Below are 115,343 nucleotides of genomic sequence, written 5' to 3'. Positions count from 1 at the left end.
ATCTATACAGCTATGGATCATTATAAAAAGGGATATTTTTTATTTTTTGTAAATACACTATGAATTTTATGCAAACATATAAAAATTTATCCGCCCTCATTAAACTAAAATAAAAAATTTTAAAGCCAATTAAATATATAAATAATCATAAATTTATGCCTTTTTTTATAAAATCCTTGAACTTTATAAAAAGGATACCGCATTGCAAGCACTAGCTTTAAAATATCGCCCTAAAAATTTTGACGAGCTCATAGGTCAAGAAGCAGTTAGCAAAAGCCTAATACATGCACTTGACGAGGGTCGCATAAGCCACGCATATCTATTTTCTGGGCTTAGAGGCAGTGGTAAAACTTCAAGTGCTAGGATATTTTCAAAAGCTTTAGTGTGCGAAAAAGGACCTACTTCAAAACCATGTGAAGTATGCCCACAATGCATAATGGCAAATGAGTCAAGACATATGGACATCATCGAAATGGACGCTGCTAGCCACAGAAAGATAGATGACATAAGAGAGCTAATAGAGCAAACAAAATATGCTCCAGCAATGGCAAGATATAAAATTTTTATAATCGATGAAGTGCATATGCTAACCAAAGAGGCATTTAACGCTCTTTTAAAAACACTTGAAGAGCCACCAAGCTATGTAAAATTTATCCTAGCGACGACTGATCCATTAAAACTCCCAACAACGGTGCTTTCAAGAACACAGCATTTTAGGTTTAAGCAAATAAGCAGATACAGCATCATTAAACATCTTGAGTTTATTTTAAGCAAAGAAGGCATTAGCTACGAAAAAGAGGCACTTGAAATTTTAGCAAGAAGTGGCGGAGGGTCGCTAAGAGATACTTTGACGCTTCTTGATCAAGCTATCATTTACGGAGCAAATAATGTCACGGCAAATGGCGTAGCATCGATGTTAGGACTTCTTGATCCAGAAAAGATCGAAGATATAATAACTCATGTTTTAAATCATGATAAAAATGCTATCAGAGTGCTTGTAAGCGAACTTGAAAGCTATGATCCTGAGATGATAATAGATGAAATTTTGGCAAATTTAAAGCAAAAATTTATAGAAAATGACTCAAAAATTTCACTACTTGTTTATGAGAGATTTTTTAGGATTTTGGCACAAGCTAAAGGTATGCTAAATGTAAGTAGCGACAATGGCTTTGTACTAATGCTAATGCTTTTTATGATGATAGAAGCTCTAAATTTACAAGATATCGATGACGCTATTAATGAAGTGATCTCAAAAAATAACGAGAATTCCACTCAAATCACAGAAGTCATCACTCAAAAAAGCCAAGCAACTCCTGCTAAAATGCAAGGTCCATACGAACTCTTCTTAACAAAAATTTATGATAGAAATTACGATCTTGGCGAGTTTTTTAAAGAATTTGTAGAATTTAGCTTCTTTAATAACAATGAGCTTGGACTGATAGTAAATGCAAAAGATGAAAATCTTGAATATTTTAAGAAAAATTGGAAAATTTTAAATGAGATATTGCGTACGCTTTTTGGACAAAATGCGAAGATAGTAAATGCAAAGAGCGATGAGCAAAAAGCACAAACTAAGATGCCTAAAGCCTTTTTAGAAAATAATGAAAAAAGCGAATTAGACGAGCTTGATGAGGAAATTTCAAGACTAAATGCAAATAACGTTGAAACTAAAAATGAGCCAAAAACAGAGATAAAAGGCGAGCTTCAAAACGAGAAAAATAACTTTGCTTTGATGCTAAATAAAGAGCCAAAAACACCAGAAGAGCTTCAAAGGCAAAGAGAACAAGGGGTTCTAAAAGAAGCTAATAGACTTTTTGGCGAGCCAACGATTGAGAGCTAAATTTTATCTTTATTAGATTTTGCTCTTTTTTTTAGAGCTTCTTTTTTGCGAAGCTCTAACTCGTAAGCTTCATTTAGTGTATCTTCATCATCTAAATTTGCTCCGTCTAAAAATTTTCGGTAGTCCTCAAATTGTTTATTTTTTATCCCCCAAAGCACACCAAAAAGCAAAAATGCTCCCATCAAAACTGAGATAAAAACTAGCATCGCAAGTGTCGCGCTATCCATTATTTTTCCTTAAATTTTCTAGCAATATAAAGCGAGTTTAAGATAACACTTAGCGAGCTAAGTGACATAAAAAGCGCAGCAAATAGCGGTATGATATAGCCACACACAGCAAATGGCAGAGCAAGAACATTATAAAGAAGACAAAAAAGCAAATTTTGCTTTATCGTTTTGTAAGTAAATTTTGAGATTTTTATGGCCTTTGCTAGACTTTTTAAACTATCATCAAGTAGCACTACATCGCTTCTTTCTAAGCTTATTGCCGCCCCGCTTCCCATACAAATGGCAACATGAGCAAGGCTAAGTGCTGCTGCGTCGTTTATGCCATCTCCTACCATTAGCACCTTTTTGCCCTGCTCTTTTAGTTTGCTTATAAATTTAGCTTTCGTTTCAGGCAACATCTCTGCTCTAAACTCACTCACGCCAAGCTCATCTGCCACATTTTTTACCACTTTTTGCACGTCGCCACTTAAGATATATACTTTCATGCCAGCGCTCTTTAGCTCGTCTATCAAAGCCTTTGCTTCAGGTTTTACACTATCTTTTAGATAAAATTTCGCCACTAACTCGCCATTAAGACCCACAAAAAAGCTCACATTTTCTTCAGCTTCATCAAAGCTAATACCATTTTCGACTAAAAATCGTTTGCTTCCTGCATAAAATTTTTTACCTGAAATTCCAGCCTCAACACCCTTTGCCACGCTTAAATTTGTATTTTTAAGCTCTATTTTCCTTGCGCCTTTTTGCTTTAAAAATTTAGCCACTGCCACGCTTATTTGATGATTTGATATAAGAGCTAGCGAATAAATTTCATCTAAGCTTATGCTCTCTTTTATGAAAAAATCACTAACCTCAAATTCTGCCTTTGTGAGCGTACCGGTCTTGTCAAATACTGCCACATCGCACTTTGCAAGGCTTTCAAAAAATTTAGCCTCTTTAAAAAGTACTCTATTTTTAAAGGCCACACCAAGGGCACAGACACTACTAACTGGCGTGGCAAGCGCAAGCGCACAAGGACAAGCGATCACGATGACGCTAACAGCCGTGACAATAGCTTCTGAAAAGCCAAATTTAAAGTACCAAAACCAAAATGTAAAAAATGCTAACGTCAGCACGCTAAGAGAAAATTTAGAAGCGATTTTATTGACTACTAGCTCGATATTTGGCTTTTTTAGCTCTGCATTTTGGAGCAAATTTATAAGCTGGTTTAGATAAGAATTTTTAAAAATTTTCTTTGCTTCGTAGATGATTTGTCCATTTTGGCAAATGACGCCACTTTTTACCTCTTGCCCCACTCCCAAGGTCACAGGCAGGCTCTCTCCCGTTAGACTTGAGCTATCCACGCTTGCCTCGCCACTAAGCACTACTCCATCAAGCAGCGCCCTCTCACCTGATCTAAGCACGATCTTTTCGCCCAAATTTACATCTCTTGGCTCTTTTAAAATATCCTTACCATCTTCTAAAACGCACACCTTTACAAGCAGCATATCATTTAAGAAATTTGAAGTCTCAAGCGCCTTTTTCTTGCCCAAAATTTCTAAAAATTTACCGATAAAAACAAAGGTGATGATCATTGCAACCGAGTCAAAATAGCTCTCGCCACTCCTCGTAAACATCGCATAAATCGAGTAGATATATGTTATGCTAGCTCCGGTGATAACAAGCAGATCCATATTTGGCGAAGCGTTTTTTATGGCTATCTTTGCTCCTTTGAAAAACTCGCTACCGGTATAAAAAAGTACAGGCGTTGCTAATACAAACTGCGCAAAGCTTAATATATCTTTTATGTCGCCTCTTATGCCACTAAAATACCCACTATACTGAGCAATAGCTAGCCACATAATATTCATCGTAGCAAAGATACCAACTAGTGCTTTTGTGTAAAATTTTCTTCTTTTCTTAGCTAGCTCGTCCTCTTTTTGACTCGTAGCATATGGCTTTGGGACGTAGCCAACGGCATAAATTTTTTCAATTATCTGCTCTATTAAAAGCTCTTGCTCATCAAAAACAATGGCCGCTTTTTGATTAAGCGAGTTGATATTTACCTCCAAGACGCCAGGCAAGCTAAAAAGTGCCTTTTCAAGTAGCCAGATGCAAGCTGAGCAAGTGATACCATCAATTAAAAATAAAATTTGACTAAACTTGCCCTCTTTTGTCACAAGCTCGCTAAAATTTACAGCTAAATTTTTGATATTTGCACCGTTGCTCGCCGGTGTAAGTGTATTTTTACCAAGACGTTCATAAAACTCGCTAAGCCCATTTTCATTTAAAATTTCATAAACGCTTTTGCAACCAACACAGCAAAATTTAAGTCCACTTTCATTTGAGATCATCACGTTTTCATCAAATTTTAATCTACAATGAGCACATCTACTTTGTGGCATTTTTACTTTCTTTTATCTAAAATTTTTACCAATATTATTGCATCACATGCCTATTATGCACCATAATTTAAATACATAAATTTTATGGCAGACAAACTACAAAAATAGGCACAAATTTCTTCTTTTGTTATCGTTATAAAATGGCGAGATTATAGCAAATCAACCATTTTTGAGCAAAAATTTTATTTTATGCCATTTCTTGACAACAAAGTTTTATTTTTATAAAATGCCAAAACTTTCAAAAACTTCTTTTTGAAACCTAGAAATTCTGCAAAATTATCCCCACATTTAAAGAGGAAATATGGAAAATAACCAAACCGAGCAAAGTGCTGCTCAAAACACAAAAACTATAAAAAAACATCAAGCATCAAGAACACACATACCAGTAGATGGACACAAGATCGAAGAGCTAAGAACGCTTAGTTTAGATGAGCTAGTGCAGATCGCAAATAGCGTTGGTGTTGAAAATCCACGAGAATTTCGTAGGCAGGATTTGATATTTGAGATACTAAAAACCCAGACAAAACAAGGCGGCTTTATACTATTTACTGGAATTTTGGAGATCACAAATGAAGGTTATGGCTTTTTAAGAGCTGTTGATGCAAATTTAAGTGACAGCTCAAATGACGCTTACGTTTCAAACTCACAGATCCGTAAATTTGCACTTCGTGTGGGCGACATCATCACTGGCCAAGTAAGAGAGCCAAAAGATCAGGAAAAATACTACGCTCTTTTAAAGATAGAAGCGGTAAACTACATGCCTCTAGCAGACGCAAAAGAGAGGCCACTCTTTGACAACCTAACCCCATTATTTCCAACTGAAAAGCTAAATTTAGAGTATGATCCGATGAAGCTAACGGGCCGTGTGCTTGATCTTTTCACGCCTATCGGTAAAGGTCAGCGTGGTCTAATCGTCGCACCTCCAAGAAGCGGTAAAACTGAGCTTATGAAAGAGTTAGCTCACGGCATCGCTAAAAATCACCCAGAAGCCCAACTAATGGTGCTTTTGGTAGATGAGAGACCAGAAGAAGTTACAGACATGCAGCGCTGCGTAAAAGGCGAGGTATTTAGCTCGACATTTGACCTGCCAGCGCTTAACCACGTCCGCGTAGCAGAGCTAGTCATCGAAAAGGCAAAACGTCTAGTTGAGATGGGCAAAGATGTCATTATATTGCTTGATAGTATAACCCGTCTAGCACGTGCCTACAACACAGTGACACCACCAAGCGGCAAGGTACTAACTGGCGGCGTGGATGCAAATGCACTTCACAAGCCAAAACGTTTCTTTGGCGCTGCCAGAAACATCGAACATGGCGGCTCTCTAACCATCATTGCAACCGCACTAATCGACACTGGCTCACGCATGGATGAAGTGATATTTGAAGAGTTTAAAGGCACTGGAAACAGCGAGATCGTACTTGACCGCAACATCTCAGACCGTAGAATTTACCCAGCTATCAACGTGCTAAAATCAGGCACAAGAAAAGAAGAGCTACTTCAAAAACCTGATGAGCTTCAAAAAATTTGGGCTATTCGCTCTGCGATCGCGACAATGGACGACGTCGAAGCGCTTAAATTCTTGTATGCAAAAATGCTAAAAACAAAAGATAACAAAGAGCTTCTCTCTATCCTAAACGAGTAAAATTAACTGAGCTTGAAGCACTTGCTTTGAGCTCAAATTTCTTTTTTACACCAAATTTATCAAAAAATATTTCATAAATTTATTAGTTTAATTTTTTCAGTTTTATTTTTTTGTAAAATCCGAATTTCTAACTTTTACAAAAAGGAAAAATATGAAAACAAAAGTCGTTTTTTTCAGTCATTACAGCAACACTTACTTTTGCTCTAACTGGATGTGGTGAGCCAACTACTTTGGCTAAAATTTGTAAAGCTGATATGGGTAGTATCAAACATTTTAAAGGCGAAGTAAGGGTTTATAAAAGGGTAAATTTTGACTAGGAATATAATATAGAGACCAAGAAAAATGAATTAAAAGAAGATGGTATTAAAGGTTATCTGATAGTCGATAAAGATACGAAGGTTGATCTAGAAAATTTAACGTAAAAGCCGTGGCTTTTAGTATGCCAAAAGGTAGTATACCTAAAAATATACTACATATGTATATCTTAAAAAAATATGATGACATAAGCGAAGGTAATAAAACAGAAGTTTTGGCAACTCTAGAAACTTTAAATCCAAGATGTAATGTAGATGGTAGTCTAGAACTTAAACAAAAAGATACAAAAATAATTGCAATAAAATAACAAAAGGTGGTTAACCACCTTTTAAAAACTTATATCATCTTGCTTTAAATTTTATATAACATATCCCGCCTACAAGCATCTCACTCTGTTTGATAAGCTCATCAAATTTTGGACTAAAAGCTGGCTATGATTTTGATAGTTTTAGAGTTTATGGAGCTTACATTTACGACTTTCAAGCCAAAAAGTCACTTGGCAATGAAGGTGGTACAGTAATAAAATGGAGTACACATAAATTTATAGTAGGCGCAGACTATACACCAGAATTGACAAAGGACATAAAACTAGTTCTTGGTGGCTACACTGGCTACTCAAAGCTTAAAATGGATGTATTTGACACTCATGATGGCTCGGAAAAAGCTAATACAAATGGCTGGATACTAGGTGCAAGAATTGGTGCTGAATACTCTATCAACGAAAACAATGCGGTTGAGTTTGGTCTAAAAGCAGACAGAACTAAATATAGCTCCATAGCAAAATATGATAATGCAAAAATAAAAGAGACAAACGTTGGTCTTTATATTGGTCTTTATATGGGATATACATATAAATTTTAATCACTCGCAAGCTCAAATTTAAGAGTAAATCTGAGCTTTTTATTTAAAAAAGAACTATAAATTTAAAAGTTTTTCTAAATTTTCACCGTCCAAGCGGTAGTTTCTCCACTCATGAGATTGATTTTTAGCACCCAAGCTTTCATAAAATTTAATGCTTGGCTCATTCCAGTTTAGGCAGCACCACTCAAGCCTTTTTAAATTTTCATCCTTACAAATTTGAGCTAGAAATTTAAAAAATGCCTTGCCTATACCTTGATTTCTAAACTCTTTTTTGACGTAAATGTCCTCAAGATAAATCCCACCAAGCCCCAAAAATGTAGAAAATGTATAAAAATAGATAGCATAGCCAATCACCTTACCCTCACTCTCGCAGACAATGGCTTTTGCGTGATTTTTATTAAAGATAGAGTCTGCAAAAATTTCATTTGTAAAAGTGACTTGATCGCTCAAATTCTCATAGCTAGCAAGCTCTCTTACAAGCTCGCATATCACGTCTATATCGTCAATAGTCGCTTTTCTTATTTGAAATTTCATTAGTTATCACCAAAAAGCGCTTTTAAATCTTTGATTGGCTCATTATTTTCTGCATTGCTACTAGTTTTTGAGCCAAGCTCATTTAGCTCGATCTCATAGCCAGTTAGCATGCTTGCTAGGCGGATATTTATGCCGTTTTTGCCGATCGCCTTGCTCTTTTGTTCGCTTGCAAGCGTTACAATTGCCTTATTTTCTTCGATCTTTACAGATGTGATGATCGCAGGTGCCATAGCGCGAGCTACCAAGATCGCTGGCTCGGTAGTGTATTCGATCGCGTCGATGCTCTCACCATGAAGCTCTTTGCTTACGGCATTTATCCTAACGCCCTTTGTGCCGACCGTTGCACCAACTGGATCGATGTTTGGAGTAGTTGAGATGAGTGCTACTTTAGCTCTTTCGCCAGGAATTCTCGCACTTCCTTGGATGATAATACCGCCATCTTTTATCTCAGGCACCTCTGAAGTTAGCAGCGCTTCAAGAAATTTAGGTGAAGTCCTTGAAAGCTCGACCTTTATACCTAAATTTTTATCTGTAAAAACTTTTCTAATGACTGCTTTTACCACGTCGCCCACTTTAAATTTCTCGCCTTTTATGCGGTTTTTACGTGGCAATATAGCACGAAGCTCGTCTATCTCGATAAAAGTGTTTTCGTCATTATCGACTCTAACAACTGGTCCAAAGACCATGTGACCGCTCATTTCATTATATTTTTGTAAAATTTTCTCTTCTACTAGGCGCTGAATGTGATACTCAAGCTCCTTATGAAGCGTTTGAGCTGCGGTTCTGCCAAGGTTATCAAGGCTTAGCTCGTAAGTGAGCTCATCTCCGATCTCTACGCCACTGTCTATCTTTTTAGCCTCTTTTAAGCTTAAAAAGTGCTCATTATCCTCTTCAAGCCTCTCATCGTCGTTTGCTACGATTGAAATTTTTTGATAAAGCTTTAAATTTTTATTAGCATCGATACTCACATCATACTCATAATTTTCGCCATAAACTCTTTTTGCAGTGTTTATCAAAGCTCTTATAACGCGCTCTTTTACATCTTCTATCTCTAAATTTTTCTCATTTGCAATTGACTCGATGATATCTGAAATTCTTTCCATTTTTTCTCCATTGTAACGATAAATTTCGGGGATTTTTCGTGAAGTTTTGAAATTATACATAAGCCATACTTTTAATAACTTTAAGCTTATTATTAACTTTTATTTAATCCTTTTTTTATGATGTTTTGGATATATTGACCGATTAAAATTTAAGATTTTGAAAGGATTAAAAATGGAGCTAAAACTTGCAAGAGCCGAATTAGACGCAAAACCAAAAACGATTTCACTAGAAAAAATAGAGGCAGCTGTCGAAAAAGAGGGTCAGAAAATTTTCTATTTTGATAAAGAAAACACACACAAACAACTAATCGCCTTAGTCGAGCATTTTGAAGAAAAAGGGCTAAGCGTTTATCACAGAACCGTAAAATACGGACTTGATGATAGCGACTACATGTATGAAGTGCATATACTTTAATGAGTAAAAAACTCTTTATCCAAACTCTAGGCTGTGCTATGAATGTTCGTGACAGCGAGCATATCATAGCCGAGCTCTCACAAAAAGAAGACTACTCCTTAACACAAAACATCGAAGAAGCTGATTTAATCCTTATAAATACCTGCTCGGTTCGTGAAAAGCCAGTTCATAAGCTCTTTAGCGAAGTCGGAGCCTTTGAAAAAGCCAAAAAAAGAGGTGCAAAGATAGGCGTTTGCGGCTGCACTGCTAGCCATTTGGGTAGTGAAATTTTCAAGCGCGCGCCTTATGTTGATTTTGTCCTTGGCGCAAGAAATGTTAGCAAGATCACAAAGGCGGTAAATACGCCTAAATTTATCTCAACCGACATCAATCACGACGAGAGCGAATACGCATTTGGCGAATTTAGAGGCTCGCCATATAAAAGCCACATCAACATATCGATCGGCTGCGATAAAAAGTGCACCTACTGCATCGTCCCACACACCAGGGGCGATGAAATTTCTATCCCTTCAAGCCTCATCTTAAAAGAGGTAGAAAAGGCCGCAAAAAGCGGTGCAAAAGAGATATTTTTACTAGGGCAAAATGTCAATAACTACGGTAAAAGATTTTCAGGCATGCAAGAAAATATCGATTTTAGCGACCTTTTAGTAAAGATAAGCGAGATAGAGGGCGTTGAGAGGATAAGATTTACAAGCCCGCACCCACTTCATATGGATGATAAATTTCTTGAAATTTTCACAAATAACCCAAAAATTTGCAAATCTATGCACATGCCACTTCAAAGCGGAAACACCAAAGTTTTGCGCGAGATGAAGCGCGGATACACAAAAGAGTGGTTTTTAGACCGCGCGCTAAGACTTAGAAAAATGTGCCCAGATGTGAGCATCTCAACTGATATCATCGTCGCATTTCCAGGCGAGAGTGAAAGCGAATTTGAAGATACGATGGACGTGCTTGAGCAAGTTAGATTTGAGCAAATTTTTAGCTTTAAGTATTCGCCTCGTCCGCTTACAAAGGCAGCTACTTTCACAAATCAAATAGATGATAAAACCGCTTCAGCAAGGCTTACTCGCCTACAAAATCGCCACAATGAAATTTTAGACGAGATCGTGGCGGCACAAAAAGATAAAATTTTTGATGTATATTTTGAAGAGCTAAGAGCAAACGGCGGCGTTGCTGGGCGAAGCTTTAACAACTTTTTAGTTCAAGTTGATGGCAGCGAAGAACTTCTTGGCACTACACAAAAAATCAAGATCACAAACCCAAAACGAATGGTTTTGTATGGCGAGCTGCAAATTTAAAAACGCCCTTGAAAAGCTCGCCATGAGTGTTGGCGTCTTTTTCATCTACATTTTGATGTGGCTCATTTTTCTAACCTGCAAAAAGAGCTACACTCCAAATTTCTTACCACAAAATGGCTGCGTCGTCGTCTTTTGGCATGGCAGACTTAGCTTTATGAGCTTTGCTTACAGACGCTGGTGGAGCAGTCAAAACAGAAAACAAGGCAAGGTGATAATAAGCGACCACAAAGATGGCGAGTTCATCACCAGAATAATCAAATTTTTTGGCATCGGCACCATTAGAGGCAGCAGCTCAAAAGGCGGTGCAAGGGCACTCATAGAAGCCCTAAGAGAGATAAAACAAGGCCATGATGTCATCATCACACCAGATGGCCCACGCGGACCAAGACACAGCGTAGCAGACGGAGCTACGGTGATCGCGCAAAAGTCATCTTGCGAAATTTATGCTCTAAATTTCGAAGCAAACTCATTTTGGGAGTTTAAAAGCTGGGATAAGATGATACTTCCAAAGCCATTTTCAACTATAAATTTTAGCCTCTCAGCCCCTTTTAGCGTGGCAAATTTAGAGCAAAAAGAGGCAAAAGAAAAGATACAAAACGAGCTTTGGCAAGCATCACAAAATGACGGTGGCAAGAGTGTGCTACAAAACAAAGAGGACTTTAGGTCAAATTTAAAAATTTGGTGGAAAAAATATGCTCATAAAAATCCGCAAATAAGCGATGAGATAAGAGAAATTTTGGACGAAATTTATGAAAAATAAACTATCTATTTTTATAGCCATCTTTCTAATTGTTTTATTCGGACTATTTTTTTATAGCGACAACTCCTACAAGCTCGCCCTTGAAGCGAAATTTTTATACGAAAACAAAGAATACGAAAAGGCCTTAAATTTAAGCCAAAAAGCACTTGATATAGATATTTATAACAAAATGGCAAATACTGTGCTAAACCAAAGTAAGGCTGCTATCAAATTTAGCTCATACATAAAAAATGGCAAAGAGTATCTTGAGCGTATCAAAAAAATGAGTCAAAGTAGCGTAAGCAAGGCTGATAGTGAGCGCATTAAGATGATGTGTGATGTGATGATAGAGGATTTTGACGACCTTAAAAACTCGGCCCTACTTGATAATGAGCTAAAAAATGAAGCTTTAAATACAAAAGAGATTTTCGTTAAGCTTAAAAACGAGCTGTTTTAAACTTATTTAATCCCTTTTTAGCTACCATAACGAAAATTATGCACTAAATTTAGGAGATTTATGTCTTTTAGCGTCAAAAAGCTTTTTTCTAACCTTTTTTTAAGCGTCGTGTTGGAGGGCAATGAGTGCATATTCTTCGGTCAAGTCTTTAGAAATGGCAAACTTTTAAAAACCATAAATGCTAAATTTACAGATATAAATATCGATAATATCGATGAAAAAATCATAAAATACATAGAAGAGCAAGAAAAAGCATATTTTGGCGTATATGTCTCAGTTTTTTTTAACGACGACTCGCAAGGCGCACTTCCTAGTGTTAGCTTTGACGAATACAAAAAATTTAATATAAATACTAAAAATCTTACAAGCCTTATCATGCAGGATAGCTGGAGTATTTATGCAAATTTAAATGCTATAAAAAAATATAAAAATTTATTTGGACAAGATAGTGTAGATCTCATCTACTCACCTATCTCTCTACTCTTTCACGAGCTTTTAAAACGCGGAATTTCTCCAAAAACTACACTTTATCTTTATATCCATGCACATTCGTTTACGCTTGCGATATTTAAAGATAAACAAATGAAATTATCCACTTTTTTAAATATGTCTGGCGTTGAAGAAACCAACCAGGAAGCTGAAAGCCTAAAAGAAGAAGATATAACAGATATTGACAACTTAATCATTAAAGAAGAAAATGACGCAACATCACTTGATGATTTTAAAAGTTTAGACGATTTTTTAAGTGATGATAAACCAAAAGAATTTGAAGACCTAAATTATGAACTAAACATGCCGGCTTCTACAAATGTAGAAAAATCGGTTGCTATTTTTGGGTATGACATGAAGATGTTTGATTACATCGTAAAGGCTGTAAAAGAATTTTACGAAAATCCTCTCTACGGCGGTGATTTTATTGAACAAATAATTGTTTTTGAAAACACAAAAACAAGTGCAACTTTTTTACAATATCTGCAATCTGAGCTTCTAGTGGAGACTTCTGTGTATCCAGTGAATACAAATCATATTATGAATGAAATCATGCAAGAAGAGATAGTATTATGAGATTTAGCTTTATTGCTCCAGAACCAAGACCACTTATATCTATCTTTAGTAAAATTTGGCTAAGTCTTATAAGTTTTGTGTTTGTAGCTCTTTTGGCAACAAATTTCTTTATACTCTATAAAAATTATTCAATTGAAAAAAATATAAATTTTTTATCAAATGAGCAAAAAGAACTTAGTCAAAAAATAGTCACAACAGATGAAATTTCAGCTAAACTCGCCGTACAAATAGAATCTGCAAATGATATCTTCACATCAAATTCTATTCTCAAGCAAAGCTTGCACAATCTTTTTGATCTAGTGCCTGACAGTATAACGCTTGAAGAGGTTTTTATGGATAAAAACTCACTCATCATTCGTGGTATAACGCCGACAAAAGATGTATTTAATCAGCTTCTAGCTTCACCTTTAAGATCTATTTTTACGACTTCTAATACTAGCTTTTATCAAAGTAAAAACGGCTGGTATGGCTTTATAAGTACAAATAAAATTGATAATTCTGAGGGATATAATGAGTAAAAAAGATACGAGCTTAGAAAAAATAGATCCTGTTAAGCTTTTACTTTTTATATTTGCTTTTATTGTAGTTTGCTTCATTATGATATTTGGTTTTATCGTGCCAAATATAAAAGAATTTAAAAGCTTAACTAGACAAAATTATTCACAGACCTCATCTTATACAAAAGTAAAAAATGAATTTGAAGCCAAATTTAAAAACCTTGAAGCAACTAAACAAAAAGATGGAGCTATCATTTCAGCTTTTGAGAATAAATTTGATAAAGATAAATTTATAGAATTTGCCTCCAAATTTTTCAGTGAAGTGAGCCTTAGTAAAATAGAAGAAAGTGATAATAACGCTAGTGAGAAATTTTTTAGATTTCGCCTAAATGTAACTAGCTCTCTAAGGACACCACAAAAATTTTATGACTTTTTAGATGCGCTTAGCAGCTATGACAGTATCGTAAAGACCGAATTTCCTATCGTCATGAAAGGCGAAAAGGATAAAATCCATACTACTTTTAATATAAAAGTCTTTGGGTTGAAGTAAGAAATTAAAGTCCACCGTTAAGATAAAGTTCAACCAAAAACTCACTATATCTTTTTCTGCCAAGATAGTTTAAATGTTCCCAATCAGATAATTCTTCATCGCCAAATTTTAAATTTGTAAGATCAACAATTTTGGCATTTTTGATGGCTGATATTATTTCATTTATACTATATTGAAGTCTCATTCCATCAAACATTGGTTCAAGTAAAATAATTACTTTCATGCCGTTTTTAACCAGTGGATCTATTATATAATTTTGCATGTATTTTAATGTGTTTAAATTCAGCTCTTTTAATTCAATAACCTTGCCATAATTCTCTCTCGGTATTGTATTTGCAAAAAGTATATTATCACCATTGCTACATTTTGCAACAATAATCTTTTTGTCTTTTGTAAAATTTGAATTTACTTCACTTGTGTTAATTAGCTCGCAATCACTATTTGCTTCAATATTAAAGAAATTTTCTACACTAAAATTATTTACATTGGTTGCAGTCTTTGGTGTAAATTTACCATAAGTCATAATTACTCTATTATAGATAGCTTCAGAGTATCTTAAAAACAAATGCAAACCTGCTAAATAATCTGGCAGTGTTTTTAAAAACGTTATCTTATTTGTGCCAAATTTGCCATTAGTTCATCAGTGGTATAAATTTTGACATCTCTCTCAATATAATCTTTAAAAAGATCGCTAACTCTTATACTAATAACAATCTCTTTTGTACCAACTTTTTTAATAGCATTTACAATAAAAGGATAGTCACCTATAAAATTTCCAGAAACGCCAAAATTATAAATACCAATATTATTTTCTTTAAAAATGTTTGTTAAAATATGATTAAACGTCCTACTGCTTCCAACAAAAACGATATCCTTTTGCTTTTCGCTATTTAGCTTAAAGTGCTCCGCTTTTGAAATTTTATTATCAACGAAATTTTTCTTACTTGTTCTACTTTCTACAAAAACATAAAGTACAACATCAAGCCCAACCATAGCAAATACTACCAAAGACAGGCATAGAAATATTTTTTTTAAAATCTAAAGTATAAAAATTCACTCGCATTATTAAGCCTAATTACTAAGATTGATATAAACAAAAAAGAAAGATGTTGCAAAAATTTGCCAGATAGTAAATTTAAATTTCTTATCAAATGCCATTTGCATAGAGTTTTTAAAAAAGCAAAATAACCAAAAAAGCCAAAACGATAAAAAATATCTCAAGATAGTTAACGTCTATTTTAAGCTCACCAAAAAACATCCCTCGGATCACTTTCATGGCATCTTCAAAGCTTTTTGCCCTAAAAAATATCCATGTAAAATTTACAAAGTTAAAGGTGATGATCCAAGCAATAATTTTATTTAATTTAAAATTTAACTTTTGCCAACATCTGTGAATAACAATAGCAACACCATGTAAAGCACCCCAAACAACAAATGTCCAAGCAGCCCCATGCCAAAGACCGCCTATCAAAAATACCAAAAACAAATTTAGATAGGTACGGCTCTGCCCACCCCTATTTCCTCCAAGTGGGATATATATGTAGTCTCTTAAAAAACGTGATAGTGTAATGTGCTACCTATGCCAAAAATTCTGAAAATTTAAAGCCTTATACGGGGAGTTAAAATTTATGGGAAGCCTTATGTTAAAAAGCAGCGCGAGACCTATCGCCATATCACAATAACCACCAAAATCAAAATAAAGTTGAAAGGTATACGAAAGTGACGTCGCCCATGCTTGCAGAAAAGTCAAATTTCCTTCCACATCAAATCCAGCATTTGCAAAAATCGAAAAAGTATCAGCAACCACACTCTTCTTAAATAGCCCTATGCTAAAAATAAAAAGCCCAAGAGCTATAAATTTATAGTTTTTTATAAGATTAAATTTATTCGCAAACTGAGGCATCATTTCTTTGTAATGCACTATCGGACCAGCAATAAGCTGTGGAAAAAATGTTATAAAAAGGTAGTAGTTTAAAAAACTATTCTCTTTTGTTTGCTTATTGCAACTATCGACTAAATATGCTATTTGCTGAAATGTGACAAAACTAAGTGCAAGCGGCAAAGCGATATGAAGTAGACCCAAATTTGTATTTGCTATAGCGTTTAAATTTGAAATTAAAAAATCAGCATATTTAAAATACCCAAGCAAAGTGAGGTTGCAAACTACAAAAAACTAAAATTGCTTTACTTTGATGTTTTGCTAGAAATTTTGAAATAAAGAAGTTAAAGATAATGCTTCCTAGTAAAATCGGTAGATAATAAACACTCTAATAAGCATAAAAAAAATAAACTAGCACTTGCCAAAAAAGCTTTTGCAAGATTACTTAGTCTCTTTTTATTTAGAAAAAAAATATACAAAAAATACAAGTGGTAAAAATACAAATATAAAGACATATGAGTTAAAAGCAAATTAATCCCTTACTTTCTATCCACACACTTACCAAGTTGGCAGGCTCTTTTGTAAAGTGCGTCTGCCTTTGCTTCATTGCCGCTTAGCTTTGCAAGCAAAAAGCACGACTGAGCATACTCAAGCTCGCAACTCTTTGCCAAAAGCCTTAATACCCTAGCCTCGGCTTTGCTCTTATCTATCTTGTGGGTTTTTAAATTTTCATTTTCAATGTAAGATTTTAGCCCCATAGCCTCGTGATAGCAGCCAACGCCATCGCCGCTATCACAAGCTAGTTTATAAAGTTTTAGAGCCTTTTCCATATCTTTTTGTTCATCAACAAGCCCTTGCTCATAGATTTGACCCAAATTTGAGCAAGCCGTAGCAAGCCCAGCATTGCAAGCTTTTTCGTAGTAGCCTTTTGCCTTTACAAAGTCTTTTTCGTTGCTAAAATTTACGGCTAAATTGTTGCAGTCAATATTATTTCCACTCTCGCAGTTTTGCACCATTTTCTCTTTTTCAAGCTCAAGACGCTCTGCCCTCGCCTCTTCATCACTTTGCCAAAAACCAAAGCTCACCATCTTTTGCCAAGACCAGCAACCACTAAGCATAAAACCCATGGCCAAAACAAGACTAAAATTTAAGACCTTTTTCACTTACATTCCTAGCTTTGTGCCTAGTCTTTTCATCTGCGGGCATGCCTTGCTTAGCCCACGAAAGCAAGCAACTTTATAAATTCCATAAGCCCTTTTTTCGTCTTTATTGACACCAAGACCAAGCTCATACATCGCTCCGATATTGGCACAACTTGGCAAATCGCCAGCATTGCATGCATTTGTATAAGCTTGCATTGCTAAGTAATAATCTCTCTTAACGATTTCGCCTTTTCTGTAAGCATTGCCTAAGTGATAGCAAGCTTGCATACCTCCGCCATTGCAACTTTCTTTATAAATTGAAATTGCTTTTTTTGGATTTTTTTTAACTCCGAGTCCAAGCTCATAAAGAGTGCCCAAATTTGCACAACCAACTTGTACTTTAGCATCGCAAGCTTTTTGATAATTTGTTAAAGCATTTTCATATTCTTTTAAAAGCTCGTAATTTACACCCAAATCGTTGCAAGCTTCCGCATCGCCTTCTTCGCATTTTGGTATTAAAATTTCGATCGCATTTCTTGAAATTTGCTCTTTATTTTGCACTATTTTTTCATCCTTTGGTTGCTGCCACGAATCATCTTGTTTTTGTCCTACACCAATCACGTTTAAGCAGCCAGTGAAAAATAAAGCCGATAAAAGCAATAAATATTTTTTCATTCTTTTCCTTTTAAAATTGTCCAAATAAGTCATTTAGTGCTTCACTGATGCTTGGATGAGTAAAAATTTGATTTTTAAAGAAATTTGCGTTTGCTTTTAAATTCATAGCAATTGCGATTTCATTTATCAGCTCATTTGCATAGATACAGTGAAAGCTAGCACCTAAAATTTCGCCACTTTGCGCATCAACGATAGCTTTTAGCATGCCTACATCGTGATTTAATACTTTTGCGCCTGGTACTGTTGCCATGCTAAGCTTTAGCTCTTTAAAATTTAGCCCGAATTTACTTGCTTCTTTGGCGCTCATTCCAACTCTTGCTAGCGGAGTGTCGGTAAATAGCACATTTGCGTGAATGCTTCTATTTTTAGTATTTCTCTTTTTATCACCAAAAATTTGTGAATAAACTATCCTAAAATCATCTAAACTAGTGTAAGTAAAAAGCTCTCCGCCGCGCACGTCGCCTACCGCATAGATGTTTGGCACATTTGTTTGAAGGTTTTCATTTGTCTTTATAAAGCCTTTTTCATTTAGCTCAACTCCAGCAGCTTTTAAATTTAAATCATCCACATTTGCCACTCTGCCAAGCGCGATCAAAAATGCATCAGCCCTAAGGCATCTTTGCTCGCCATTTTGCTTGAAACTTAATACATTTTCTTTAATGCACTCTATCTCGCAACCCTCTAAAATTTCAACGCCTTGGACTCTAAGAGCTTCTTTTACGCTATTAGCTATATCATCATCTTCGTTTTTAAGTAGTTTTGAACGTCCTATGATAGTTACTTTTGAGCCAAAATTTGCAAACATTGATGCAAACTCTATACCGATAAAACCACTACCGATAATGACAAAATGCTTTGGTAAATTTTTTAGATCAAGTAGGGTTTGACTTGAAAATACATTTGAGCTTACAACCTCAAAAGGAGCATCTGCCTCTTTTGAACCGCTATTTATGATAATAAAATCGCCCTCTATTATCTTTTTCTCGCCGCTTGGCGTTGTTACAAGGACACTATTTTCACTAGCAAATGAGCCAACACCATCGATCACATCGATATTTTCTTTATCATTTAGCATTGCGTAGTTTTTAGCATTCAAAGCTGAGATTAGTTTATTTTTATTTTCCACACTAAGCGTGTAATATTCGCTTTCAACGCTATTATTTACAAATTTTGCCTCTTTAGCGGCTGTTATTAGACGTTTGGTTGGTATGCAGCCAACATTTATACAAGTGCCTCCATACATCTTTGGCGATCTCTCTACAAGAGCCACTTTTTTGCCAAGTGCGGCAGCTTTAACCGCTAGCGTTTTGCCAGCTTTTCCAAAACCAATAATTACAATATCATATTTCATTTTCAGTCCCTTATCTTTCCCATTAAATAATAAGTTGTTTCATTTATCTTTTTTAGCTCCATTTTATATTTATTAGCCCAGTTTTTTATAATCTCATCAACTCGCTCTTTTATTTCATTAATGGTAGCTACATTTTTTATCTTTAGTCTATCTTCACTTCCACTCATCGCCACAAAACAAAGATGCGGCTTTAAATGATCGTTTAGTTCAATTATGCTCTTTGGCAAAAGACCATCAGTATTGTTTAAAATTCTACACATTTGAGCAGTGGTCGTTTCATTGACGTTATAGCCAAGCTGGATTAAAAGTGCATTATGATCCATATCGTTCCTTTTGCTTAAAATTTGCGGGCATTATAAGATAAAATTGGATAAAATCGCCTAAATTTTCAAGGACAAATATGAAAAAATTTATCATTTTTGTGTTTAGTGTTTTACTATTTTGGGGATGTTCGTTAGATCAAATTTCACAAAATTTTGGCCTTAGTGAGCCACCACTTGATCCAGAGGTCGAGCAAATAGCAGACGCCATCTATCTATACAATGAAGGCAACTATCCAAAGGCTTGTAAGAGATTTTACAACTACGCAAAAGATGGCAACGTCCTAGCCATGCAGCAAACTGGAATTTGTTTTCGTGACGGCAAAGGCTTTAGCAAAGATATCTTAAGAGCACTCTTTTGGTTTGAAACAGCTGGCAGATATGGCAACATAGACGGACTAAGAAGTGCCGGATATATCTACGAGTACGGCCTTGGTGTAAACAAAAATTTAGAAAAAGCGATATATTTTTATGAAAAAGCTACAAGCCTTGGCTCAAGCGAGGCTAGCTACGATCTGGGGCTTATCTATCTAGGCAAAAATGACTATAAAAAAGCGAGAATTTATCTTGATGAAGCTTGCTTTAAAGGCAAAGAAGAAGCTTGCACAAAGCTAAAAGAGATGAAATTTTAGTTTCCATCTCTTTTTGTAAACTTATTACGCGTCAGCCTTTTGAGCGATCAAAACACCCTCTATCATCTTTTTGATGTCGCCATCAAGTATCGCATCAGTTTGTGAGTATGCCTCGCCACTGCGGTTGTCTTTTACTTGCTGATATGGGAAAAGCACATATGATCTTATCTGGTGCCCCCAGCCGATCTCGCTTTTTTCTACGCTATTGCTAGCTTCTTGCTGTTTCATTAGCTCAAGCTCGTAAAGGCGTGATTTTAGCATTTTCATCGCTGTGGCTCTGTTTTTATGTTGACTACGATCGTTTTGACACTGTACGACGATACCAGTTGGTAAATGTGTGATACGAATGGCTGATTCTGTTTTATTTACATGCTGACCGCCTGCACCGCTTGCTCTATAAGTATCTATCTTTAAGTCTTTTTCTTCGATCTCGATCTCTATGTCATCATCTATCTCAGGGCTCACCATAACACTTGAAAAGCTAGTATGTCGGCGCCCTGCACTATCAAATGGGCTTGTGCGAACTAGTCTGTGGATGCCATTTTCTGCTTTGAAGTAACCATAAGCATTTTCACCTTTTACGATAAAACTCACATCCTTTAGTCCGGCTTCATCACCTTCTTGAAAGTCAAGAGTCTCGACCTTAAAGCCCTCGCGCTCACAAAATCTAAGATACATCCTATAAAGTATGCTAGCCCAGTCGTTACTCTCAGTGCCACCAGCTCCAGGATGGATCGATACGATCGCATTTTTGCCGTCATCTTCGCCGCTTAAAAGCATAGAAATTTCAAGATTTACTATCTTTTCATCTAAATTTTTAGCATCTTCAAAAAGAGAATTTATAGTCTCTTCGTCATTTTCGGAATTTGCTAGCTCAAAAAGCTCTTTTGCATCACTTACCGCCTGATTAGCGTCATTAAATTTTGCAAGCATATTTGAAATCTTAGTTTTTTCCTTATTTAGAGCACCAGCCTTAGCGATATCCTGCCAAAAATCAGGGTCTTGCTCAGTGGCCTCTATCTCTTTAAGTCTAGCCTTGATCTCATCAGGCTTTACAATAGAGCCTATATTTTCAACTTTTGTTTGTAGCTTCTTTAAAAGCTCGTTGTATTCGTAATTATCCAAGTTATTCTCCATAAATTTTTGCCGATTTTAGCCAAAAGTTGCTTACATTTTTAAATTTACGCCCTTTTAATCCTTTTTTGTTACAATGCCAAGTTAAAATTTCAAATAAAAAGAGTCAAATATGCAAATCATAAGAACTATAAAAGAACTTGAGGAATTTGTCTCAAATGCAAGCGGCAAGATCGGTTTTGTCCCAACAATGGGCGCACTTCATAACGGACACGTTAGCCTTATAAAAAAATGCGTGAGCGAAAATGAGATAAGCATCGTCTCAACTTTTGTAAATCCAACACAATTTTTACCAGGCGAAGATCTAGATAAATACCCAAGAAACGAGCAAAATGACATTAAAATTTGTGAGCAAAATGGCGTTAGTGCTATTTTTATTCCAGATGCTAGTGAGCTTTACTTTGAAGATGAACCTCTAATCGTCGCTCCAAAGAAATTTTCAGCCATCTTAGAAGGCAAAACTAGACCTGGACACTTTGATGGCGTCTTAAGGGTACTAAACAAGCTATTTCGCCTAACTCGTGCAAATAGCGTTTACATGGGCAAAAAAGACACACAACAACTAATCATAGTACAAAACATGATAAAGACATTTTTTATAAATGCCAGCCTAGTGGCTTGTGATATCGTTAGAGAGCCAGATGGACTTGCACTTTCAAGTAGAAACGTCTATATCTGCGACGAAGATAAATGTAATGCTCTAAGGCTTTCAAGATCGCTAAATAAAGCACAAAATTTGATCCAAAATGGCGAGGAAGACGCAAGTGAGATCAAAACAAAGATGCTTGAGGTGCTAGAGCCGTTAAAGGTTGATTATGTCGCTATTACAGATAGAAATTTAAACGAGATTTCAAAAATAGAAAAAGAAAATACCATTATTTTAGTAGCGGCTTATGTCGGCAAAACTAGACTAATAGACAACATCTGGATCTAAAAATGCCAAAACTTCACTTAATTTCACTTGGTTGTAATAAAAATTTAGTTGATTCAGAAATAATGCTAGGACGCTTGCAAAACTACGATATAACTGGCGATATCAGCGATGCCGACGTCATCATCGTAAATACCTGTGGCTTTATAAAATCTGCCAAAGAAGAGAGCATACAAACTATACTTGAGATGCACGAAGCTCGTAAAAATGGCTCATTACTCGTTGTGACTGGCTGTCTTATGCAACGCTACAAAGATGAGCTTATGAAAGAGCTGCCTGAAGTTGATTTATTTACCGGTGTGGCCGACTATGACAAGATCGATGAGATCATCTTAAAAAAGCAAAATTTATTTAGCCCGCAAACTTATCTGCAAGCAAATGAAGAGCGTGTGATAACTGGCTCAAACTACCACGCCTACATCAAAATTTCAGAGGGCTGTAACCAAAAATGTAGTTTTTGTGCCATTCCAACTTTTAAAGGAAAACTAAAATCGCGCTCGCTTGAAAACATCGTAAATGAGGTTAAAAATCTGGTCAAAAAAGGCTACTACGACTTTAGCTTTTTATCTCAAGACTCAAGCTCATATATGCGCGATCAAGGCGTTAGCGACGGGCTTATAAATTTAATAGACGAGATAGAAAAGATAAAGGGCGTAAGGAGTGCCAGGATACTTTATCTCTATCCAAGCACGACTAGTAAGGAGCTAATTGAGCGCATCATCGCCTCGCCTGTCTTTCACAACTACTTTGACATGCCGATCCAACACATCAGCGAAGACATGCTAAAGATAATGAAGCGTGGAAGTGGCGCTAAAAAGATTAAAGAGCTTTTAAATTTAATGAGAAATGCCGAGAATTCATTCTTACGAACTGGTGTCATCGTGGGACACCCTGGTGAGAGCGAGGAGGATTTTGAGGAGCTTTGCAAATTTTTAGAAGAGTTTAAATTTGATAGAATTTCAGCCTTTGCCTACTCAAAAGAGGAAGATACTGCCTCTTTTGAAATGGAGCAAATCCCAGCCAAAATCATTTCAAAAAGACTAAATAAGATAGAAAAGATCACTAAAAAATTGATAAATGAGAGCTTGCAAAAAGAGATTGGCAAGCAAATTTATGCTTCTCTTGAGGGCGAAAGCAGCGAGGGCGAGATGTTTTACGCAGCCAAAAAAGACATCTGGGATAAAGATATAGACGGCGAAATTTTAATAAACGAGAGCGATGTAAAAGAGCTTGAGATCGGCTCGCTCTACCTCTGCGAGGTCACTGACGTGGTCGATCAAAAGCTGATCGCTAAAATCATCAAAAAAGCAAAATGATAAGCCAAAATGTACGAGAAAAGCTAAGCTCAGGTGCAAACCTGCTTGCATTCTCGCACGGCATAGACAGCACCGCACTTTTTTACATTTTAGAAGAGGCTGGGATCAAATTTGATCTAGCAATGGTTGATTACAATGTTCGAGAGCAAAGTAAAAGCGAGATAAAAAGCGCAAAAGAACTCGCGGATAAATTTGGTAAAAAAATTTATACAAAAAGCGTTTTTTTAGATAAGTCAAATTTTGAAAAACTCGCACGTGATGCAAGATATGAGTTTTTTAGCGAAATTTGTCAAAAATTTGGCTACGAAAATTTGATCCTAGCGCATCAGTTTGACGATAAATTTGAGTGGTTTTTGATGCAGCTTAGTAAGGGTGCTGGGCTAAAAGAGCTCTTTGGTATGAGCGAGCTTAAAAAGAGAAAGCACTTTTGGCTAGTTAGGCCGCTTTTAAATTTACGCAAAAAAGAGCTTCAAAACTATCTTGATGAGAGAAATTTACGCTATTTTATCGATGATACAAATTTAAAAGGCGAGTTTAAAAGAAGCTTCATGAGGCTAAATTTTAGTGAGCCATTTTTGGATAGATATTTTAGTGGCGTGCAAAAGAGCTTTGAGTTTTTAGAAGCTGATAGACAAATTTTAATGCCAAGTATCACAAAAATAAGCGATGAAATTTTTATCATAAAAAATGATAGTAATGTGATACGAGGCGTTGATATGGCAGCAAAAGAGTTAAACGTGCTTCTAAGCAAAGCTCAAAAAGATGAGCTAAGCACAAATTTAGCAAAGCAAACAAGCGTGGTGCTAAGTGGCAAGATCGCTGTCGGATACGCAGACACTTACCTTTTAGTAACTCCATTTTGCAAAGCCATAATGCCAAAAATTTTTAAAGAGAAGGCTAGAATTTTAAAAATTCCAGCTATAAATAGAGGCTATCTTTTTGCTATAAATTTTGATTTATCAAAATTAAATTCTAATAAATATTGAAAGATTTGGCTTTTGCCTGAAACACTCAAAACAAAAGCCAAGATTAATTAAAATAAGCTATTTACGCTTTCATTGTGATATACACGGCGTATCACTTCGCCAAATAAAGAAGCCGCACTTAGCACTTTTATACAAGGAAGCTCCTCAGCTAGAGGGATTGTATCTGTTACCACTAACTCATCCAAAAAGCCCAGTCTTAGCCTATCGTAAGCCGGTCCGCTAAGGACTGGATGCGTGCAAAACGCCATAACGCTAGTTGCGCCACGCTCTTTAAAAATTTCAGCTGCTTTTACGATCGTGCCAGCCGTATCGATCATATCATCAACCAAGATCACGTCTTTGCCGTTTACGTCGCCGATTATATTCATTACTTCGCTTTCATTTGCTTTTTCGCGGCGCTTATCTACGATAACCATATCAAGATTTAGATTTTTAGCCAAGGCTCTAGCACGAGCCACGCCGCCTACATCAGGACTTGCAACGATTGGATTTGGTAAATTTTTAGCTCTTACGTAGTCATTAAAAATGATACTTCCATAAAGGTTATCAACCGGAATATCAAAAAATCCTTGAATTTGTCCTGCGTGAAGATCCATAGTGACGACTCTATCGATACCTGCTGTTTGCATCATGTTTGCCACTAGTTTTGCAGTGATTGGCACTCTAGGAGCTGCTTTTCTATCTTGTCTAGCATAGCCAAAGTAAGGCACGATCGCTGTTATAGAGCTTGCACTACTACGTCTTAAAGCGTCAGTTAAGATAAGTAGCTCCATTAAATTTGTATTTGTTGGTGCACATGTTGGCTGAATGACAAAAACATCTTTTCCGCGCACGCTCTCGCCGATTTGCACACTAATCTCTCCATCGCTAAATCTTTTTATACTTGCCTCGCTAAGAGGAAGTGAAAGATATTGCGAAATTTTCTTTGAAAGCTCAATATTAGCCGTTCCTGAGAAAATTTTATAGCCTCTCATAATGATAACCTTTTTGGTGATTTTTATGTTGGGATTTTATCGAAACGAGCTTTAATTTAAATTTATTCTTTTTAGGACTATTTGCTAGCCCTAGTTTAATTCTTATCGCCGCAATCAAAAATTTGAGCTTTAATTTTACAAACCTTAAAATTTAAACAAGTATAAAAAATATAAGATAACTAAGAATATTTTTTTATTTATAAACATTATAGGATTACAATCACAACATGTTTAAAGCTTATAGAATTTATGATTTTATCAAAGATGATAGTTTGGATATGAAGGCGGCTTTTGTTGATAGACTCTATCCAAGAGGCATAAGAAAAGAGATATTTTCAAATTTCCTTTGGTTAAAAGATATCACGCCAAGCACTACTTTAAGAGAGTGGTTTCATGAAGATAGAGAAGCTAGGTTTGATGAGTTTTGTGAGAAATTTGAGCTTGAGCTTGATAATGAAACAGCGCGATCTTGCTTTAAAATGCTAAAAAAACTAGAAAAAGAGCATGGCGATATAGCACTTCTAACAGCTAGCAAAGATATAAATCTTTGCCATATCGTTGTGTTATTAAAAATTTTAAATAAGTAGTTTGCCAGCCTATTTTGAAAGAGTGCCAAGTATCTTTTCAAACTGCACACCATACCATGTGCGGCTCTTATCTTTTAGCGTGATTTTAATGCTGCTAAGCACAAAGTTTGCTGCCTTTTTGATGGCATTTTGCATGCTTTCGCCATTTACTAGCGAGCCAAAAAGCACAGAAGCAAATATATCTCCAGTTCCACTCGTGTGAAATGGCAAAAATTCGTGAAAATACTCTACCTTCTCTTTTGTCTTTGTGTCGTAAGCTATGATGCCACATTCATTTTGCTTGTATCTAATGCCCTTTAGCACAATCTTTCTAACTCCAAAGCTAGCTAAGCCTTCAAGCAACTCTAAAATATAATCTTGCTTATAGTCACTGCCTAAAAACGGCATCCCGCACATAAAGCTTGCTTCAGTTATATTTGGCGTGATGACGTGAGCCTTTGTGCAAAGCTCACGCATTTTCATAACAAATTTTTCATCAAATCCATGGTAGAGCTTGCCATTGTCGCCCATGCAAGGATCTACAAGTATTAGTGAAGTAGAGTCATTAAACTCATTAAAAATTTTCTCTATCAGCTCAAGCTGACTAAAGCTACCTAAAAATCCGGTATAAATTCCATCAAATGCGATATTTTCTTTGTGCCATACTCGTGTTATTGCGTCAAATTCATCAGTCAGATCACGAAATGTGAAATTTTTAAAGCCAGTATGAGTCGAAAGTAGCGCAGTAGGCAATATGCACGCCTCAATGCCTTGAGCGCTAATTATTGGAAGTGCAACGGTAAGGGAACATTTACCAACGCACGAGATATCTTGTATTGTAAGGATTCTTTTCATTTATGCTCTTAGTTTGTAAAATTTTACCCCAGCAACATCGGCTAGATAAACCACATCTTGTTGCAAGAGCTTGTTTAAAATTTGCTTTGAGTGCTCTGAGAAATTTTCTTCAACATTTGCGATAGTTTGCGGACGACGCCTTAGCATTTCTAAAATTTCTTCCTCACTAAAGTTATACTTTTGCTCTATTTTGTGAGCTTTAGCTATATTAACCGGTACACCACTTATCTGCTTGGCTAGCTCCTCTAGTTTTTTGGCATCTACACTCTTTACATTATAAGCTGGTGGACGATCTATCGTGCCAATATCCACTCGGTGCGGAGCTATCTCATTTATCGCCACATTAAGTGCTTCAAACTCACTTTTTTTGTCGTTAAATCCAGCCACGACTAAAATTTCAAGCACAAGCTCGCCAGTAAATTCCTTGCGAAATTTAGCCATTGCTTTTATAAGTTCATTTACTTCTATACCACTTTTATTGCGGTCTATCTTTTTAAAAGTGCTTTGCACCGCGCTATCAAGGCTAAATTTCACTATATCAAGCCCATGTAGTGCTTCACAAATTTTTGGGTCACGCACGCCTGAGCCATTACTCAAAATAAGTGTTTTTGTGCTACCTTTTAGCTCATTTACTTTTGCTATCAGCTCTTTTAAGTGTGGGTAAAGAGTTGGTTCGCCATTTGCCGTAAGTGTGATGACATCGATGTTTTGATGAGTTTTTAATGCTTCTTTTAAATCGCTTATGATCTCATCAACGCTTGGAGGATTTTCTATCTCTTCAACTGGCTTTGCGCCACTTAGCTCACAATAAACGCAGTCAAAATTACATGATTTTTGATTTGGGCTTAGATCGATGCCTAGGCTTATGCCAAAACGGCGAGAATTTATCGGTCCAAAGACGATGCAAGGCTTGCTACCTTGCACTTTTTGTCTGTACCTGTTTTATAAAATATTTTGCATTCTCAACTGGCACATCAGGCAAAATTCCATGCCCAAGATTGAAAATATGAGGCACACCTTTCATCGTGCTTAAAATTTTATCCACGCCTTCATCTATCGCCTTTTTGCTATAAAGCCTTGTTGGCTCCATATTGCCTTGAAGGACGTATCTTGGGCTAAGTTTTTCTTTTGCTAGTTCGATCGGCGTGCTCCAATCAACGCCAAAAACGTCAAATTTTCCTGAAATTTTATCCAGATAGCCGCTTATTCCTTTTGGGAAAACGATGACTGGAATTTCTGGAAATTCAGCCTTAACGCTATCAACTATTTTGTTTATATAGCTAAATCCAAACTCAAAATAAGCCTGCTCTTCAAGTGCAGCTGCCCAGCTATCAAAAATTTGTACCGCATTTACGCCTGCTCTTATCTGCTCTTTGACGTAAAGGATGAGAGCTTGCGTCACTTTTTCTAAAATTTGATGTAAAAATTCTGGATTTTGATAGAGCATTTTTTTACAGACCGCATAAGTTTTACTGCCACCACCTTCTATCATATATGTAGCTATCGTCCATGGGGCACCGCAAAAGCCAATGAGAGCCTTGTCTTTGGCTAAATTTTCTCTTGTGAGCTTTATCGTATCATAGACGTATGCTAAATTTTTAGTCGATTTTTCGATACTTAGCGCGTCAAGTGCGGCTTTATCACGTAAAGGCTCACTAAAAACTGGTCCCTCGCCCTTTTCAAAACGTAGATCCATGCCCATTTCAAGAGGCACAACGAGAATGTCGCTAAATAAAATCGCCGCATCAACGCCTAGAATTTCAACTGGCTGAAGCGTGACCTCGCTAGCCTTTTTGTAGTCTTTACAAAGCGATAAAAAATCCCCTGCTTGCGCGCGTACTCGCATATACTCTGGCAGATATCTACCAGCTTGGCGCATCATCCAAACAGGCGTATAAGGGGTAGGTTTTTTAAGACAAGCGTCTATAAAAATCATTAAATTTCCTTTAAATTTTTAAATGGATATTACCTAAAAATAGCTAAAGAAAAGATGTAGGAGAAATTTTAAGCGTAAAAACGCTTAAAATTTTAGTGATCTCCCTTGTGAAGGAAGTAAAGTCCAAGGCAAAGTGCTAGGATAGAAGCCGCAAGATAGGCCATCTCAAGCGGTGTTGTAAAGTTTGCGTGAAGCACCCTTTGGAAGAAATTTACGATTAAAACCATGACGATCACTTTGCCAAGCTTGTCTTTTAGCTCATCAAGCGAATGAACTTCAAGCACCTTGCTCTGCTTTGACTGCTTCAGCTGTGTGATCTCTGAGATGAAAAGCTCGTAAATTCCGAAGCTAAATATATAAAGAACAAGCGCCATCAAGTATAGATCGATCGCTCCAACAATCTCGCCAACGACTTCTGAGTGGAAATTTTCAACGTGAAAATCTGCAGCAAAGAAATATTTATAAACCTCTAAAAGTACTTTGCCAACGTCGTAACTTGCGATGATAAAAAGTACGATCGCGCCTAAAAGTCCAAAAACTACTGGAAAAAGTGTAAAGCTGTTGCTTGCAAGCAAAATTTTTTCAAATATCTTACGCAATAAAAATCCTTTTTATTTACTCTTGCATCGCGATCCACTTTTGTGCGATCCTGACAGCATTTGTAGCAGCCCCTACGCGGATCTGATCGGCACTGCACCAAAGGTGAAGCACATTAGGTCTGTAATTATCGACTCTGATCCTACCGACATAAGTCTCATTTGTATCGCTTGAAATGATAGGCATCGGATACTCTTTATTTGCTGGATTATCGACTACAACGACGCTTGGAGCCTTGCTTAAAATTTCTCTTGCTGCATCCGCACTTACATCTTTATCAAAGTGGATAGTGATCGCCTCTGAGTGGCTTCTAAGCACTGGCACACGCACACAGGTAGCGCTAACTTCTATATCTTTGTGAAGAATTTTTTGCGTCTCATTGACCATTTTCATCTCTTCTTTTGTGTAGTCATTGTCCAAAAAGACATCGATGTGTGGGATCACGTTTAGCGCTAGGCGGTGTGCAAATACCTTTGGCTCACACTCATCAAGTTTAAACTCAAAGAATTTTTGCATTTGAACGACAAGCTCTTCCATGCCCTCTTTGCCAGCACCGCTTGCTGCTTGGTATGTAGAAACATCGACTCTATTGATACTAAAAGCGTCGTTTAACGGTTTTAAAATTTGCACCATTTGGATAGTCGAGCAGTTTGGATTTGCGATGATACCGCGGTTTTTCCACATAGCAATGTCGCTTGGATTGCACTCTGGCACAACAAGAGGGATATCTTTATCCATCCTAAAATGGCTGGTGTTATCGATGACTACTGCGCCACTATCAGCTGCAAATTTGGCAAATTTCTCTGAGACTGAACCGCCCGCACTAAAAAAAGCAATATCTATCTCGTGCTCGCTAAAAACCTTTTCGGTTAGCTCTTTTACCTTGTAATATTTGCCATTAAATTCAATCTCACTACCAGCACTTTTTGCACTAGCAAGCGGCAAAAGCTCTCCAACTGGGAAATCAACCTCTTCCATAACTCTAAAAAGCTCTTCGCCGACCGCTCCAGTAGCACCAACGACAGCTACGTTAAATTTTCTCATCTGCTCTCCTTATTTTTTTAATTTTCGTAATTTTACTTAAATTTATGGCTATTTTTTGCTTCTGGCTTGTAAAAATAGATCTTTTAGCAAAATTTCATCACCCTCACTTAGTATCGCTGCACGCTGCACGACTGAGATGAGCTCTCTTATGTTGCCTGGATAGTCATAGCTCAAAAGTTCCTCTTTTGCCGCTTTTGAGAAATTTTTAGCCTCAAAGCCATACTCTTTACAGCACTTCTCTAAAGTATCCTGCGCGATAGGTAAAATTTCATCTTTTCGCTCACGAAGTGGGGGGATGAAAAGCGGGATCGTATTTAGGCGGTAGAAAAGATCCTCTCTAAACCTGCCCTCTTTCATTGCAAGCTCTAAATTTGCGTTTGTAGCGCAGATGATGCGAACATCTATCTTTTCGCTCTTTGTAGCGCCAAGTCTTGTTATCTCGCGCTCCTGCAAGGCACGAAGCAGCTTTGGTTGTAAATTTATGGGCATCTCGCCGATCTCATCTAAAAATAGCGTTCCTCCATTTGCCAGCTCAAACTGCCCTTTTTTGGTAGTCGCAGCATCAGTAAATGCGCCCTTTTCAAAACCAAAAAGCTCGCTTTCTATCAAATTTTCAGGGATGGCAGCCATATTTAGAGCGATAAATGCCGCATCTTTTCTTGGTGAGTTTGCGTGGATAAATTTAGCAAAGACCTCCTTGCCAACGCCACTTTCTCCACTAAGCATTATTGAGGCGTCTGTTCTTGCAGCTTTTAGCGCGATATTTAGCGTGGTTTCAAGTGCCTTTGAAGTAGCTAAAAAGCCGTTATTTTCGCTTTTTTCTTCAGCTTTTTTTGAAATTTTTGGAGTTTTTTGCTTTAGCGCCTCCACCCTTTTTATCGCCTCATAAAGCGTTGAGACGTCAAATGGCTTTGTTAAAAAGTCCTTCACGCCAAGCCTAACACTTTCGATTGCCTTGTTAAGTGTGGCGTTTCCAGTCATTATGATGACGTCAAATTTGCCGTTTAGCTCCTTAATGAACTCGAGTCCGTCCATCTTAGGCATGTTTATGTCGGTGATGATTAGATCAGTGTCGTCGCTTAGCTTTTTTAAAGCTTCAACTGCGCTCTTGTAACTCTTGATGTTTAGCTCTTCATACTCGCCAAGTGCGATCTCAAGCGACTTTCGCATATTGATGTCATCTTCTACTATGACGATATTCATTTGATCTCTTTTTTATTGAAGTGTGCCGATGATAGCGGATTTTGGCTTAAATTCCACCATAAATCTAACTGGCAAAATTTTCAAATTTGAAGCATTTGTGACCTGTGCATTTTTGACATTTAGCTCATTTTTTATCATCACTTTTTTTAAGACAAAACAGTCAAAAATCTCATCTTTGTGTAAATTTAAAAAGCCAAGAGTTGTGGTATTTTCATCTTTAAAAGCATCTATCTGGCAAAGAAATTTTGGTTTTGGATTTGGCGAGAGGGTCATCGCCTTTGAAAAAGAAATTTCCTCATGCGCAATGATATGATTTGTCGTATCGACCTTCGCCCAGAAGATAAACTCCTCCAGGCAAAAGGCAAAATTTAAAAGTATCGTTAGTAAGAAAAGACTTCTCGCCACTTATCTTCGTCTATCTTAAGCTCCATATTTACCTTATAAAGCCCGTCTTTGAAATTTTCATTCACGATCCTTGCATTTTTGACAAGACCTTGAACCTTTGAAGTGATAGATGAATCATTTAGCATCGCATCTCTTACGGTGTCTTCAGCGTTGATCTTTACGCCATAAAGCTTGCCTGCAAGCTGCGAATAAGCATCAGCCATCGCCGCTCTTTTCGCAAGTGTAACAGACTGAGCGTATGAGAGCGAATTTAGCGGGGCTATGCCCTCGCCTGTGGCTCTAAAAGTGGTCTCTCTTGGAGCGCTATCATATATCATCTTCTCTTTTTTCATCACCTCTCTAAGATCGTCTTTATCGACCTTTTGGATGACTACGTTGCGGTTTGATGTGCTAGTTGGCTCGCCCATAAAGCCATTAAATGAGCAACCGCCAAAAATAGCGATCATCAAAGCAAAAGATAAAATTTTAACTTTCATAAACAACCTTTTTTATGCTTTTATTTAAAATTTAATAGCAAAATTTATTCCAAAAGCCCCATATCTTCGCCTGGTGCTTCATCCTCATCTTCGCCATCATCTGCCTTAGGGCATCTTGCGATACTTACAACATCATCGCCATCGACGTTTACGACGATAACGCCACTTGTGTTACGTCCTGCTTTGCGGATGCTTTGCATATCGACTCTTATCATCTTGCCGCTTGATGTTAGAGCCATAAGATCTTGCTCTTCATCAACCATCACAACGCCCACTAGATCGCCTGTTCTGCTCGTTAGCTTCATGCAGATGACACCTTTGCCGCCACGATTTGTCAAGCGATACTCATCAGCAGTTGTGCGCTTGCCGATACCTTTTTGAGATATGCTTAAAATTTCTTGGTCATTGCTTTCGATGACTGCTGCGCCTACGACCTCATCGCCTGGTTCTTTAAATTTGATGCCAGTTACGCCACGTGCAGTTCTGCCCATTTGGCGAACTTTGCTGATCTTAAATTTAAGGCACATACCCTTTTTAGTAACGACAAATAGCATTGTCTCATCGCTTGAGTTTGCGTCCTCTTCAGCATTTACACTATCTTCATCGATCTCGTTTTGAAGCTCTTCAACTTCAAGCACCTCTGTCTCAACGCTTAGCTCATTTTCTGGGTCAGTAACTGGCATATCATCATATGTTTGAGCAATGAGCGCAGTTACTAGCTCGTCGTTCTCATCGAGGCTTATAGCTCTTACACCAACTGAGCGGATATTTTTAAATTCGCTTAAATTTGTGCGTTTTACGATGCCATTTTTAGTAAAGAACGCTAGCGATTTGCTCTCGTCAAAGTCAGTCGTTGGGATGATCGCTTTGATCTTCTCATCAGGCTGCAACTGGATCAAATTTACAACTGCTTTGCCCTTTGCTGTGCGGCTTCCCTCTGGGATCTTATAGACTTTTAGCCAGTATAGCTGTCCGCGGTCAGTCACAAACATAAGCGTATCGTGGGTATTTGAAGTAAAGAAGCTTTCTATAAAATCATCATCGTATGTAGTGACCGCTACTTTGCCCTTACCACCGCGTTTTTGCTTCTCGTACTGCTTACTTGGCACACGCTTAATGTAGCCGCGGTGAGTTATGGTTACGACCATATTTTCATTTGGTATGAGATCTTCGATATCGATATCATCGTAGTCATCAACGATCTCAGTAACTCTTGGTACTTTAAATTTATTTTTGATCTCAAGAAGCTCTTCTTTGATCAAATTTTCAAGCAATGTCTCACTCTTTAAAATTTCATCAAGTCTTGCGATCTCTGCCATAAGCTCAGCTAGCTCGGCCTCTAGTTTTTCTCTCTCTAGGCCTGTGAGCTTGCTTAGACGCATATCAAGGATAGCGTTTGCTTGAAGCTCTGAGAGGTTAAATTTGCTCATCAAGCCTTCTCTAGCAACCGCTGTATCGGCACTATTTCTAATAAGTTCGATCACCTCATCTATGTTATCAAGTGCGATCTTTAGACCCTCTAAGATATGGGCTCTTGCACGCGCTTTTTCAAGCTCAAATATCGTTCTTCTAATGATGACCGTTTTTCTGTGATTTAAAAATAGCTTAAGCAGCTCAATAAGGTTAAATACCTTTGGCTCTTTGTTATTAATAGCAAGCATAATAACGCCAAAAGTACTCTCCATCGTGGTTGATTTAAAAAGGTTATTTAGCACGATGTCACTCATAGCGTCACGTTTTAGCTCGATTACGACGCGGATGCCATCTTTGTCAGACTCATCTCTAACCTCGCTGATGCCATCTATCTGCTTATCTTTTACAAGCTCGGCGATCTGCTCAATGAGCCTAGCTTTGTTTGTTTGATATGGTAGCTCATCAATGACGATGACATCTTTGTTTGGCTTTTTCTCTATGTGAGTTTTTGCCCTTAGTTTGACTCTGCCACGACCTGTGCGGTAGGCCTCTATGATGCCCTTTTTACCAAAGATGATACCGCCAGTTGGGAAGTCTGGGCCTTTTATAAATTCCATCACCTCTTCAAGTGTTGCCTCTTTGTTTTCAAGAAGTAGCAAAAGACTGTCTATTAGCTCATCAAGGCTGTGTGGTGGGATATTTGTCGCCATACCAACCGCGATACCGCTTGAGCCGTTTAATAATAAATTTGGCACACGGCTTGGAAGTACATCTGGTTCAACCTCTCTATCATCGTAGTTTGGCACAAAATCAACCGTGTCTTTGTCGATATCTTTTAAAAGCTCTTCAGTAAGCATTGTCATTCTAGCTTCAGTATAACGCATCGCAGCTGCGCTGTCACCGTCAATAGAGCCGAAGTTTCCTTGTCCGTCAACGACCGGATAACGCATAGAAAATTTCTGAGCCATACGAACGAGTGCGTCATAAACTGCTGTGTCACCGTGTGGATGGTACTTACCGATGACTTCACCAACGATACGAGCTGACTTCATGTAGGCACTTCTGCTACCAACGCCAAGATTGTCCATAGCATATAAAATTCTTCTGTGAACTGGCTTTAGTCCGTCTCTAGCATCAGGCAAAGCACGTCCCACAATGACACTCATGGAGTAGTCAAGATAGCTAGTTTTTATAGACTCTTCGATATCAACTGATGCGATATCTTGGGTTAATTCAAGTAGATTATCTTTCATTTTTTTCCTTAAATTTAGCTTGGCTGATTTTAGCTTAAAATTAATAAAAACTTGCTAAATAGCAAATCAGCGACTTTGGCAATAGTGCGATGAAAATTTTAGTCTAAAATTCTTGCTATCTGCTCTTTTTTAAGAATAAAATCATAACTAAAAGCATCCACCACGACACCAGCATAACTGCTCTCTTTTAGCATCGCAAGATACTCTTTTAGCCCTATCTCAATGCTTTCTTGTTCGCTGTCGTTTCGCCAAAGTTTCATCGCCTCTTTGCTTGTAAATGCCGGAAAATAGCTACGCTTCTCGTTCTCATCTTCAAGCAGGATAAATTTGATATTTGAGCCCTCTTCCTCATAAACTACGCCACCATCAGGCTTTGCCAGCGCTTGGTTTAAAAGCACCGGAGCAAAAAAAGTAGCCTTTTTTAAAGCCGATATCAAATTTATCTCATTTTGCTGGCTGGGATCATTTAAAAATTTATCCATCGCTTCTTGCATTTTAGCTCCTAAAAGCCTCATCTACGGCTTGACATATCGTGTGGATAAAAAAGATATGCGACTCTTGAATTCTTGCTGTATCGTTTGAGCTAACGACTAAATTTAGATCACACCCTTCATTCATCGCACCGCCGCCTTTGCCGCTAAGTCCAAGCACTGATGCGCCCATTTTCTTGGCACTTTTTATAGCTTCAAGGACGTTTTTGCTATTGCCACTTGTTGAGATCGCCACGAGCAAGTCACCAGACTGCGCTAAGGCCTCAAACTGACGTGAAAAGACATAGTCAAAGCCGTAGTCATTGCCAATGGCCGTAAGTGCCGAAGTATCAGTGGTTAGCGCGATACCAGGTAGTGGCTGGCGCTCGCTTTTATATCTGCCAGTTAGCTCGGCTGCAAAGTGCTGAGCATCCGCCGCAGAGCCACCGTTGCCGCATATTAGCACCTTTTTGCCATTTTTTAGCGTATCAGCTACCATCTGGCAAGCGCGCTCTAGGCTATCAAGTAAATTTACATGCTCGCTAAAGGTCTTTTGGTGAGTCTCGAGCTCATTTTTTATCATTGTTTTTAGCATCTTTTATCCTTTTTATTATCCCTGTTGTGCTTTTGCCCTCGACAAAGTCAATTAGCCTGACCTCTTTTACGATCTCGCTGCCAACGACCTCTTTGTCTTTATAATCAGCCCCTTTTACAAGCACGTCAGGCTTTATCTTTGTTATCAAATTTAATGGCGTATCCTCGTCAAATATCACGACATAATCGACAAACCCAAGCCCACTTAGCACGCAGGCTCTATCATCTTGTGAGTTTATAGGTCTTGCCTCACCTTTTAGCCTCTTAACTGAAGCGTCAGAATTTAGCCCGACAACCAAAAGATCGCCAAGCTCTCTTGCACGGGCTAGGTATTTTACGTGCCCAGCGTGCAAGATATCAAAGCAGCCATTTGTGAAAACGACCTTTTTCTTACCCTTTTGGCTCAAAATTTCTTCTAGCTCCTCAACGCTTTTAAGCTTGTGCTCGAAATTTGCCCCAAATGAGCTATTTAGCAGCTGCTCGATCTCGCTAAAACTAGCTGTTGCGCTGCCTATCTTTGCCACGACGACGGCTGCTGCAAGGTTTGCTATCTTTATCGCCTCTTTTATGTCAGCCCCATTTGCTAGCATGTAGCCAAGTGTAGCAAGCACCGTATCTCCAGCGCCAGTGACATCAAAGACCTCTTTTGCTTTAGCAGCAAAAATGTGTAGCTTGTCATCATATAGCGCGATGCCCTCTTCTGAGATCGTGATGATCGAATAGGTCAAATTTAGCTCGTCTTTTAGCTTTCTTATCGCCTTTTCAAGCTCAACTTTGTCTTTTATCTTTAAATTTGTAGCCTCGCTCGCCTCTTTTTTATTTGGCGTTAGAAGGGTCGCGTTTTTATACTTTGAGTAGTCGCTACCCTTTGGATCGATAAGCACTGGGATCTTTAGCTTTACGCACTCGTTTATGATCTCTTGGCAGACCTTTTCGCTAAGCACGCCTTTGCCGTAGTCACTTAGCAAGACAGCCTTAAAATTTACAAGATTTTCTTTGACCTTTAAGACGAGCTCATCTTCTAAATTTATCTTGATAACGCTCTCTTTATCGATCCTGACAACTTGCTGATGAGATGCCATTATGCGGCTTTTTATCGAGCTTTTGCGCCCCTTTTCAGTAAGGATGAGTTCATCTTTTACATTTAGCTCACCAAGCTTCTCTCTTATCTTTTTACCAGCCTCATCATCTCCTAAAACGCTAGCTACGCTCACATTTGCGCCAAGAGAGAGTAAATTTCTCACCACGTTACCAGCGCCACCAAGCGTGTAGGTTTCGTTATTTATCTTTACAACCTGCACTGGCGCTTCAGGAGAGATGCGGTCGCAGCTGCCCCAGATATAGTGATCTAGCATGAGATCGCCGACGACTAAAATTTTAACTCTATTAGCCATTTAGCTCTTCCTTATAAATTCTCTTTATCTCTGGTAAGTAGTCTTTGATCGCCTCTTCTAGGCTCCAAGTCGCACTAAAGCCAAATGCCTCTCGAGCTGGGGCTACGTCGGCCTCTGTGTGAAACTGATATGAGCCGATAAATGGGTTTTTGATATATTCGTTGCCTAAATTTACACCGATCTCTCGCTGCAAGATATCAGCGATATCTTGAAAGCTTCTAGCCTTACCAGTAGCTGCGTTATAGACGCCACTTGGCGCGTCAAGCGCTTTTATGTTTGCATCAATGATATCTTTTATATAGACAAAATCTCTTTTGATCTGGTCGCTGCCTTCAAAGAGTCTTGGAGTCTTGCCAGCTAAAATTTGTAAGCCAAACTGAAGCACCATCGAGGCGGTTTTGTTTTTGAAAAACTCGCCCTTGCCAAAGACATTAAAATACCTCAGCCCAACCACACTCACGCCACGCTTTGCATAAATTTTATTGATATTATCCATGCTTAGTTTGCTAAAGCCATAGGCGTTATTTGGTGCTTCGCACTCGCCAACGGTTTGTGGGCTCTTTGCGTTGCCATAAGTCGCCCCTGAGCTAGCGTAGATCATCTTTGCGCCCAAACTCTCGCAGATATCAAGCAAATTTACAAAGGCGTTTACATTTGTTTTGATAAGCTCGTCTTGCTCTTTTACAGTCGTATCTGAGATCGCTGCCTCGTGGTAGATGACGTCTGGACGAAAGTTTTTTATCTTATCAAGCGTGCTAGGATCGTTGATGTCGCCAGCGTAAATTTCACCCTTAAAGCCAAGTAAATTTTTAAAATGACCAAAGCTTTTTAGGTTGCCGTTGCTAAATGTCTCGTCGTTTCTAAATTTATCCACTACAAGCACGTGAGCGTCTTTATAGTTTTCATCAAAATAATGCGCCAAGGCTGAGCCGATAAAGCCAGCGCCTCCAGTTATAACTATCTTTTTTCCATTTAAATTCATAGTGATTTTTCCTTTTTTAGCTTATTTAAAACATCTCTTACATCTTTAAAATTTATGCTATCAAGCAAGAAATTTCTACCAACACCTGCCCTTTTGCCAGCCTCGATGTCACTTGGCTTATCGCCTATCATGAGCGAGTTTTCAAGGTCTATGTTAAACTCTTTGCAAGCATCAAGTATCATTTTTGGATTTGGTTTTCTACAAGCGCAATTCGCCTCTGGAGCGTGTGGACAAAAGTAGACTTTGGTGATAAAAATTTGCTCTTTTTTGAAAATTTCTAGCATAAATTTAGTTAGAGCGTCAAACTGTTCCTGTGTATAGTAGCCTCTACCGATGCCTGATTGGTTTGTCACGACAAAGAGCTTGTAGCCAGCCCCAGCAAATTCTCTTAATGCATCAAAAATGCCATCGATAAATTTAAAATCTTTTATCTCGTAAACATATCCAGCATCTTCGTTTATTACGCCGTCTCTATCTAGAAAAAGTGCTTTAATAGGCTCATTTTTATTCATTTGGTGATTATAGCCAAAATATTTTAACTAGCTTCTTGCGAATTTACCTTTTTGTACTATAATGCACAAACTTTTTTACAAAGGATGAAAAATGAAAAAATTACTAATTGTTTCTAGCGTTGCGGCTCTACTTTCAACTGCTGCCTTTGCTGCAGATGGTGCTGCTATCTACAAAAAATGCATCGCCTGTCATGGTGCAAAAGCTGAAAAAATGTTTAATAATAAAGTTCCAGCTTTAACATCTCTTGATGCAGCAGCTATCGAAGAGGCACTAAAGGGTTATAAAACAGGAGCAAATAAATTTGGTCTTGGCGCTATGATGAAACCGATCGCCACTCCAATGAGTGACGAAGATGTAAAAGCAGTAGCTGAATACATCCAAACTTTAAAATAATAATTAGGGGCATTCGCCCCTCCTGCATTTTTAAATTTATACTAATAATCCATAAAACATATAGTAGATGGGAATTTCTCTTTTTATATTTAAAAGTTATGAAACCTATTTTTACTAATCTTTCTTTTTGCATATTAAAACAAAACTATTCTAGTCTTCAAAGCCATAAAACAACGCTTAGAAATAGCTAAGAGCGTAAGTAAAATAGAGGCACGCAAACTCTTTACTGAAACAAGAGACGACCAAGTGCTTCGTATGGCTTACTACTGGGTATCTCAAGGGGCTTATGATAACTGCAAAGACCTACCCTTAAACAAGTACCCCATAACTCATCTAAACCACGATACAGCAAATCGTATGTGGTGGGCTGTAAGAAACCATTTAGGATATAAGGGAGAAAACAATACTCACGGACTATACGTATTACGCCATACAGTGGCTTCTAGGTTAGTGAGTTTGAAAGGATTTAATGCTCATAAATTGATGGCTTTTATGGGTCATACGGATATTAAGAGCAGCTTACACTACGTTCATCTCAATGTAGATGATATACGTGATGGTGTGGGGGTTGGTGCTTAATTAAAAGATGATAAAAAGTAATGGGCATTTGGTTGCGGAGGACGGATTTGAACCGCCGACCTTCGGGTTATGAGCCCGACGAGCTACCACTGCTCTACTCCGCGATAAGTATTATTTTGGATTTAAAAAGTGGATGGGGTAAGAGGATTCGAACCTCTGAATGACTGGACCAAAACCAGTTGCCTTACCGCTTGGCGATACCCCAATGTTTTTAAGAGTTGTAATTATATAGATTTTAATGCGCTTTGTCAAGACTTTTTAGAATTTTAATAAAAATTAAAATTCTAAAATTAAAGCAATTTATGACTTTAGCTATAAAATTTCTCTTTGTCCTTTTGCATTCACTGGGCTTAAAACACCCATTTTCTCCATTTGTTCGATTATATTTGCAGCTTTGTTATAACCTATCTTTAGGCGTCTTTGCAGATAGCTTATTGACGTTTTTTGCTCACTTAAAATGATCTCTTTAGCCTCTTCATAAAGCTCATCAAGTTCATCTTCTCCTAGAGTACCAGCAGCCACGCTTCCGCTTGTACCTTCTTCTATTAAAAATTTCTCATCATAAACCACATCTTGTTGCTCTTTTAAGAAATTTACAACCATTTCTATCTCTTTTTCGCTAGCAAATGGTGCATGAAGTCTGATCACACCAGGACTTCCTGGAGGTGTAAATAACATATCTCCTCGTCCAAGCAAGCTCTCAGCTCCCATTTGATCAAGAATGACCTTACTATCGATCCTCTGCCCTACCCTGTAACTTATCCTACTTGGCAAATTTGCTTTTATAAGGCCAGTCACAACATCGACACTTGGACGCTGGGTTGCCACTATCAAGTGTATGCCACTAGCCCTTGCCATCTGTGCTAGGCGGCCGATATAAAGCTCAACATCCTTGCCACTAGTCATCATGAGATCGGCAAGCTCGTCGATGATCACAACGATATACGGGAACTGCTCACCACCCTCCTCTTTCATCTTTTCATTGTAGCTCTCTATATTTTTTGTGCGAGTTTGGCTCATTATCTTATATCTTCGCTCCATCTCAGCGACCATATTGGCAAGTGCAGTGATTGCCTTTTTAGCCTCTGTGATAACAGGCGTCAAAAGATGTGGGATATCGTTATATATGCTAAATTCAAGCATCTTTGGATCGATCATCATTAAGCGCAAAGTTTGTGGGCTGTTTCTATAAAGCAAGCTTAAAAGCATCGCATTTATACCCACACTCTTGCCTGATCCTGTAGTTCCAGCGATTAGTAAATGAGGGAGCTTTTTAAGGTCTGTTACAAAAGGGGCGCCGACGATATCTTTACCAAGTGCCATAGTTAGCGGGCTACTTGCATTTTTAAAGACTTCGCTCTCTAAAATTTCTTTTAGATAGATTGTTTCTAAATTTTGATTTGGCACCTCGATGCCTACCACATCTTTACCAGGGATCGGCGCTTGGATACGGATAGTTTGAGCTTTTAGTGCCATCGCTAGGTCATCTTGAAGCGTTAAAATTTTACTTACCTTGATATGTGGGGCTGGACGAAACTCAAATGTCGTGACGATAGGCCCAGTATAAGTTCTAACCACATCGCCGTCTATTTTAAACTTACGGAGTTTATCAAGCAAATTAGAAATTTGCTGATCGATTTCAGTTTCATTGACACTGTGCGAGCGTTTTGGCGGATCGTTTAAAAATTTAAGTGGTGGCAAGACAAAATTCTTTGGCTTTTCCACATTTCCTCGCTCTATTTGATCAAGCAACTTCTTGTTTTCAGCCACTTCGTTTAAAATTTCAACTCCGTTTATAGTTGAGGCCCTGCTCTCTATTTCTGGCTCAGGCTCTAGCTCTTCATCTAAATTTTGCTCATCTTCATTTACCACCTGAGCTTCGATAAGCTCTTCTTCTTTTACATCATTATTCTTTTGTCTTTTGCGTTCGATTTTTGGAAGTTGTTTTTGTTTTATCTCTTTTAAATTTCTCTCTTCATGGACTTTTATCTCTTTATCCACAAATGCCTTTCTTAAAACAATTATAAAATTTTCCCTAAAAGCAAGCCCAAGTGAGATAATAAACATCATAAGTATAGCAACCGCAGTGCCGATAGAGCCGATCACCTCTTTTAAAGCACTAACTATAAAATTCCCAATTATACCGCCATTTATGCTCGAAGCACTCAAGGCTTGAAACATCAAAAAAGCTATAAAAAAGAGAAAAATTCCTACCAAAAACTGAGCAAAATCAAAGTCAAATTTCTTAAAATTTTTATAGACAAAATAGCCCAAAATGATCAATAAAAATGGATAAACATACGCGATAAGTCCAAAATATTTGATATTTAAAATACCAAGGCTTTGTCCAAGCGAGCCAACAAAATCAGCAGTTGGAGCAGCTGTAGCGATACCAAAATATATAAAAATGCAAACAAAAATTGTAAATAAGATATGTCGTAAAATTTTAGATCCTTTATAAAAAAGGCTTATTATAGCACGCTTGAGTTTAATTTTAAAAAATCAGCAAGCTAGGTGGCCTGCTGATTTATAATTTTAATTTAAGTAGTTAAGCAAACTTAGTTGATTGATCTTTGCACTTGCTTGAAGTGTAGCTTGGTATGAAAGCGAAAGTTGCGTAAATCTCAAATACGACTCCGCATAGTCTGCATCAATTACATCATTTTTAACAGTTTGCACATTCACTTTCATTACTTCGGCTCGCTCTTTTGTAGCTGTTAAAAGTTTTGATTGAGAGCCGATCTTTGTAAGCTCTTTATTTGCATGATCTATTAAATGATCAAGCCTTTGTAATGCACCTTGCATGCCGGTATTTCGTGGGTCACTACTATTTGCATCAGCTCTATAATATCCCTTTCTAACAGCTTCGATCATATTATCAAGGTCTTGAAAAACGCTCGTACTTGGCTCATCAATAGTTAAAGCATTATTTTCATTAAAGCTAAAGACAGAACCCTTTCCTTGAGGGTGGCCAGCATTACCAGCTGTATCTCTACCAGTGCTATCGCCATCAAATTTATCGCTATTTTTTGCATCATGCATAGTTACTTCTATGTTTGTTACTGATTTTGTCTTATCGGTTAAAACCATTCTGCCTTTATCATCTAAAGTTGTCTCTACCGCACCCTTAGTTTTTGATAAAGCCTCTTTATAGGCATTATAGTTTTGATCTCTTTTTACCTTTTCTATATCTGTATCAAAATTTGCGTTTTCTGCATGTGGAGGGTTTGGGATATTATCGCTTGCTGCCATAGCAACGATATCCATGAGCTGCCTATAAGTAAAATCACTAGCATAAGTTCTGTAACTTCCAAACTCATCTGAGTTATAAACTGTTAAAGTTCTAGGTGCAGAAGGTGTGCCGCCTGGTGGTGTAGATGTTATTTCAAATTGTACTGGAGTATTTGTACCCCCTGCTGTGCCCATTTTTACCTTTATGTCATATTTTGTGCCAGTGATTGACTTTACTTGTAAATTTATCTCTTGGTTGTCTATATTAAAAAGCTCTCTCTTTCTAGCATCAACATCTTTTGGATATAAATTTCTATCATAGCTCTCTTTTGTACCAGAGACTTCGCTTAGCTTTGTCTGATCTGTTGCATATTCGCCCGTTCTTCTAGCTACTTGAGGTAAATTCGCGATTAGTTCATTATCCTTTCTTTCAAATCTAACCTTATCATAGTCAAATGCATTTGTCGCATTTCCATCTTTATCGGTATATTTGCTCTTTACAAACTCAGTGATATGAACCGTTTTTGGAACGTTATTTGCCATTGTTTCAAGATCTTCAAGAGAATTTACAGCATCAAGCGCGTTGTTTTGAGCGATTGCACCGCGATTTGGTGCTACTGATGTGGCTGCAACCATATGAAAGTCAATAGTTTGATTACCTTTAGTAAGATCTTTTATATTAAATTGTCCATCGTTATTTATGCTTACATCAACAACTTTTGTTGTTTTTGTATTGCCAAATTCCATGCCGATTTTTTCCATAAGTCCAGCCATTGTTGTATTTGCACTCATCTTAAATTTACTAGTAAATGTCGTGCCATCTGGCTTTTTGCCTTGCATGAAAAAATATGTATCCGGAAAATTTACATTTGAATTATCTAAAAAATCATAATCCGGATTTATTGTGCCATTGTAAGAGCCATCACTTCTAACCACTGAATCGCTAGCGTAGTTTAGCCCGATCATATTTTTTATCTTGCTGTTATCGTTTAGAAATTTTGGCGCATAAGAGATGTCGGTTCTAGTTTGATCAGCCAAACGAACATTTGTAGTCAAAATTTTACTGTAATCGCTATCTTTTCCTAAAAATAGATCATATCCTGGGATATTGTAAGGAAGCTCAACCTGAGCACCGGCTGATGTCTTCATATAATCACGGTTGCCTTGATACTTTCCTGCACCATCTATTGGCTTTGTATCAACAGCACTTCCAGAAAACAAAAACTGCCCATTAACCGAAGTGTTTGCAATATTCACAAGATGATTTTTTATACCTTGAAGATCATTTGCTAAAGCCTCTAGCGATGTCTTACTATGCACGCTGCTAGCTGCCTGGACTACTTTTGTCTTAAAATTTTCAAGCTGTTTTTCAAACTCTTGCAACGCATTATCTGTATTTTTTGAGAAATTTACAGATTTACCAGTGGCGTCAACTACTTGAGTGAGAGTAGTTGCTTCATAATCAAGCCTCATCGCATCATTATAAGTCGCAGCACCATCGTATGGATCTTGAATTTTCAAACCATTTGAGAGCTGCTTGTAGCTTTTATTTACACCAGTCATATTTTTTTGGTAGTCATGTAAAGTCTGACTAAAACGTAGTTGGTTTGTTATTCTCATAATTTTTTCCTAAATTTTTATTCACTCTAAGCAAAAATGATTCCGCTTGTTTTTATATCGGTAAAAATTTGATTTTTTTTAGCATAAAAAGTTTATTGTATAATCCAACAAATTTTATATATAAAAAATAGGTAAGAACAATGGCATTAAAAATTCTCTTTTCTCCAAGCGAAAGTAAAATTTCTCTAAATACGAATAATAAATTTAATGGTAAGGATTTGATATTTCCAGAACTTTTTGACAAAAGAGTTGAAATTTTAAATAAATACGATGAGTTTTTAAAAAACGCAAATTTAGACGATATAAAAAAGCTTTTTGGACTAAAAGAGCTTAAAGAGAGTAAGCAGCTGCGAGAAAGCCTATCTCAAAAAGGCAGCATAAAAGCCATCTTAAGGTATGATGGAGTGGCTTATAAACATCTAAACTATCGTGGTTTAGACAATGAGGCACAAAAATATATAGATAATAATGTTTTAATATTTTCAAATTTATTTGGACCTATCTTGGCAAAAGATGAGATACCAGAGTACAAACTAAAGCAAGGTGAAAAGATGGATGGCTTTGAAATTTCAAAATTTTATGAAAAAAATTTTAGTAAAGCGGTTGATGATTTTTTACAAAATGATGAAATTTTAGACCTTAGAGCTAAGTTTTATGAAAAATTTTACACTATAAAAAAAGAATACATAACTTTTTGTTTTGTAAAAAATAAAAAAATAGTGAGTCATCACGCAAAAGCATATAGAGGCGAAGTCTTGCGCCATATAGTAAATAAGCTTGTAAAAAATAAAGATGAACTAATGAGCTTAAATTTTAAAAATTTAAAGCTTATTGATATGAAAAAGTTTGGTCTAAAGACCGAGCTTATGTTTGAAATTTGCGAGTAAATTTTTAAAAAAATTGCATTTTTTGTTAAAAAAACGTAAAAAAGAGCTAAATTTAGGGAAAAAGTATTGTATTTTTTTTTAAAAGAGTGTAATATAGCCACATAACTTCTTAAAAGGATGGTTCATGAAAAAAGCTGAATTTATTCAAGCTGTTGCCGATAAGGCTGGTCTTTCAAAAAAAGATACTCTAAAAGTTGTTGATGCTACTTTGGAGACAATCCAAGCAGTTCTTGAAAAAGGCGATACAATTAGCTTTATAGGCTTTGGTACTTTCGGTACTGCTGACAGAGCTGCAAGAAAAGCTAGAGTTCCTGGAACTAAAAAAGTTATCGACGTTCCTGCTAGCAAAGCAGTTAAATTCAAAGTTGGCAAAAAACTTAAAGAAGCAGTTGCTGCTGGTGCTGCTAAAAAAAGTAAAAAGAAATAATTTCTTTTTAGGGGAGCAAGTCTCCCCCTTTTTCTTTCTTCTCACAAATCTAAAATTTCAATCTTAACTTAGCCCGAGTGGTGAAACTGGTAGACGCGCCAGACTCAAAATCTGGTAAGGGCAACCTTGTGTCGGTTCGAGTCCGACCTCGGGCACCATTGATTATATCGATATTATAGAGCTTTTATAAAAATCCAAAAGACATAAAATCCTATTCAAGGGTACACGTTAGGGTACACATTTTTTAAAAAAGATTACTTTAGTAGTATAAAAATAAAGAAATAATGATACAATTGTTTTAAAAAATATGGAATAAAAATGTCGTTTGTTGGGTTATATTGTATAAAGGACTATAGGTGTATTTTTGCGGATCGAAAAATAGATTATACTTCAACACAAATATATTTTACATATTTCAATTACGATATGCTTTACCCCAATAATCCTCTCGATGATTATTATCTTATTATCAGAAACTTTTTTTTGGATTTAGCTGATAAAGGCCATCTATTTTGGATTGATCAGAGAGGAAATATTGTTCATTGCTATCAAAATACAAAAAAATACATTCCTTTACAAAATATAGACCTTCTCTTGAGTGGCCTATCCAAGAAAAGCGTAAAAACATTTAAAAATCAACTGGAGTTACAGCACTGGAAAATAAAGCAGCAAAAACTAGACAAGAAAAATCAGTCCTTTACGCCACTTCAGGCAAAGCCCACATTAATCTCCCTAGACACTTTGCCTATGATTTTGGGCGAAAAATTTTCCGTTAATGAAAAGCAATTTATAAAAGAAAACAATGAAATATATATAAATAAATTTTATCCCAATAGTTGCCTTCCAGACATTGTAAATTTTATATTTACTATAGACGGCATATATCCTCTACATAGCGGCAAATACAATACTGAAAAAGAGATATATAAAAGCAAATATTACCATGTAATGCAATATTTATACCATATATCCAGATATAGAACAGACGGCTTTAATTATATAATGTGCTGGCTATCTAATATGATTAGATATATTACAAATAATACAACAAATAGTGATCTGTTTCGTAGCGTATTAATTCTCAGGGGTGGAGAAAGGTCTGGCAAAGAAATATTTTTTAATCAGATTATTCAACCTATTTTTGGAAGCGAATATTGTTTAAGAATAGACGACAAAACGTTATCGAAAAAAAGCATAAAAAAAGAAAAATCTAATAAAATATTCTATAATTTCGACAATATATCAAGCAGCTCGCTAAAAGACACAGAAAAGAAAGAGTTTATTCGAGATATTCTTATAAAACAAGATAAAAACATAGTTGGTATAGTTATAACTACGGATAAAAAATATATACCTTATGACTTGTCCGGTGTCGAGTATGTAGTTTTAGATTTACCCGATGACATAAAAACAATGTATATACCGGATAAATTTCATAGCCAGTTTAGCTTAAAATACAATTTATCTGTTGATTTGGGTATTTTTTCTAGTATTTTAAAATGCTATAATTCTAATAAAGAAATATTATATATAAAAGATATAGATATAACAAAAAAACCAACATTCGAAAACTGTATCGTAGAGTTTGCAAGTGAGCTTACTAATAGCAAAAATATACCAATCTTTATCGAAAAAGCAAAAGGAAATAACACAGATGAAACTTTTGAGAATATAAAAAAACTATATGATAAACATAAAAAAGTAGAACGAAAATACATATACGAAGTCTTTAAACAAAAATACGACTATGATATTAGCGCTACTACTTTATATAAAAAACTAAAAGAGCTTGATGGAAATTTATTCAAAACAGTACTAGCTCCAGGCGGAGCAAAATGCTTCTATTTCCCAGACAAAAATTAGATAAATATTTTTAAAATATTAATATTATACTTAATTAATATTATGTTTTTTTAGTGTTTCTATTATATTTCTAGATATAGATAAAAACAAATTTAATGTTTCTATTCTAAAGTTAGAAATATTAAAAGATAATATAGAAATACTTATAAAATACCTAAAAAAGTGTATTTTATAGCACCTTTGTTTCTATACTATTAAAATACTATATTTTAAAATTAATACATAAATTCCAAAAATACAATAATTTTTACTTATATACATATATAATTATATAGAAACTATTTCTACAATATACAATGATAAAAGTAAATATATACTATCTAAAAAATAGTTGCATAAATTTTAGATTTCGTATGCGCTTTTAGTACTTTCTTTTTTCAGCAGCTCAATCCATTGACAAAATACAACCCAAGGATTTTGAAAATGGAAATTTATGCAAATTATAATTCGCTCCTTCCAAAAGGATTGCTGTTTAGCATAAAGGATATAGAGGACATGAGCTTGATAAAATCTGATATGCTAAAGAAGTTGATTTACAATAGAGAAATAGAGGTGGTGAAGATCGGCACCAAGAATTTTATTAGTAGGCAAGTCTTGATTTTATTCTTAGAAAGCAACACTCTGCCCGCCCTAAACTAACAAAAACTGCTACAAATTAAGTAATATCACCCTTTTTATTTTACGCACTTACAAAACACCCCCCCTACTTCCAACAAGGCACAAAAATCTCCACCTATGGCTAATCTGCCATAGGTGGAGATGGGATCAAAATGAAAAAATTTCAATTATATATTATTTATATAAGCATATAGAAATATATCGCTACTTCACTTTTCAAGGAGCTAATATGGTAAATCGTTGCTTTTTACCAAATAAGAGGCTGTCTCGGATCAAAAGACTAGTCCATAAACTATTACGTCTAAAACGCAAAAGGAATAGATATGAGTTCTAGCGTAGTCAGTACAGGCGATAGTTCACCGACGGCAGAAACAGGTTTTGGATATTTTCCAATCAACTGCGTAATTTTTAAATTATACTTTTAGGAGGCATAAAATGGGAGTTTTTTTAGAGATAGTGATGGCTGTCGCTAAAATAATTAAGGATAGTATAGACGAATAACCTTGCTATTCATAACCGAAATAATAGTCGAAAGGAGAATCAAAAAATGACTATATCAAACGAACCGCTCACCAATGAGCAATTAGAGCAACTAGCTCCGTCTTTGTTTGCGGACGAACCGTATTTTGAAGCAAGCGACAAGTATCACTTTATATCTACGATCGACGTAATAAACGAGATCAGGGATTACGCTTGGTATCCCGTAGGCGTAAGCGAAGCAAACGTGAGAGACGAAAAGAAAGAGGGATTTCAAAAGCATTACGTAAGGTTTCGTCATCTAGACGATTTTTTAAACCCGGGAGAGAATGTAGTAGAGCTTTTACTGTTTAATTCGCACGATAGAAGCAAATGCTTTAGTATAAGCGCGGGCGTATTTAGATTCGTTTGTGCTAACGGCCTAGTGGTATCAGACGAAGTATTCGAGTCTTACCAAATAAAACACTTGGGCGATAAAGAAAACGACGTATCTATTGCTATAAACAAAATAGCCAAAGCCAAATACGATATTTTGGACAAAATAAAGCTATTTAGCAAAATACCACTAACCCAAGACGATAAAGCAAGCTTTGCCAAGGCTGCGATCCAGTTAAGATTTGAAAAGCATTTGGAGGTGGATTATAGAGATTTATTGGTTCCGCACAGAATAGAAGACGAGAAGGACGACCTATATACTACCTTTAACACTATCCAGGAGCATTTAATTAGGGGCAACATTAGCGGAATTAACGCCGAAACGAATAGACGATTTACTAGCAGGATTATAAAATCGATTTCTACCGATACAGACATAAACAAGAAGCTTTGGAATATGGCAGAAAGCATCGCCAAGATTAAAGCTACTCAAAGCAAATTGATAGCATAAGGCAGAAAAATGAAACTTATAAACTACAAGCTACAATCCGAGATAGAACGCTTAAACGAAAATAAGCCTACACAAAATTTTAAAGAGTATCTTAAAGGCATCCTAGAAAACAATAGTACGAGCTACTTTCAAAAATGCGACTACTTAGGGTTATCTCTAGACGAGATTAAAAATAAGATAGACGTTTTATCTCAAGACATACAAGAGCTTCAAACTCTAAAACGAAACTTAACACAAGCGCTAGAGATCGCAAAAGAGATAGCGGCGGAAATTTTCTTAGAAAACGGTATCGACAGAATAGACGGTAACGTAATCTCATCTTTAACTCTGATTAAAGAAAACGTAAAGACAAAAGACGAAATCAAGATTAAAGACGAGGCTGCGTTAATGAGCCTAGGCTACGTAAAATTTAGCCTTGACATGGAGGCCATAGAAGAAGGACTAAAAGACGGTAGACGAGATGAAATAAAGGATTTTGCGGAAATTTCGATCGTTAGCACCGTTTGCCGAGCCAAAATCAAGGTTAATAAAAAAAGAGACGTAAAACCTAACAATATCAATATGCTCCCAGCAGACGGCGAGCTTCCAAGAGCTGTTTAAAAGGATATTAGATGTTTAACGAAAAACAAATTAAAATCCTGCAAGAAGAACTAGATAGCAGTAGAATAAAAACAAGAGAAAAGGCCAATATTAAATTATCCTACTTGGAAGGTTTTGACGTTATAGAAACCGCCAATAATATTTTTGGATTCGGGAGCTGGAGCTATAGCATCGTTTCATTAGGGCAAGTGTCACAAGAGACGAACAATAATCAAAATGCCGTCATTTGTTATAAAGCCGTAGTCAAGGTTGATGTCTTTAGCTTGGATCACTCCAAATGCATTACTCGTCAAGATGTAGGATTTGGCACAGGGGTAGCCAAAAGTCTAGCAGACGCTCACGAAAACGGCGCAAAAGAGGCCGTAACCGATGCACTAAAAAGGAGTTTGCGGACATTTGGAAATCAATTCGGCAATTCTCTATACGACAAAAGCCGCAACTGCGTCCAGCAAAATACGCAACCAAGCAATTTGCAAAAAGCGACTGCCGTCTTACAAAGACAAGAACAAAAACCAAATTTCCATGCTAGGCAAGATGGTTTTAATCAAGCCGACGAGCAAACGACCTTACAAAATTTAGGTTTAGATATCGTCCAACGAAATGGATTTTTGCTAGTTACTGGGAAAGACGTATTTTCAAAGAAGGATACGATTAAATCTCTTGGCTTTAGATGGGACAATGGCAGCAAGCAATGGTATAAAGCCATTAGCCCTAACGTTGCATAATAAATATACGCTCAAAGCCCATATCGGACTTCGAGCGTATATTAATATTTTACTTTTTTTGTTTTGCCATAAGTACGTATATTAACTGATAATTTAAGACGTATAGAATATTAAGCCCTTAGCCAATCCGCTATATTGATTTCTATAGGCTTTGATTTTAGCATAATAAGTATTATTAATTAAATTAAAATTATTAATAGATACAAAAATAGCTAAATATACGACCTGTAGTTATCTAAAATATCAAAGGAGTTAAATATGACAAAGAAACACTGTGGCAGAACAGAACAGAGAAGGCAAGAAAGTCTAAATAAATATGTAGATGGAATCATGAAAACTAACTCGAGGATAGACGTGATAAGGGTTGATTTGTATTATAGACAAGAAAATAGAGACGACGTTACATTGGAAAGCTTTGACAATGATATCAACCGCTTATACACCAATAAACGAAGCAATACGATATTTAAAAATTCAAAAGGCTATATTATCAAAATGGAGCAAGGAGATAGTGGATATAACCACTTGCACGCTCACGTCGTTATCTTTATGGATGGGCAAAGTAGTAGAGAGCAAACAGCACCAAAGACAGCCAAGCGTCTTTGCGACTATTGGAATGATAGTATTACAAAAGGTAAAGGGTGTTCTCATAATTGCAATTTAGGAAAATATAAGAATAATGGACTGGGTAGAATTTGCTACGATGACAAAGAAAAAATACAAATTCTGAAAGAGAAAGTGCTGCCCTATCTATGCAAGGGAGAGCAAAATATAGTCAATGCAAACGGAAAAGGCTTTAGGGCTTTAAGGAGAGGTGTCATGCCAAAGAAAAACAATAAAGGCAGACCCAGGAATAATTAATAATGGTAAATTAATATAGAAAAATGGTTTTTAAAAAATCTTAGTAAAAGTATTTTAGTTTAAACTATTAGATATTTTTTACTCATGATTACCCAAGCGATTGCTTGGGTAATCATGTTTTTACATATGAATATAATTAGGCACTTTGAAGAACCTCATCAACAATAACGGCCTCTATTACCTCTTCTTTAAAGGTCTGGCTTGGCAGTATAGGTCTTCTAGCGACCACTGAAACGACAATTGGTTTTAAAACAGAATTTGAATAAGGTTGCATTTCTTTTGCACTGAAGTTACCGCCAAAAAAATCTTTAGCAGACATAATAACTTGATCTACTTTATTTTTAAATTCTTTTGCTTCGTCGCCAGATAATTTAAATATTACAGCCAGATACAACATTTGTAAAAAGAAAATCCTCTGTTTTTTTACACAATCATCTTCTATAAATTTATCCATAAATTTCTTTACTAGGGCTCCACCACCAAAACCACCTATAACACCTCCGACTACACCGCCAACAATCGTTCCGACGCCAGGGATAAATGAACATGCTGCTGCTCCAGCCAAGGCACCTGCAGTTCCGCCAGCTATGCCACCAGCATTTTGTGCTATATTTTTTATGCATTGCATACCACTAATTTGTCCACGCATCATCTGAACGATTTCTATACTAGAAGTAATAGCCATTGTTACACCCGCAACGACCACAGTGCTTCTTAAAGCATTATTTGCGGCCGTGGTTGCAGATATATTTCCTGGTTTAGTCACGGTACCAGCAAAAGCTTTTCCTATTTGACTATCAAATTTAAAGTTTATTGCTGATTGCAAAAAAGAGTTAACTTGTGGAATTCTTTGTATCTGAGAAGAGGCAATATATGTTACGAATGCTTGCCCGCCAGCTCTCATACTAGCAACACTGGATTGTTGCAATGCTTTTTTTATATCCTTTTCTCTAAAAAAACAATCGAAGTATTTATAACAAATGATATGCCAAAGGCTCCAGCAGCGACAACCACACCATTTATTGCGTCAAATTTTAAACTTTCTTTAGAGCAGAATTTGGCATAATTTTTAGCTTCATCGAGGGTAACTTGACCTTTTCTTATAATGTTCCTTGCCTCATTTGGATCTGTAACCCCAGGCACCTTTCCTGCCTTAATCTTTTTTGCCATTATTTCCACAGCTTTATCATATTGGTCTTTTGGAACTTCTAGCTGCATTGGTTTGCCGTCATCGCGCATATAACGATAGTTTCCTTTGGAGCCATCAAAAGATGAATCAACGCTAGCTTGTGCAGATTTATAATATTTACTTTGTATTTCTATTCCGTCCACTATTCTGTCGGCTCCATTTTTAGCATTGTCGCCGCCTACCAACTTGGCATTTTTACCACTTATATTGTCTAGTTTTGTATTCATTATTTCTGCAGCATCACCATGTCCAGTAGAGTTAATGACATTTCCCTTTGCGTCCACAACCTGACCTTTTGCATTAGTACCTACCCCTTTAGTATATTCCAAATACTCTTTACTGGTTTGTATAGGCCTAAAATTTGTATTCCATGTATCCGAACTAGGAATTGTTACACTAGCTACTGGTACACTATTGTTTATTATTTTTTGTTCTTCTATAAATTTTGAGCTGTTGTGTATATTTTCTGCCAAGTTTAGACAATTCTCTTCTGTCTGCTCACATGTTTTGGAGCAAAACCATTCCCCTATATCATCTGACGTTGAATCTAGTAAAACAACTTTTCCGCACGACGAACAATATCTTACTTTGTCTATATTTTTAGGACTTATAAACACTTCTTTATCATTATATAATCTTCTATCTATGTCTTGCAGAATTATTAAATCCAACAGAGCTTCGTCTCCTAGAGGCGCTACCCTATCAAGTTCTGTTAATATTTTTTGCTTGTCGGTCAAAATTTCAATAGTTGTTATTTCGGTAATTTTATTAATCAATTCATTGTATTTGGAATTAAAAAAATAAATTTTAATGCTATTTAAATTAATCAAAACAACATCTTGATCGGTTATCAAATCATCCAGTATTTCTTCGCACAATGCTACTTTTTCTTTTAAAAATTCGTCGAATTTCTTTTGAGTTTGCTGTTTTTGCTCATAGAGCTGATAAAAAATATCATTAATAGTAAAAAATCCAACATTTTTTTTGTTTTCTATAAGCCTGAAAGCCGCCTTAACAACATTATTGTAATCGTTGGCTGTAGCAAAGGTGCCAATAGATCCAATGATAATAAGCCATAGCGATATACTAAAAAATATGCTATCTATATTTAGTTTATAGTAGTTAACTATAAAACAAATTAATACTACAGATAAGCACAATACTAAAGACCAAGTTGCGCTCTGTATTACCCTTTTTTCTATTTTTTTACTTTTAAAATTTATTTTTGATACTTGTTGTAATTCGCCTGTTGCAGAGATGGCGCACAGGGTTGCAAAACATGATAAAATCCAATAAAAATGACCATCCACATACATAAAAGTATACAATGTAGTTGCTATACCGAGCAAAATACATATCGTGCCACCAAGCACCTTTTTAAAAACAAAAAATACGATAGCGCACGACACCAATATGCTACTTATCAACAAGAGACAAATGCTTAAAAAATTCATGCTACACCTTAAAAGTAAAGTTATCTTGCGATTATATCGAAATTCTATGCTGATTTTTTATTCTTTTAAATAAAATCGCCTAGATTCTCACGAGAGGATTTCCTTTGAATTTGATGTTGAAAGTTATTAAGGTAGGTATTTGTATTCTAGATTTTGATCGACATCATGTATCAAACGCATCTTGGTTGCAGCAAAAAATATTTAAAACTATGTTTTTATAAAACCTCTGTTAAGTTAAAAAACGCTAGACTAAAACCAAAAGTATAAAAATAGCAATAGGAGGAAATAGTGATAAACTTAGGTAGCGACTCAGTTGTAAATTTGGGTGACACAAGCTTTCGGCGAAAGAATCTAATAGATGACTATAAAATGCTTTTGAGTCTTTTAATAAAAATAGAGGAAGAGTGGCAGCCTTGTAATTTTTCTCAAATTGATTTTTATGATCTAGTTGTTACAAGTGGTTTGGTTAAGGAATCAGAACAAGATTTTGAAGAAGGCGATAAGAAACGTAAAGCAAGGACTTATACAAATGCTATCGCAAAAATCGGTCTAAGTGATAAAAAACGTAGAATCACAGCTGTTGGTGAAGCTTTTTTGAAAAACAGTTTGCAACAGGATGAAATCGAGAAGCTTTTTAATATTAGTAACGATAATGTTCTGTTTTTGCGACAGCTTTTGAAGCTTAAAGTGACAGATGGGGTTTGTTCGGTATATATTTTTAGAGTTGCGATTTTATTTTTATCACGCTATAACAATGTCCCACAAAATCATTTCGCACAAATTTTATTTGCAATCAAGCCAAACTATTCAAGAGATAGAATTGCATCAATTATTAGCAGCTATCAGGACGTTGTAGATAGAAAGATTATTTTTTCGAAGTTTTTAGAACAGTATGTTATAGGCAGAACTGCTACTATTTTGAGCGAAGAACCTCTATCGGACGATATGTTTAAGGAAATATTTAAAAATAGAAAAACTCCGCAATCAGTAGAAAAATATAAAGAATTTTATGAGGCCTGCTTGTCGTTTAAAAATAGTCCTACGGAGGACAAATTTAAAAAGCTAAAGACTATATCAAGCGATCAATCCATTAAACGCGCCTTTGGCTTTGGAAAAATACCTTTCGAATTTAGTAGAAGATTTGATTTGGACGAGTTTTTATCTAATCCCAAAAATGAGCTTTTATCTGTGGCAAATTTTAACGAATCCTTTTATAATATTTTTCTTGAATCAAAGAGATATGATTTGCAAAAAGAGTATCAAGATGTGCTCATACGCACCTTTAAGCTCTCGGGGCTAATCAGTTTTGAAAATGCTTTGGTAAATTTGGGTAACCGAGAGCTTACTTCTTTTGTATTTAAAGATTTAGAAATCGTAGGCGATCTAAACGATGAAGCGTTTATTCAAAATTTGCCAACTATTAGAATTCTAGATTTTGATGCAGCAAAAGTAGACAAACTAAAAAATGAATTAACAACAAAATATAAAGTTCCGGAAGGAACGTCTTTAAATGACTATTTAAAGACTGTGTTTGATGATGAATTCGAGAAAAAAATAGCTACAAGATACGATTACGATAATAATGAGCTTTGCAATATTTTAGAAATGTTTGGCGACATCAAGCAGCATGAGACTATACAAGAAAAAGTAACACAAGATGCCAGCATTCCGACAATTTTTGAATACATAGTCGCTATTGCTTGGCATAGATTAAGTAAGCAAGCTTTTAATTTAAAAGATAGCATGAATTTAAGCCTTGACGCTGACGGCCTACCGCTATCTCACGCACCCGGAGGAGATGGAGATATTATCGCAAAACATGAAACTTTCGACGTTATGCTAGAAGCTACACTTATGGATAAAAATGCCCAAAAGAGAGGTGAATTAGAACCTGTAATTAGACATAGCGCAAATTTAAGCATTAGGAATAATGAGATCTCCAAAGATACGTATACATTTTTTATTGCGGATGAGCTTGATAAAAATGTAGTAAATATCTTCCGCTCTATGGCACATACGCGTCTTGAAAGTTCGCAAAATAGAGGTAATTTTGTAGATGGAATTAAAATTTTTTCAATTACGAGTTCAGAATTGGTTAAGCTTTTGAGAAATGAACCAGATTATAACAAAATGCTAAATGTCATATTTAAAGATTATGAATTTGCTAAGCCGCAAACGATAAATGAAACGTGGTATAATCAAATTTGGAGTGAGATTAGTTCTTTGTAATTGTTTTTATTTCCTAAATTTGCTACAATGTTGCATTGTTGCATAAAATGGAAATAATTACAAGGAATAAATTTTGGAAACTTTTTCTATTTCAAATCGTAGATATTTAGGAAGCAAACAACAACTTCTTGACTTTATCGATGAAATCATTACAAATAATACCAAGGAATGTTTAAGTTTTACTGATTTATTTGCTGGAACAGCAGTTGTATCAGATAGATTCAAAGATAGATTTGAATTAATAATAAATGACACACTATCTTGCAACTATCACGCTTATATCTGCTTCTTTTCGAATTTGCCATACAATAAGAAAAAAATAGACAGACTAATAAAAGATTACAACGCAGTCCGTGAATCAAAAACCTGCTACTATAGCCAAAATTTTAAAGATACGTATTTGAGTGAAGAAAGTTTAAAAAGTCTTGATTTTATTAGGAGCGATATTGAAAGCAAATTCGAAAATGGTAAAATAAATCAAAGAGAATATTCGATACTCATAACTTCACTAATTTATGCAATTGACAAGATAGCAAACACTGTCGGACATTATGATGCTTTTAGAAAAAACAGCGAGCAGCTAAAAAAAATAGAACTAAAAAAACCTTACATTAGCAAAGCAAAATTCAGAAATCAAATTTTTAACCTAGATGCAAATACATTAATTAGGCAAATAAAGACCGATATTTTGTATCTAGACCCACCGTACAATTCAAGACAATATTGCGATGCCTATCATTTCTTAGAAAATGTAGCTACGCACAAACAGCCAAAAGTGTATGGGGTTGCAAAAAAGATGGATAGAAGCAGACTAAAAAGTAAATACTGTCTAAGCAATGCAAGGGAGCATTTTAGTGATCTAATTAACAATGCTGACGCAAAATACATACTATTATCATACAATAACACGATTACCGCAGATCCTCGCTCAAACACAAAAATGAGCGATAATGATATTTTTGAGATTTTAAGCAAAAAGGGTAAGGTATCAATTTTTGAAAAAGACTTTATGCCTTTTAACGCAGGCAAATCAAATATTCAAGAGCACAAAGAGAGGATCTTTTTTTGCGAAGTCAATAGAAAGTCTACAACAGAAAAACAAGTAAATTTAAATATTACCTTTAAGAGAAAAATATCACAATCGCCGTTAAACTACACTGGCGGAAAATTTAAACTTTTGGAACAAATTTTTCCAAAAATACCCGAAAACATTGATACTTTTTACGATGTTTTTTGCGGTGGATTTAATGTGGGCGCTAACTTTTTCAATGCTAAAAAAGTCGTAGGCATAGATAACAACAAGCCACTTATTGAGCTTTTGAATTTTATAAAAAATAGCAGCAACCTTGAAAAAAAGCTTGACGAGCTAATACTTTATTATAACTTAAGCCAATCGTCTAAGTATGGTTATAAATTTTATAATACAACTTCTGATGTGGGTCTATGCAAATACAACAAAGAAGGTTTTGCTAAGCTAAAAGCTGACTATAATGCCACCAGAAAACCTATTCTATTTTTGTTGCTAATATTTTTTGCCTTTAATAACCAAGTAAGGTTTAACTCAAATGGAGATTTTAATCTGCCAGTAGGCAAGCGCGACTTCAACTCAAAGCTAAGGGATAAATTAAATAGCTTTGTGAAAAATATCCAAAATACTGAATTTTTAGCGCTTGATTTTAGAGATTTAATTCCAAGTAGCTTCAAGCAGAGTGATTTTGTCTATTTAGACCCACCGTATCTATTAGGTGTGGCAACATATAACGAAAACAATGGCTGGAGTGAAAAAGACGAAACTGAATTGCTCGATTTTCTATTAAAAATAAATTTGATGGGTGTGCGATTTGCTCTATCTAATGTCATAGAGCACAAAGGAAAAATAAACGATATACTACTAAAGTGGTGTTTGGAAAATAAATTTAATATTATCCATCTTAGCAAAAGTTATGCTAATTCGAGTTACCATGCAAAACATAAAGATGGCATTAGCAAGGAAGTATTGATTATGAATTTTTAAAATATGTATAAACAATTTTATATTCACTTGTTTGATCAAGCTGGACAAGTGGATTTTTTAAAAAATAAAAACGTATTGATTTGTACCTAATTTTTGCGCACTCTTTTTGCATCTGGCAATTTTTTTATAAATTTACAAAGCGATATAGAGCTAAGAGAAAGCAAAAATAGGTAAAAAGCCGAGCTGGAAGCCATAAAACCGATAAGCGTTATTAGCGCGTAAATATTTTATCAGTGGCAATAGTTTTTATTTTTTACTCTTTTAAAAAAATCATCTAGGCTTTCGGCAGCCACTTCTCTTCTGACCTTTGAATATCTTTTTGTAACATTTGTAGAAGTATGGCCTAGTATAGAAGCTATCTGCTCTAACGTTTTACCCTCCGAAACCAAAACTCCGCCTATCAAGTGCCTTAAATCGTGAATTCTAATTTTTATCCCAAGCTTTGCTAATATCTTTTCCCAATGAGGTCTGATCGTATTTTTATCTATTTTTTTACTCTTATCTGTTATGGCGTGAAATATATAGCCACTTTCTTGCCTATCTATATTTTTAAGGGTTTCTAAAAGCTCATTGCTTAATTTATAAGTCATAGGCTTTCTAACTTTATTATTTTCGTATCTAATATTATATATGCCATTTGGTATATTTATGTCTCTCCATTCTAAACTCAAAACCTCATTTAGTCTTCTGCCATGCGAAAGCCACACAAATATACTTCTAAACGGTTCTACCGGATAACCATATAGCGCATCGTATAGTTCCCTTATTTTTTCGTCATCTAGCTCAATATTTACCTGGTTGTCAAATTTAGGTATTTGAATCAAGCTAGCTGGATTAGTTTTAACCATACCCTCCAAAACATATAGGTTAAACATAGGCCTAAGAGCTTCTTTAACGGATTTTGAGGTTCTAGGGCTCATACCTAAATCTAGCATTTTATTTACTATGCTTTGCAGCATTTCGGTGGTAATGTGGGTTATAGGCGTTTTAGCTAGCTTAGAATCAGACAGTATCCATTTATTTGTAAATAGATTATAGGAAGCAAGCGTATTTGAGGATAGTTGATTTTTCTTCATATCCATATATCTGCCCCACGCCTGACTTAATGTCGGTATTTTTATTTTTATCTCTTTATGCTTACCCTCTTTGAGCTTGCTCAAAAGCCCTTCTCTTTTTGACGCCACCTCCTTAATTGCTTGCAAGAAAGTGATTTTTTTATTAAAGGAATACGTTTTCTTGGTTTGAGTTCTCATGCCGCTAATATTTACAATAGTAATTCTTAATATCAGTTTATAGTCTCTACTAATGTAAGTTGGAGCTTTTACGATCTCTTTTCCACCGAACAAATCGTCATTATTTACAAAATATATGTTTTTACAATCCGCATTATCAAGATTGACTTTAATCAGCTTATCCGCCACAGCAAAATCCTATATCTATATGATCAAATTTTTGTTAGGGTACACATTAGGGTACACATTTTTATAGCAAATTGTATAAAATTGTCGCTTATAAGGAAATTATAAATATACTAAAATAGCGTAAAATAGGGTATTTATAGAAAGTTATAATAATCTATAGTTTAGTAAATACCCAGACTCAAAATCTGGTAAGGGCAACCTTGTGTCGGTTCGAGTCCGACCTCGGGCACCATTATTTACCTAAATAATTTCTAAATTTATCCGATATTAACTGCAACATCTTTAAAAAGGATTTTAGATGAATATTACACCTTTAAAATATAACTTTATAAATTTAAAAGATTTAGAAAATCCTACGAATATTCTCCATACCTTTAAGGATAAACAAGGTTTAGAGATAAATAACGACCAAATTTTAAGTCTAAAAGAAAGTATAAAAACAGGCAAAGTTATAAATGTCACTGATGCTGAGATAAAAGAGCAAAATAGACACAAAATCCTACAAAAAGTAGAAGAAATTTTAAATAACTACTCAAAAAATCTCATCTACAACAATAATAAAATTCACTCCGATGAGCTTTCTAGAGGCTATAATTTTAGTGAAAATGCCTACTTTAAAAATATAAAAGCTTCAGATAGCAGCAGCATGCTATCTACACTAAAAAGTGGATACTTAGAAAATACAAAATTTAAAAATTTAAACGATTACGCTTATTCAAACACTCTAAAAACAAAATATGGCGAAGTAGAAGTATTTTTAGATATTTACGGCGATAACGATAAACTTGGCACTACAAAATTAGAAAATAATAGCTATCTTTTTAGCTTTGATAGCAACAATGACGGCGTGCTAGACCAAAAAGATATACTCTTTGATAAGCTAAAAGTAAGAGGTTATGACAAAGACGGAAATGAAAAAATAGCAAATTTAAGCGACGTGATGCCAAGGGTTGATCTTAGACAGTTTATCAGCACAAATGTCATAAATCACAACCAAATAGAAAGAGAAGAGCTAAATCGTAAAGCAACGATCACAAATAATCCCGATCTTTATGTGGATACAAAAGATATTGATTATAGGCACTCTTACTACGCCTCAGATCCAAATACTTTGTTCGCTGCAGAAAACAGATATGAAAAGATAGAGAAAAATGATATAAATAATTTCTTTAAAAAATATGCCCAAAATGACGGCTGGGTCGATCTAAGACACAATAATATCTTTGGCAAAGATAGCTCTTTTAAAAATTTTGCCTATCTTAAAGCAGGCTTTGATGATACCGCAAGATTAAGTGAATTTAATCCGATCATTGAGCCAAGTAAAGATTATAAAAAAGATGAAAATTTCTCATATACAAAATTTCAAAAAGATAGTTTTATGAAATTTTACAAAGATTATAACGCTGAGTTTGACGCATACAACAAAATGATAGAAAATCTTGGCAATAATTTAAAGAAATTTGAAGAAAATGCAGACGCTTATATATCAAAGCTTGAGAAGACAAAATCAGCCAAAATGATCGCGATGGAAAATGAATTTAAGCAAGCAACTGGGCTTGAGTTTAGTATCTCAAATTTAAAAAAGGTAAAAAAGGCTTTTATAACAAATGAAGCCACAGCTGCCGCATCTTTGCAAGATAGCGATAGCGTCATAGCTATGAAGCTAAACAAAGATGGCACCATAAGGCTAAAATTTGATAGTGGTAGAGAGATAGACGTAAAAGAGCTTTATAACGATACTGGCAAGCTAAATACATCAAGCGAGCTAAAAACTAGCATAAATTTAGAGGCAAAAGATATGAATAATGTGCAGCTAAATAGCTTGGATTTTAAGCATATTGGCTTCATGCAAGGTGATAAAATCGTAAGCCTAAAAGATGCTGGAGCGATCGCTATTGCCAATCTATCGAATAAATTTGAGAGTAAATTTTTAATCAGTCTAAATAATGGCAAAAGCATATCTACAAGAGAAATTTATAATATCAGCTATCTTGAGAATGATTTAAAGAGTAAAGAAAAGATAGATGAGAGAGATAAATTTTATAAAAAAGTTGATATTAAGGCATAAATTTTGAGAGCAAATTTTAAAAAAGGTTTATTGTAATTTAATCTTATGGGTCCTATAATCAATTTTCCGTAAAAATTTAGATTTAAAAGAGAATGCTATGAACTTCACTCCACTTTTTGCAATTTTTTTCATAATCGCAACTGGTTTTTTTGCTAAAAAAGTCGGCATTGTTGAGCAAAAGCACTCAATCCCATTTGTGGATTTTGTCCTTTGTTTTGCAATGCCTGCGCTAATCTTTGACAAAATTTATCACGTAAACGTCGATGTTTCGCTTATAAATACAATTTTAATTGGCTTTGGCTCAACAGCTATCAGCGCTGTTATAGCATTGGTACTTGGTAAGATCTTTAAATTTACTAAAGTAACAACTGTCAGCATGGTCATGCTAAGCCTTTTTGGTAATACCCTATTTGTCGGTATGCCTGTCATTCAAGGCTTCTTTGGTGATGCGATGGTAAATGAAGTCATCTTTTACGATCAAATAGCCACTGGTATCCCACTTTCGATCCTTGGGCCACTTATCCTCTCTTTTGCTGCACCAGAGAAGGTTTCACTATTTCAAAATACGATGAAAATTTTAAAATTTCCGCCATTTATCGCGCTTATTATGGCTCTTATTCTAAAAGAAGTTCCTTTGCCAGAATTTATCTTTGCGCCGCTTAGGATGTTTGAAGGTAGCGTCACTCCAGTGGCACTTTTTGCGATTGGTGTTGGTCTTAACTTTAGCAGTATCACAAGCTCCTATAAAGGCGTTAGCGTTGTGCTTTTGTGTAAGATGATCTTGCCAGCTATCGTATTTTTCATCATATTAAAATTTTCAGGTATCCAGATGAACAAAACTTGGGTCGTTGGTCTCTTTCAATGTGCGATGCCAACATCAGCCCTTGCAAGTGCGATGGTTATAAAAGCTGGACTTGATAGCTCACTAGCCATCTCATCAGTAGCCATAGGCGTGCTGTTTTCATTTATCACGCTTCCGGTTATCTATTTTGTATTTGCGTAAATTCACACTCACTTAACACTAAAGAGATAGTATTTCATCATATTTCATTTAAAGGAGACGTTATGAAGAAATTACTACTAGTTGCACTTGGTGCTATGTTTATGCTTGGTGGTCTTGCAAATGCTACTGAAATGATGAAAAAAGATGACATGGGCAAAGACGAGATGATGAAGAAAGAGCAGATGATGAAAGATGACATGGGCAAAAAACCCATGATAAAAAAAGATGAGATGAAAAAAGATGACATGGGCATGAAAGACGAAATGAAAAAAGACGACATGGGTATGAAAAAAGACGAAATGAAAAAAGGCATGTAAAGGTAGTAAATGGTTAGAATTTTGCTCGTTGAAGATGATGAAATTTTACTTGATCTCATCAGTGAGTATCTAGTCGAAAATGGCTATGATGTCACCACTTCAGACAACGCCAAAGAGGCGCTTGATCTCGCCTATGAGCAAAATTTCGACCTGCTTATACTTGACGTCAAACTCCCACAAGGAGATGGCTTTTCACTTCTTTCTTCCTTAAGAGAGCTAGGTGTTAGCGCACCTAGCATCTTTACCACCTCGCTAAACACGATCGACGATCTTGAAAAAGGCTACAAAAGTGGCTGCGACGACTATCTAAAAAAGCCATTTGAGCTAAAAGAGCTACTCATTCGTATACAAGCACTTCTAAAGAGAAATTTCTCACATCACAGTGGCGATGCGATCAAAATTTCAAGCGAATTTAGCTTTCATCCGCAGAGCAAGACACTAAGCAAAGATGGTAAAAATGTAAATATCTCGAGTAAAGAGAGCGATCTGCTCGCCCTATTTTTGCAAAACAAAGGCAAAATTTTAACCAAAGATGAGATTTTTAATAAAATTTGGAAATTTGACGAGGAGCCAAGCGAGCTTAGCCTTCGTGTCTATATCAAAAATTTACGTCAAATTTTAGGCAAAGATGCTATTTTAAATAGGCGTGGGGACGGCTATGTCTATGTCTGAAAAGACACAAATTTTATTTAAAATTTTATCCCTTTATCTTGTTAGCACTGTGCTATTTTTAGGATATTTTTTCATACATGACTATAAAAACAAAAAAGAAACGCTCATTTTAAACGAGGTAAAGTCTTTAAAAGAGATAAAAATGGGCATTTACATGAAAGCTAGAATGAATGGACTTGACTCAATTTCAAGTCTAACAAAAGAAAAAGGCGTGCATGCTTGCATCGTGTTAAAAAATGGTGAGAAAATTTATAAAGACTTTGACTGCCAAAAAATAGACAAAAGCAAAAATGTAAATTTGATCAGCGGCAAGGTCGCGATATTTGAAAAGATCCAGTACATGGACGACAACACTACAGACGAGCTCTCGTACGCAGATATTTTTCTAGTTGGCAAAGATATCAAGGCTGAAATTTTATCTTTACAAATTTCAACCATACTAAAGGCACTCTTTTTCTTTTTTGCCCTACTCTTTGTCGCCTTTTACCTCGCAAAACTGAGCCTAAGACCGCTTTATGAAAAGATAGATACGCTAAACCGCTTTATAAAAGACTCAACACACGAGATAAACACGCCTCTAAGCGTCATCTCGATGAGTATAGAAACAGCCGATCTTGACAACCTAAATGAGCGAAATTTAAAGCGTTTTAATAATATCAGCCTTGCCGCAAAGAGCCTAAATAACATTTATGACGCGCTCGTTCATCTAAGCTTTAACCTAGACAAGCCTAGCAAAAAAGAGCTCATAGATCTAAATTTGCTAACCACACAAAGACTGAACTATTTCTCGCCATTTTTTGCCAAACGCGGACTTGAGATAGATACTAGCCTAAAGCCAAGCTTTATAAATGCAGATCTTGGGGATGTGAGCAAAATTTTAGACAACCTTCTTAGCAACGCCTCCAAATATGCAGCGCCAAATTCAAAAGTACGCATCACTTTAGAGCCAAATTTCTTTAGCATAAGTAACACCGGTCGAGGCATCAGCAAAGAGCAGCAACTTCAAATTTTTGATCGTTACACGAGATTTAACGACGATCAAGGCGGCTTTGGCATAGGGCTAAATTTAGTCAAAAGCTGCTGCATAAAAAATGGCATAGATGTAAAATGTCAAAGCGAACTTGGTAAAGAAACTACTTTTTCACTTTCTTGGAAAGACTAAATCCAAAATTTCTCATATTAGATAATAAATTTTATTAAAAAATATAATTTATAGCAAAAATTTATTTTTGATAAATTTTATTAATATTATAATCCTTTTACAAAATCTTAATCGAGGAGAAAAGTATGAAGTTACTAGAAAAATATGGGCTTTTCATAAATGGTGAGTGGCGTGACGCAAAAGACGGCGCTACACTTGATGCAAAAAATCCAGCAAGCGGCGATCACCTTGCAAAGATCGCAGATGCGACTGAAGAAGATGTAAATGACGCTGTACGTGCTGCACGTGAGGCTTTTAAGAAATTTAAACACACTACAATTAGCGAGCGTGCAAAGCTGCTAAACAAGATCGCTGACATCATCGATGAAAACAAAGAGCACCTCGCAAAAGTTGAGAGCATGGATAACGGCAAGCCGATCCGCGAGACGCTAAATGTTGATATTCCTTTTGCAGCCGAGCACTTTAGGTACTTTGCTGGCGTTATCATGGGCGAAGAAGGCAGCGCGAATGTGCTTGACGAGAAGCAACTTTCTATCGTTTTACGCGAGCCACTAGGCGTCGTAGGTCAGATCGTGCCTTGGAATTTTCCATTTTTGATGGCAGCTTGGAAGCTAGCTCCAGTGATCGCAGCAGGCGATGCGAGCGTATTTAAGCCTTCAAGCGAGACAAGCCTAAGCGTGCTTGAGCTATTTAGACTGATAGATAAAATTTTGCCAAAAGGCCTTATCAACATAATAACTGGAAAAGGCAGCAAGAGTGGTGAGTGGATCAAAAACCATCCAGGCCTTGACAAGCTAGCATTTACTGGCTCAACCGAGATCGGCCGAGATATCGCTATCGCAGCGGCTCGCCGTATCATCCCAGCCACACTTGAGCTTGGTGGCAAGAGCGCAAACATCTTCTTTGGCGACGCAAATTTAGATAAAGCGCTTGATGGTCTTCAGCTTGGAATTTTGTTTAACCAAGGTCAAGTTTGCTGCGCAGGATCTAGAATTTTCGTAGAAGAGAGCTTTTATGACAAATTTATCGAGGCTGCGGTTAAGAAATTTAGTACTATAAAAGTTGGCGATCCGCTCGATCCTAGCACTCAAATGGGCTCTCAGATCAACAAAAAACAGGCCGAGCAGATCTTAGAGTACGTCGAGATCGGCAAAAAAGAAGGCGCAAAAGTGGCAGTCGGCGGCAAAGCCTACACTGCAAATGGTTGCGACAAGGGCGCATTTGTCGAGCCAACGCTCTTAGTTGATGTGACAAACGACATGAGAGTGGCTCAGGAAGAAATTTTTGGACCAGTTGGCGTTGTCATCAAATTTAAAGATGAAGCCGAGCTTATCAAAATGGTAAATGACAGCGAATATGGCCTAGGTGGTGGAATTTTCACACAAGACATCACAAAAGCACTTCGCGTGGCAAGGTCTATGGAGACTGGCAGGGTCTGGGTCAATACCTATAATCAAATCCCAGCAGGCAGCCCATTTGGCGGTTATAAAAACTCAGGTATCGGCCGAGAAACTCACAAGATCATCCTTGAGCACTACACTCAAATGAAAAACATCATGATTGACCTAACCGGTAAGGTTAGCGGCTTTTACGCACAATGATTTTAGGGAGCTTAGGCTCCCTTCTACTTTAAATTCCTTAAATTTTAAATATCTTTTACTAGGTTTTAACTTTATATATCGCTAGCATTACGCCAATATAGTACAGCTATACAAAAGTGTTTTCTTAACACTACATTTTTAAGCTTAATAGACTAAAATTTGACACAAAGGAGAAAAATTGAGCGAGCAAATTTATATCATAGGCGATGTGCACGGCTGTTTTAACACACTTTTAGAGCTTATCAAGCAGTTTCCAGACAAAGAAAAATCACAAATTTGCTTTGTCGGAGATGTGATAGATCGGGGGCTTTTTAGTTGCGATGTAGTCGAGCTTATCATACAAAATAACTATAAAATGGTAATGGGAAACCACGAAAGAAGGTTACTAAGCAATAAATATGAATTTTTAAACAACCAAGCACCATTTGATACGAGTTGGTTTTTCAACAATGGTGGTGTGGCGACATATGGATCATACCTAGCTCAAAGCCTAAATTTTAAACAAAGACACATAGAATTTTTAGAGAGTAGCCCAGTATATTTAGAGTTTAAAAACCACAAGAACCAAAATGGCGAGCATTTGGTCGTCTCTCACTCGGCTGTTGGCAAATTTTGGACTTTAAGAGATGATGATAGTTCAAGAGATGAGTTTAGAAGGCATGTACTATCAGGCAGAGGCGATATGATGCAAGTAGAAGGCATATTTAACGTCTACGGACACACGCCAGTGCGTGAGGCTAAGCTCTATACAAATAGCGCCAACATCGATACAGGATGTGTTTTTAACGAAGAAGGATATGATAAACTAAGTGCCTTAGAATTTCCATCGATGAAAATTTATACGCAAAAAAATGTTGAAAATTTTAATAAACAAGGATAAAAATGTGGTTTTCTAAAAAGAGCTCTAGCTTTGCAAGCAGAGTTGATAAATTTTGGAGCGAGTTTGGCAAAAATTTAGACGCCATCAAACAAAATTTAGAAGATAAAAATTTTGAAGCTGCAAGCAAAATGACCGAAGAGGCGCTAAATTTATGTTTGGTTGATCCAACTTTTATGATAGGCCTTATTGATGGAAAGATCGATCTAGTACTCACTCCAGAAGGACTCAAACATAGGCTTTTGTGGCTTAAATTTATCAAATCGCGCATGCCAAAAGAGTATGAAGCAAAGCTTACTTGTACACTTGGCAAACCACGTGCGCCACGAAACGTCGCTACTATACAAATGTATGGCGTAAGCGTTGATGCAAATGAGGTCATGGTCTATGCAAATTTTAACGACAAAAGCGTGGATATGTGCCTATATAACGAAACTCTAAGCAAGCTTAAAAGCGAAGATGAAAATAAGGCTTATACATTATCGCTCATACTTTGTGACAACGTAGTTGGCGAGATGATCATGATAAATATGCTTGGAGAGTTTGAGATAATAGACGAGCCAAGAGAAAAAGGCGTGCCACTGATCGACTTTGCCGATCTTATAGATGAAAAATTTGGTAAAGAAGCCTCAAACGAGCCGCTTAAGAATTTTATGGTCTATGAGCTAGAGCCTCGTTCAAATGAGTTACGTGACGACGTTTTCACAGGATTTACATCTCTTAGCGAGCTACTAAACGAATACTACGACGGTGCAAGCGATACTTATAACGAAGCTTTTGAGCTTGGCATAAATTTTTGCTTTTTAGCCATATCTCACGGTGGCGACATACAGTTTGGCGTTGATAGCAAAAACAAAATTTCAGATGCGCTAAAGGAGAGTGAAATTTGCGAGATCATAGGTGAAGCAAATGGCGAGATGCGATCTTACATAGATCTTATCTGCTTTGACAAAGACGAGCTAGAGAAAAAGACTAAAGAATTTAGCAAAGAACTTGGCGTAAAGATAGAAATTTGCGAGTTTAAACGCTGATTTTACATAAGATTTTACATAAAATAATACAAATCACGCTAGCTGGTAAATTTATAAAAATATATTACTAGCTGGTACTAACTATTAAATTTATCTTTTAAATTTTGAGCTATTTGAGAGATAAGCACAAAGCTTTAGCCCATACAAAAAGATGATCCACGAGATGTAGATCCAGACAAAGAAGAAAAGCACGGCTGAAAACGAGCCATAGACGCTTAGATAGGTTTTGTTATAAAGGACATAATAGACAAAGGCCGACTTGCCAATATACCAAACGAGCGAAGCGACAAACGAGCTAAAAAATGCGCTCTTAAATTTTATCTCATCATTTACTGAGATGAGATATGTGATGCAAAATATCGCCCAAATGATGAGATATGGGAATATGCTTAAAAAATTTATCGAGTTTGTGATCACATTTGAGTTTAGCATCTCCTGAATGAGGCTTGAGAGATAAAAACTGCCAGCAAGACCAAGTGGCGCAAGCGTGATAAGCGTCCAATATGAGCTAAGTGCTGACCAAAATCCTCTAGCCTTACTTGCACGTGTCACTTTCAAAACTACATATTCATAGTCGCTAAAAAACATGGCCGATGTAAATATCATCGCTACAAAGCCAACTATGCCTAAATTTCCGCTATTTTGTAAGAAATTTTGCAAGTAGTTTGAGATGATCTCTTGATTACTTGGCAAAAGAGCCGAAAATATAAAGTCCTGAATTTTGGCGTAATAATCCTCAAAACTAGGCAGTTTTGTAAAGATAGAAAACGATATAAGAAGTATCGGAATGATCGATAAAATCGTATGAAAACTAAGGCTTGAAGCGTAGTGAAAGAGCTCTTTGTCCTTAAGCGTTGGGAGTAAATTTAAAAACTCTTTTAAGCTTTGCTTACTTAAGGACAAACGGCTCATTTATCAGTTATCTTCTTCGAAAAGTTTTTCGTAGTGAGCGTCGTAGTTGTTGATATGCTCGCTATTTAGCTTCCAAAACACAGTGTCTATGTCGCTAACTCTTGTATAAAATGGAAGTTGATAGTACTCAACCTCGCCACTTTTAAATTCTTTTAGCACTTTAAAGCTTTGGCAATCAGCAAAAACGCTTCTGCCATCCATTGCTATAAAAATTAAACCAGCTGCACTTTGAGCGCACATTTTTCTAAAGTCATCTCTGCTTGGATTTGGCTTGTATTCGTAGCTTAAGTATGCTCCGATAAGGTCTGGGTGGATAAATATCATATTTGGAAACGCAGAAGTGATCTCTTCGTAAATTTCTTTATTTGGCACAATGATTAATGAGCGGTTATAAAGATAGTTTAGCACGACCATATCGCCATTTGCAGGTGCGATGCCTGGAAGTGGGAGCGCCTTTTGCTCAAGCAGATCAAACACCTCAAATCTAATCTTAGCAAAGCCAGAATTTTTTGAGATAACACTAACTCTTGCGATGATAGAGCTATCAGTATCAAATTTATGAAGCACAACGCCACTTGAGCCGATTAAAATTTCTGGACTATCAACTATCGTCGCTGTGCCATCACTATCGACGCTAATTATAGGAGTTCTATACTCATTTAAAGAAAAATCAGCCCCAAAAGCAAAGCCAAAAACTAGCGATAAAATCACAAATATACGTTTCAAAAATATCTCCTAAGTTTAAATTTTTAGAGCGATTATAGCCTAAAATGCTTTATCTTTTGCAAAATTAAAGCAAGTTTTAGTTAAAATCCCACCAGCTTTTTAAAAGGACATTAATGCCTCGTATTTTTATAATTTTTGCAATATTATCTATAAATTTATACGCTATAAAGCCAAGTGTCGAAGAGCTTAGCTGGCCAAATGGAAGTAACTTCTTAAATTTCTTAGAGACAAACAAAATCCCACTTTCACTTTACTATAACTTAGCAACCGAAGATCAAGAACTAACAGAAGAGATCATCGCTGGCACAAAGTATCAAATTTATAAAGACGACAACGGCAATACCAAACAAGTACTAATCCCTGTTAGTGACGAGCTTCAAATGCATATTTTTAGAGATGACAATGATAAATTTAAACTCGAGTTTCTTCCCATCTCTTATCAAAGCGAGGATAAATTTTTAGCCTTAAAGGTTGATAAGTCAGTTTCTGAAGACATTTTTGACTATACAGGCTCTGGCACACTAGCACTTGGCTTTAAAGAAATTTTTAAAGGAAGTGGCATTGATTTTAAAAAGATAAACAAAGGCGATACGATTGCTATCGTTTATAATCAAAAAATACGCATGGGCCGCTCTTTTGGCACTCCAGAAATTTATGCTGCGATGATAGAAACGAAAAACAAACGATACGTTATGTATAAATTTGAAGATAAATTTTATGATAAAAATGGCAAGAAAAATGATAAATTTTTACTAGTTCGCCCTCTTGCAAACGCCAGAATCACATCAGCTTTTACCCTAAAAAGATGGCACCCTATTTTACAAAGATATAGAGCACACCTTGGCGTTGACTACGGTGCTCCAAAAGGCACACCAATCAAAGCCGCAGGCGATGGCACGGTTAAATTTGTCGGACAAAAAAGCGGATATGGCAGAACCGTTATCATCTCTCACGCTGGTGGCTACGAGACGCTTTATGCTCACTTAAATGGCTTTGCTAAAGGCATAAAAGGCGGTTTAAAAGTCAAGCAAGGCACGCTTATAGCCTACGTTGGCACAAGCGGTATGAGCACAGGACCACACCTTCATTTTGGTCTTTATAGGGACAATAAACCTATCAATCCAGAAAGTGCAATAAAGGTCGTCAAAAGCCTAGAAGACAAGAAAGAATCAGCTAAATTTAAAGCAGTTGTTAGCAAAAATGACGAGCTAATAAAAAATGCTTTAAATAATGAAAAAGAGTATCACAAAGTGGAATTTTTCCCTAATGTAATAGAATTTTAAAGGTAAAACTTGAGCCAAGAACTAGAAGAAGCAAAAGAGCTGATAGATCAGCATTTAGATGAAAATTTAGAAGATAATGAACTCTCACCTTATGAGCTAGCCCAACACCTAAAAACACTTAAAAAGCACGACGAGGAGCTTTTTGCTCACTATCTTGAAAAGCTAGATCCTGAAATCTTAGGCGACGTTGCTATCGAGCTACCTGATCACATGCTAAAAGACGTGATCGACACACTCCCAGCTGAAAAGATAGTAGAGGCACTTGAAGAGCTAGAGAGTGATGATGCGACTGACTTGCTTCAATACATCGAGGACATTGACGAGGATAAGGCTAGAGAACTCTTTAATGAGCTTGATAGAGAAAACCAAAATGAAATTTTAAGACTTAGAAGTTACGAAGAAGATAGAGCCGGTGCTCACATGCAAACAGAGCTTTTTTCGGCTCACCTTGAAGAAAAGCTTGGCAATGCAGTAGCAAGACTTAGACGAGAAAAGCAAGAAGGCAAGCTAGAAAATATCTCGCAGCTTTTTATCATCGATAAAAACGGTGTTTTACAATACGCTATCCCGCTTGAAGATCTTATACTTTTTGATTTTACAAAGACGCTAAAGCAAAATATCGAGTCAGCACAGATCGATCACTACAAGCCACACGTTGCAAATGATATGGACCTTATGCAAAATGTCGCTGATATGTTTCAAGAGTACGATCTAAACGTTATTGCAGTTACTAGTAGCACTGGAATTTTACTTGGTCGTATCACGTCTGATGACATCCACGACTACATTCAAGAGAGTGCAACTGAGCAGATTTATAACCTAGCCGGCGTTGACGACGAGTCAGAAGAGGACGATACGCTTTTTAAGGCTGGTCGTGGTCGTGCGGTTTGGCTTGGCGTAAATTTACTAACAGCTCTTTTTAGCTCATCCATAATCGGACTTTTTGACGAGACAATCGCAGCCTATGTCGCTCTTGCTGTTTTAATGCCAATAGTTGCATCAATGGGCGGAAATACCGGTACACAAGCGCTTGCCGTTACGGTTCGCCGTCTAGCACTTGGCGAGATCGAGTTTAAAGATGCCAAAAATGTTCTAAAACGTGAGGTTAGTATTTCACTCATAAATGGACTAATCTTTGGTGTGGTAATGGGCATAATCGCCTCTATTTGGTTTGACAAAGGTATGCTTGGCGTTGTTATTGGGCTTAGTATGGTTACGAATTTATTCTTTGCTGGCTTTTTTGGCACGATCATACCTTTGACGCTAAGGCGCTTTAATATTGACCCTGCCGTTGGCTCGGCGGTCATTCTTACTACATTTACTGATGCGATAGGATTTTTTAGCTTTTTAGGACTTGCAAAATGGATACTACTATAACTAATTTAGAAATTCTGCCTCTTGGTGAGTCAAAATACCTAAAGCCATTTAAGATGAAATTTATGCAAAATGGTGTCCAAAGAGACTGGGACTGCGTCAAGGTGATGAATAGTGTTAGTATTTTTTTATATCACGAGCAAAAAGATGCCTTTTTATTTGTAAAGCAATTTCGTCCTGCAGTTTGGTACTCGCAAGAGAAAGAAGACATCAAAACAAATGAGCAAGGCTTTACTTACGAGCTTTGCGCAGGGCTTATGGATAAAGGACTTAGCGAAGAGCAAACAGCTAGAGAAGAAGCGATCGAAGAAGTGGGCTATGAGCTAAAAGAGATAGAGCGTATCACGATGACATACGGTGCTTTTGGCTTTGGAGGCAATATGCAAACGATGTTTTACGCAAAGATCAATGAGAGCATGAAGGTAAATTCTGGCGGTGGCGTCGATGGCGAAGATATCGAGCTAGTTTTTATAAAACGAGAAGATATGATGAAATTTGCCTTTGACGAGAGCAAGGTCAAGGGCTTTGGGCTCATCTTTGCCTACTTGTGGTGGGAGAAATTTAAAGGCTAAAAAGAGACCTTTTTGATAAGCGCAAAGACAACAACCGCCACAACAAAAATGCCAACCAATATAATGTAATCCGACATAAAAAACCTTTACGTTTAAAATTTGCACTATTGTAACTAAATTTTTAACAAAATAAGAACTTTATAACCGCACATATCATAAAATAATCAAAAATCATAAGGAGAAAATGATGAGCGAAAATGAAACTCTTTTTATCAACCGCGAATTAAGCTGGCTACGCTTTAACTCAAGGGTACTCGCTCAGTGTGAAAAGGATATACCTTTACTTGAAAAGCTAAAATTTATAGCCATTTATATGACAAATCTTGATGAATTTTATATGATAAGAGTGGCCGGTCTAAAGCAGCTTTTTGCAGCTGGCGTGACGACAAGTAGTAGCGACGGCATGAGTCCGCTTGATCAGCTACGTGAGATCAGAAAATATCTTCAAGATGAGCAAAATTTAGTTGAAAGCCACTACAAAAGCACCGTAGATGCGCTTAGCAAAGAGGGTCTTTTTATCAAAAACTACGACGAGCTTGATGATAGCTTAAAGCAAAAATGTGACGAATACTTTTTCTCAAACATCCTGCCAGTTATTGTGCCTATCGCTGTTGATGCGACCCATCCATTTCCGCACCTAAACAACCTTAGCTTCTCGCTTGCCGTTAAGCTTGCTGACATCGAGCATCCTGAAATTTTAAAATACGGCATGATAAGAATTTCAAGAGTTTTGCCAAGATTTACCCAGCCAAGCAGCAACGTCTTCGTGCCAATAGAGACGATCGTGCACCGCCACGCAGAAGAAATTTTCCCAGGATATAAGCTCATTAGCTCAGCTGCCTTTAGAGTGACAAGAAACGCTGATATCGTCATCGAAGAAGAAGAGGCGGATGATTTTATGATGATACTTGAGCAAGGGCTAAAGCTTCGTAGAAAAGGGGCTTTTGTGCGTATGCAGATAGACAAAGACGCTGACGCTGATATCTTAGAGTTTTTAAATTTTCATATGAAAATTTTTCACAAAGATATCTACTTTTCAAGCATCCCGCTCACACTTAGCTCTCTTTGGGAGATAGCTGGAAGCAAGAACTTCAGCCACCTAGCAAACCCACCCTACGCCCCAAAAACCCTGCCTCCATTTGGCAACGGTGTCTCGATCTTTGATGCCATAGACAAAGAGGACGTGCTGCTAGTTCATCCATTTGAGAGCTTTGATCCAGTCGTTAGCTTTATAAGAGAAGCGAGCAAAGATCCAAAGGTGATCTCTATACGCATGACGCTTTACAGAGTCGATAAAAACTCGCCGATCATTCAAAGCCTAATAGACGCTGCAAGCGACGGCAAACAAGTAACCGTGATGGTCGAGCTAAAAGCTAGGTTTGACGAAGAAAACAACCTTCACTGGGCAAAGGCACTTGAAGATGCTGGCGCGCACGTGATATATGGCATCACAGGCTTTAAAGTTCATGCAAAAGTTAGCCAAGTGATCCGCCAGATCGGCGATAAACTTAAATTTTACATGCACTTTGGCACTGGCAACTACAACGGCAGCTCAGCCAAAATTTACACTGACGTTAGTCTATTTACGAGCAAAGAGGAATTTAGCCAAGATACAACATCATTTTTTCACATCCTATCAGGATATAACAAAAACCGCCGTCTAAACGCCCTTAGCATGTCGCCCTTTCAGATAAAAGAGCGCATCATCGAAAAGATAAGAGTGGAGGCTAGCAAAGGTAGTGAGGGCAGGATCATCGCTAAGATGAATGCACTAATAGACGAAGACGTGATAAACGAGCTTAGCCGCGCCTCGAATGCAGGCGTAAAGATCGATCTCATCGTTCGCGGTGTATGCGGACTAAGGCCAGGCGTAAAAGGCAAAAGCGAAAACATCAGAGTTCGCTCGATCATCGGCAAGTACTTAGAGCACGCTAGAATTTTATATTTCAAACACGCTAATCCAAAAATTTACATCTCAAGCGCTGACTGGATGCCACGAAATTTAGAGCGCCGCTTGGAGCTCATGACACCTATCTTTGAGCCAAGACTTCAAGAGAGACTGCTTGAAATTTTAGAGCTTCAGCTAAGCGATAATGACCTAGCTTTTGAGCTACAAAATAGCGGTGAATACGTAAAAGTAGCAAGAAGTGAAAACGAAAAAGTAATATCTTGCCACGAAGTTTTGGAAAATTATATATCTAAAATTTATAAATCTGTAAAAAAAGATACAGATAAAGCAAAAGCCGATATGCTCGCAAGTAAACTCTTAAAAGAGAGCTAAAAACAAATTAAGCTTTTAGACCTAGTCTAAAAGCTATTTTTTAATCAGCATAAAAAACACTAGCATTTGATTAAGTAAATATTATTAAAAATTTTAAATCCACAACAAAAAGCAAAATTCATAAATTTACTTGAGCACCTCAAAGCTAGCCAAATATTTCAAATTTTTTAAATAACTCTGGCTCGTCTTTTACTATGCCGCGCTTAACTAGACCAGCAACCACTTCGCGGTCACAATCCGTTTGTAGCGGCCAGCCTCTAGTATATCCTTCGCGCCCATCTTTACTAGTAGCATCTACGCAGAAATTTTCACCATCTATGAAAATATCGCGCAAAGCATCGATATTATTTGTCACACGCCAAAGTAGCATATATGGGTTTTCAAGGTGATTTTGCATATCCACAACGATAAGGAGTTTGAAAAATTCTCTAAATGTCAAAAGCTTGTCAAAAAGCTCTTTTACCACACAATCTTTTTCAAATTTCACCACACAAATAGGCGTTTTGGTATCCGTTTTAAACTGCTTAAGCTCTTTTACATTTGGCGTAACGCTTTGAAATTTAGCCAAAAGCTCGCTGTCGCTTAAAACCACAGGGCTAAATTTACAAAAGTCTTGCGTCGCATCTACGCCGAGTTTGCCACCAAAACACGAATTTGGACTAGCATGATCAAGCTGATCGCACACGCCTTGGCTTATTAGCACACTCTGACTACCAAAACGATTTAGAACAAAGCTAGTAAATTCATCATAATCTTTAAGCTCAGGCGCATCGGCTCCAACAAAAATGGCATGTTTTACAAAACTCATCTGCCCAACGCCCCAAAATGCGTGCATAGCCTGCTTTGCATGAGCTGGATAGAGCGTATTTATCTTGGCTAAGATTAGGTTGTGAAAAACACCATTTTCAGGCATATTGTAGTCCAGTAGTTCAGGCACGGTCGTTCGCAAAAGCGGCAAAAAAACCCGCTCAGTCGCCCAGCCCATATATTTATCCTCAAGTGGCGGCTTTCCAACCACAGTTGCGTGAAATACTGGCTCATGCTTGCTAGTTATCGCCGTTACATCCATCACCGGAAAAGGTTCAATAGGCGTATAAAAGCCGGTATGATCGCCAAATGGCCCCTCAAGCTCGCACTTAGCCGTATCCACAAAGCCCTCTATTACGTAGTCTGCATCGTACGGGACGTAAATTTCATTAGTGAGCGACTTTACAAGCCTTGCTGGCTCTTTACGGATGAAGCCATAAAATAGCAGCTCAAAGACGCCCTTTGGCAGCGGCGCTTGGCCGCACCAGATGTAGAGTGGATCGCCGCCGATTGCCACAGAGACTGGCATCTTTTTACCAGCGCGCTTGTATTCATGAAAGAAATTTGCACCGTCTTTGTGGATCTGCCAGTGCATGCCAAGGCGGTTTTTGTCATAAATTTGCAGTCTATACATGCCTAAATTTTGCAAATTTCCATCCAAGCTTTGCGTATAAACCTGCCCCATTGTAATAAAAGCACCACCATCATATGGCCATGTCTTTAGCGCAGGTAGACTCAAAAGATCAGCCTCCTCACCTATAAATTTTACCTGCTGGCACTCGCCCTCACCTTTTAGCCTTTTAGTAAAAATTTTTCTCATATTAAAAAGATAGGCTAAAAAATCAAGCTTTTCTTTGAAATTTTTAGGTTTTTTGGGCTTTAAAAGCTTTTCTATCTCGGCTGCGATCTCATCAGGCTTTAGCCCAAAGATAAGCTCAAGCGCGCGTTTTGAGCCATAGATATTTGTAAGCACTGGGGTAAATTTACGCCCAGTTTTTTTGCAGACTGGGTTTGTAAAAAGTAGCGCTTGCGAGCTCTCACGCTTGACCTCGATATAGCTAGCGTGTGCGATCTCAAGATCAATATCTGTTGGCTCATCGATAACACGAAGTAGATTATTTTCTTTTAAAAGCTTGATGTAGTCCATTAAAACCTACTTCTACAAATTATATTTTCGTAAAAAAATTTCAAAATTTGAGACGTCTAAAGTCTTAATATTTTTGAAAATAAAATTATATCTTGATAACTTATTGCCAATATGAGTTTTAATTGCTTCTTTATAGTCACTTTTGGATTTGTATACATAAAAGAAGCTTTTAGATAAATCTACAAAATCATTACAGCAAAGACCATGTTGTCTAATCTCATACATTAAAATTAACAATGTCTCTGTAATCTTTAAACACAAATTATTATATTTTTCATTTATCCAATCTTTTGCATCACTTGAACTATTTGCAAAATTCATATCTTTAAATTCAACAAAAATAATATGCTCTTTGCTATACTCAAAAAGTATCGTATCACAAGAGCACACTGTGCTTCCATTGTATTTTAACGATTTTGCAAAGCTATCAAATTTTAAATATTGTTTGCCATTGTCGTTACATATACCATCACTAACATCATTTAATTCTTTAAAAAAACTATTATTAAATATTTGTTTTATATTAGCTACCATTTAAAATCTTTCAAAGAGTCTTCTTCTAGATTTAAAAAAGGTTCATGCAACTTTTCATATATAATATTCATATTATCTACCTTCTCAATATTATAGCTACCGTCTTCTTCATTTCTTATTGAGGTATAAAATTCCGTATTTTCTTTAGAATATGTTTCAAAAGCATCAATTATATAAGGGCTATGAGTGGTTATAATAACTTTGGAATCATAAATTTTACAAATTTCAACTATTACTTTCACATACTCGAGTTGCCATTTAGGGTGCAAATGCACTTCCGGCTCATCAATAATTAGCAAACTTCGACCATCCATAAAATTACCGTTGATAAGCATTTGTAAAATACCAAAAGCTTTTATTCCACTGGCAACGTTTAGAATTTGATAAATATCATTATTTTTTCTTGCAAATTCAAATTCGCGCTTCCTATGATTGTATAGCACTCTCCCATTAACAACATTGTCTATATCGGAACTAGTTTTATGTTTATTGCTATCCCTGCTACCATAAATAGACCCTCTTAATTTCATATCAAGGTCTTTTACATGTAATGGAATATTTGCTACGCCAAGACTTCTTAATATTTCATCTTTATCTCTGGGTTCAAAAAAGGCTCTTGCCTTATATATACTCTCTTGATAGTTTAACACCATAGGTGTCTCTATAATAGTCGCATCATTAAAAAGCAAATCGTCATATAAATGAACATCACAAGTATTATTATTTGATATTTTTATTTCAAGTATACTGTTTGCATTCTCAGTTATTACAACATTGGCCTCCTTGCTTTTTCTATTAATAATATCATCTGAAAATTCAGAATAAGATATTTTTTTGAAAGCATTCCTAATGCTATCTATCTCATTATCCTCTTGCACTAGGATTTTTTTTAATTTAACAAGTAAATCATGTATTGAGCTATCAATATTATTTTTTTCAATTTCTTCTATTCTATCATTTACTGCCTCAATACCTTTCAAATTTATATCATCAAGAAAATACATTGGATGAAACAATTTTCTTATTTCAATATTTTCATCAAAATTAGTTTTACGTCTTAGCCTAAAGTATATATTATCTACTATATTTCTAATATTGCTTTCTCTATCTTCTTCAAACTCTTCTTTATGTCTACTGAAGGCCTTTACTATTGAAAATAAAAGCTTTCCTATTGTACTTTTTCCACTATCATTTTCACCTGCTATAATAGTTAATCCATTAAGATTTATAGAAGCATTTTTTATTAATCCTATATTTTTTATATCTATTTGCATAAATTACTCCTTATTTTCAGAAATATACACTACGCCATCTCTTCAGCGCGTTTCAAAAGCTCTTTCGCCCCTTTTTCTATAAATTTATGCGCTAGCTCTTTGCCGATGCTTTGAAATTTATCTTTGCTAGTCTTTAAGCTATCTTTTATATACTCGCTTCCATCAGGTAGGCCAACGATCGCATCGATAGAAATTTCATCACCTTTTAGCCTTGCACTTATGCCTATTGGCACTTGGCAGCCACCCTCTAAAACGCTTACAAAGTCACGCTCTATGGTCGTTTCTATGACTGCATTTTCGTCGTTTAAAAAAGAGATCTCATCTAAAATTTTCTTCTCATCTCTAGCCTCTACCCCAAGAGCACCCTGCCCCATTGCAGGTATCATCTCGTCAAAACCAAATGTGTAGATATGTGCCACTTCAGCCTTGATATTTAAGCGATTTATGCCAGCCATCGCCAAAATGATCGCGTCAAATTCACCCTCTTTTAGCTTTCTAAGTCTAGTTTGCACATTTCCACGAAGCGAGATGATCTCAAGATCAGGCCTCATGATAAGTAGCTGCATCTTGCGGCGTAGGCTCGTTGTGCCGACTTTTGCGCCGTGCGGTAGGTCGCTAAATTTAGTAAATTTCTCACTTATCATCGCATCTCTTGTATCCTCGCGTGAGCAAATGGCCGCTAGTTTAAGCCCTTTTGGAAAGACTACTGGCACGTCCTTTAGGCTATGCACCGCGATGTCAGTCTCGCCTTTTAGCATGCTATCTTCAAGCTCTTTTGTAAAAAGCCCCTTACCACCGATCTTCGCAAGTGGCGTATCAAGAATCACGTCGCCCTTTGTCTTCATGCCAATAAGCTCAACTTTTATATCGTTATGTTTTGATTCTATTCTAGCTTTAATATGCTCGCTTTGCCAAAGAGCTAAGATACTCTTTCTAGTTGCTATTTTTATCTCTTTCATCATCACTCCTAATTTACTCTTTTTGGCTCTTCGATAACCTCAACGTCGATGATCTCGCCCTCATCTTTTTTACTACCCTGCTCGCTAAAATTTTGAAATTTAAACTCCTGATAGCTCTCATTTTTCGCTGCATTTTTCTTAAATACTAAAGAAAAAACGACCACGGCTATGCCAAAAATATCCGTTAAAATTCCTGGCAAAAAGAGCAGCGCTCCGCCAAAACTAAGTCCTAACTGGCTAAATAAATTTCCGTTAAGAAAGCTTTTAAACGCCACTTGAGGCGAATTTAAGCTAGAAAATCCAGCATTAAAAAGAAGTGCGATGCCCACAAATCCAGAGACCAGCACCTCAAGAAAGTAGTTTAAAAAGCCAAATTTATCAACAAAAAGATAGATAAATATCGCTTCTATCAAAAAAAATAAAAATGCGAAAAATCTCATAAGCTTTCTTTTATCTTTTTAAAGGCTTTGTTTGCGTCGATCGTTTCTTTGCTTAAACCATCTCTTGTTATAAACTCAACCTTACCATTTGCAAATTCTTTACCCACGAGCAGCGCATAAGGAAAGCCGATAAGCTCAAAATCATTCATCTTAACGCCAAATCTCTCGTTTCTATCGTCGATGATGACACTAACGCCAGCTTTTTTAAGGCTCTCATAAAGCTCAAATGCAAATTTTACACCCTCTTCATCTTTTAAATTTGAGATGATAATCTCCACGTCAAACGGTGCGCACTCTTTTTTCCAGATGCAGCCCTTCTCATCGTGGCTAGCCTCTATCATCACAGCGATCAGCCTACTAATGCCAATGCCGTAGCAACCCATCAAAAATGGCTTAGCCTTGCCGTTTTCATCAAGATATGTCGCATTCATCGCAGCTGAATATTTATCGCCCAGCTGAAAGATGTGACCGACTTCTATGCCCTTACTAAGTTTTAAATTTCCGCCACACTCTGGGCATTTATCGCCCTCTTTTACCTTTACAAGGTCTTTAAATCTCTCTTCGTTAAATCCGCTAACACTAACGCCAACAAAGTGGTAATCCTTTTCGTTGGCACCGCATATCATATTATTTGCGCCTTTTAGCTCGTTGTCTATGTAAAATTTTACATCCTTTAGCCCAACCGGTCCGCAAAATCCAGCCACAAGCCCAGCTTTTATAATCTCTTCTTCGCTAGCATCGACAAGTTCGAGCGCATTACAAGCATTTTGTGCCTTTGTCTCTTGAAGCTCGTCATCACCTCTTACAAAAAAGACCACAACTTCTTCTTTGTCTTCATAAATAGCTTTTTTAATAACAGCTTTTATACAGTAAAACTCGCTAACTTTAAAAAATTCTGCCACACCTTTTATAGTCTTTGTATCTGGCGTTTTAAATTTAGCCGCGTCAGCCTCTGGCGCTTCAGCATCGGTTGTTCTAGCTTTCCTTCTAGCAGCCTCTATATTTGCAGCGTATTTGCAAGCCTCACAGCAAAGGATGTCATCTTCGCCATTACTTGCAAGCACCATAAATTCTTTACTGCCGCTACCACCGATAGCTCCACTATCAGCCTCAACAGCTCTAAAATTTAGCCCTAAACGAGTGAAAATTTTACTATAAGTTGCCTCCATAAGGTCAAACTCACGCTTTAAATCCTCTTTGCTAGAGTGAAAGCTATAAGCATCTTTCATCGTAAATTCTCGCCCTCTTAGCAAGCCAAAGCGTGGTCTTGCTTCGTCACGAAATTTAGTATTTATCTGGTATAAATTTAGTGGTAGCTGCTTATAGCTAGTCACCTTGCCACGCACCAAAGCAACGGCTGCCTCTTCGTTTGTAGGGCTTATAACAAAGTCATTTTCTTTTCTATCTTTAAAGCGCAAAAGCTCCTTGCCAAAGACATTATAACGTCCACTTTGCTTCCAAAGCTCGCCTGAAGTAACCACGCTAAAGCTAACCTCTAGCGCACCAGCCTCATCCATCTCCTCTCGCGCGATGCGAGAAATTTTCTCATGCATGATCTTTCCAAGCGGTAGATAGTTATAAAGACCAGAGCCTATCTGCTCGACAAATCCACCTCTTATTAAAAATTTATGACTTGGCAAAGAGGCGTCTTTTGGTGCTTCTTTGGTCGTTGGTGCATAAAATTTACTAAATCTCATCTATATCTCCCACTTGAAAATTTTGCTCTTCTTTTATATCAAATAAAAATCTAACTCCATTTGAAAGCTCGCTAGATCTCTCCTCGTCAGCAAGGCTTTTTAGCTTCATCGTTGGCTGATGCAAGAAGGCTTTAAAAACTTGATGAATGAGCTTTTGTGCCTCCTCATAATCACTATGCTTTAAATATCCTTTTTTTATCGCTTTTTCTAGCTCGTTTTTAGCGCAAATTTCAGCTTGTTTGCGGATCGATTTTATGAGTGGCACACTCATATCTTCTTTTAAAATTTTTAAAAATTCGCTTGTGCCTTGACCTACGATCGAATAAGCTTTTTGTGCTTGCTCCTCTCTTAGGGCTAAATTTTTCCTTACTATCTCCTCTAAACTATCAACCGTATAGACGCTAATAAATTCTGTATTTATAAGATCAATATCCCTTGGCACAGCAATATCAAAAAAGTATCTATGAAATTCTCTTGGTTCGATTATGGCGTTTGTGATGATCGCGTGCGGGGCTGCGGTGCTTGAAAATATTAGATCATAATTATTTACATACTCTTTTAATTTTAAAATGCTATCCCAGCTAGCGTTGTCCCCAAGGCTATCAACTAGCTGCTCAACACGCTCGGAGCTTCTATTTATAATGATGACTTCTGCACCACTTGAGATTAGGTGTTTTGCTGCTAGCTCGCCCATCTCGCCAGCTCCTACGACTATAGCAGTTTTTCCTTCAAGCTTGCCAAAAATTTCTTTTGCTTTTGCCACAGCCACACTTGAAACAGAGATCGGATTTTTAGAAATTTGAGTTTCATTTCTAACTTTAGCAGCACATTTGCATGCATAATGGATGATTTTACTGATTTGTTCGCCGCAAGCTGAGCTATCGTAAGCAAATTTAAAGGCATTTTTTAACTGACCAACGATCTGCGTTTCGCCGACGACTAGGCTATCAAGCGAGCTTGCCACGGCAAAGAGGTGGTGCACGGCTCCGCTATCTTCATAAATATCAGCCCTCTCATAAAGCTCATCTTCAAAAACACCTGAAAATACAGACATACACCTAAACGCATGCGTCGTTGCACTTTCTAGATCACTAACGCTTGCAATTATCTCAACTCGGTTGCATGTGTTTAAAACCATGCATTCGTTTATACTTTTGTTTGATCTTAGTAGTTTTAAAATTTGCTCTTTTTTCTCATCGCTATCAAATGCAAGCTTTTCTCTAACTGAAATATCAGTATTTTTATACGTAAAACTTATATCTAAATAGTGCATTAAAATTCCCTATCTATCATGCTTTTTATGATCCCTTCAAGCTCGGCATTTTTATACTCTTTTATCGCTTCTATCGCTTCAGCTCCAAGCCTTTTTGCTTCATTTACTGCTTTTTGAAGCGAATTTGTCTTAATAAATTCCTCTTTTAGCCATGAAATTTCGCCCGCATTTAGCTTCTTTGACCAAAGCGAACTAAGCTTTGCCTTGCCAGCTTCGTCTAAGCTCTTATAAAGATAAATGTAAGGAAGTGTCGTTTTGCCCTCGACAAAGTCATTAAGCGCTGGTTTGCCAAGCGTTTTTTCATCTTGAGTGATGTCTAAGATGTCATCAACGATCTGAAACGCAAGACCTAAATTTTTGCCATAAATTCCAAATTTCTTGCTATCTTTGCCAGCTAGCTTTGCCCCGCAAATTGCCGTGGCTTCTATCAAAACAGCTGTTTTATAGTAGATCATTTTCAGGTATTCTTGCTCGTTTTCATTAAATTTTTCAGCCATTTTCAAGTCCATCATCTCGCCGATACTTAGCTTGCTGACTGCGTCTGAGATGATAGTTGCGATATTTGGATCAAATTTTGTAAGCTCAAAATAAGCCTTTGAGTAGAGGATGTCGCCCAACATAACCGAGTTTTTACTACCAAAAAGCGCGTTTATGCTTGGCTTGCCGCGTCTTATATTTGCCTCGTCTATGACGTCGTCGTGTAGTAAGCTTGCAAGGTGGATGAGCTCGATGATAGCGCAAAGCTTAAGAGAAATTTCACTCTCGCCCGCTATTTTTAAAAGAAGTTTTGAGCGCAGCTTCTTGCCTGAGCTTATCTTTAAAAACATCTCAAACGCCTCTTTGTAGCCAAGCTCGCTTATAAATTTACCCATTATTTCATCGATTTTATCCATTTTTATCCTTCTATTTAGCCTCATCTGGATCTCTAAAACCCACATCCATACGCTTGCTCTCATCTAGCAGAGCCACCCTAAAATGCGCCTTTTTATCCTTAAAATCAATAAATGATATATAAAGGCTTACGCTCTCATTTGGCGGCATCGTAAAATCAGGCAAAACTCGCTGCATATAGGTGTTTTGTCCTTGTCTTAGCGAAAAGACCATCTGCCTTGGATAGCGCCTAAAAAAGCTTTGCACAGTGATATTTGTACTATCAAATAGCGTCCAACGAAAGTCAAACGTTTCAACCCTTTGGGTTCGCTTTTCAGTTATAAAGACCCTAGCCCACTCATCTTTTTTAAGCTCAAATGTATGCACCGAACTTGGGTCAAAATTTGGCTCTTTTGCAAAAGCAATGGAGGCAAGCAAAGCAATGAGCGCGAAAATCTTACTCATTTTGGCTTAAAATTTCTCCGCTAAGCTCGATATATAGGTCATTTACTCCGTTATAAATTTTATCTTGCTCTGAGACTATAAAATTTCTGATCTCGCCCTCGCTAATGCCATGCTTTTCGCAAAGCTCGCTCATAGCCACAAATTTTTCAAAAATTTTATCTATCTCGTTTTTAACCAAAACGGCATTTGCGTTAAACAAAATGTCATAAAATTTATCCCTCGCACTGCCCTCAAATATATCTATCATCGCTGTTTCTTTGAAAATTTCTTAAGATTATAGCCAATTAAAACTAAGTTAAAAATTTAATATTATCTCCCAAGCCTCGCTAACGTTTTTGGCATTATACGTGGCAGTTTTGCTCTCCTCGCCAAATCCCCAGCTAACTTGCAAGAAAGGCATATTTGCATTTTTGGCTGCTAGCTCGTCTTTTAGGCTATCTCCAACAAAGATCGCCTTACTAGCTTTAGTTTTACTAACAGCTAGGTGAAGCATCGCAGGATCAGGCTTTTGTGGTATCTCCTTGCTAGCGCCTATGACCTCGTCAAATAGCTCGTAAATTTCATTTTTCTTTAAAATTTTCTCTAGCGTATCGTGCGGTGCATTGCTTGCCAAAACGACCTTGTAGTGAGCCTCTTTGCACTTTTGCAAAAGCTCTTTTACGCCCTCATAGGTAGTCGCACACTCATCGTAAAATTTCTTAAATTTCTCTTCAAAGCCCTCTTTTAAGCTCCTGCTTGGCGTGTCGATCCCGTAAAACTCAAGGGCTAAATTTCTACCTGGCTCGTTGATCGCTTTTATGATAAATTCTTTTTCAAGTGGCGCTAAGCTTAGCTCATCTCTTACTTCATTTACCGTTTTATATATCGCCTCGCCGCTATCGATTACAGTGCCATCCATATCAAAAATAACTGCTTTCAATCCTCATCCTTAAATTTATTTTTATGTTTTTCTTTTTTATATGTCTTTTGATTTTTGAGCTTATCAAGCAGGTTTGCCGCCTTTAAAAGCTCCTCTTTTGGGGCGTTTTTGATAAGCAAATTTATAAAATTTTCTAGCGCCTTTGAGTATGGCTGATCAAGATAGACGGCCTCTACTTTTTCGATGACTTTCGCGTTTTTCTCCACTCTTTGGCGAAATTCACTCTCGTCAAAATCATCTCTTTTTAGACCATTTATCGCTGATTTTGCAAATTTTTCTAGCGCACGAAGATACTTTACACGTTTAAATTTGTCCGTAACTTGGTTCAAATTTTTCCTTTTTTTTGGCAAATTATATCAAAAATTGATTTTATCCCCTAAATTTTGGCTTTGCTAATGTATAATTTACGCCAAAATTACCATAAAAGGAGCAAAAATGAGGCAAGAAACTGCTGCGATCCACGTAGGCTACGACACACATGAAGGCTTTGGCACGATGGCTGTGCCTATTTTTCAAAGCACAGCTTACGACTTTGGAAGCGCCGAGACCGCGGCTGCTAGGTTCGATCTAAAGGATAGCGGCCACATCTACACAAGACTTGGCAATCCAACGACAGACATCTTTGAAAAAAGGGTCGCCGCACTTGAGGGTGGAGCCGCCGCAATAGCGACTGCAAGCGGTCAGTCAGCTTTGTTTTACAGCATCATAAATTTAGCCAAAGCAGGCGATAACATTATCATTGCCAAAAAAATTTATGGCGGCACGACGGTGCTTTTTACGCACACGCTCAAAAGATTTGGCATAGAGGCCAGAGTCTTTGACAGCGACACGGCTGATGATTTGGAGGCTTTGATAGATGATAAAACGAGGGCTATATTTTTTGAAACGCTTTCAAATCCACAAATTTCTATCCCAAATATCGAAAAAATCGTAGAAATTTCAAATAAATATGGCATCATCAGCATCACTGATAACACCGTGCCAACGCCTATCATCTTTCAGCCACTTCGCCACGGTGTCGATGTTTGCGTACATAGTGCGAGCAAATATATGAGCGGTCAGGGCCTTAGCCTAGCAGGTGTCGTTGTTAGCGCAAATCACCTAAATGAGAAGCTAAAAGGAAACAAGAGATATGAGCATTTTAACGTGCCAGACGCGAGCTATCACGACATCGTTTATGCTGATATGACAGATAGTTTTGACATTTACACGCTAAGAATGAGGCTTGCTATCGTGCGCGATATCGGTGCTGTGATCTCTCCGTTTAACTCTTGGCAGCTTATACAAGGGCTTGAAACGCTTGCTGTTAGAGTTGAAAGACACTCGCAAAACGCGCTAAAAGTGGCTAAATTTCTAAACTCTCACAAGCATATAAAAAGTGTGGCTTATCCTGGACTTGCCGACAACGTAGATCACGCAAAGGCGCAAAAATACTTTAAAGATGGCATGGCAAATGGACTATTTTGCTTTGAAACTGATAGCTTTGAGCGTGCAAAAAAGATGCTAGAGCGCGTAAAACTCTTTAAGATCGTGGTAAATATTGGCGATACAAAGTCGCTCATCACACACCCAGCTTCAACTACGCACCAACAGCTAAGCAGTGAAGAGCTTATAAAAGCTGGCATCACAAAAGAGCTAATAAGAGTTAGCATAGGCCTTGAAAATGCCGAGGATCTGATCGCTGACCTAGCTCAAGCTTTAGAATAAAGAAATTTCTAGCTCATTTTGGGCTAGAAATTTAAATTTTACTCAAGCTTGCCATGTATCCTCTCGCACTCTTTTACTTGTCTTATAAATTTTATAACGATGTAGATGACAAGTAGCGGCATGCTTATATACCAAAAGGCAAAAAGGCAAGCAGAAAAAACATAAATAAGAATGTTGCAAAATATACCAAGACCGCAAGGATGATACTATCAAGCATTTTACCTCCCATTTTGCTAGTGTTTTAGTGATTTTAAAAAAGCAAAATAAAATGAGACTGAACGGATTTATTTTCGGCTCTAAAATTTGAGCTAAATGGTAAGTGAAGCCAAATTTTTAGTAGGTAATTTTACATATATGAAGCTCAGGCAAATTTTAAAATTTCATGAACGAGTAATTTCGACTCTGATTTTAGTGGCAAGCTTTGCAAAACCAAAATTTAGTAGTCAATTCTTGCGAGTGAATGGAATTTTAAAATTTGCAAAAATATTTTTTAGAGATTTAAAGTTTTGTTTCATCAAAATGGAGACAAGGGGGCTTGAATTTTACTTCGCAGGCTCGCAACTACGCGGCAGATACGAGAAGTCGTCTCCTTATCTCTCTTTTAAATCCACTAAAATCACTCGCACGTCAGAGGTAGCACGCAAAGGTGCTAACGCGCCGCATGCTATTAAAAACTCTGGCAAATTTTAAAATTTTATCACGGCTCTAAATTTAGTGCTAAACGAAGTGTAGCCTAAATTTAGTAGTCTGCTAAGGCGAGTGAGTAAAGTTTTAAAATTTACAAAGAGAAATAAAATGTGGCAATTTTTATCAAAAATTTTAATAAGTTAAATACTTAATAGTATCTTGATAAAGCACTTGATTTTCGCATTGTATCAGTAACAGGTCATTTTCTTCAAAGATTGTTGAGCCAGTTGGCTTTTGATACTCATTTTTGCGTTTTATTAGGATTATTAAAAATTCGCTTGGAAGCTCAAGCTGAGCCAAATCTTTGCCAATTAGTTTTGAGCCATAGTGGATGGTATGCTGGCGAAGTGTGTAGCTTAAGATCGGTGAGTTTTCTATCAGTTTAGTATCTTCTTGCTCACTCTCTTTGACCTTAAATTTATCAGCCGCAAAGCCAAGCGACATGCCCTGTATCAAAATAGAAATCAAAACCATAAAAAATATAATGTTAAAAATCATATCCGCATCACGTATGCCATCTACATAAACATAGGTAGCTAGCACCACTGGCACAACACCTCTTAATCCAACCCAAGAGATAAAAATTTGCTCATTTATCTTAAATTTTGAAAATGCAAGCGACGCAAAAACACCAAGCGGTCTTGCAAAAAACATAAGCCATAAGGCCAAAACAAGTGCCATTAGTGCCGTTGCTGGAAGCTGTGAAGGATTTACCAAAAGACCAAGTGTTAAAAAGGCAACTATTTGCATCGTCCAAGCGATACCATCGTGAAAACCGACTAAATTTTTCTTATGAGAAAACTCTTTTTTGTTTATAAAAATTCCAGCAATATAAACAGCCAGGTAACCGTTGCCGCCAACCTTAAAGCAAAGTGTGTATAAAAGCAATATCCAAGCGATAGAAAAAACTGGATAAAGACCCCAGCTTTTTAGGCGAAGTCTATTAAAGATAGCTGGCAAAGTTACGCCAAACAAATAGCCCATAGCGATACCTATACCAAACTGCTTAACTAGCGTAATAGCCCACTCAGATGCTGTCGGTGTGCTATTTAGCGAGATCATTTGAATGATGGTCATAGTTAAAAATATCGCCATTGGATCGTTTGAGCCAGACTCTAGCTCAAGAAGCGGTGCAATTCTATTTTTAAGTGAAATTTTCTTAGCTCTTAGTATGGCAAATACTGCTGCTGCATCTGTCGAAGAGATGATAGAACCTAGCAAAAATGCCTCTGCCCAAGTAAAATCAAGCAGATATTTTACTACTGGAGCGATAGCTAGTGCGGTTAAAAAAACACCAAGCGTAGCAAGAGCCAAACCTCTACCAAAAATCGGCTTTATCGCTGCAAAATCAGTATCTAGCCCACCAGCATAAAGTATAAATATGAGTGCTAGCATGCCAACATTTTGAGCGATTACTTGGTCGTCAAAATTTACACCCAGCAAGCCGTCTGAGCCTGCCAACATACCAACACCTAAAAATATTATTATGGAATTCCGAATTTATCAGAGATCTTGCTAAGAAGAATACTGGCTATAAGCAAAACCGCAAAAAATAGTAGTAAATTCTCCAATCCAACTCCATAATTTTATATTAAATCATGCTTTCAAAAGCCTCAAATTTTTCTTGATTTGAAAGCATTTCAAGCAGTACACCGTAGTTATCTTTTATCTCATCTTGAAGCTTAGTAGTGAGCTCTTTGGCATCTTTGCCATCTCTTGGGTAAGCAACGACTAGGTCAATTGGCTTAGCATTTAAAAACTCTTGAATGCCAGACAATAGCTCAATAGCACCTTTTTCATTTGTCCCATGGAGCACAACTATATAATGCTCATTTTCTCTTATAACAACATCTGTTTGTCTCAAAAATTTTTCAAAGAGTTCACTATACTCTTTGGTACTTGGCAAAGAAAAATATATCAAAGATAAATTTTTTGCATAATCTTTTACATTTTTATAACGATTTATAAAAGCTATCTCAAGATCTATTATTGATAAGATATCAACTGGTGAGAAAATTTTTGCTGCCATTTTTAGCCCTCTTTTGTTTATTATGTTTTATTTAAGTCACTATTATATCTTGTAAATTTTCAAAAACAAAGACATTCATTCCGTTTTTGTATTCATATCTAAATTTGAGCCCATGCGCATCAAGTATATTGCTAACTATATATAAACCTAGGCCAAAACTCTTTTGCGCATCCTCTCCTTTAATAAATGGTTGGATATAAAAATCTAGATCATTTTTTAGCTTCTCACCTTGGGTTATAAATTTCATATGATCCTTGCTAACAACGATATTTACGTGCTTATCAGTTGAATATTTTATACCATTATCTATCATGTTTTTTATAGCGACTGAAAATAGCTTGAAATCAACAAGCACCCTAACCTCATCAAGCTCACTGACGCCAACACACTCTTTTTCGACCATCGCTATATCGATAGCCTCATCGATGAGATCTCTCATAAAACATGGCGTTTTATTGCTAAGTCCTATTTTTGAAGTAATCTGCTCGATCGCTGCAAGTTCGTTTATTAAATTTTCAAGCTTGTGAAAGACAGAGATTAGCCTTTCTTGATTTTTACTTTTTTCTATCATTTGAGCGGCGATTAGCCCTTTTGTGATAGGGGTTTTTAACTCATGCATAATGTTTCTTAAGAAAAGATGCCTTGAGTCATTAAGTGCCTTTATCTGACAAACTGCCTCATAAAATGCTTCAGAAACTTCAGAAATTTCATCCTTGCCGTTGCCAACATTTTGCACGCCATCAAGCTCACCATTTGCAAATTTTACGATCTGACGCTTTAGCTTTCTAAGCGGCTTTATTTTATAGATAACAAAAATGTAAGCACCTAGCAAAATGACCGCAACCACCAAAAAAACAGCCTTTATCACCTCGTATCTGTAAGGCTGAAATTCCTTATCCATTAAAAGTTTCAGCTCATCTAAATGCTCAATCCTTAAGTAATGATGCTTGTCATAAAGCAAGATCGCACTTGAACCTAGATCGCTTGAAATTTCTTCTAAAACTGTTGCTTGTTTTAAAATTTCATCTTTTTTCTTCTCGTCTTTGATCTCTGGCATATCGATATTTGAAAGCTGGCGGTCGTACTGAGTTTTATTTATGATGCCACCCATATAAAACAAATTTGTCCTAGCGACGTTTGAGTATTTGTTGTTTAGCTCTCTTGTATAGTTTTGCTTATCAAAGCCCATTAGCCACAAAAAAGCTAGAAATATCGAAACAAGCGCAAGGGCAAAGATAAAAGTTATGGTTATAAAAATAGACGATCTTGGCATCAAAGAACCAATTTATAGCCAATACCGCGGATCGCGTGGATGTATTTTGGCTCTTTTGGATTTTCATTTAATTTTTGGCGAATCCTGCCGATGATGACATCAATACTTTTGTTTGAGCTATCTTCATTTATGCTCTCGCAGTTATAGATAAGCTCCTCTCTAGTAACCGCTCCGCCCTCTTTTAAAAGTAGATATTTTAAGATGTCGTATTCTGCGGCAGTTAAATTTAAGACGCTGCCTTTAAATAAAATTTCATGTTCAAATTCTTTTAAAACCAAGTCTTTATTTAAATTTCTCGCCTCATTTGCTGGGGTGATACTCTGCCTTCTTAGATGACTTTTGATACGAGCCAAAAGCTCTTGTGGGTCATATGGCTTTGGCAAGTAATCATCCGCTCCGTTATCAAGAGCATTTACCTTATCCGTTATATCATGCCTTGCACTTGATATGATAATAGGAATATTGTGATTTTTCCTGATCTCTTTACAAACTTCTAATCCATCCATACCAGGCAATGTAAGATCTAGTATAACTAGGTCAAATCTACTTGTATTTAGCGTAGATAGTCCGATATATGGCTCTTCAGCAGTTACTACTTCAATATCGTAGTTTTCTAGATATTCGGTTAAAATTTCAGCAAGCTCCATATCATCTTCTATCATTAAAATTCTAGTCATGATCTTTCCTGTTGTAAATTTAATTTTTAAGGATTATAGCAGATTAAGATTTTAAAAATTTAAAAGGGTTAAGAGCTGAAATTTCAGCTCTTGGATGATTATTTTATAACAAGGCCTTGTATGATACCGCCGCGATTTATCCACACTAGTGTCTTTTTGCCTTTTGTATTTTTGACAGTATTTGCAAATGTTTGAAGATCTTTTATACTCTCTTCGCCAACTTGCACGATCACATCACCTCTTTCAAAGCCAAAGTCTTCAGCTTTTGAGCCAGATTTCACATCAGTTACTAGCACGCCTTGAGTATCTGGGCTGATTTTGTATTTATATCTTATCTCATCGCTTAGATTACTAACGCTAAGTCCTTCGATTATAATGCTTTTTGCTATGTCTTTTGAATTGTGATCAGCGTTTGCAAGCTTAATTTTTGCATTCATTATTTTATTTGATCGCTCGTAAGTTATATCAACGCTGCTATTTGGAGTTAGTGAGCCGATGAAATTTTTAAGATCATTTGCATTTTTGATAGCTTTATCATTAGCTGATATGACCAAATCGCCTCTTTTTAGCCCAGACTCATCTGCTGGCATGCCTTGCTCTACGCCACTTATTAAAGCACCCTCTTTATTTGTATAAAGCTCTTTTTGCTCATCAGTTAAATTTGCAATCGTAACGCCTATAAAGCCACGCTCGATCTTGCCGTCAGTTATCAGCTTTTTAGCGATATCTTTTACCATATTTGATGGGATCGCAAAACCAATGCCGTTATTGCCTCCGCTTTTTGAAAGTATGGCTGAGTTTATTCCGACTAAATATCCCCTACTATCAACCAAAGCGCCACCTGAGTTACCAGGATTTATCGAGGCGTCTGTTTGGATAAAATTTTCATATTGATTAAGGCCGATATTATCTTTATTTAGACCTGAAATGATACCTTGAGTGATACTTTCACCAACGCCAAATGGATTACCTATTGCAAATACAACGTCTGCATCAAGCAGCTTTGATGAGTCTGCAAAAGTGACCGCATTTAGTCCGTTTGCTTCTATCTTTACGACGGCTAGATCGGTTTTTGGATCACTTCCTATTAGTTTGGCTTTAAATTCTTTGCCGCCATTTGCAAGAGTTACGACTATTTGATCGCTATCTTCTATAACGTGGTTGTTTGTAACGATGTAGCCATCATTTGAGATGATAACGCCAGAACCAAGTGAAGTAGTTTTTTCTTTTTCTTTTGGTTTTGCAAAATTAAATCCAAAAAATTCATTGAAGAAAGGGTCGTTAAACATCTGCTCAATGCCAGCGTTATTTACCGTTTTTGTAGTTGAGATATTTACAACTGAAAGCTTTGCCTGAGCGATCGAGTCATAATAAGAAAGTACGCTATTTTTATCGCTAAGTGGCGAGACTCTCGTGGTATTAGAGTTAGCTTCATTAAATTTAATATCAGCCCCCACTAAAAAAGAAGCTGCTACTAATGAAATTAGCACAATCTTTTTCATTTTTTTCCTTTAAACTAAAAATTTTTGCAAATTATAAATATAGTGAAAAAATAAAATCTTAACACTTTTTCTTGTTATTAAACAAAAATAAACTTGACTTGCATAGACTAAAGCTTTGTGATATAATCCGTATCAAAAAAATATAAGGAGAATATATGAGTGAAAGCTTATATGAGACTTTAGGAGTTTCAAAGGGTGCCTCAAGCGACGAGATAAAAAAAGCTTATAGAAAACTTGCCAGAAAATATCACCCAGATATAAACAAAGACCCTGGAGCAGAAGATAAATTTAAAGAGATAAATGCTGCTTATGAAATTTTAAGCGACGATAAAAAACGAGCTCAATATGACCAGTACGGCGATACTATGTTTGGCGGTCAAAATTTCCACGACTTTGCTAGTAGTTCAGCCGATATGGGCGACCTAAATGAAATTTTAAAGAATATCTTCTCAGGTGGTTTTGGCGGCGGTGGAGCTAAATTTAGCAGCGGATTTGGTAGTAATTTTGGTGGATTTGACGGATTTAGTAGTGGTGGATTTGGCTTTGGCGGAGCTGATTTAGACGTAAACGCAAAAATTTCTATACCCTTTGACGTAGCTGTAACTGGTGGCGAACATAAGATAAATTTTAATGGCGAAAGCATTAAGATAAAAATTCCAAGTGGCATAGAAGGCGGCGAGAAGCTTCGTGTAAAAGGCAAAGGTAAAAGCGCTGGTGGTCAGAAAGGCGACCTCATACTTGCTATTAGTGTTGAGCCAAGCGACGAATATGAAAGAGTCGGAGACGATCTTTATAAAGATATAGAAATTCCACTAAAAACTATGCTTTTTGGCGGAAAAGTTAATGTGCATACTTACAAAAAAGATGTCACGATCAAGATCGCTGAGAACTCAAAAACAGGCACAAAGATCCGTTTAAAAGGATATGGCGTGCAAAATAGAAAGAGCGGAATTTATGGCGATCTTTACTTAAAAGCCAGGGTAAAACTTCCAAATATCAGTGAGCTTGATGAAGGCTTAGTAAAAGAGTTAAAAGAGAAATTACCGGAGTAAAAAAATGCAAAATTATGAAGAACCACTTTTTTTAATAAGCGTTGTTGCAAAGGTTTTAAGCATACATCCACAAACTTTAAGACAATACGAAAGAGAGGGACTTATCGAGCCATCAAGAACAGATGGCAAGATGAGGCTCTACTCACAAAAAGACGTTGATCGCGTAAAAACTATACTAAATTTAACACGCGAACTAGGTGTAAATTTAGCCGGCGTTGATGTGATACTTCAGTTGAAAGAAAAAATTGACGATTTAGAATCAACTATTGATGAGCTAAATAAAAAATTGCACGAAGCTACCAGCCAAACTAGCACAAAAAGATCGCTCGTAAAGAGAAAAAATAGCTTTGATCTAGTCTTTTATGAAGGTAAAAAATAATTTATGGAACAAATTTTAGAAGGTTTCTTGCTTGTTGCAGCGATCTCAGTCGCATTAAACGTCATTTTTAAAAAATTTCAGATACCAACCATCATCGGCTACATCGTAACAGGTACGCTTATATCAGAATTTTTCAACCTAAAAAGCAATGATGAAATTTCCCATATCGCGGAATTTGGTATCGCATTTTTGATGTTTACCATTGGGCTTGAGTTTAGTTTTAAACACTTAATGGGTATGAAAAAAGAGGTCTTTTTAAATGGCGGCTTACAGGTTTGTTTAAGTGGCTTTATAATGGGTGTGATGCTTTATTATACCCTTCACTTAAAAGACGAAACAGCACTTATTGCAGGTCTTGCGCTTGCACTATCATCAACTGCGATCGTGCTAAAGACACTAAACGATAGTGGCGATGTGAGTAAAATTTACGGCAGAAAAGCACTTGGAATTTTACTATTTCAAGATATTGCAGTCATTCCTATTTTGCTTATGATAGATATGTTTAGCTCGCAAGATGCTTCAATAAATGAGCTTTTGCTAAAGACATTTACAAGTGCGATTATTCTTATTGTTGTGCTATTTTTACTTGGCAAATATGTCATCAACTGGATATTTTATAAAGTCATTCAAACAAATTCGCAAGAGGTTTTTATAGCTACGATTTTATTTATGGTCGTTGGCTCTAGCACTTTGGCTCACTTTTTTGGCTTCTCATACTCTTTGGGTGCATTTTTGGCCGGTATGATGATGGCTGAGACGCAATATAAACACCAAATCGAAGTTGATCTCATACCTTTTAGAGATTTGCTCTTAGGGCTATTTTTTATAACCGTTGGCATGCAGATAAATTTTGCTGTCGTCATCTCAAACATCTGGCTTGTCCTTGGCCTAGTATTTAGTGTCATGGTGATAAAAGCGGTTGTTGTTTTTGCTATCTTAAACATCTACTTAAAGCGAAGAGTTGCTGCAAAAACTGCACTTAGTGTTTGTCAAATAGGCGAATTTGCACTAGCTGTTTTTGGACTAATGACTACTAGAAATTTACTTGATATACAAACTGCTCAAATTTTTATCGCAGCCTCAGTTGTATCGATGTTTGCTACGCCTTTTATACTTAAAAAACTAGACGCGATAGCTGACCTCATAGAACGTGAAATCGTTGTTGAACCAAATGAAACTCTAAAGCCGCAAAAAATAAAAAATCATATCGTGGTTTTTGGCTATGAGAGGCTTGGTCAAGAGGTCGTTTTAAGACTAAAAGAGACAAAACTTTTATATCTTGTGCTTGATAATGATATTAGCCTAGTTGAGCTTGGTAGGAGTCGCGGGGAAAATGTATTTTTAGGTAACGTTCTTCAAAGTCATACACTTGAAAATGCCTGCCTAAGCGATGCAGCCGCTGTTATTATAACTGTTAATAATGAGCAAAGAGTTGAGCTCATCGCGCAAAAAATAAAAGACTACGGCGTAAATACCCAAACTATAATAAAAATAAATGGCGAGGGCAATAAAGATATCTTTGGTGAGCTGGGTAAAAATTTTCACCTAATAAATGAAGAGCGCGTCATGGCAAAAACACTCGTACACGAGGCTCTTCAATGCAAAATCGATCATGATATAAGAGCGTAAAAGTATAAATTTATCCTAGAATTTTACGAGTTTATGCTAGTTTTAAAATAATCTTTTAAAAATAACTTTTACAAGCAATGAGCAAGCCTAAATCTCTAGGCTCTACTCATTTCTTAAAGTTTGAAGTACATTTACTTCTGTGGCTTTTTTAGCTGGATAATAAGACGAGATAGCCACGATAAATACAGCTCCAACCACAATAAGCACAAGATCGATGGTTGAAAGCTCGAGTGGTAGTTTGCTTGAGCCATAAACGTCAGCTGGTAAGTCTATAATGTTGAAATTTCCAAGTAAAAATAGCCCTAAAAAGCCAAGTATCAAGCCAAATATAATGCCGCCACCGCCGATTACTAGCCCTTGATAGAAAAAGCTTCTTTTTATCTCACTTTTGCTAGCTCCAAGCGCTAAAAGCAAGGCGATCTCCTGCCTGCGGTTCATCACTGTCATTAGCAGCGAGCTTATGATATTTAGTGACGCCACAAGGATAATTAGCATCAAAACGATAAAAAGTGCTCTTTTTTCAAGTGCGAGCGCTGAGAAAAAGTTGCCATTTTGTTCCCACCAGCCAATGGCAACCGTGCCAGCCGGAAGTCCCTCACGCACTCTTTTTATATCATCAAATGGCTTACTTGAAAAGATATGAATTCCATCATAAATGCCTTTTGGATAGTCCAAAATTTTCCTCAAAGCCTCAACTGAAGTGTATGAAAACGCCTTATCGTATGCGATTAGCCCAGATGTAAATGAGCCACCGATATCAAATCGCTTCATCTTTGGCGTTAGCGAAAAGCCAGCTGGATCGGCCTTTGTAAAGATAAGCGTTAATTTCTCATCGTTTCTTAGTCTAAACTCGCTCATTATGCCACTTCCCACAAGTATCTCAAAACCATCTAGCTCTTTATCTTTTAAAGCTTCATTTACGACTGAGTTTATCTGTTTTTCATCTTTAAAATTTACGCCATAAACCAGTCCGCCCTCAAGTGCATTTGCCGAGCGGTAAATGACCTGCGTGCTGATATATGGACTAAATTTAAGATCACCAAATTTAGCCTTTAGCTCATCAACAAAGTCATCATCAATAGAGCCTTTAAAGGCACTTTGAACGGTTATTGGATAGTTCATCGTAAAAAGTTTGCGCTCAAATTCTTTGTCAAATCCATTCATAATCGCCATTGCAACGATCAAAACCATAAGTCCAATGCTAACACCAAGAAAGGCAAGCAAGGCACTTAGGGTGATAAATGGCTGAGTTTTATCAAATCTTAAATATTTAAAAAGTAGGTACTTTGGTAAGCTTGTCATCAAATAGCCTTTAAAAGATTAAGGCGCTTTTGGCGCCTTAAAAGTAGAAATTTTAAGCAAATATGCCTTTTTTAGGGCCACTTTTTCCGTGGCAATCTTTATATTTTTTACCGCTTCCACAAGGGCATGGAGCGTTTCTTGGTATCTTTTTTTCAGGTGTAAATTTATCATCCTCGCCTTGGTTGTTGTAGCTTAAATTTTCATTTTCAGCATTTTGGCTAGCTTCAAGCATCATTCTAGCTTGCTCTTCTTGCTCCTCACGGCTCTTAAATCTCACCACCTGAAGCGTCTTAACGCTCTCAGTTTTTAGCCTGCCAACTAGCTCCATAAAGAGGTTATAGCTCTCTTTTTTGTATTCGACAAGCGGATCTTTTTGATTATACCCTCTAAGGCCGATACCGGTTTTTAGGATATCCATTTGATAGAGGTGCTCTCTCCACGCATTATCAAGCACTTGAAGGTATAAAATTTTCTCTATCTCTTTTCTTTGATCTTCATTTAGCACGCTCATTTTTTCGTTATATCTTACTTCAAAAATTTGCGCAAGCTTTTCTATTAGCTCATCATACTCTAGACCTTTTAACTCACTCTCGTCTATCTCTTCGCCACAATCTGCAAGGATGATAGAGCATAAATTTTTAATATCAAAGTCATCTTTCAAGCCACCATGGAAAATTTCAGCCGTATCAAGTAAATTTGCAGCATACTCTTTTCTATTTTGAGCTATCTTTTCGCTCATATCATAGTTTTTATCAAGTAGTTCATCGCGGTATTTATAAATAGTCTTTCTTTGCTCGTTCGCCACGTCATCATACTCAAGTAAGTGCTTTCTAGCCTCAAAGTGCAAGCTCTCGACTTTCTTTTGAGCATTTTCAACAGCCCTTGTCACCATGCGGCTCTCGATACTCTCGCCCTCGTCGATACCAAGCCTATCCATGATCGCTTTTATACGGTCGCTACCAAAAATCCTTAAAAGATTGTCCTCTAAGCTTAGGTAAAATCTACTCATACCAGGGTCGCCCTGACGTCCAGCACGGCCACGAAGCTGATTATCTATCCTTCTACTCTCGTGCCTTTCAGTACCTATGATATAAAGTCCGCCAAGGTCTCTCACCTCGTCGTTTATCCTGATATCAACACCACGTCCAGCCATATTTGTAGCGATAGTTACAGCGCCTTTTACGCCAGCTTGTGCGATGATCTCGGCCTCTTTTTCGTGGTTTTTAGCATTTAGCACAGAGTGTGGGATACCTACTTTTTTAAGCATCTCGTGAAGTACCTCACTACGCTCGATACTTGCAGTTCCCACAAGCACTGGCTGGCCTTTTTCGTGAGCCTTTTTGATCTCGTCGATAACAGCTTTAAATTTCTCGTTTTGAGTTTTATAGATAAGGTCATTTGAGTCGATCCTGATAACTGGCAGGTTTGTAGGGATCGAGATAACTTCAAGATTATAAATTTGAGAAAACTCAGTAGCCTCTGTCTGGGCAGTACCAGTCATACCTGCAAGCTTTTTATACATCCTAAAGTAGTTTTGGTAGGTTGTATCGGCTAGCGTTTGGCTCTCTTCTTGAATTTTCACACCCTCTTTTGCTTCAAGTGCTTGGTGGAGTCCCTCGCTAAAGCGTCTGCCCTCACTTAAACGTCCTGTAAATTCATCAACAATGACCACCTCACCATCTTTTACGACATAATGAACATCTTTTTCAAAGAGATTGTGAGCTTTTAGAGCTTGATCTAGGTGGTGGCTTAGTATAGCATTTTCAAGATTATATAAATTTTCAACACCAAATAATTTCTCAGCCTTGCTTATGCCAGCTTCTGTGATCATTATCGTTCTATTTTTTTCATCTACTATGAAGTCCCCTGTTGGTTTTGAGCCTGGCACATTTGGATCAGCTGGAGTGCCTCTGGTAAGCTGTTTTGCGACCTGATCGGCTCTTATGTAGCCATCAAGTGTGCGGTTTGTTGGACCTGATATTATAAGTGGTGTTCTAGCCTCATCTATCAAAATACTATCGACCTCATCCACGATAACGAAGTTATGACCTCTTTGCACCTTTTGACCAGCTTCAAATTTCATATTATCACGTAAATAGTCAAAGCCAAATTCTGAGTTTGTGCCGTATGTTATGTCGGCGTTATACGCAGCTTGTCTTACCTCATCGTCGTATCCGCCGCTTAGTATCACATCAACGCTTAAGCCTAAAAAGTTATAAAGCTCGCCCATTTGCGTAGCGTCACGCTTTGCAAGGTAGTCGTTTACGGTTACTACATGCACACCTTTGCCACTCATCGCGTTTAATATAACTGGCAAAGTTGCCACCAAGGTCTTGCCCTCGCCTGTTTTCATTTCAGCGATCCTGCCCTCGTTTAGCACCATGCCGCCTATTAGCTGTACGTCAAAATGGCGCATCTTAAGCACCCTTTTGCTAGCCTCTCTAACTATCGCAAATACGTCATTTAAAATTTGATCTAAAGTGGCTTTTTCTTCTACTACTTGGGCTTTTAGCTCGTTAAATTTGATCTTAAGCTCATCGTCACTCATCTTCTCATAAGTAGGCTCTAGCGCGTTTATCTGCGCCACACGTTTTATATATTTTTTGACTTCTCTATCGTTTTTCGTGCCAAAAATCTTTCTAAATACCGATGAAATCATTATTTTACCTTCCTAAATTTTTAAACTTTGGATCTTAGCATAGTTTAACTATTTATTTAATTAAACTGGGCTAGAATACGCCAAAAAAGGATAAAAAATGAGAAAATTTTTAGTTGCATCTCTCGTTGCAGTTTGCTCATTTGGTGCTGGCTTAAATTTCAAAAGCCTGCAAAGTGACTTTACGCAAACTGTATTTAGCGAAGGCAAAAGCATAAATTACAAGGGTAGATTTTACGCAAAAAACGACAATACTGCACTTTGGATATATGAAAGTCCAACGCCAAAGAGAATTTATTTTAACAAAGAGCGTGTGATCGTGATTGAAGACGAGCTTGAGCAAGCCATCATTTCAAAGCTTGATGATACGCCAAATTTGACGCAGATTTTGGCTCATGCGGAGCAAATTCAACCAACACTTTACAAAGCAATATATGACGGAGTTGAGTATTTTATAACTATTAAAAACACACTTCCAACGACGATTGACTATAAAGACAAGCTTTCAAATAAAATAAAAATCACTCTAAGAAACCCTGTAAAAGACGCGCTAATTCCACAAGAGACGCTAACTCCTGTCATTCCTCAAGGTTACGACATTGTAAATCAATAAATTTGGCTAGCTTTAGCCAAATTTACTTACTTCTCTCCAAAATCTTTTCCAAATTCCTGCACGTTATTTAGATCAATAGGCTTTTGAACTACGTCATTTGGATCTGGCGAGATGATAATCTCATTGCCCTTTTTCTTCTTTTCTGGTTTTGTTACAATCTCTTCATTAACACTTGGATCGGAGCATAAATTTTGGCTTTTTATTGCTTTTATGATCTCGCTTAGTTCAAGATTATTTATCACTTTTATATTTAAGATAAGCACATCATCAATATCAAGAGAGTGCTTTTTGGCTGCGTATTTTATGAAAAGCTCTTTAAATTTCTCTTTTCCCATTGAGGTTAAAATATCTTCCACGTAAAAGCTACCAACTATTATGTTTAAAGCATCAAGCACATACGCTTCATTTTCTTCAACATCACGTCCAACGACTTCAAGGTTCATATTTATCTTTTTTGTTAAATTTTGTCCAGCTTTTGAATAAATATCTGTTTGAAAATCTCTTACTTTTAATACGTCTGCAAATGCAAAAATACAAAAAGTAAGGCTTAAAAATAGCTTTTTCATAAATTCTCCTTAATATGCAAAAATACGTTTTCTTGGTAAAATTTCTTAACTTCGTCGTCAATTTTAACCACTTTTCTTAAATGCTGCCTAAAATCACTTTTCTTATCATAAAAAAGTTTTAAATTTTTAGGATTTACCGCGCGAGAAAGTGCGACGTAGAGCTGCCCTTTGGCAAAGATGTGGTTGATGTTGCAAATGAGCGAGTTTATGCTCATTCCTTGGGACTTGTGGATAGTTAGAGCGTAAGCGAGCTTAAATGGAAACTGATAGAGTGACGCCTGTACATTTTCTTCGATCTCATCTTCGTTTAAATTTAACGAACTAAATATATAAGCGGCTTTTTCTATCTCACAAATTTCGCCGCTATCTTTTTTCACAATCACGCTTGAGATGATGCCATTTTCTTTTAAAATTTGCATGATCTTGCCTTGCTCGCCGTTATAGTACTCGCCCCACTTATTTGACGTAAAGATAATCTTAGCGCCTATCTTCATCTCCAAATCCCTTGAGATATTTAGTGTATTTGCCCATTTTTCAAACTCTTTTTTATCTAAATTTTCATCCAAAATGCTCACATCTGAGTTTGAAATTTCAAGTGGCGTGCCAAGTTCTGAAAGCCTTTTTTGATTTAGCATTTCAGCCTCGGCGTTTCTGCCAAAAAGCACACTTGTATCATCATCTGGCTCTATCTTGCTCACTCTTAAACTCTCTATATAGCTAATTATTTCATCATCTAACTCGCCTACTCTAAGACGAGAGAGAATCTCATAAAATTTAAGATCATTAGTGCGTTTTGAGACGAGCAGCTCGACATTTGTAAATTTCATATCCTCCCACGCACTGGAGTTAAAAGCGTATAAAAAATTAAAAAGCCTATTTTCGTTTTGCTCCTTTTGCACTGGTGGAAGCTGATAAAAATCGCCCACTATAAGCACCCTACCTTTAAATTTGGAAGTAAGTAGTCGGTATCTTATCATCTCCATTAAATCTGAGCTCACCATTGAAATTTCATCAATTACAAGCAGATCACATGCATCAAGCATATTTCTTAGCTTGCTTAGTTTGTCTTTTTGATGATAGTCAAAGCGTCTTAGCTCCTCATAATCCTTGCAGTAGCCAAATTTAAAAAAGCTATGCAAGCTAACTCCTCCAAGGCTAATGGCACTTATGCCAGTTGAGCCAAGGATTATGACGTTTTTAAAATTTTCTTTGTAGTGTCTAATGATGGAGGCGGTTAGATAGCTCTTGCCAACACCGCCACCGCCTGTTAAAAAGACGTTTGAGCGAGATAAAATTTCTAAAATTTGATCTTTCATCTACTCAAACATCTCTGGGCGATACTCAAAATGCATCGTATCAAAGTGCTTCCAGCGTCCGCCCCAGATAAATTTATGCTTTTCAAAAACACGCACTATCTTTTCAGGAATGAGATTTTGATAGCCCTTGCTCCACTGCCAGTAGTGGCTCTTTTTTACATTTATATCGATCGCGATGCCGTAGCTGTGAGCGCTTAGGCGGTTTGTGCCAGCGATGATGCGCCATTTAAATGTCCCGCCTGGATCTTTTAAATACTCAAGCAAGCTCGTATCACTTTTTACCATATCGTTTAGCTCATTGCTTACCTCTTGCAAGGCGGCTGCAGCTCCATTTTTAGAGTTAAATGGTAGTTTTAACACAAGGCTATCTTTTAGCCAAATGACATCTACTAAATTTGCCTTTACCGCGCTCTCGCTTGAGCCATAAATTTTGCCTAAAAACTCATAATTTCTACATCTGCCAGCATCACTTAGTGCAGTGCTAAGCGGTGAAAATGCAGCGTAATCAAGCGCATTCATATCCTCTATATCAGCACCGATACTACACTCATCATCTTTTTGTTTAAAGTCATCATAGACAAATATTGTTCCATCACCGAATTTGACCAAATTATCCTCAACCTTAACATCATAAGCCCTTTGTAAAGCTGAAATTTTTCTAGCTTTATCGCTTATTACATTTTCGGGCTTTATCACATTTATAGAATCGACCTTTGAAATAAGCAAATTTGCATTTTGTATATCGCTTCTGTTTTGTCCGATGTTTAATGTAGTTACTGCCGTAGCACCGATTAACGCTCTGCCGTTATTTTCGGTTTTTAGCCCCCAAGCATCATGCACCACATATATATCATCACCCTTGTATCCAGCATAAAGCATGATATGTCCTGGCAGATGCACGAGTGTAAGATATGGCACACCTTTTTCTTTTATCTCTTTTGTCTTAGCGGCGTTACTAAGTCCTTTTAGATCAAATTTTTGCCCCATATTTGCTTGAGCTTTTGAGTTTCTAGGTAGCCACACGCCAAAGCTAGCCAACAAATCTTTGGTAAAAAGCGAGCAATCCCTTAGCTTATCGACCCCACCCCAGCCATAAGGCTGAGTAAGAAGGGAGCTAATAAGTGTTTTTAGATTTGAGTCATTAAATTTAAGAGGAAAAAGAGCGCCAACAGACTTTGGCAACACAAATTCTCTCAAGAGATTTCTTACATAAATTTTGCCGTAGTAGTTTTTATTATCCTGTGCCAAAACAGGAAGTATCGCCCCAACCCTTGAGTAAAATAAGAAATTTCCAGCCTTATCATAAACTGGCATCTTGTCCGTTTTTATAGTTACAAAACTTGATTTTTGATAGGCATTTGCCTCATCATCGCTTATAAATTTTATATCCTCGACCTTTACCCAGCCCCAAACCGCATCATCACTAACAAACGCCCATGCCCTATCTTTAGAAAGATGTGAGACAAAAAGTGGGTGAGCGATGCTTAGGGTTGATTCTTGCAGATAATCAAACGGATAGCCCTCACCTGGAGTTTGCGGATTTAAAAATATCGGCTCATCGGTTGGAAAATTTCTTAAAGCTGTGTTTGCCGAAGTTAAAGCATATGCAGAGATGCTTGAAAGAGCTGAAAAATTTGCATTGTCCTTTTGTGCGTCAAACCAGCTTTGTGGGATCTCTCTAAAATTTGAGCCAAAATACTTTCTCTTTTCGCTTGGTTTATATATATTAAATGCCCAAAAAACATCGTTTGGATTAAATTTTATGCCCCTTAATGTAAAAACCTTAAACCTTCTTTTTAAAATTTCCTCTTGGTCAAAGCTTGCACTTTGCATATTTTGCGGTAGCGACGAGGCATCTTGCTTCATTTCAAAATCAAGCAAACTAATGCGTTCATTTGGCTTATATACATTTTCATCTGGTAAAGAATTTTGCACACTTGGCTTTGACTGGGTCTGTGAACATCCCAAAAACAAAGCAACACTAAATGCTAAAAATATGCCCTTTTTCAATTTTTTTCCTTATTCTTAAAAATAGCTTCTACAATCAAAACAAAAACATAAAACATCTTTTCATCGTTGTTTTTACAAATTTGTTTCATCGTCTCATTCTCGTTTTTTACTTTTATGTCATTTGACCTTAAAATTTCTACAATATCAGAGCCAAATTTCTTTGAAAGCTCGCCCACTTTTACATCATTTAGAGCGTTTAAAAACCTAGTTGTATTGCAGTCCATCTGCACTGGCTTGTGATTCAAGATATTTTTAAACTCAAGACTTAGCTTCTTTAACTTTTTCTTCTTAACATAACTATGGACAATCGTCAAAAAAACCAAACTAAAGCCAAAGAAAATATGTAAATTCAGAGAATTTTCACTCATCTCCCCATTTAAGAAAAGAACGCCACTCATAAAAAGACCGATCACACAGATAAAAAGTAGCAACAAGATGATATATTTAAAAATCACCTCAAGTATAATGTTGTCTTTTAGCCTATCAAACATCAAGCCCTACTATCTCATCTTCGCTGTAAACTAAAATTTCATTTTCTTTTAGCAGTTTTGCTGTGATGCCATCGCCTAAAATAAGCCTCTTACTAAAGCTTCCATCATAAATTTGCCCACTTCCACAACTTGGACTTTTTGATTTTAAAATAGCCTTTTTGCAACCATTTAGTTTGGCTATCCTTAGGCAAATTTCTGCTCCATTTTTGAAATTTTCACTCACATCTTTACCTGAAAATTTACAAACAACCGCACCATTTTTCATCTCAGCCGGTTCCCTTGGCGTGCTAAGTCCACCGTAAACTTCAGGACAAACAAAAAGCAGATGAAACCTCTTTGAAATTTCATCTAAAAGATCTTTATTTAAAAGATTATTTTCGCCGTTAAATTTACAATTTATGCCAACCAGGCAAGCACTTATTAGGATTTTTTCTCTCAAAGCCCGGCTTCTTTTAAAAGTTCACCAGCATAAATTTCACGAAGTTTGCTTGAAATTTCTCCTACTTTTGCACCATTTATCGCCTTGCCATCAGCATAAACGACTGGTAAGAGTATGAGCGTCGCAGCCGAAATAAAGACTTCATCAGCATTATAAACTTCATCCATGCTAAATTTTCGCTCCTCTATCTTAAGGCCGATATCTTTAGCGATCTTTAAAAGTCTCATACGGCGAATTCCTGGCAAAATTTCATTTGACAGTGGTTTTGTGATTAAAGTTTTATCCTTGATGATAAAAGCACTTGAGCTGCAGCCCTCTGTGACAAAGCCATTTTCCACCATAAAGCCCTCATCTGCACCTTTTTTATGAGCTTCATTTTTAGCGTAGCACTGAGCTAAAAGTGAGATCGATTTTATATCGCGCCTCTTCCACCTAATATCCTCGACGCTTACCACTTTTATGCCGGTTTTTGCAGCAGGATTGTTTAAAATTTCACTCTCGTAGCAAAAGATAAAGACGCTTGGTGTTAAATTTTCTATAAAATAGAAATTTCTAAACGCCACACCTCTTGTTACTTGCATATAAATTCCGCCCTCTTTTAAGGCATTTTTGGAGATTATCTCGTTTAAGATCGCTTCAAATTTTTCCTTTTCGTAGGGCAAGCTTATATCTATTTCATTTAAGCTTCTTTCAAATCTCGCCCAAAATCCATCTTTATCAACCATTTTTGAATTTATCACAGGCACAACCTCATAAACTCCATCACCAAATATAAATCCTCTATCAAAAGCACTAACTTTTGCTTCATCTTTTTGCAAAAATTCTCCGTTTAAAAAGACGGTTTGCAAAGCTTGATCTGCCATTTTTAGCTCCTTAAATTTTGGGCAAATTGTATCTAATTTTGTTTGAATTTATAGATTCTTAGATATAATAAGCCAAAATTTCAAAGGTAAAAAGTCTATAAAAAATGCAAGAAACTTTAAAAGATAGAATCATAAAAAACGTTTTTTTTGTTTCAAAACAGCCAGTTTTATTTAGGGATCTACTTGAAGCGAATGCCCTTTTTAACGAAGGTATGCTAATAGATGGAGCAAAGCTAAATTTTAGATTTAACCACATCAAGCTCTATCAGATTTATGCACTTATCTGTTTTGTTATTTTATTTCCATTGTTAATCATCACGCATCATTTTTTAGCAAAAACTGACGCGCATATATCGATAATAGCGACTGCTGTCGTCACTTCAGCCGTTTTTATCGGCTTTGATATGTTTAAAGTTTGGGCAAGAAGAGAGATAAGTCACGATCTTATCAGGAAAGCTTGGAGTGTGCATTTTCCTTATTTTAGCTATGAAAAATACTCAAGCAAGGTCGAAGAAATTTATAATACTGCTATAAAAAATGACATATCAAAAAAAGATTTAGAACAATATATATATGAAAAGCTAATCTCTCAAAAAGAAAGTAACTAGCAAATTAAAAATAAACTTTGTTTATTGAGCTAATTTTATTTTTATGCAGTTATATACAAAATGGCTATATTATTTGCCAATATAATCGAATCGCCAAAATTTAAAAACTTTAAATGTTTCGTTATTTCCATTGACGCTCTTGCATATTGTTTAAAATTTGATTTTTATAACGTAAATTTTCAAGCTTTATATTAAGAGCTCTATTTTCCTCTAAAAGCATATCTCGTTTACCGCTAATGTCCGCTATATCTCTACTTATATAATAAATTTGATTTGCTATGTAAATTTTTGGCAAAAATATAGCTAGAGCTATAAAAACAGCTAAATAGACCATCACTAATGTCTTAAAGCTTAAATTTACCTCACGTTTTTGCTCCTCGTCGTGAAGCGTTAGTAGCTCTTCTTTTTCTTGCATTTTTATCCCTTTATCTTAAAAACCCGCAGTTTTGCGCTCTTGCTTCGTGAGTTTACCTTTAGCTCACTACTACTTGCCGTTAGTGGCTTTTTGGTCAAAATTTCTCCTAATTCGTGGTTGTTTCCGCACTCACACCTATAGACACCTGGCGGGCAGATACAGCTATTTGCCCATTTTTTAAAGCGCTCCTTTACGATCCTATCTTCAAGTGAGTGAAATGTAATAATCGCCACAAGACAATCTTTAAACCCGCCTTTTTCTATACTATCAAGCAAATTTGTTAGCTCATCTAGCTCACCATTTACCTCTATCCTGATGGCTTGAAAGGCAAGTATTGCAGGGCTAACTCCGCGCCCTTTTATCTGGGCTGTACCTATTAAATTTGCAAGCTCTTTTGCACTCGTTATCTTGCCTAAATTTCTAGCATTTATAATTTTATTTGCAATCCCGGCAGCATTTTTTAGCTCACCATAATCTCTAAAAATTCTAACCAACTCATCAAAAGAGTATCCATTCACAACGTCAAACGCACTAAAATTTCGCTCTTTATCCATGCGCATATCAAGCGTGCTTGAGCTAAGACTAAAGCCCCTATCATCTTTATCTATCTGAAGCGAGCTAACACCGATGTCAGCCAAAATTCCTCTAACATTTAAAATTTCTTCTTGACTTAGCTTGCTAGTCAATTCAGAGAAGTTACTTTTATAAATTTTAACCCTACTACCAAATGGCTCAAGTTTTTTTAGTGAAAAATTTATAGCTTCGTTATCTCTATCACAGGCAATTAAATTTAAATTTTCATTTTGAGATAAAATGGCACTAGAATGTCCGGCATATCCAAGCGTGCAATCTATAAAATTTCCATTTAAATTTTTAAAAAAAGATAGAACTTCATCAAGTAAAACACTAATATGTGGACTTTGCAACACTGCCTCTTTATAGTAAATAGTGTGGAAAATTTATCGAAATTTTACTTAAAAAGCTATCATTACACAAAATTTTACATAAATTTTAAGATAGCTTAAATATAATCGCTTAAATGTAGGAGAAAAAATGGAGCTAGAACACTCAATAAATGAGATAAAAACGATATCACTTTCTATGTTTAGAAAGAATTTTTTTGGCGTTTTTCACGGCTCGATTTCGGCAAGAGTCGAAAAAAATCAATTTATAATCAATAAACAAAATGCCATTTTTGATAATTTAAAAGATGATGATTTGACACTTCTTTCATCAAAAAAAGACTATCGTTGGAATGAAGCTAGTCTTGATGCTGATATACACTTAAATATTTATAAAAATATAAATGAGGCAAGATTTGTTTGCTACGCGATGCCACCATACGCAACTGCCTACGCAATGAAACATGAAAAAATTGTACCGAAAGATTATTTTGGGTATATGAGATTTAATGAAATTTTAGTCTATGATCCAAAACAATATGATGACTGGTATGAACGTGCAGAAACTGAAATTTATAGATATATGCTAGAAAAAAATACAAATATTATTATCGTTAAAGGATATGGCATTTACGCATACAGTAGAAGCCCTCAGCTTCTTGCAAAAGAGATAGCTTTGCTAGAAAATAGCTGCAAATTGCTTCATTTAACTAGTGGTTATAGCGATTATAGTATTTAAAAATTTTGCTAACAATACTAAAAAATTGTTAGCAAAATTCTTCACAAAGGTATTTTTAAAGCCCCTATTTTAAGCTTATTTAAGGCAATTTTATATAATATATCATACAAATTTCGTTAGTCTTTTAAAGGAAAATTTAATGTTGTCTTGGATGCAAAAACATAAAAAATACCTAGTTGTTACCATTTGGGTAAGTACAATAGCCTTTGTTGGAGCAGGCTTTGTAGGCTGGGGAGCATATGATTTAAACAGCAATCGAGCCACTTCGGTAGCAAAAGTAGGACACAGAAATATAAGCATTCAAGAACTACAACAAAAATACGATAATTTGTATCAATACTACAATAATCTTTTTGATGGTAAATTAACACAAGAAAAGGCCAATGAGTTAGGCTTACAAAATGCTGCACTTCAGGCTACAATTCAAGAGAATTTACTATTAAATTTTGCAGACGATATAGGTCTTAGTGTTAGTAAAGATGATATTTTAAAATATATAATCGTTGATCCAACATTTCAAAAAGATGGTACTTTTGATAAAAATTTATACTACGATATTTTAAGAAGAGCTAGAATAAATCCAACTGATTTTGAAGAAAATTTAAAACTAACAATACTACTTGATAAGCTTAGAACTATTTTAAATTTACCAGCTAGCAAAGAAGACATTGCAATGATGGAAGCAAGCTTTTTTATGCAAGACAAATTAGCAATACAGATAATAAATGCTAATCAAAGTGATATAAAAATAGATGAAAAAGAGCTAAAGAATCTTTGGGAAACAAATAAAAACAACTATATGACAAAGACTATATATGGTCTAGAAACATACTTTATAGAGTCAAATAAAAATGATGTAAATCAAACTACTTTGAGTGACTACTATAACGAAAACAAGGAGAGATACAAAGGCTCTGATGATAAAATCAAATCATTTGACGAAGTAAAGACTGAAGTTGTCAAAGACTACAATATTGAGAAAAGTAAGACCGATGCTTTAAAAAAATATACCTCTATCAAAAAAGCTGAGCTTGCAACAAATGAATTTGTTAGTATAAATGAAGATAATGCGACATTCTCGCTCGATGAAATAAAAGGGGCAAAAGTTGGTGAGGTGATAAAACCGTTTACATATAAAGATGGATATTTGATAGTTAGAGTAAAAAGTATAACTCCTCCACAACCTATGAGTTTTGAACAAGCAAGAGCAATGGTGCTTGAAATTTACAAAGATAAAAAGAAAAAAGAAAACTTAATAACCATAGCAAAAGAGTCTTTACAAAATTTCAAAGGAACTGATATAGGCTTTATCAGTAGAGATATAAATGGCTCTATCTTAGGACTAAATGAAAGTGAAACTAGAACTTTTGTTTCTCAACTTTTTGAAACTAACAACAAAAAAGAAGATTATGTTATATTAGAAGATAAGGCCGTTATATACGACATTTTGGAACAAAGGTTGCTTGTAGATAATATAGATAATAACTATAAGCAAATAACACAGCAAAACGTTACAATGCTTAAAAATAATGAGTTAATAAAAGATTTAACAAACAAACTTAAAAAATACTATGAAATTAAAGAATATATCAAAAGGTAATTTATCTTGAGTACAAAAATTTTAGGTATAGATATCGGCTCTTTCCAGATTTGTGCAGTAATAGCACAACATGATGAAAATGGCATTAAGATAATTGGAATTGGAACTGAAAAAACACAAGGAATAAGAAAAGGTGTTATAACCAATATTGAGCAAGCTGCAAAGTCGATAAAAAATGCATTGATAGAAGCACAAAGAGTTGCAGGAACACGCTATGAAAAAGTCATAGTTTCTATTTCTGGTGCGTATACAAAAAGCGTTGACAGTAGTGGTGTAGTAAATATACCAAATCATGAAATAGGTATAAAAGAGATCGAGCGTGCTATGCAAATGGCCGATCATACTGCTGATATACCTCATGAGTATGAAAAATTACATGTTCTTCCTTATAATTTTAAAGTAGATGGACAAGAACACATTGAAGATCCAATAGGCATGAATGGTAGTAGACTGGAAGTGCAAACACATATTGTTACAGTACAAAAATCATCTATTAGCAACCTAAGAAAAGCCGTAAATTTAGCAGGCGTTCAACTAGATAACATAGTCCTTTCAGGATATGCTTCTGCGATAGCAACATTAACAAAAGATGAGAAAGAGCTTGGTGCCGCACTTGTTGATATGGGTGGTGCTACTTGTAATCTTGTAGTGCATTCTGGAAATTCTATAAGATACAATGAATTTTTACCTGTTGGCTCAGCAAACATTACAAATGATCTTTCTATGGCTCTGCATACACCACTTCCAAAGGCAGAAGAGATAAAATTAGGCTATGGCGCTTTAATAAATAAGTCAGTTGATCTAATAGAGCTCCCGATCCTTGGAGATGAAACAAAAAGCCACGAAGTTTCACTAGACATAATATCAAATGTTATATATGCCAGAGCAGAAGAAACCCTTATGGTACTTGCTAAAATGCTAGAAGATAGCGGCTATAAAGATAGCATTGGTGCTGGAATAATACTTACTGGTGGTATGACTAAGCTAGAAGGTATTAGAGATCTTGCATCTGCAATATTTGACAAAATGCCAGTTCGTATAGCAAAACCAAAGGAAATGGATGGATTATTTGAAATTTTAAGAGATCCAGCAAATTCTTGTGCTATAGGGCTTTGTTTGTATGGTGCTGGCAACTTTAGCCCATACGAGATTGATTCTGAGAAAAAAATGAGATACCAAGGGGAAATAGTCTCAAAACCAAAAGCAAATTTTAGAAATGTTTTTGTAGAAGAGGAAAATGTACAAAATTTTGGACAAGAGGTGCAGGATCCAAATGAAAAAGAGGATAGTTTTTCAGATAAAGATTTTGAATTAGAGGTAGCAAATAAATCAAAAAACAAAGAAGAGCTTGCCAATATTGCAGATATTAGCAAACAAGAAAAAAAGCCAAATGCTTTTGCAAAATTTTGGTATAGTATTACACAATTATTTTAAGGAGAATTTCAAAAATGAGTAGCTTCACAGTAGAAGAAAATAAAAGCATCTATGGTGCAAAGATAAAGGTCGTAGGTGTAGGTGGAGGTGGTGGCAATATGGTCAACCACATAATAAGAGTTAATCCAAATTTAAATATAGATCTTATTGTTGCCAATACAGATGCTAAGGCTCTTGAAAATTCTCTTGCACATACAAAAATACAGCTTGGAGAAAAGACAACAAAAGGCCTAGGTGCAGGCATGAGACCTGAAATAGGAAAAGCTGCTGCTGAAGAGAGCTACGATGAAGTAAAAAGTGCACTTGAGACATCAGATATAGTTTTCATTGGTACAGGACTCGGTGGCGGAACTGGTACTGGTGCTGCTCCAGTTGTTGCTCAAGCTGCAAAAGATATTGGTGCACTAACAGTTGCAGTTGTTACTATGCCTTTTATGTTTGAAGGAAAAAAACGTAGAAAATTGGCTGATTGTGGCCTTGAGGAACTTAGAAAAGAAAGCGATTCTATTGTTGTCATTCCAAACGATAAACTCCTAACATTAATTGATAAAAATGCTGGTATAAAAGAAAGCTTCGAAATGGTCGATGAAGTACTTGCAAGAGCCGTCAATGGCATGAGTACGATCGTACTTGATTCAGGAAAAAGCGATATAAATCTAGACTTTGCTGATGTTAGAACGATTATGAGCCATAGAGGACTAGCTTTAATGGGTGTTGGCGAAGCAAGTGGCGAAGATGCAGCACAAGAAGCTATAAAAAATGCTATACAATCACCACTTCTTGATAACATGACAATAAATGGTGCATTTGGTATTTTAGTTCATTTTAGAATAAGCCCTAGTTGCCCACTAGCTGATATCAATAATGCGATGAGTATTATTCATGAGGCAGCAGATGAAGATGCTGAAATTATATTTGGCACAACAACTGATGACAAAATAGAAGATAATAAAGTTGAAGTTACAATAATAGCCACAGGTTTTCAAAGCTCACAAAAAGAAGCTGAGAAAAAAGATGAAGTACAAACTTCTAATGCAAACGATATCATAAAAAAAGAGCGTATATTAAGACTTAAAAAAGTTAGTGGTGGATATGACGAAGACTATATGTCGCAACTTGATGTGCCATCATTTATGCGCCATCAAATGGACTAATAAAAAAACAAACTCCTTAAAATTTCTAGAGAGCTTTTGCTCTCTAGCTTATAAAAATTTACAAACTTTCAAATCTAAAAACTTAAAAATTAAACTCCAAGTTGTGCTTTTACAAAATCACTTGCCATTTGTATATTCCACTCAGGCTCCCAAACAAGGTCGATCTCGCACTCTTTGATACCTTCTATATCAAGCACGGCAGTTTCTACCCAGCCAAGTATCATTTCATGTAGTGGGCAAGATTTAGTTGAAAGCGTCATAGTAACTTTTGCTTTGCCATTTTCATCGCAGCTCGCATCGTATATAAGTCCAAGCGAAACGATATCAAAGCCAACTTCTGGATCAACGATATTTGACAGTGCGTTATAAATTTTTTCTTTCATTTTTTATCCTTTAAAACCAGTAAATCTAAAAATATTTATTATATTTATCGATAGCAAAACTATACTAATAGCTATAAAAATCATACCAGCTTGCACTAAAATTTCTAGTTCAAAGCAAGTTGAGAGAAGATAGCAAAGAAGCGAGATAGCATTAAAAGCTATACCAAAATAAGCTATCTTTTTTAGTATCATGGCATCAAGAAGTGGCACT

General features: G+C 36.5%; 110 protein-coding genes, 3 tRNA genes and 4 pseudogenes (1 of these 117 running past the window's edge). 50 read left to right on the top strand and 67 right to left on the bottom strand.

All coding sequences use genetic code 11. From position 1 onward, the window contains the following. The first annotated feature begins 202 nt into the window (after positions 1-202). Positions 203-1,840, top strand: a complete 1,638-nt coding sequence (locus CYP43_RS05125; RefSeq protein WP_103582737.1) for a DNA polymerase III subunit gamma/tau — start codon at positions 203-205, stop codon at positions 1,838-1,840. Here the strand turns inward: CYP43_RS05125 and ccoS are convergent. Together ccoS and CYP43_RS05115 are read right to left on the bottom strand one after the other, a co-directional pair. Next, entirely contained in the window at positions 1,837-2,067 is a 231-nt protein-coding gene (gene ccoS, locus CYP43_RS05120) for a cbb3-type cytochrome oxidase assembly protein CcoS (RefSeq protein WP_103582736.1), read from the bottom strand. The two genes, CYP43_RS05125 and ccoS, sit on opposite strands and share 4 nt — an antisense overlap. Further along, a complete protein-coding gene (locus tag CYP43_RS05115; protein WP_103582735.1) occupies positions 2,067-4,448 on the bottom strand; it encodes a heavy metal translocating P-type ATPase in 2,382 nt (793 codons plus the stop codon). Before CYP43_RS05115 ends, ccoS begins: the two co-directional genes overlap by 1 nt. Positions 4,449-4,749: 301 nt before the next feature. Between CYP43_RS05115 and rho the strand changes: the two genes are divergently transcribed. Further along, entirely contained in the window at positions 4,750-6,090 is a 1,341-nt protein-coding gene (gene rho, locus CYP43_RS05110; protein WP_103582734.1) for a transcription termination factor Rho, read from the top strand. Positions 6,091-6,217: 127 nt separating this feature from the next. Here the strand turns inward: rho and CYP43_RS09480 are convergent, their stop codons facing one another. Continuing rightward, a complete protein-coding gene (locus CYP43_RS09480) occupies positions 6,218-6,358 on the bottom strand; it encodes a hypothetical protein (protein WP_180998643.1) in 141 nt (46 codons plus the stop codon). Between the two features lie 171 nt (positions 6,359-6,529). Between CYP43_RS09480 and CYP43_RS05105 the strand changes: the two genes are divergently transcribed. Both CYP43_RS05105 and CYP43_RS05100 read left to right on the top strand, forming a co-directional pair. Beyond that, the gene (locus CYP43_RS05105) at positions 6,530-6,712 is read left to right on the top strand and encodes a hypothetical protein (protein ID WP_141089842.1); all 183 of its coding nucleotides are present in this window, start codon (positions 6,530-6,532) and stop codon (positions 6,710-6,712) included. Positions 6,713-6,801: 89 nt separating this feature from the next. Beyond that, positions 6,802-7,266: a porin family protein gene (locus CYP43_RS05100; protein ID WP_258032161.1), complete on the top strand. Its 465-nt coding sequence runs from the start codon at positions 6,802-6,804 to the stop codon at positions 7,264-7,266. A gap of 54 nt (positions 7,267-7,320) precedes the next feature. On the opposite strand, the gene CYP43_RS05095 is transcribed toward CYP43_RS05100, so the two are convergent. Further along, complete coding sequence (locus tag CYP43_RS05095; RefSeq protein WP_103582732.1) at positions 7,321-7,800, bottom strand: GNAT family N-acetyltransferase; 480 nt, start codon at positions 7,798-7,800, stop codon at positions 7,321-7,323. Continuing rightward, on the bottom strand, positions 7,800-8,903 hold the full coding sequence (gene nusA, locus CYP43_RS05090) for a transcription termination factor NusA (RefSeq protein ID WP_021090810.1): 1,104 nt from the start codon (positions 8,901-8,903) through the stop codon (positions 7,800-7,802). Before nusA ends, CYP43_RS05095 begins: the two co-directional genes overlap by 1 nt. A 172-nt stretch (positions 8,904-9,075) precedes the next feature. On the opposite strand from nusA, the gene CYP43_RS05085 reads away from it, so the two are divergent. From CYP43_RS05085 to CYP43_RS05055, 7 genes are read left to right on the top strand one after another with little or no spacing between them, the layout of a single operon-like run. Continuing rightward, the gene (locus CYP43_RS05085; RefSeq protein ID WP_002941786.1) at positions 9,076-9,318 is read left to right on the top strand and encodes an HP0268 family nuclease; all 243 of its coding nucleotides are present in this window, start codon (positions 9,076-9,078) and stop codon (positions 9,316-9,318) included. Next, complete coding sequence (gene miaB, locus CYP43_RS05080; RefSeq protein ID WP_103582731.1) at positions 9,318-10,619, top strand: tRNA (N6-isopentenyl adenosine(37)-C2)-methylthiotransferase MiaB; 1,302 nt, start codon at positions 9,318-9,320, stop codon at positions 10,617-10,619. The genes CYP43_RS05085 and miaB overlap by 1 nt, the downstream gene beginning before the upstream one ends. Continuing rightward, complete coding sequence (locus CYP43_RS05075; protein WP_103582730.1) at positions 10,600-11,379, top strand: lysophospholipid acyltransferase family protein; 780 nt, start codon at positions 10,600-10,602, stop codon at positions 11,377-11,379. The genes miaB and CYP43_RS05075 overlap by 20 nt, the downstream gene beginning before the upstream one ends. Next, positions 11,369-11,815: a hypothetical protein gene (locus CYP43_RS05070; RefSeq protein ID WP_103582729.1), complete on the top strand. Its 447-nt coding sequence runs from the start codon at positions 11,369-11,371 to the stop codon at positions 11,813-11,815. Before CYP43_RS05075 ends, CYP43_RS05070 begins: the two co-directional genes overlap by 11 nt. A 60-nt stretch (positions 11,816-11,875) precedes the next feature. Continuing rightward, entirely contained in the window at positions 11,876-12,880 is a 1,005-nt protein-coding gene (locus CYP43_RS05065) for a hypothetical protein (RefSeq protein ID WP_103582728.1), read from the top strand. Next, on the top strand, positions 12,877-13,398 hold the full coding sequence (locus tag CYP43_RS05060) for a hypothetical protein (RefSeq protein ID WP_084041405.1): 522 nt from the start codon (positions 12,877-12,879) through the stop codon (positions 13,396-13,398). The genes CYP43_RS05065 and CYP43_RS05060 overlap by 4 nt, the downstream gene beginning before the upstream one ends. After that, entirely contained in the window at positions 13,391-13,927 is a 537-nt protein-coding gene (locus tag CYP43_RS05055) for a hypothetical protein (protein WP_084108056.1), read from the top strand. Before CYP43_RS05060 ends, CYP43_RS05055 begins: the two co-directional genes overlap by 8 nt. 4 nt (positions 13,928-13,931) lie before the next feature. Here the strand turns inward: CYP43_RS05055 and CYP43_RS05050 are convergent, their stop codons facing one another. The 7 genes and pseudogenes from CYP43_RS05050 to CYP43_RS05020 form a co-directional block, all read right to left on the bottom strand. Further along, positions 13,932-14,450 carry a hypothetical protein gene (locus tag CYP43_RS05050; RefSeq protein WP_103582727.1) on the bottom strand — a complete coding sequence of 173 codons (519 nt, stop codon included), beginning with the start codon at positions 14,448-14,450 and terminating at the stop codon, positions 13,932-13,934. Between the two features lie 83 nt (positions 14,451-14,533). After that, a complete protein-coding gene (locus CYP43_RS05045; RefSeq protein WP_141089841.1) occupies positions 14,534-14,935 on the bottom strand; it encodes a hypothetical protein in 402 nt (133 codons plus the stop codon). 163 nt (positions 14,936-15,098) lie between these two features. Next, positions 15,099-15,989 (bottom strand): annotated as a pseudogene (locus CYP43_RS05040) (MBOAT family O-acyltransferase). A gap of 356 nt (positions 15,990-16,345) precedes the next feature. Next, entirely contained in the window at positions 16,346-16,969 is a 624-nt protein-coding gene (locus tag CYP43_RS05035; RefSeq protein WP_103582725.1) for a tetratricopeptide repeat protein, read from the bottom strand. After that, positions 16,970-17,623 (bottom strand): tetratricopeptide repeat protein, encoded by a 654-nt coding sequence (locus CYP43_RS05030; RefSeq protein ID WP_103582724.1) that lies wholly within the window; start codon positions 17,621-17,623, stop codon positions 16,970-16,972. It lies immediately after the preceding gene. A gap of 10 nt (positions 17,624-17,633) precedes the next feature. Further along, positions 17,634-18,974, bottom strand: a complete 1,341-nt coding sequence (locus CYP43_RS05025; RefSeq protein ID WP_103582723.1) for a dihydrolipoyl dehydrogenase family protein — start codon at positions 18,972-18,974, stop codon at positions 17,634-17,636. A 2-nt stretch (positions 18,975-18,976) separates the two neighbouring features. Further along, complete coding sequence (locus tag CYP43_RS05020; RefSeq protein WP_103582722.1) at positions 18,977-19,297, bottom strand: type II secretion system protein; 321 nt, start codon at positions 19,295-19,297, stop codon at positions 18,977-18,979. A gap of 77 nt (positions 19,298-19,374) precedes the next feature. Here CYP43_RS05020 and CYP43_RS05010 point away from each other — a divergent pair, with 77 nt between their 5' ends. Further along, positions 19,375-19,926 (top strand): tetratricopeptide repeat protein, encoded by a 552-nt coding sequence (locus tag CYP43_RS05010; protein WP_103582721.1) that lies wholly within the window; start codon positions 19,375-19,377, stop codon positions 19,924-19,926. A gap of 24 nt (positions 19,927-19,950) precedes the next feature. Here the strand turns inward: CYP43_RS05010 and prfB are convergent, their stop codons facing one another. Then, positions 19,951-21,051, bottom strand: a complete 1,101-nt coding sequence (gene prfB / locus CYP43_RS05005; RefSeq protein WP_103582720.1) for a peptide chain release factor 2 — start codon at positions 21,049-21,051, stop codon at positions 19,951-19,953. Positions 21,052-21,172: 121 nt separating this feature from the next. Between prfB and panC the strand changes: the two genes are divergently transcribed. Genes panC through tilS form a run of 3 tightly spaced genes read left to right on the top strand, consistent with a single transcriptional unit; the run spans position 21,173 to position 24,293 of the window. Continuing rightward, positions 21,173-21,994, top strand: coding sequence for a pantoate--beta-alanine ligase (panC, locus tag CYP43_RS05000; RefSeq protein ID WP_103582719.1), 822 nt, complete (start codon positions 21,173-21,175; stop codon positions 21,992-21,994). Between the two features lie 2 nt (positions 21,995-21,996). Next, the gene (gene rimO, locus CYP43_RS04995) at positions 21,997-23,307 is read left to right on the top strand and encodes a 30S ribosomal protein S12 methylthiotransferase RimO (protein ID WP_103582718.1); all 1,311 of its coding nucleotides are present in this window, start codon (positions 21,997-21,999) and stop codon (positions 23,305-23,307) included. Next, entirely contained in the window at positions 23,304-24,293 is a 990-nt protein-coding gene (gene tilS, locus CYP43_RS04990) for a tRNA lysidine(34) synthetase TilS (protein ID WP_103582717.1), read from the top strand. The genes rimO and tilS overlap by 4 nt, the downstream gene beginning before the upstream one ends. A gap of 47 nt (positions 24,294-24,340) precedes the next feature. Here the strand turns inward: tilS and CYP43_RS04985 are convergent, their stop codons facing one another. Continuing rightward, on the bottom strand, positions 24,341-25,267 hold the full coding sequence (locus tag CYP43_RS04985) for a ribose-phosphate pyrophosphokinase (RefSeq protein ID WP_072594149.1): 927 nt from the start codon (positions 25,265-25,267) through the stop codon (positions 24,341-24,343). A gap of 227 nt (positions 25,268-25,494) precedes the next feature. On the opposite strand from CYP43_RS04985, the gene CYP43_RS04980 reads away from it, so the two are divergent. After that, on the top strand, positions 25,495-25,854 hold the full coding sequence (locus tag CYP43_RS04980) for a DUF488 domain-containing protein (RefSeq protein ID WP_103582716.1): 360 nt from the start codon (positions 25,495-25,497) through the stop codon (positions 25,852-25,854). Positions 25,855-25,863: 9 nt separating this feature from the next. Here CYP43_RS04980 and CYP43_RS04975 read toward each other — a convergent pair whose 3' ends face one another. From CYP43_RS04975 to gmhB, 14 genes are all read right to left on the bottom strand, one after another. Beyond that, a complete protein-coding gene (locus CYP43_RS04975; protein WP_103582715.1) occupies positions 25,864-26,688 on the bottom strand; it encodes a pyridoxamine kinase in 825 nt (274 codons plus the stop codon). Continuing rightward, the gene (locus tag CYP43_RS04970) at positions 26,689-27,591 is read right to left on the bottom strand and encodes a radical SAM protein (protein ID WP_103583037.1); all 903 of its coding nucleotides are present in this window, start codon (positions 27,589-27,591) and stop codon (positions 26,689-26,691) included. Positions 27,592-27,601: 10 nt separating this feature from the next. Next, positions 27,602-28,624, bottom strand: coding sequence for a uroporphyrinogen decarboxylase (hemE, locus tag CYP43_RS04965; protein ID WP_103582714.1), 1,023 nt, complete (start codon positions 28,622-28,624; stop codon positions 27,602-27,604). A 92-nt stretch (positions 28,625-28,716) separates the two neighbouring features. After that, positions 28,717-29,223: a YqhA family protein gene (locus CYP43_RS04960; protein WP_087578735.1), complete on the bottom strand. Its 507-nt coding sequence runs from the start codon at positions 29,221-29,223 to the stop codon at positions 28,717-28,719. A gap of 16 nt (positions 29,224-29,239) precedes the next feature. Next, a complete protein-coding gene (locus CYP43_RS04955) occupies positions 29,240-30,265 on the bottom strand; it encodes an aspartate-semialdehyde dehydrogenase (RefSeq protein ID WP_021090917.1) in 1,026 nt (341 codons plus the stop codon). Positions 30,266-30,313: 48 nt separating this feature from the next. Beyond that, entirely contained in the window at positions 30,314-31,468 is a 1,155-nt protein-coding gene (locus CYP43_RS04950; protein WP_103582713.1) for a sigma-54-dependent transcriptional regulator, read from the bottom strand. 12 nt (positions 31,469-31,480) lie between these two features. Continuing rightward, positions 31,481-31,873 carry a hypothetical protein gene (locus CYP43_RS04945; protein WP_103582712.1) on the bottom strand — a complete coding sequence of 131 codons (393 nt, stop codon included), beginning with the start codon at positions 31,871-31,873 and terminating at the stop codon, positions 31,481-31,483. Continuing rightward, positions 31,849-32,349, bottom strand: coding sequence for an LPP20 family lipoprotein (locus tag CYP43_RS04940; RefSeq protein ID WP_002939671.1), 501 nt, complete (start codon positions 32,347-32,349; stop codon positions 31,849-31,851). The genes CYP43_RS04945 and CYP43_RS04940 overlap by 25 nt, the downstream gene beginning before the upstream one ends. Positions 32,350-32,393: 44 nt before the next feature. Then, positions 32,394-35,015, bottom strand: a complete 2,622-nt coding sequence (gene gyrA / locus CYP43_RS04935; RefSeq protein WP_103582711.1) for a DNA gyrase subunit A — start codon at positions 35,013-35,015, stop codon at positions 32,394-32,396. A gap of 98 nt (positions 35,016-35,113) precedes the next feature. Beyond that, positions 35,114-35,509: an SseB family protein gene (locus CYP43_RS04930; protein ID WP_103582710.1), complete on the bottom strand. Its 396-nt coding sequence runs from the start codon at positions 35,507-35,509 to the stop codon at positions 35,114-35,116. Position 35,510: 1 nt separating this feature from the next. Next, positions 35,511-36,080 carry a D-sedoheptulose 7-phosphate isomerase gene (gene gmhA / locus CYP43_RS04925; protein ID WP_103582709.1) on the bottom strand — a complete coding sequence of 190 codons (570 nt, stop codon included), beginning with the start codon at positions 36,078-36,080 and terminating at the stop codon, positions 35,511-35,513. Further along, positions 36,055-37,473, bottom strand: coding sequence for a D-glycero-beta-D-manno-heptose-7-phosphate kinase (gene rfaE1 / locus CYP43_RS04920; protein WP_103582708.1), 1,419 nt, complete (start codon positions 37,471-37,473; stop codon positions 36,055-36,057). Before rfaE1 ends, gmhA begins: the two co-directional genes overlap by 26 nt. Next, positions 37,466-38,455 (bottom strand): ADP-glyceromanno-heptose 6-epimerase, encoded by a 990-nt coding sequence (rfaD, locus tag CYP43_RS04915; RefSeq protein WP_103582707.1) that lies wholly within the window; start codon positions 38,453-38,455, stop codon positions 37,466-37,468. Before rfaD ends, rfaE1 begins: the two co-directional genes overlap by 8 nt. Further along, entirely contained in the window at positions 38,452-38,967 is a 516-nt protein-coding gene (gmhB, locus tag CYP43_RS04910) for a D-glycero-beta-D-manno-heptose 1,7-bisphosphate 7-phosphatase (RefSeq protein WP_103582706.1), read from the bottom strand. Before gmhB ends, rfaD begins: the two co-directional genes overlap by 4 nt. Before the next feature lie 91 nt (positions 38,968-39,058). On the opposite strand from gmhB, the gene CYP43_RS04905 reads away from it, so the two are divergent. Both CYP43_RS04905 and CYP43_RS09875 read left to right on the top strand, forming a co-directional pair. Then, positions 39,059-39,361, top strand: a complete 303-nt coding sequence (locus tag CYP43_RS04905) for a c-type cytochrome (RefSeq protein ID WP_103582705.1) — start codon at positions 39,059-39,061, stop codon at positions 39,359-39,361. 147 nt (positions 39,362-39,508) lie between these two features. Continuing rightward, positions 39,509-39,940, top strand: a complete 432-nt coding sequence (locus CYP43_RS09875; RefSeq protein WP_430622339.1) for a tyrosine-type recombinase/integrase — start codon at positions 39,509-39,511, stop codon at positions 39,938-39,940. A gap of 29 nt (positions 39,941-39,969) precedes the next feature. Here the strand turns inward: CYP43_RS09875 and CYP43_RS04895 are convergent. The 4 genes from CYP43_RS04895 to flgL all read right to left on the bottom strand — a co-directional run bounded on the left by CYP43_RS04895 (position 39,970) and on the right by flgL (position 44,791). Further along, positions 39,970-40,044 (bottom strand) — tRNA-Met (locus CYP43_RS04895). Between the two features lie 26 nt (positions 40,045-40,070). Next, positions 40,071-40,145: transfer RNA gene (locus CYP43_RS04890), tRNA-Gln, on the bottom strand. Positions 40,146-40,252: 107 nt separating this feature from the next. After that, positions 40,253-42,331: a DNA translocase FtsK 4TM domain-containing protein gene (locus tag CYP43_RS04885; RefSeq protein WP_430622338.1), complete on the bottom strand. Its 2,079-nt coding sequence runs from the start codon at positions 42,329-42,331 to the stop codon at positions 40,253-40,255. Between the two features lie 144 nt (positions 42,332-42,475). After that, complete coding sequence (gene flgL, locus CYP43_RS04880) at positions 42,476-44,791, bottom strand: flagellar hook-associated protein FlgL (RefSeq protein ID WP_103582702.1); 2,316 nt, start codon at positions 44,789-44,791, stop codon at positions 42,476-42,478. A 140-nt stretch (positions 44,792-44,931) separates the two neighbouring features. Here flgL and CYP43_RS04875 point away from each other — a divergent pair, with 140 nt between their 5' ends. The 8 genes from CYP43_RS04875 to CYP43_RS04835 all read left to right on the top strand — a co-directional run bounded on the left by CYP43_RS04875 (position 44,932) and on the right by CYP43_RS04835 (position 52,135). Continuing rightward, complete coding sequence (locus CYP43_RS04875) at positions 44,932-45,678, top strand: YaaA family protein (protein WP_103582701.1); 747 nt, start codon at positions 44,932-44,934, stop codon at positions 45,676-45,678. Between the two features lie 124 nt (positions 45,679-45,802). Beyond that, positions 45,803-46,105, top strand: coding sequence for an HU family DNA-binding protein (locus CYP43_RS04870; protein ID WP_103582700.1), 303 nt, complete (start codon positions 45,803-45,805; stop codon positions 46,103-46,105). Positions 46,106-46,176: 71 nt separating this feature from the next. After that, a tRNA-Leu gene (locus CYP43_RS04865) sits at positions 46,177-46,263 on the top strand. Between the two features lie 268 nt (positions 46,264-46,531). Next, positions 46,532-47,968 carry a hypothetical protein gene (locus tag CYP43_RS04860; protein ID WP_180998642.1) on the top strand — a complete coding sequence of 479 codons (1,437 nt, stop codon included), beginning with the start codon at positions 46,532-46,534 and terminating at the stop codon, positions 47,966-47,968. Between the two features lie 1,165 nt (positions 47,969-49,133). Continuing rightward, the gene (locus CYP43_RS04850; protein ID WP_103582697.1) at positions 49,134-49,949 is read left to right on the top strand and encodes a DUF932 domain-containing protein; all 816 of its coding nucleotides are present in this window, start codon (positions 49,134-49,136) and stop codon (positions 49,947-49,949) included. A 9-nt stretch (positions 49,950-49,958) separates the two neighbouring features. Then, on the top strand, positions 49,959-50,549 hold the full coding sequence (locus CYP43_RS04845; RefSeq protein ID WP_103582696.1) for a hypothetical protein: 591 nt from the start codon (positions 49,959-49,961) through the stop codon (positions 50,547-50,549). Positions 50,550-50,560: 11 nt separating this feature from the next. Beyond that, positions 50,561-51,274 (top strand): Rad52/Rad22 family DNA repair protein, encoded by a 714-nt coding sequence (locus tag CYP43_RS04840; protein ID WP_103582695.1) that lies wholly within the window; start codon positions 50,561-50,563, stop codon positions 51,272-51,274. 258 nt (positions 51,275-51,532) lie between these two features. Then, positions 51,533-52,135 (top strand): YagK/YfjJ domain-containing protein, encoded by a 603-nt coding sequence (locus CYP43_RS04835; protein ID WP_103582694.1) that lies wholly within the window; start codon positions 51,533-51,535, stop codon positions 52,133-52,135. Positions 52,136-52,271: 136 nt separating this feature from the next. Here the strand turns inward: CYP43_RS04835 and CYP43_RS04830 are convergent, their stop codons facing one another. Beyond that, positions 52,272-52,961 carry a hypothetical protein gene (locus CYP43_RS04830; RefSeq protein WP_141089840.1) on the bottom strand — a complete coding sequence of 230 codons (690 nt, stop codon included), beginning with the start codon at positions 52,959-52,961 and terminating at the stop codon, positions 52,272-52,274. 110 nt (positions 52,962-53,071) lie between these two features. Then, positions 53,072-54,778, bottom strand: a complete 1,707-nt coding sequence (locus CYP43_RS04825; RefSeq protein ID WP_103582692.1) for a hypothetical protein — start codon at positions 54,776-54,778, stop codon at positions 53,072-53,074. A 288-nt stretch (positions 54,779-55,066) separates the two neighbouring features. Here CYP43_RS04825 and CYP43_RS04820 point away from each other — a divergent pair, with 288 nt between their 5' ends. Then, positions 55,067-57,007, top strand: coding sequence for an AlwI family type II restriction endonuclease (locus tag CYP43_RS04820; protein WP_103582691.1), 1,941 nt, complete (start codon positions 55,067-55,069; stop codon positions 57,005-57,007). 73 nt (positions 57,008-57,080) lie between these two features. After that, positions 57,081-59,021, top strand: a complete 1,941-nt coding sequence (locus CYP43_RS04815; RefSeq protein WP_103582690.1) for a Dam family site-specific DNA-(adenine-N6)-methyltransferase — start codon at positions 57,081-57,083, stop codon at positions 59,019-59,021. 230 nt (positions 59,022-59,251) lie between these two features. Here the strand turns inward: CYP43_RS04815 and CYP43_RS04810 are convergent, their stop codons facing one another. Beyond that, positions 59,252-60,442, bottom strand: coding sequence for a site-specific integrase (locus CYP43_RS04810; protein ID WP_103582689.1), 1,191 nt, complete (start codon positions 60,440-60,442; stop codon positions 59,252-59,254). Positions 60,443-60,740: 298 nt separating this feature from the next. On the opposite strand from CYP43_RS04810, the gene CYP43_RS04805 reads away from it, so the two are divergent. The 8 genes from CYP43_RS04805 (at position 60,741) to CYP43_RS04770 (ending at position 69,173) form a co-directional block, all read left to right on the top strand. Beyond that, a complete protein-coding gene (locus tag CYP43_RS04805; protein WP_103582688.1) occupies positions 60,741-62,510 on the top strand; it encodes a response regulator in 1,770 nt (589 codons plus the stop codon). A gap of 97 nt (positions 62,511-62,607) precedes the next feature. After that, on the top strand, positions 62,608-63,513 hold the full coding sequence (locus tag CYP43_RS04800) for an AEC family transporter (protein WP_103582687.1): 906 nt from the start codon (positions 62,608-62,610) through the stop codon (positions 63,511-63,513). A 62-nt stretch (positions 63,514-63,575) separates the two neighbouring features. Then, positions 63,576-63,830: a pyruvate kinase gene (locus tag CYP43_RS04795; protein WP_054196512.1), complete on the top strand. Its 255-nt coding sequence runs from the start codon at positions 63,576-63,578 to the stop codon at positions 63,828-63,830. A gap of 9 nt (positions 63,831-63,839) precedes the next feature. Further along, positions 63,840-64,502, top strand: a complete 663-nt coding sequence (locus tag CYP43_RS04790; RefSeq protein WP_103582686.1) for a response regulator transcription factor — start codon at positions 63,840-63,842, stop codon at positions 64,500-64,502. Then, entirely contained in the window at positions 64,495-65,664 is a 1,170-nt protein-coding gene (locus CYP43_RS04785; protein ID WP_103582685.1) for a sensor histidine kinase, read from the top strand. The genes CYP43_RS04790 and CYP43_RS04785 overlap by 8 nt, the downstream gene beginning before the upstream one ends. A 125-nt stretch (positions 65,665-65,789) precedes the next feature. Then, positions 65,790-67,265, top strand: coding sequence for an aldehyde dehydrogenase family protein (locus tag CYP43_RS04780; RefSeq protein ID WP_103582684.1), 1,476 nt, complete (start codon positions 65,790-65,792; stop codon positions 67,263-67,265). Between the two features lie 178 nt (positions 67,266-67,443). Then, positions 67,444-68,145, top strand: coding sequence for a metallophosphoesterase (locus CYP43_RS04775; RefSeq protein ID WP_103582683.1), 702 nt, complete (start codon positions 67,444-67,446; stop codon positions 68,143-68,145). 2 nt (positions 68,146-68,147) lie between these two features. Continuing rightward, a complete protein-coding gene (locus tag CYP43_RS04770) occupies positions 68,148-69,173 on the top strand; it encodes a hypothetical protein (RefSeq protein WP_103582682.1) in 1,026 nt (341 codons plus the stop codon). Between the two features lie 90 nt (positions 69,174-69,263). Here the strand turns inward: CYP43_RS04770 and CYP43_RS04765 are convergent, their stop codons facing one another. Beyond that, a complete protein-coding gene (locus tag CYP43_RS04765) occupies positions 69,264-70,085 on the bottom strand; it encodes a YihY family inner membrane protein (protein WP_103582681.1) in 822 nt (273 codons plus the stop codon). A 3-nt stretch (positions 70,086-70,088) separates the two neighbouring features. Further along, positions 70,089-70,811: a plasminogen-binding N-terminal domain-containing protein gene (locus CYP43_RS04760; protein ID WP_054196506.1), complete on the bottom strand. Its 723-nt coding sequence runs from the start codon at positions 70,809-70,811 to the stop codon at positions 70,089-70,091. A 113-nt stretch (positions 70,812-70,924) separates the two neighbouring features. On the opposite strand from CYP43_RS04760, the gene CYP43_RS04755 reads away from it, so the two are divergent. The 4 genes from CYP43_RS04755 to CYP43_RS04740 all read left to right on the top strand — a co-directional run bounded on the left by CYP43_RS04755 (position 70,925) and on the right by CYP43_RS04740 (position 76,321). Beyond that, positions 70,925-72,094: a peptidoglycan DD-metalloendopeptidase family protein gene (locus tag CYP43_RS04755; RefSeq protein ID WP_087584362.1), complete on the top strand. Its 1,170-nt coding sequence runs from the start codon at positions 70,925-70,927 to the stop codon at positions 72,092-72,094. A gap of 9 nt (positions 72,095-72,103) precedes the next feature. Continuing rightward, the gene (gene mgtE / locus CYP43_RS04750; RefSeq protein ID WP_103582680.1) at positions 72,104-73,471 is read left to right on the top strand and encodes a magnesium transporter; all 1,368 of its coding nucleotides are present in this window, start codon (positions 72,104-72,106) and stop codon (positions 73,469-73,471) included. Then, entirely contained in the window at positions 73,456-74,040 is a 585-nt protein-coding gene (locus tag CYP43_RS04745) for an NUDIX domain-containing protein (RefSeq protein ID WP_103582679.1), read from the top strand. Before mgtE ends, CYP43_RS04745 begins: the two co-directional genes overlap by 16 nt. A 163-nt stretch (positions 74,041-74,203) precedes the next feature. Next, the gene (locus CYP43_RS04740) at positions 74,204-76,321 is read left to right on the top strand and encodes an RNA degradosome polyphosphate kinase (protein ID WP_258032176.1); all 2,118 of its coding nucleotides are present in this window, start codon (positions 74,204-74,206) and stop codon (positions 76,319-76,321) included. Positions 76,322-76,466: 145 nt separating this feature from the next. Here CYP43_RS04740 and CYP43_RS04735 read toward each other — a convergent pair whose 3' ends face one another. The 12 genes from CYP43_RS04735 to CYP43_RS04680 are packed head-to-tail and all read right to left on the bottom strand — an operon-like array spanning position 76,467 to position 87,035. After that, on the bottom strand, positions 76,467-78,275 hold the full coding sequence (locus tag CYP43_RS04735) for a menaquinone biosynthesis decarboxylase (RefSeq protein ID WP_103582677.1): 1,809 nt from the start codon (positions 78,273-78,275) through the stop codon (positions 76,467-76,469). Positions 78,276-78,287: 12 nt separating this feature from the next. Beyond that, complete coding sequence (locus CYP43_RS04730; protein ID WP_103582676.1) at positions 78,288-78,809, bottom strand: hypothetical protein; 522 nt, start codon at positions 78,807-78,809, stop codon at positions 78,288-78,290. Next, positions 78,803-80,083 (bottom strand): AAA family ATPase, encoded by a 1,281-nt coding sequence (locus CYP43_RS04725; RefSeq protein ID WP_103569470.1) that lies wholly within the window; start codon positions 80,081-80,083, stop codon positions 78,803-78,805. The genes CYP43_RS04730 and CYP43_RS04725 overlap by 7 nt, the downstream gene beginning before the upstream one ends. A 29-nt stretch (positions 80,084-80,112) precedes the next feature. After that, on the bottom strand, positions 80,113-81,042 hold the full coding sequence (gene hemC / locus CYP43_RS04720) for a hydroxymethylbilane synthase (RefSeq protein WP_103582675.1): 930 nt from the start codon (positions 81,040-81,042) through the stop codon (positions 80,113-80,115). Between the two features lie 8 nt (positions 81,043-81,050). Beyond that, a complete protein-coding gene (locus CYP43_RS04715) occupies positions 81,051-81,482 on the bottom strand; it encodes an FxsA family protein (protein ID WP_103582674.1) in 432 nt (143 codons plus the stop codon). Continuing rightward, positions 81,479-83,179 carry a proline--tRNA ligase gene (locus CYP43_RS04710; protein WP_103582673.1) on the bottom strand — a complete coding sequence of 567 codons (1,701 nt, stop codon included), beginning with the start codon at positions 83,177-83,179 and terminating at the stop codon, positions 81,479-81,481. Before CYP43_RS04710 ends, CYP43_RS04715 begins: the two co-directional genes overlap by 4 nt. Beyond that, entirely contained in the window at positions 83,169-84,452 is a 1,284-nt protein-coding gene (gene hemA, locus CYP43_RS04705; RefSeq protein ID WP_103582672.1) for a glutamyl-tRNA reductase, read from the bottom strand. Before hemA ends, CYP43_RS04710 begins: the two co-directional genes overlap by 11 nt. After that, positions 84,452-85,345: a polyprenyl synthetase family protein gene (locus CYP43_RS04700; RefSeq protein ID WP_103582671.1), complete on the bottom strand. Its 894-nt coding sequence runs from the start codon at positions 85,343-85,345 to the stop codon at positions 84,452-84,454. Before CYP43_RS04700 ends, hemA begins: the two co-directional genes overlap by 1 nt. A 10-nt stretch (positions 85,346-85,355) precedes the next feature. Next, on the bottom strand, positions 85,356-85,787 hold the full coding sequence (locus CYP43_RS04695) for a hypothetical protein (RefSeq protein ID WP_103582670.1): 432 nt from the start codon (positions 85,785-85,787) through the stop codon (positions 85,356-85,358). Next, on the bottom strand, positions 85,780-86,034 hold the full coding sequence (locus CYP43_RS04690) for a DUF2018 family protein (RefSeq protein ID WP_087578691.1): 255 nt from the start codon (positions 86,032-86,034) through the stop codon (positions 85,780-85,782). Before CYP43_RS04690 ends, CYP43_RS04695 begins: the two co-directional genes overlap by 8 nt. A gap of 48 nt (positions 86,035-86,082) precedes the next feature. Then, a complete protein-coding gene (locus CYP43_RS04685) occupies positions 86,083-86,706 on the bottom strand; it encodes an HAD family hydrolase (RefSeq protein ID WP_103582669.1) in 624 nt (207 codons plus the stop codon). Continuing rightward, positions 86,703-87,035, bottom strand: coding sequence for a hypothetical protein (locus tag CYP43_RS04680; RefSeq protein ID WP_085657480.1), 333 nt, complete (start codon positions 87,033-87,035; stop codon positions 86,703-86,705). Before CYP43_RS04680 ends, CYP43_RS04685 begins: the two co-directional genes overlap by 4 nt. A 106-nt stretch (positions 87,036-87,141) precedes the next feature. On the opposite strand from CYP43_RS04680, the gene CYP43_RS04675 reads away from it, so the two are divergent. Further along, entirely contained in the window at positions 87,142-88,413 is a 1,272-nt protein-coding gene (locus CYP43_RS04675) for an O-acetylhomoserine aminocarboxypropyltransferase/cysteine synthase family protein (protein ID WP_103582668.1), read from the top strand. Between the two features lie 819 nt (positions 88,414-89,232). On the opposite strand, the pseudogene CYP43_RS04660 reads toward CYP43_RS04675, so the two are convergent. From CYP43_RS04660 to CYP43_RS04640, 5 genes and pseudogenes are all read right to left on the bottom strand, one after another. Then, positions 89,233-90,671 (bottom strand): annotated as a pseudogene (locus CYP43_RS04660) (potassium/proton antiporter). A gap of 20 nt (positions 90,672-90,691) precedes the next feature. Then, a complete protein-coding gene (locus CYP43_RS04655) occupies positions 90,692-91,129 on the bottom strand; it encodes a pyridoxal-5'-phosphate-dependent protein (protein WP_103582666.1) in 438 nt (145 codons plus the stop codon). 31 nt (positions 91,130-91,160) lie between these two features. After that, positions 91,161-92,402 (bottom strand): ArsS family sensor histidine kinase, encoded by a 1,242-nt coding sequence (locus CYP43_RS04650; protein WP_103582665.1) that lies wholly within the window; start codon positions 92,400-92,402, stop codon positions 91,161-91,163. Continuing rightward, positions 92,402-93,079, bottom strand: coding sequence for a response regulator transcription factor (locus CYP43_RS04645; protein WP_103582664.1), 678 nt, complete (start codon positions 93,077-93,079; stop codon positions 92,402-92,404). Before CYP43_RS04645 ends, CYP43_RS04650 begins: the two co-directional genes overlap by 1 nt. Before the next feature lie 98 nt (positions 93,080-93,177). Next, the gene (locus CYP43_RS04640) at positions 93,178-94,581 is read right to left on the bottom strand and encodes a Do family serine endopeptidase (RefSeq protein WP_103582663.1); all 1,404 of its coding nucleotides are present in this window, start codon (positions 94,579-94,581) and stop codon (positions 93,178-93,180) included. A gap of 155 nt (positions 94,582-94,736) precedes the next feature. Here CYP43_RS04640 and CYP43_RS04635 point away from each other — a divergent pair, with 155 nt between their 5' ends. The 3 genes from CYP43_RS04635 to CYP43_RS04625 are packed head-to-tail and all read left to right on the top strand — an operon-like array spanning position 94,737 to position 97,641. Further along, entirely contained in the window at positions 94,737-95,633 is an 897-nt protein-coding gene (locus tag CYP43_RS04635; RefSeq protein WP_087578683.1) for a DnaJ C-terminal domain-containing protein, read from the top strand. Positions 95,634-95,637: 4 nt separating this feature from the next. Further along, positions 95,638-96,012, top strand: a complete 375-nt coding sequence (locus tag CYP43_RS04630; RefSeq protein ID WP_072594938.1) for a heat shock protein transcriptional repressor HspR — start codon at positions 95,638-95,640, stop codon at positions 96,010-96,012. A gap of 3 nt (positions 96,013-96,015) precedes the next feature. After that, positions 96,016-97,641: a cation:proton antiporter gene (locus CYP43_RS04625; protein WP_103582662.1), complete on the top strand. Its 1,626-nt coding sequence runs from the start codon at positions 96,016-96,018 to the stop codon at positions 97,639-97,641. A 102-nt stretch (positions 97,642-97,743) separates the two neighbouring features. Here CYP43_RS04625 and CYP43_RS04620 read toward each other — a convergent pair whose 3' ends face one another. The 3 genes and pseudogenes from CYP43_RS04620 to secA form a co-directional block, all read right to left on the bottom strand. Beyond that, on the bottom strand, positions 97,744-98,943 hold the full coding sequence (locus CYP43_RS04620; protein WP_103582661.1) for an ABC transporter permease: 1,200 nt from the start codon (positions 98,941-98,943) through the stop codon (positions 97,744-97,746). Positions 98,944-98,995: 52 nt separating this feature from the next. Continuing rightward, a pseudogene (locus tag CYP43_RS09870) lies at positions 98,996-99,097 on the bottom strand (SEC-C metal-binding domain-containing protein); the annotation flags it as partial. 108 nt (positions 99,098-99,205) lie between these two features. Then, positions 99,206-101,602 (bottom strand): annotated as a pseudogene (gene secA / locus CYP43_RS04615) (preprotein translocase subunit SecA); the annotation flags it as partial. Between the two features lie 97 nt (positions 101,603-101,699). On the opposite strand from secA, the gene lolA reads away from it, so the two are divergent. Continuing rightward, a complete protein-coding gene (lolA, locus tag CYP43_RS04610) occupies positions 101,700-102,212 on the top strand; it encodes a LolA-like outer membrane lipoprotein chaperone (protein ID WP_103582659.1) in 513 nt (170 codons plus the stop codon). Between the two features lie 26 nt (positions 102,213-102,238). On the opposite strand, the gene CYP43_RS04605 is transcribed toward lolA, so the two are convergent. The 6 genes from CYP43_RS04605 to CYP43_RS04580 are packed head-to-tail and all read right to left on the bottom strand — an operon-like array spanning position 102,239 to position 107,897. Next, positions 102,239-102,778: a hypothetical protein gene (locus CYP43_RS04605; protein ID WP_054196480.1), complete on the bottom strand. Its 540-nt coding sequence runs from the start codon at positions 102,776-102,778 to the stop codon at positions 102,239-102,241. Then, on the bottom strand, positions 102,775-104,094 hold the full coding sequence (locus tag CYP43_RS04600; RefSeq protein ID WP_103582658.1) for an ATP-dependent DNA helicase: 1,320 nt from the start codon (positions 104,092-104,094) through the stop codon (positions 102,775-102,777). The genes CYP43_RS04605 and CYP43_RS04600 overlap by 4 nt, the downstream gene beginning before the upstream one ends. After that, on the bottom strand, positions 104,095-106,104 hold the full coding sequence (locus CYP43_RS04595) for an SH3 domain-containing protein (RefSeq protein WP_103582657.1): 2,010 nt from the start codon (positions 106,102-106,104) through the stop codon (positions 104,095-104,097). Continuing rightward, complete coding sequence (locus CYP43_RS04590) at positions 106,101-106,595, bottom strand: chemotaxis protein (RefSeq protein WP_103582656.1); 495 nt, start codon at positions 106,593-106,595, stop codon at positions 106,101-106,103. The genes CYP43_RS04595 and CYP43_RS04590 overlap by 4 nt, the downstream gene beginning before the upstream one ends. Continuing rightward, on the bottom strand, positions 106,588-107,034 hold the full coding sequence (locus tag CYP43_RS04585) for a DUF523 domain-containing protein (protein ID WP_103582655.1): 447 nt from the start codon (positions 107,032-107,034) through the stop codon (positions 106,588-106,590). Before CYP43_RS04585 ends, CYP43_RS04590 begins: the two co-directional genes overlap by 8 nt. Next, positions 107,031-107,897 carry a D-amino acid aminotransferase gene (locus CYP43_RS04580; RefSeq protein ID WP_103582654.1) on the bottom strand — a complete coding sequence of 289 codons (867 nt, stop codon included), beginning with the start codon at positions 107,895-107,897 and terminating at the stop codon, positions 107,031-107,033. The genes CYP43_RS04585 and CYP43_RS04580 overlap by 4 nt, the downstream gene beginning before the upstream one ends. 104 nt (positions 107,898-108,001) lie before the next feature. Between CYP43_RS04580 and CYP43_RS04575 the strand changes: the two genes are divergently transcribed. Further along, positions 108,002-108,505, top strand: coding sequence for a hypothetical protein (locus CYP43_RS04575; protein WP_103582653.1), 504 nt, complete (start codon positions 108,002-108,004; stop codon positions 108,503-108,505). A gap of 121 nt (positions 108,506-108,626) precedes the next feature. Here the strand turns inward: CYP43_RS04575 and CYP43_RS04570 are convergent, their stop codons facing one another. After that, entirely contained in the window at positions 108,627-108,920 is a 294-nt protein-coding gene (locus tag CYP43_RS04570; protein ID WP_021090986.1) for a hypothetical protein, read from the bottom strand. A gap of 2 nt (positions 108,921-108,922) precedes the next feature. After that, the gene (gene rsmH, locus CYP43_RS04565; RefSeq protein ID WP_103582652.1) at positions 108,923-109,846 is read right to left on the bottom strand and encodes a 16S rRNA (cytosine(1402)-N(4))-methyltransferase RsmH; all 924 of its coding nucleotides are present in this window, start codon (positions 109,844-109,846) and stop codon (positions 108,923-108,925) included. A gap of 127 nt (positions 109,847-109,973) precedes the next feature. Between rsmH and CYP43_RS04560 the strand changes: the two genes are divergently transcribed. The 4 genes from CYP43_RS04560 to ftsZ all read left to right on the top strand — a co-directional run bounded on the left by CYP43_RS04560 (position 109,974) and on the right by ftsZ (position 114,749). Continuing rightward, entirely contained in the window at positions 109,974-110,561 is a 588-nt protein-coding gene (locus CYP43_RS04560; RefSeq protein WP_054196472.1) for a class II aldolase and adducin N-terminal domain-containing protein, read from the top strand. 139 nt (positions 110,562-110,700) lie between these two features. Beyond that, positions 110,701-112,161: a peptidylprolyl isomerase gene (locus CYP43_RS04555; protein WP_103582651.1), complete on the top strand. Its 1,461-nt coding sequence runs from the start codon at positions 110,701-110,703 to the stop codon at positions 112,159-112,161. Positions 112,162-112,167: 6 nt separating this feature from the next. Further along, positions 112,168-113,595, top strand: a complete 1,428-nt coding sequence (gene ftsA, locus CYP43_RS04550; RefSeq protein WP_103582650.1) for a cell division protein FtsA — start codon at positions 112,168-112,170, stop codon at positions 113,593-113,595. Between the two features lie 14 nt (positions 113,596-113,609). Continuing rightward, the gene (gene ftsZ, locus CYP43_RS04545; protein ID WP_087584329.1) at positions 113,610-114,749 is read left to right on the top strand and encodes a cell division protein FtsZ; all 1,140 of its coding nucleotides are present in this window, start codon (positions 113,610-113,612) and stop codon (positions 114,747-114,749) included. Between the two features lie 89 nt (positions 114,750-114,838). Here the strand turns inward: ftsZ and CYP43_RS04540 are convergent, their stop codons facing one another. Together CYP43_RS04540 and CYP43_RS04535 are read right to left on the bottom strand one after the other, a co-directional pair. Beyond that, positions 114,839-115,132 (bottom strand): metal-sulfur cluster assembly factor, encoded by a 294-nt coding sequence (locus tag CYP43_RS04540; RefSeq protein WP_084041480.1) that lies wholly within the window; start codon positions 115,130-115,132, stop codon positions 114,839-114,841. Between the two features lie 3 nt (positions 115,133-115,135). Further along, a protein-coding gene (locus tag CYP43_RS04535; RefSeq protein ID WP_103582649.1) for a peptidase M50 crosses the window boundary here: on the bottom strand, positions 115,136-115,343 show its 3' portion. Its footprint extends 983 nt past the window's final position; the window shows 208 of its 1,191 coding nt (coding positions 984-1,191); its start codon lies off the right edge, out of view — the gene reads right to left on this strand; its stop codon occupies positions 115,136-115,138.

It is taken from the genome of Campylobacter concisus, from assembly GCF_002913045.1.
In the GTDB taxonomy this organism is placed as follows: domain Bacteria; phylum Campylobacterota; class Campylobacteria; order Campylobacterales; family Campylobacteraceae; genus Campylobacter_A; species Campylobacter_A concisus_AP.
This window is presented reverse-complemented; position numbering and strand designations above follow the sequence as displayed.

Bases quoted from the DNA above. Each gene is read 5' to 3' on its own strand.
- ccoS (WP_103582736.1), bottom strand. From the start codon at position 2,067: ATGGATAGCGCGACACTTGCGATGCTAGTTTTTATCTCAGTTTTGATG.
- CYP43_RS05115 (WP_103582735.1), bottom strand. From the start codon at position 4,448: ATGCCACAAAGTAGATGTGCTCATTGTAGATTAAAATTTGATGAAAAC.
- rho (WP_103582734.1), top strand. From the start codon at position 4,750: ATGGAAAATAACCAAACCGAGCAAAGTGCTGCTCAAAACACAAAAACT.
- CYP43_RS05105 (WP_141089842.1), top strand. From the start codon at position 6,530: ATGCCAAAAGGTAGTATACCTAAAAATATACTACATATGTATATCTTA.
- CYP43_RS05095 (WP_103582732.1), bottom strand. From the start codon at position 7,800: ATGAAATTTCAAATAAGAAAAGCGACTATTGACGATATAGACGTGATA.
- nusA (WP_021090810.1), bottom strand. From the start codon at position 8,903: ATGGAAAGAATTTCAGATATCATCGAGTCAATTGCAAATGAGAAAAAT.
- CYP43_RS05085 (WP_002941786.1), top strand. From the start codon at position 9,076: ATGGAGCTAAAACTTGCAAGAGCCGAATTAGACGCAAAACCAAAAACG.
- miaB (WP_103582731.1), top strand. From the start codon at position 9,318: ATGAGTAAAAAACTCTTTATCCAAACTCTAGGCTGTGCTATGAATGTT.
- CYP43_RS05075 (WP_103582730.1), top strand. From the start codon at position 10,600: ATGGCGAGCTGCAAATTTAAAAACGCCCTTGAAAAGCTCGCCATGAGT.
- CYP43_RS05070 (WP_103582729.1), top strand. From the start codon at position 11,369: ATGAAAAATAAACTATCTATTTTTATAGCCATCTTTCTAATTGTTTTA.
- CYP43_RS05065 (WP_103582728.1), top strand. From the start codon at position 11,876: ATGTCTTTTAGCGTCAAAAAGCTTTTTTCTAACCTTTTTTTAAGCGTC.
- CYP43_RS05060 (WP_084041405.1), top strand. From the start codon at position 12,877: ATGAGATTTAGCTTTATTGCTCCAGAACCAAGACCACTTATATCTATC.
- CYP43_RS05055 (WP_084108056.1), top strand. From the start codon at position 13,391: ATGAGTAAAAAAGATACGAGCTTAGAAAAAATAGATCCTGTTAAGCTT.
- CYP43_RS05050 (WP_103582727.1), bottom strand. From the start codon at position 14,450: ATGACTTATGGTAAATTTACACCAAAGACTGCAACCAATGTAAATAAT.
- CYP43_RS05030 (WP_103582724.1), bottom strand. From the start codon at position 17,623: ATGAAAAAATATTTATTGCTTTTATCGGCTTTATTTTTCACTGGCTGC.
- CYP43_RS05025 (WP_103582723.1), bottom strand. From the start codon at position 18,974: ATGAAATATGATATTGTAATTATTGGTTTTGGAAAAGCTGGCAAAACG.
- CYP43_RS05020 (WP_103582722.1), bottom strand. From the start codon at position 19,297: ATGGATCATAATGCACTTTTAATCCAGCTTGGCTATAACGTCAATGAA.
- CYP43_RS05010 (WP_103582721.1), top strand. From the start codon at position 19,375: ATGAAAAAATTTATCATTTTTGTGTTTAGTGTTTTACTATTTTGGGGA.
- panC (WP_103582719.1), top strand. From the start codon at position 21,173: ATGCAAATCATAAGAACTATAAAAGAACTTGAGGAATTTGTCTCAAAT.
- rimO (WP_103582718.1), top strand. From the start codon at position 21,997: ATGCCAAAACTTCACTTAATTTCACTTGGTTGTAATAAAAATTTAGTT.
- tilS (WP_103582717.1), top strand. From the start codon at position 23,304: ATGATAAGCCAAAATGTACGAGAAAAGCTAAGCTCAGGTGCAAACCTG.
- CYP43_RS04985 (WP_072594149.1), bottom strand. From the start codon at position 25,267: ATGAGAGGCTATAAAATTTTCTCAGGAACGGCTAATATTGAGCTTTCA.
- CYP43_RS04980 (WP_103582716.1), top strand. From the start codon at position 25,495: ATGTTTAAAGCTTATAGAATTTATGATTTTATCAAAGATGATAGTTTG.
- CYP43_RS04975 (WP_103582715.1), bottom strand. From the start codon at position 26,688: ATGAAAAGAATCCTTACAATACAAGATATCTCGTGCGTTGGTAAATGT.
- hemE (WP_103582714.1), bottom strand. From the start codon at position 28,624: ATGATTTTTATAGACGCTTGTCTTAAAAAACCTACCCCTTATACGCCT.
- CYP43_RS04955 (WP_021090917.1), bottom strand. From the start codon at position 30,265: ATGAGAAAATTTAACGTAGCTGTCGTTGGTGCTACTGGAGCGGTCGGC.
- CYP43_RS04950 (WP_103582713.1), bottom strand. From the start codon at position 31,468: ATGAATATCGTCATAGTAGAAGATGACATCAATATGCGAAAGTCGCTT.
- CYP43_RS04940 (WP_002939671.1), bottom strand. From the start codon at position 32,349: ATGAAAGTTAAAATTTTATCTTTTGCTTTGATGATCGCTATTTTTGGC.
- gyrA (WP_103582711.1), bottom strand. From the start codon at position 35,015: ATGAAAGATAATCTACTTGAATTAACCCAAGATATCGCATCAGTTGAT.
- CYP43_RS04930 (WP_103582710.1), bottom strand. From the start codon at position 35,509: ATGCAAGAAGCGATGGATAAATTTTTAAATGATCCCAGCCAGCAAAAT.
- gmhA (WP_103582709.1), bottom strand. From the start codon at position 36,080: ATGCTAAAAACAATGATAAAAAATGAGCTCGAGACTCACCAAAAGACC.
- rfaE1 (WP_103582708.1), bottom strand. From the start codon at position 37,473: ATGGCTAATAGAGTTAAAATTTTAGTCGTCGGCGATCTCATGCTAGAT.
- rfaD (WP_103582707.1), bottom strand. From the start codon at position 38,455: ATGAATTTAAATGGAAAAAAGATAGTTATAACTGGAGGCGCTGGCTTT.
- gmhB (WP_103582706.1), bottom strand. From the start codon at position 38,967: ATGAATAAAAATGAGCCTATTAAAGCACTTTTTCTAGATAGAGACGGC.
- CYP43_RS04905 (WP_103582705.1), top strand. From the start codon at position 39,059: ATGAAAAAATTACTAATTGTTTCTAGCGTTGCGGCTCTACTTTCAACT.
- flgL (WP_103582702.1), bottom strand. From the start codon at position 44,791: ATGAGAATAACAAACCAACTACGTTTTAGTCAGACTTTACATGACTAC.
- CYP43_RS04875 (WP_103582701.1), top strand. From the start codon at position 44,932: ATGGCATTAAAAATTCTCTTTTCTCCAAGCGAAAGTAAAATTTCTCTA.
- CYP43_RS04870 (WP_103582700.1), top strand. From the start codon at position 45,803: ATGAAAAAAGCTGAATTTATTCAAGCTGTTGCCGATAAGGCTGGTCTT.
- CYP43_RS04860 (WP_180998642.1), top strand. From the start codon at position 46,532: ATGCTTTACCCCAATAATCCTCTCGATGATTATTATCTTATTATCAGA.
- CYP43_RS04850 (WP_103582697.1), top strand. From the start codon at position 49,134: ATGACTATATCAAACGAACCGCTCACCAATGAGCAATTAGAGCAACTA.
- CYP43_RS04845 (WP_103582696.1), top strand. From the start codon at position 49,959: ATGAAACTTATAAACTACAAGCTACAATCCGAGATAGAACGCTTAAAC.
- CYP43_RS04840 (WP_103582695.1), top strand. From the start codon at position 50,561: ATGTTTAACGAAAAACAAATTAAAATCCTGCAAGAAGAACTAGATAGC.
- CYP43_RS04835 (WP_103582694.1), top strand. From the start codon at position 51,533: ATGACAAAGAAACACTGTGGCAGAACAGAACAGAGAAGGCAAGAAAGT.
- CYP43_RS04825 (WP_103582692.1), bottom strand. From the start codon at position 54,778: ATGAATTTTTTAAGCATTTGTCTCTTGTTGATAAGTAGCATATTGGTG.
- CYP43_RS04805 (WP_103582688.1), top strand. From the start codon at position 60,741: ATGAATATTACACCTTTAAAATATAACTTTATAAATTTAAAAGATTTA.
- CYP43_RS04800 (WP_103582687.1), top strand. From the start codon at position 62,608: ATGAACTTCACTCCACTTTTTGCAATTTTTTTCATAATCGCAACTGGT.
- CYP43_RS04795 (WP_054196512.1), top strand. From the start codon at position 63,576: ATGAAGAAATTACTACTAGTTGCACTTGGTGCTATGTTTATGCTTGGT.
- CYP43_RS04790 (WP_103582686.1), top strand. From the start codon at position 63,840: ATGGTTAGAATTTTGCTCGTTGAAGATGATGAAATTTTACTTGATCTC.
- CYP43_RS04785 (WP_103582685.1), top strand. From the start codon at position 64,495: ATGTCTGAAAAGACACAAATTTTATTTAAAATTTTATCCCTTTATCTT.
- CYP43_RS04780 (WP_103582684.1), top strand. From the start codon at position 65,790: ATGAAGTTACTAGAAAAATATGGGCTTTTCATAAATGGTGAGTGGCGT.
- CYP43_RS04770 (WP_103582682.1), top strand. From the start codon at position 68,148: ATGTGGTTTTCTAAAAAGAGCTCTAGCTTTGCAAGCAGAGTTGATAAA.
- CYP43_RS04765 (WP_103582681.1), bottom strand. From the start codon at position 70,085: ATGAGCCGTTTGTCCTTAAGTAAGCAAAGCTTAAAAGAGTTTTTAAAT.
- CYP43_RS04755 (WP_087584362.1), top strand. From the start codon at position 70,925: ATGCCTCGTATTTTTATAATTTTTGCAATATTATCTATAAATTTATAC.
- CYP43_RS04745 (WP_103582679.1), top strand. From the start codon at position 73,456: ATGGATACTACTATAACTAATTTAGAAATTCTGCCTCTTGGTGAGTCA.
- CYP43_RS04735 (WP_103582677.1), bottom strand. From the start codon at position 78,275: ATGGACTACATCAAGCTTTTAAAAGAAAATAATCTACTTCGTGTTATC.
- CYP43_RS04730 (WP_103582676.1), bottom strand. From the start codon at position 78,809: ATGGTAGCTAATATAAAACAAATATTTAATAATAGTTTTTTTAAAGAA.
- CYP43_RS04725 (WP_103569470.1), bottom strand. From the start codon at position 80,083: ATGCAAATAGATATAAAAAATATAGGATTAATAAAAAATGCTTCTATA.
- hemC (WP_103582675.1), bottom strand. From the start codon at position 81,042: ATGAAAGAGATAAAAATAGCAACTAGAAAGAGTATCTTAGCTCTTTGG.
- CYP43_RS04715 (WP_103582674.1), bottom strand. From the start codon at position 81,482: ATGAGATTTTTCGCATTTTTATTTTTTTTGATAGAAGCGATATTTATC.
- CYP43_RS04710 (WP_103582673.1), bottom strand. From the start codon at position 83,179: ATGAGATTTAGTAAATTTTATGCACCAACGACCAAAGAAGCACCAAAA.
- hemA (WP_103582672.1), bottom strand. From the start codon at position 84,452: ATGCACTATTTAGATATAAGTTTTACGTATAAAAATACTGATATTTCA.
- CYP43_RS04700 (WP_103582671.1), bottom strand. From the start codon at position 85,345: ATGGATAAAATCGATGAAATAATGGGTAAATTTATAAGCGAGCTTGGC.
- CYP43_RS04695 (WP_103582670.1), bottom strand. From the start codon at position 85,787: ATGAGTAAGATTTTCGCGCTCATTGCTTTGCTTGCCTCCATTGCTTTT.
- CYP43_RS04690 (WP_087578691.1), bottom strand. From the start codon at position 86,034: ATGATAGATATATTTGAGGGCAGTGCGAGGGATAAATTTTATGACATT.
- CYP43_RS04675 (WP_103582668.1), top strand. From the start codon at position 87,142: ATGAGGCAAGAAACTGCTGCGATCCACGTAGGCTACGACACACATGAA.
- CYP43_RS04655 (WP_103582666.1), bottom strand. From the start codon at position 91,129: ATGGCAGCAAAAATTTTCTCACCAGTTGATATCTTATCAATAATAGAT.
- CYP43_RS04650 (WP_103582665.1), bottom strand. From the start codon at position 92,402: ATGCCAAGATCGTCTATTTTTATAACCATAACTTTTATCTTTGCCCTT.
- CYP43_RS04645 (WP_103582664.1), bottom strand. From the start codon at position 93,079: ATGACTAGAATTTTAATGATAGAAGATGATATGGAGCTTGCTGAAATT.
- CYP43_RS04640 (WP_103582663.1), bottom strand. From the start codon at position 94,581: ATGAAAAAGATTGTGCTAATTTCATTAGTAGCAGCTTCTTTTTTAGTG.
- CYP43_RS04635 (WP_087578683.1), top strand. From the start codon at position 94,737: ATGAGTGAAAGCTTATATGAGACTTTAGGAGTTTCAAAGGGTGCCTCA.
- CYP43_RS04630 (WP_072594938.1), top strand. From the start codon at position 95,638: ATGCAAAATTATGAAGAACCACTTTTTTTAATAAGCGTTGTTGCAAAG.
- CYP43_RS04625 (WP_103582662.1), top strand. From the start codon at position 96,016: ATGGAACAAATTTTAGAAGGTTTCTTGCTTGTTGCAGCGATCTCAGTC.
- CYP43_RS04620 (WP_103582661.1), bottom strand. From the start codon at position 98,943: ATGACAAGCTTACCAAAGTACCTACTTTTTAAATATTTAAGATTTGAT.
- lolA (WP_103582659.1), top strand. From the start codon at position 101,700: ATGAGAAAATTTTTAGTTGCATCTCTCGTTGCAGTTTGCTCATTTGGT.
- CYP43_RS04605 (WP_054196480.1), bottom strand. From the start codon at position 102,778: ATGAAAAAGCTATTTTTAAGCCTTACTTTTTGTATTTTTGCATTTGCA.
- CYP43_RS04600 (WP_103582658.1), bottom strand. From the start codon at position 104,094: ATGAAAGATCAAATTTTAGAAATTTTATCTCGCTCAAACGTCTTTTTA.
- CYP43_RS04590 (WP_103582656.1), bottom strand. From the start codon at position 106,595: ATGTTTGATAGGCTAAAAGACAACATTATACTTGAGGTGATTTTTAAA.
- CYP43_RS04580 (WP_103582654.1), bottom strand. From the start codon at position 107,897: ATGGCAGATCAAGCTTTGCAAACCGTCTTTTTAAACGGAGAATTTTTG.
- CYP43_RS04575 (WP_103582653.1), top strand. From the start codon at position 108,002: ATGCAAGAAACTTTAAAAGATAGAATCATAAAAAACGTTTTTTTTGTT.
- CYP43_RS04570 (WP_021090986.1), bottom strand. From the start codon at position 108,920: ATGCAAGAAAAAGAAGAGCTACTAACGCTTCACGACGAGGAGCAAAAA.
- CYP43_RS04560 (WP_054196472.1), top strand. From the start codon at position 109,974: ATGGAGCTAGAACACTCAATAAATGAGATAAAAACGATATCACTTTCT.
- CYP43_RS04555 (WP_103582651.1), top strand. From the start codon at position 110,701: ATGTTGTCTTGGATGCAAAAACATAAAAAATACCTAGTTGTTACCATT.
- ftsZ (WP_087584329.1), top strand. From the start codon at position 113,610: ATGAGTAGCTTCACAGTAGAAGAAAATAAAAGCATCTATGGTGCAAAG.
- CYP43_RS04540 (WP_084041480.1), bottom strand. From the start codon at position 115,132: ATGAAAGAAAAAATTTATAACGCACTGTCAAATATCGTTGATCCAGAA.